Genomic DNA, 115,343 nt, shown 5'->3' on the forward strand with positions numbered 1-115,343 from the left:
CTTGTCGTCTAGTTGTTACTAATTCTTGATCATAATTAGCATCATACCATTGACCCGCTAACATTTTATCCTTTTCTGATGGCATGGTGGTTTCCTCCACTTCTTAATCTGTTTATGCCTATTATAAAGAAAAGACATTTACTTGTATAGACAAGTTTTTAGCACGAAAAAAGGTGCGACATAAGTCATTAAGAACAGACTACTCGCAGCAAAACTCGAAAGATAGCGCATCGCCATCAGAGTAGTTTGGGAAAAGGAGTCTGTTTTGACTTTCATCGCACCCTGTTTAGTCGGGTTCTGAAAAACAGCCCCATCAGTATTTTCTGCAAATGAATCAGTATTCTGCGAATACTTCCCATTTTCAGATAAATCCTTTGGGGCTAACCGCTTTTGCTCACATCTTTTTTATCATTAAAATGCAATAATAATATGGGTAATAGCAGCTAATATAAAGAAGGCGCCGACTAAGACTTCAAGGGTTAAGAGCGCACCCAATGGATTGAAGACTAGCACTACTGCCATGATTAAGCCTAAAATACCCACTAACATTTGTAACCAGAAACGTCCCTTACTCCATGACCGCCAAGCAAAGCTAGACATAATCAGTCCAACTGCCTCAACTACAAACCATAAGGCAAAGAGCATAGGAATCGCCACTAAGCCTACCCATTGATTAAACAAGAGTAATAAACCTAGAATAATATCAACGATCCCGAAGAAGACTAACCAACCAGAACCTCGGCCTGTCCATTCTTTCATCGTATCACGCATGGTAATATTCAATACTCCGGAAATGATCCAGCCAATACCAATGAGTACCGACAACCATAGTGTCGCTAGTAAAGGATTGTTAAAAACTACAATACCTGCTAAAAGATATAAAATCCCAATAATTAAGTGTTGCCAGGAAAAACCTTTGTTATTATCTACCATAAAGCACTCCTCCTATCCTTTATTAACTCTCAGTGTAACATGTAAAAAGATAGAGGTGAAATGATATGGCGACAAAAAGTGCAAAGTATATACGAGTAGAAAAGAATTTTAGCATCCCTTGATAAAACTGTTGAAGCTTTAAAAGTATTTATACTACCACCGTCACTTAGTAATCAAATGGTCTGTAACATAAGTTATAAGTGGTGTTAAACAATCTAAATCCACAAAGTTAACTCTACTCCCATTTGGCATTGATAATTTTAGGCAATCAATGACCAAAGATGTTGAATTGTGCTATTCTCTAACATTATATAAATGCCCAAGCCGATAAAGACGACTGGCACAATAATTTTTTCGTAGCGTTCAACCAACTCGTCTATTAAAGAAAATAAAGCTAAGCGTTGAGATAAATAACATAAAATGAAAATGCCTAAGATAAACATAATAATTACAATCATTACTTCTTGGAGAGACATTCCAGTAAAATAAGGAATATAAATTCCCAAATTATCTCCACCTAAGGCAATGGTCAGGGCCACCACACTTGCGATTTCAGACTGACTATGTGAGAACCTTTCTTCCAAGGCTTCTTCATCCACATCTTCATCAACAAAGATAGCCCGAATCCCCAGAGTAAAAGGAATTAAACCCAGCAATCCGATGATCCAATCCTGTGGAATAAAATTCAAAAAGTAGGCCGCAATGAGACTAAAGCCAACTAAAAGACCCGTTCCGATATATTGACCAATATAAATCGCTTTTTGTTTTCCTTTATTCATAGTTGAAAACAAAATCGTTAAAACAAGCAAATAATCAATCGACGTCGATATAAAGACCAAAATAGACGATATAATTATCTCCATAAGCATCTCCCTTCAAAAGCTACCTTCTCTATTTATAATATAACAAATTAGGATATTTGAAACGATGGTTCCTATATTCAGATAACAATACTATTATAAAGACTCAACCGACCTCCAAATACCTATTGCTTCTTTATTGCTCCAAAATAGCTGCTATCAAAAATTAGCCATCACTTATAAAAGAGGGTTCCAGACACTCACATAAGGCCTAGAAACCCCTTAAAAATTATTTTTTCATTTTACTTTTTCCATTATCTACTCTCACGTTACAAAGCTGACTCTGTTTTCCGCATACTCTATCCAGAAATCTTATACAACTAGGACATAGCATAACTTACTTCTTTCGAACGGACTCAAGCAATACCACTGTCTCCACATGCACCGTATGCGGGAATTGGTCAATGGGTTGGATTTTTTTGATTTCGTAACCGAAGTCTCGCAACCAACGCAAGTCTAGTGACAAACTTTTGGGACTACAAGAAATATAAAGAACCCGAGGGCTGCCAAATCGTCCAATGGCCCGCATTAATTTACCACCGGCACCAGACCGAGGAGGATTTAAAATCAATAAATCAGGCACTTGGTCGCTGTCTTTAAGGGCTTCTAACCCTTTACGGGCATCAGAAACAAAGAAGTTGGTATTATTTAGATCTGCTTTACGGGCATTTTCTCGAGCCGACAAGATCGAATTCTCCACAATTTCAATACCTGTCAAAGCCTTGGCTCGTTTAGCAAAAGGTAAGGAGAAGGTGCCCATCCCACAGAAGAGGTCAAGAACGGTCATTGTAGCGTCCACGGCTGCTACTTTTAAGGCCGTTTGCACCATCTTTTCTGCCTGGATGGGATTGACTTGGAAGAAGGTATCATATTTGATTTGGTAGTCAAAACCATTCAATTGGTCATTGATATAATCGTGCCCATACAGAACTTCTAGGGAATCCGTCTGTACTTGGTCCGAAATATCGGTATTTTCAATCCAAATGAGACTAGCTACTTGCGGATAGGTTGTAGTCAGTCGGTCAATCAGAGCTCGGCGACACTCTTGCTCTAGGGCTGACGCTTTGTCATTGGCAAAGATCACCACCATTAGCTCATTGTTAGCAAAGGACTTGCGCAGGCGCAACTTACGTAAGAGGCCAGTGTGACTAGCTTTATCATAACCTGACAACTGGTAGTCGGCTTGCCATTGGGAGACCAAATATTTTATTTCCACCATTTCCTTTGGAGCAATAATCGAATCTTTTAAATCAATAATTCGTTTATAATTGCTTTGCTGGTGCATCCCTAGTTCCCCATTAGGACCAAAAGTCAATTCCATTTTATTACGATAGCGGTCGGGAGTCGTCATACCAATAATCGGTTGGATTAAACTGGTATCAAAATTGCCTTCCGCTAAATTATCGGCGACCAAGTGAGTCTTATAAGCTAATTGTGCCCGGTAGGTCATAAATTGGAGAGGAACGCCCCCTGGTGGGGCTGCTTTGGGATCTAAGTCCAAATTGCGTTGGGGGCTAGCTTCTAATAATTCATCAAAATCAATAGTGGCACGACGACGTCCCTTCGCATTAGGCACCGTCACCCGTACAAGGTCCCCCGGCACCACATTAGGAATATAGAGATTGAGTCGCTTACCAAGATTCCCAGTAGTCGGTGGATGGGTATAACGAGCATAGCCATAGCCTTTGGGATCAATTTTTCGTATTCTGACATCTAATACTTCAGTTGGTGTGATTTTTTTCTTGCCCATTATCGTCATCCTTTATTATTGTCACTCATTTTCCTAAGCTTGTTTGGCTAGTAAGCTTTCAATGGCATTGAGGACGCCTTCTTCTTGGTTGGAGTCTGTTGTAAATTTAGCAGCTTGCTTGGCTTCAGCACTCGCATTTTCCATGGCAAAAGAATGGTCGGCTAATTTAAGCATCTCGACATCATTACCGCCATCGCCAAATGTCACTAATTCTGAGGGGTTCAAGTCATAACGGTCTAGTAAGTATTCTAGGGCTGTACCCTTATTAACATCATGGCGCATAATATCAATATTCCCATGACCACTGGTAACTGCGGCTACTTGATTCCCAAGAAGACTGTTAAGGTCGGCAAGAATATTTTGCGTTTTTTCTTCATCAGTATTAAAGGAAAATTTCAATAAGTCATCTTCTGGTAAATGGTCAAAATTTGCCACTTCTTTGATCCGATGGAAGTACTTAGCAAACATTGTCTTGCTTTCAGCAGTGGCTTCTTGCCATATATAAGCTGACTGGACCCCACCAATAAGTAATTGATCATAAAAGTGATGGTCCTTTAGATAGTCCAAGGTCACTCTTACGGTTTCTTGGGACAGAGGACCCGTCTGCAACACTTTACCTTGCTCCGCTATAAAGGCCCCATTTTCTCCGACAATAGTCAGCTCCTCCTTTTGATTAGGGAAGAAGCTTTGAATTTGGTAAAATTGGTTGCCTGAAATCGGGACAAAATAAATATTTTGAGCCTGCATTTGTGCATATAGGTCCGCAAAACGGTCACGGTTATAATCGTTGGTCTCTTTAAGGAAAGTACCATCCATATCTGTTGCAATCATTTTAATTGTCATAGGTTGCCTCCTATAAATATAGTAGTTTTATTCGTAAATGAAGCAAAAATGTTTTACACTTAAGTTAAGAAAATAAACATGGTTTGAGAAAGTAGGTTTTGAAAATGAAACAAGCTATGGTTGTTGTTAACCCCTCCTCTGGTAAGGAAAGTGGCCCTGACTATACTAGTAAACTCATCCAAGTGATTATGGACCAGTATGATACCGTCACCATTAAACAAACTCGCGGCGACGGTGACGCCCAAGCCTTTGCCCAAGAAAGTGCTGAGCAAGGCTATGACGCACTATACCTAGTAGGAGGAGACGGGACCATTAATGAGGGAATCAATGGGATTGCCAACCAAGACCATCGTCCTGTCGTTGGGCTAGTTCCCTTGGGGACAGTAAATAACGCCTCATCTATGCTTGGTTTCGCTAAAAATTATGACCAAGCCATCCAACAATTTGCTGATGTTAAAACGCGTAAAATGGACATTGGCCAAGTCAACGATAGTTACTTTGTTTCTAGTGTAGTCACCGGTGTATTAGCGGCTTCTGTTAAAGATGTCAGTGCAGAGAGCAAAACCCAGCTGGGGCCCTTTGCCTATATCCAAGAATCCTTATCCGCTTTTGGCGATGACTCAGCTACTGACTTTAGCATAAGTATTGATGGTGAGGAAAGTCAAGCCCAGTTAAGTTTGATTGTTGTTTCAGTGGGTAATGCCCTGTTACGTTTACAAAATCTCTTTCCTGAAGCTAGTATTGATGACGGCTGCCTGAACTTAGTCGCTCTTGAAGCCACTAATTTAGGTGAGAAAATGGGCCTCATCTCACAAGTTTTAACGACAGGTGTTCAAAACTCTGAAAAACTAGACTACATTCGTTGTCATTCCTGCCAAATCAAAGCACTCAAGGAAGACAAAGATCATGGTGCTATCGTTGATGGCGACTTTGGCCCTGAACTCCCACTCGACATCAAAGTCCTTCCCCAACATATTGAAGTCTTCGTTCCTAACGAAGCCTTTTAGTAACCCCCTTGGCTCATTGCAGCCAAGGGTTTTCTTATTCAGCTAAAATTTTATTGGCTAATGATTTCTGCCAGTAAATTTTTTAGTTCTTGGCGGCTAGCCAGATTAGTGCGACCGGTAACTACCTTAGGCGATCCACCGCCAGAGACATTATCCACTCGCGATTTAAGGGTATCGAAATAGTGACGAGCCTGACCTTGGGACGAGATGATTGCAAATTGGAAGCCTTCTTGGCTCGCTGTGACCAAGGCCAGGTCAAACTGAGCTTTTTGTCCCAAGATTTGAGCTAAGCCACCGATATCAGTTCCCGATTGGTTTTCTTGGTCTGAATTGACAGGGAAATCATTCACCACTTGACCTTGAGCTAAAATTTCTTGTGCTTGGTAGGCATGCAATTCTTTGGTCAAGGCTTTGATAGTTTTCTTCTGCGCTTTTTTATTAGCCACTAGCTCCGCCGTCTTGGCCACTAAGTCGTTGCTACCAATGTCTAATTGTTTCCCTAAGTCTGATAAAATTTGATAACTTTCTTCAAGCGCTTGGGCGACTACCCCTTCTACAGCAATCCGAATACGAGTCGTTCCTTTTTTTCCTTTCTCTAAGCCTAAGATGGCGAAGGAATGAATCTGGCCCGTATGATTAACATGGGGCGTGCCACAGGGTTGGCTATTATAATCGCCAATATGAACTAAACGCAAGCAATCAAATTGTTGGTAAAAGGGATTAGGATAATCAGCAGCTGATTGGTAGGTAAAGCTTACTGGTACCTCTTCACGAATGACTCTATTGACAAAGTCTTCCACCGCCCCTAAGTCATCAACAGAAACAGACTCTTGGTCGATTTCATACCACTGATGGTCAGGATTCGCATGAACAGCAGTAACCTTAATCCCTAAGTCTTCATAGTAACCATCCAAGAGGTGGAAAGTTGTTTGCACAGCCGTATTAATGGCCCGAGTCTTAGGATCCACTACCATTTTAATAGGATCAGTTAATTCAGCATCCACTCGGTGGCCTAGACGATCGCCGTCCCATTTCAAATCCAAAACTTCATGGCCATTAATCGTCCCTTGGTCACTTTCTTGTCCGCCCTTTTCACCATAAAAAACAGTATCAGCAAAATAATAGTAACCCTCTTGGTAATCGCTTATTTGCGTTTCCAGATTAAGATCCAAATAATTATCGTAATGTTTATTCATCTTGGTCATCCTTTCAAATAAATAACGACGTGAAAATTAATACAACAAAGTCATAAAATAAGCTAAAATCAGGGATACTAGGACATCAGAAGGATAATGGACACCCGAAACGACACGACATTTGGCCAATAGCACAGTCAAAACTAAATACACCATGCCCCAAATAGGATAAAGGCTAAAGATAGTTAAAGAAATTAAAGCAGAAGAAAAGACATGTTTACTAGGCATAGAGTCCCTTTTGCCCTTACGTGAAATCAACGCTTCAATCCCCTCAATTTCATAGGGACGCGGCCGGGCAATTAGCCATCGTAATAAACTTACTAATAGTAGGCCTCCAGCCGGTACCAAGACATACAAAAACCAAGTCCAATTTATGCCCTTCTGCCAAGCCGACAAAATTAGAAAAAAAGGATAAGATACATACATTAGGCGGGTAATTGTTTGATTTAAAGTGCGTAAAACAGCGCACGCCCTTTGCGAGTGTCGGAATGGACGGCTAATGCGGCGGTAAAATTCTTGGTAGTTTGACATAAACAGACTCCTTATGAGCTAAACATATCAGATAGGACCTTAGCAAGGGGATACAATAACGAGAAGTGAAGTCATGAATTGTTTTTTCTTATTATATCCCGTATAATGTTAGCGATTCAAGAACAGAAGGTGAATAAGATGAAATTTGCAGTTTATTGTGGGGCCGCTAGTGGTAACCAGTCAATCTATCAAGAGCAAGCCCAAGCACTAGGCCAATGGTTAGCCAAAAATAATCACGAGCTCGTATATGGCGGCGGTAATGTGGGCTTAATGGGCGCCTTAGCGGATGCTTGTTTGCATCATGGTGGCCGGGTAACTGGGGTTATGCCTGATTTTCTTATTGAGCGTGAAATCGCCCATGATGAAATCAGTGAATTTATTTGTGTCGATTCTATGTCCAGTCGCAAGCAAACCATGATTGATCGCGCTGATGTCTGTATCGCCTTGCCTGGAGGTCCAGGCACCTTAGAAGAAATTGTTGAAGCCATTTCTTGGGCTCGGCTAGGACAAACTTCCAACCCTTGTCTTTTTCTAAATATTAACGGTTACTATGATGGTCTACAAAACTTTTTCCAACATATGGTAGGAGAAGGTTTCCTTAGCCAAGATGATTTCTCGCGCATTGGTTTTGTTAACACCATTGAAGCTATCCCTAGCTTCCTCGACTAGGTTGAGTCGGATACAATCCGCCCCTATAAACATGATCAAACCCTTTACTCATAAACAATAATCTGCAAAGAGGGCTAGAAATTCAGCTTTTACATCGTTAAAAGGCTCGACTTGACAAGTATGGTCCCTTAATAATAATTGATAATCCTGGTCCTTTGCTTCCGGCATTAATTGTTGAAATTCCAAAGACAACATCTGATTATCAATGGCTTTAACTTGGTTGTATTCTTCGTTAGTTAACAAGCGGCCCAGAAAATGTTGGTAAATAGTAGATTGCAACTTCCCTTCCCATTGCAAGTATTGGGGCAAATGCTGCTTCAAGGGACAGCTAATATCGGCCATATAGGCTTCACTAGCATCATGCAAAAGGCAGGCTAATACCACAACCTGACTATGGTCACGACAAATGGCTTCTCGGGCACAAGCGATAGAATGTTGGGCCACAGAATAGAAGAGGCAGGTATGGCCATTTGCTCGACAGAGGAAGGTCAATCCATGAGCAATATCTTCAATGTCAATTAACTCAGGATTAACAGTCTCCAAGTCGAAGTGTTTCCCTGATTGGGTCGTCATTTTCGTCATAAATATCCTCGTCTCTCATTCATTAATAAACAACTCTCATTATTAATAAACCATACCGGAAAATCAATTGTGACTCAACAAACAGGGTGCGACAAAAGTCGTTAAGAACAGAAGCCTTAGACTAAAACGTGAAAGATGGCAAACGGCCATCAGAGAGTTTTAGGAAAGGCAGTCTGTTCTGACTTTGGGAACCCGACTAAAAGGATGTGAGCAAAAGCGGTAAGGGATGGACCATATCGGAAAGAGGCCAAAAATGGTGAAAGCTATTTTGAGGACTCATTCAGAAATGGACGCCGGCCCTGCGATTGCGAGCTCGACTAAAAGGGTGCGATGAAAAGCGTTAGGACGGAATCGTTGGACCAAAAGGCTGTAGATAGCGACTAGCTATCAAAGACTTTTGGGAAACGAACGTCAGCCCTGCTTTTCAGAACCCGACTAGAAGGATGTGAGCCAATCGCGGTAAGGGACGAGCTAAAGATAATTATTCATATAAAGCAAAAAGGCTGGGACAAAATTCCCAGCCTTTTCGTAATATACGCCCATTTATTCTTCTGTATCATCTAAGTTTTCTACGACTTCTTCTAATTCTTCCACGATACTATTATCATCTCCATAAGAATCAGCCGCCAATTTGTCTAAATGTTTAGCATCTTTAGCAGTGAAATCTTTGTTATCATCAGCCCGCTTTAAGAGTAGAGCGAAAAGTTTACCGCGTACCCCTTTTTCTTGAGCGATATGTTTACGGGCACCATAGAAGGCAATAGCAATCGTCAATAATAAGAGGATTCCGATATAACCCAGTAATGGATACATTACGGCGACTAACTCAGTGAAACCAAATAAACTCAATAGGAGGGCCACCACCACGATAATGGGCATTACTTTCTTAAATTTATTATCGTCTTCACCAGCAATCCGTTTTCCTAATGAATAACAAACTGAAAAACCAGTATTGAAAATCATTCCAAAAATGACAATAAACATCACCAAACCAAGGTATGGATTGATGTCGGTCATAAAGGTGAGCATTGGAATTGGATCATTACCAATCACATCAATCTTAGAAAAGATCAAAATCGTCGTAATTAAAGAGATTACGCCTACGAAGAAGCCCCCTAAAACACCACCACGTTCAGCATTGGAAATCCCAACAATTTGTCCACCTAAAACAAATAACATTGATGTACCAGTCATCAAGCACATGGCTAAATAATTAATCACTGATAAAGAAATATTAGGTAAAGTCGTTGGTAGGGCTTCTGCTTGAGCAAACATTGCCGTCCAATTCACATCAGGACCAGTCACTACTGTCACCAAACCAATCAATAGCATAATTAAAATAATTGGTGTAAAAATCCCTAAGGCAGCAGTTACCTTGTCAAAATCCATATAGGATACGGCTAAAATTAAAGCAGCACAAATCAATGAGCCTACCCAAGCAGGGGTTCCAAATTGTGCTTGCAGGTTAGATCCTGCTCCCGCAACCATTACAAAGGACATAACAAAACAACAGAAAACTAAAGACCAGTCTAAAATCTTAGCAATCCAAGTATGTGACACATCCTCAAATACTTCCATATGGCTCTCTGATTGATAGAGCGACCCTAAAGATAAAATCCATTTCCCGAAAAGCATAAACAAAACAGAAATAGCAATGGCGCCAAAAATTCCGGTATAGCCAAAGCTCACAAAGTACTGAACGATTTCCCGTCCAGTTGCCAAACCTGCACCAGTAACAATTCCAACATAGGCAAAGGCAATACTCAAAGTCTTGTTAAATGATAAGAGTTTCGTATTATTCACAATTTCTCCCTCTCTGTAATATTAAATTGTTTCTATCGATTGTTTCCACACAACCATAACACTTCCATTCTACTGATAAATAGAGTAAAAATCTAGTACATTTTTTGTGCATACCTGAACAAAAGCTTAAGGCTAGGCTCTGCCCAAATAAATTTCCAATCTTAAGAAGTATTATATAGAAAGAAAAAAAGAGTGGGACTTTTGTCACACCCTTTTATTAAATTAATCTTCGCGATGAATAAATTGGCGGATACTTTGCATGATGCGTTGGGGGTTAGCTACGGAAGCTGAAAGTAACTGACTCAGCTTATCTTTATCCCTTGATGAGAGGTCCCCCTTACCATTACGATAAGGTGCAATAATTGCATACAATTCATTACGTACCGTTTTTTCCTGGTTAATTTGTCTTTTATTGAGTAACCAGGCCACAGCAATGGTGACTAATAAAGCCATGCCCACATAACCCAAAACAGGATACATAAAGGCTACCAAATCAGTAAAGCCAACAAAACTAAGGATATAAGCCAGAGTAACGATGATTATAATTACTTGGTGGAAACGGCGTTGACTCCCATTAGCCGCGCGTCTGGCCATCGCATAACACACAGAGATCCCCGAATTAAAAATCATCCCGAAAATTACCACACACATCACTAGACCAAGTAAGGGATGAATGCCAGTCATAAAGGCAAGCATAGGGACATCCGCTCCAGCGATCTGGTCAATTTTGGCATACAGGATCACTGAAGCCAAGCTAGAAACGATTCCTGTTAAGAGTCCTCCTAATAGTCCCCCTTTTTGCGCATTATCCAACCCAATAATATTCCCCCCTAAGACAAAGAGCATAGACGCCGAACTCATTAAACATAAGGCAAAGTAATTGATTGTCGATAAGGTGATATTAGGCAGGGAGGTGGGTACTGCGCTCGCATAAGCAAATTGTGCTGACCAATTAATCGGGTCCCCTGCCAAAATATAAATCAAACCAATCAATAACATAATCAGTATTAAGGGGGTAAACATCCCTAGGGCAGCCGTCACTTTGTTGAAATCCATGTAGGACACCCCAATAATGGCCAAGGCACAGACCAAAGACCCCAACCAAGCCGGTATAAAGGCAAATTGTTGGTGAAGGTTGGCCCCCGCACCTGCAATTAAAACAAAACTCATTACCAAGCAGGCGAAAACTAAGGACCAATCTAATAATTTAGCGACAAAAGGATTGGACATCGCCCCCAAGGCCTCCATGTGATGGTCAGCCTGATAATAAGACCCAAAGGACAGAATCCATTTCGCAAACAGCATATGTAAAATAGTGATGGCAGCTAGACCCGCTAAACCAATGGCACCAAAACTCACAAAATATTGGAGCATTTCCCGTCCTGTGGCTAAACCAGCTCCCGTTAAGATACCCACATAAGCAAAGGCAATACTCATAATCTGATTAATCGACTGTATTCGTCTTCCTGACATTTTCTTATCTCCTAATAATTACTGTGACCAAAAGGCCAAGTAAAAAGCATAATTTTATCGCTTGCTCCAAAGCCTTGTAAACAAGCTAAGCTGTCCTAATCTAAACAGACAAGGCTCAACTGTTCTAGTTTAGCAAATTGCTAGGCGCAAAACAATTCTTTGCTGTAATTATATAGGTAAGAAAATCACCTTACCGAAGCCCTAAGATAACTGCTATTCAGTGGATTGTTTATTCACTGTTTTTTTCGTCAACTAAAATAGATATTCGGTTGACCACCCTGCCGTACGGCTCTATAATAAAACTATCATATAGGAGGATCACCATGTTAGAAGAAGAATTATTACACTATTTAATGCAGAATGACCAGGGGCTTAGCGGCCCGCAACTTGCTGATTATTTTAAGGTATCGCGCAATGCTATTTGGAAGGCTTGCGAAAACTTACGCCAACAAGGCTATACTATTTCATCGTCACGAGCCGGCTATCGCTTAACGGCTTGTCGTACTGATTTGGATCCCAAACAAATCCGTTACTACTTAGCTAACTGGCCCGATTTAAAAGTTATGGTCAATGATGTGGTAGATTCTACCAACAACCAGGCTAAAACTTATCTCAGCCAAAATCCAGATAGCCAAGCCCTGTTTATTGCCAAGAAACAAACGGCAGGGCGTGGCCGCTATGGACGTCAGTTTACTTCTGACTTGGCTCATGGCATTTATCTTTCCCTGGCGATTCCACCTCACAGCCAAAACCCAGATGACATCCCTCTCTATACCTTATTAACAGCCACCGCCCTTACCGAAGTCTTGGCTAAATATGTCGCCTCGCCTAATCAATTAAAAATTAAATGGATCAATGATCTCTTTTATCAAGGACGTAAAGTCGTCGGCATCTTATGTGAGGCCATCGCTGATATTGAAAGTCAGTCCATTGAGCAGCTCGTTATTGGCTGTGGACTTAACCTAGCGGGCGATTTCAACCAGGCCAGTCCCGATGTGCAAAAAGTGGCCGGTACCCTCTTTGGTAGTGACCTGCCAGAGGGGTTTAACCTCAATCAATTTATTGCTGAGCTGGTCAATAGAATTGCCTATTACCATGAAAATTTAGCAGATAAGCACTTTCTAACTAACTACCAAAAGCATCTAATGGGCATTGGTCAGGTGGTCGATTTTGAATACGACGGGAAATTGAACCGCGGAAAAATTTTGGGGATCAATGACTCTGGCCATTTACGTATCCAAGCGAGTGACGGGCAAGTATTAACCTTCAGCAAGGATAATCTTCACCTATCGAGTCAGCAGTTTGCCCATGATTAAGCTCATATTACCTGCAAAACTCTGCTTTTCTTATTTACTGTAAACAAAAACCAATCGTTAATCAAAGGAGTGTCAATGATGTCTACCCGCAAACTTACCCTTATGGCCTTATTACTAGCTACTCTAATTGTTTGTTCCCAACTCGCCATCCCTCTCGGTCCCGTGCCAATTACCATGCAAACCTTTGCTGTCTTAGTGATTGGACTAATCTTACCCGCTAAAGAGGCTGGCCTAGTTACTATAGTCTACTTATTGGCCGGATTAGTGGGCTTGCCAGTCTTCTCCCAAGGTTCAGGCGGACCTGCAAGTATCCTATCGCCATCATTTGGCTTTATAATCGGCTACATTCCTGCCGCTTATCTCTGCCAGCACGTCAAAAACTATGCTGTGCGTTCCAGCTGGCCTGGGCCGCAAGCTTGGGCTTGCTTAGTGGCTTCCTTAATTATCTACTTGTTTGGGGTGTCTTATTTTATCTTCGCTAGTCAATTTATAATGGACGCACCAGTCAGCATCGGCCGCGCCCTAAGCCTCACCATGTTACCCTTCATCCCTGGTGACATCATCAAAGCTGTCATGGCCATCACCGTCAGCCATGCCCTCAAACCTATTATTAGAAAATTTGTCTAAATTAAAATGAAGTTATTGCAAAGACACGCACTCATAAAGGGGGCGTGTCTTCACTTTTTTTAATCTTTCTTGGCCGTTGTAATTTGTCACACTCTTTTTTATTTTCACTCTTTCTCATCATTTCTTAATGTGGTATGATTAATCCCATATTTATAAGTCTTGAGGAAGTTGGAAAATTATGACTATTAAAAAACAAGATATTATCGTTTGTGGATTTGCTTTATTTGCTATATTTTTTGGGGCTGGGAACTTAATCTTTCCTCCTTATTTAGGTGTCATTGCTGGTGACTCATGGTTGACTGCCGCCTTGGCTTTCATCTTATCGGATCCCTTCTTCCCTATTTTGGGGGTCTTAGTCACCATCTCTCTAGGTGGTCGGGCGGATGACTTGGGATGGCGCATTCATCCTAATTTCGCCAAAACCTTATCTGCCATCGCTATCCTACTCATTGGACCGCTATTCTCGGTACCTCGGACGGGAGCTACGACCCATGAAATTTTGGTTGCATCCTTCTTTCCCGAGAGCCCGCAGTGGGTCACTTCGTTGATTTTCTTTGGCATCACGGCCTACATCGCGATTAATCCGAGTAAGGTAGTCGATGCCATTGGTAAATATTTAACACCGGCCCTCCTACTAATCCTTGCTGTCGTAAGTATTGCTGCTATTGTCAATCCTCCAACAGCACCCGTGGCCAGCCAAGTTGACCATATCTTTTCCTTAAGTTTCAAAGAGGGTTACCAAACTATGGATGCCTTGGGTGCACCTTTGATGGCCGGAATTGTAGTCACCGATTTGACTCGCCGCGGTTATACGAAACGTGAAGACCAAGTCAAAGCTGGTCGCTGGGTAGGACTATTGGCCTTTGTTCTTCTTGCCTTGGTTTACGGCGCATTAACCTTTGCGGGTGCTCATGTCTCAGCCTACTTCGGTCCTGACCACGACCGCACTCTTATTCTAATTGAGATGGTCGATATGCTCCTAGGATCATCAGGTCGTTTGGCGATGGGGATTTGTGTGGCCTTAGCTTGTTTAACCACAGCAGTTGGCCTGACGTCAGTCTTTGCTAGCTACTTCTACGGCCTAGTCAACAAACGGATTTCTTACGCTAGCCTAGTCATCATTGCTGCAGTGGTGGAATTTACTATTTCTCTATTTGGAGTCAACCAAATTATCAATATTGCCGTCCCGGTCCTATCCGCCATTTATCCGATTATTATGACACTGATTCTCTTTTCAATCTTTGATAAGAAAATTCGTTACCGGGAAACCTATATTGGAGCCGTTATCGGTGCTGGATTAATCGGTTTTATCCAAGCCATTAACCTCTTCGGTCAGATGACTAGTCTCAATCTCTTACCACACATTGCAGCCTTCACCTACCAACTGCCTTTCAACCAAGTGGCCTTTGAATGGTTGCTGCCATCACTATTGTTAGCCGCCGTCTTTACCCTATATGCTTATTGGAAGAAACCTGAGCAACACTTGATCTCAAATCATTAAAGTTTACGCCATTTTTTCAAAATAAAAAGCAGCTAAGTCCTGAACTTAGCTGCTTTTTCCTTTAATAATTTTTTACCAACTCGGTCCCTAATTCCAAGAGACGAATAGCCAATTGGTATTGGTCACCCATAAGATCATAAACAGCATCTTCGCTAAGGACACCACGAGGGAGATCAGCCGGTAAATCGCCTTGGGCATCAGCTGATAGATCCGCAAAATAGGCCTCGCTATTATAGTAGGTCTTCAGTTTTTGATAGTCCTCTTGTAAGGCTTCATAATGGTCTAAGACCTGGTTGACTTGAGCGAGCAAGTCAGTTTGTTGGTTCAAAATTTCTTCCATTTTTTTAATTTCGGCTGGGCTTGACATCGTCATTCCTTCTTTCCATATTTTTAGTGGCGAATCAACGAAATTTGTTTAACAGAGCATCCGGAATGGCACACAAATAATGGTCTTCTGGCCTCCGTAATTTGGTCAGCATCTTCACGAGCATCAATAAAAGCTTGGGCTTGGGCCAATACGGCTGGGTCTTCACTATAAATGCCAGTACGATATTTAGGCCCCACATCAGGCCCTTGCTGATTTATAGCATAAGGATCAATAATCGTAAAAAATTCCGTCAGTAAGTTTTCCATGGATAAGTGATCTTGGTCGTAAACGACATAAACACACTCAACATAGCCATCATAGGGTGCTTCCAAAGTTTGCGTCGTTCCATTCGCTCGACCCGCTTCAGTAGAGGTCACACCTGGTAGACTAGACAAGAAATGTTGAACTCCCCATAAACAGCCACCAGCTAAATAAAGCTCTGCCATAAATTATTCCTCCTTGTCGCCTTGCGGGGCATAATAATGGTCACAGGCGTAGATAAAATGATTAAGTAATCGTTTAGCCGCTTTTTGTGATTGCGGTGATGACGGCCATAAAATATCAAAGCCATGGAAACACCACGGATAAACATCATAATCTGCTGGCACTCCGGTTGCGATTAAACGCTCCATAAAGGAAATAATCCCATCATAGAAGGGTTCGATTGTCCCTAAATAGGTATAGGTTGGTGGCAGGTTATGGTAATCATCCAAACGAATGGGTGAGGCATAATAGGAAATGGTTTGACTGCCATACGCCTCACCTAAATACAAGGCCCAAACCAATTGACTCACTTTAATCATCCAAGTCGGTGTTCGCTGTCGCATGGGGGTTAAGGCACGCAGCATTTGATCGTCAATCATTGGATACAAGGGCATCTGGAAGGCAATTTTTACCTGTCCTAAATCGCGAGCTGCAATCACTAAGGCCAATGCCAAAGATCCGCCCGCACTATTACCTCCCACCATTATCTGGTCTGAGCGAGCATTTAAATAATCCGTCTGATGCTTGATCCATAACAAGGTCGCATAGGCATCCTCTATGGCAGCAGGATACCCTTCTTTAGTTGATAGAGTATAGGCAGGGGCCACAATGGTGCAGTCTCGGGCTGCAATAAATTGTTTCACAAAACGTAAGTCTTGCTCTGGTACCCCTAAACTATAGCCCCCACCATGGAGCCACAAGAGGACTGGCCCCTTATTCTTGCGTTGGGCGGGTTCATAAATAGCCAAACGGATCCAACGACCTTTAGTTAACGGTGAAGAAATCAAAACTTGTCGATAGTTAATGCCTTCTGTTGTTATGAATTTACTGACCTTAAATACTTGTGTTGTCAACCGGGAAAAATCTGCCGTAAAGCGTAGAGCAAGACGCTGGTAGAGTTTATTGGGTCCCTGACGACTTGTATGTGGACCGTGATCAAAAATACTGGCCATGGCTACCGTCTCTTTCTTTCTATTCTTGCTTAAAGAATACCGCGATTGGTCACAGAATGCCAATAAAATAATTAAATTTTCCTTAATGTGTGGATGTAAAATAATTAAATTTTATGCTAAAATATATGTAACCGAATACAAGCGAACCGTTAGCGCATTTTGCCCATTTTCAGTCTTGTATCAAGAAATTAATACACTTGTCTTATCTGTCCCTCATAAAAGCCGTTTTAAGCAAGGGCTTTTTCTTTATCGACAGCTTTAATTGCTATTTTACAACTTAAAATCATGGTCTAGCAGACTAAGGAGGTCATCGCTATGAACAGACAGTCACGTAATGCTTTTCGATTTATTATTTATTCTTTGTTTGGCATTTTTATGTTCTTCGTTCCTATTGAAATTGCTGCAGTTAATTCCATTCCCCTAGACCATTTGGTATCCCTTATTCGTGATGTGCCCATGTTTGAGTTAGTCTATGGGAGTTTACTTATTATCATCGGAACTTTGCTCCCCTTTATAAGGAAAACTTGGAACAAAGATAAAGTCACCATGGTCTTATCCTTGATCCAATTAACAGCGATTCCTTTCTTAATCTTCTATCTCTTTAAGATTGGTCCTCAAGCTTTATTAGCTGATGATATGATTCCCTTTATCTTCGAAAGTATCGTCGTCCCTGTTACCACGATCATCCCCATTGGTTCTGTCTTTCTTGCCTTTATTGTAGGCTATGGATTAATGGAATATATCGGGGTGTTAATGCGTCCTATCATGGTACCGCTCTTCAAAACACCTGGTCGATCAGCAGTCGATGCCGTTGCCTCGTTCGTTGGGTCTTATTCGATCGCCCTTCTACTCACTAATCGGGTTTATCGAGAAGGACGCTATACTGACAAGGAAGCTGCGATTATTGCGACTGGATTTTCTACTGTGTCTGCTACTTTCATGATTATCGTGGCTAAAACCGCTGGACTCATGGACCAATGGCTACTTTATTTCACGACCACAATTATAGTGACCTTCACTGTCACTATTTTAACCACACGTCTCTATCCACTCGCTTCCTTCCCAGAAAACTACTTTGAAGGCCAAGCCGGTAAGGTGGAACAGGATGTACAAGGCAATCGCTTCAAAGCCGCTTGGGAAGAAGCCATGGAAGTTGCAGACCGCGCTCCTAGCTTAGGCGAAAACGTGCTTTCTAATCTTAGAGATGGCTTCAATATGGCACTAAAAATTGCGCCATCCCTTATGTCGGTTGGAATTATTGCCCTAATCATTGCAAACTATACGCCGTTCTTCGATATATTGGGTTATATCTTCTATCCTTTTACCTGGTTGCTCCAATTACCAGAACCCATGCTAGCTGCCAAAGCAGCTTCCCTAAGCATCGCGGAAATGTTCTTACCTTCATTATTGGTTGTAGATGCCGATCCAGTAGTCCAATACGTCATTGCTATTGTTTGTATCTCAGAGATTCTTTTCTTCTCTGCATCAATTCCTTGTATCATGTCGACTGATATCCCCTTGAAACTAAAAGATTACCTGATTATTTGGTTTGAACGAGTGGTCTTATCATTAATTATTGCCACTCCAATTGTTTACTGGTTGTTTGTTTAATCAGACTAGTCAAAATTCCAATAAATTCAAAAAGCTGGGCTAAAATGCCCAGCTTTTTGCGTTGAATGAACATTTATCTCTTAGTTGGGCTCTGAAAAACAGGACTGACATACGTTTCCGTCCTAACGCTTTTCATCACACCCTGCTTAGTCGAGCTCGCAATCGCAGGGCCGGCGTCCATTTCTGAATAAGCCATCAAAATAGCTTTCACTATTTTTTGTCTCATTCCGATATGGTCCGTCCCTTAACGCGATTGACTCACATCCTTTTTAGTCGAGTTCTGAAATGCAACTCCTTCGACTGTTTCCTAAAGACGTTTGGATAGGCTTCACCTATCCGTCACACTTTAGTCCAACAGCTCGGAGCTCCCGCATTTCATCTCATCCTTTTTTACTCATGAATTTCAATCGGTAAGCCATCCGGATCATGGAAGAAGGTCATGGCTTTGTAATCTTGACTGTCATAACGAACCGGTTCACAGTTTATGCCTTTGCTAAGCAAGTCGGCGACGCATGCTGACACATCATCAACTTTAAAGGCCAAGTGACGCAAACCCAAAGCTTCTGGATAAGATAGTCGCTTGGGAGCGTCAGCCTTAACAAATAACTCCAAATGACAATCGCCTTGCACCAAGTCGCATTTAATATCAGCTTTTTCAGGTCGTTTATTTTCATTAATCACTGTAAAACCTAAGTGTTCACAATAAAAATTTTTACTCGCTTCCAGGTCAGATACAATTATTGCAATATGATGAATATGAGAAAATTTCATTAAACGACCTCCTTTAAAACTCAAAATAAGCTTAGCCAAGGCTAACTGCTTTGTCAATATAATTGACACAAAAATAAAGATTGCCAAAAATCTGGACCCTCTAGAAATTTAGCATAAATAGGGGTATAGTGAATATGATATATTTACTAGGAGGTCTTATGATGAAGAAAAAATTAATCAATGCCAAAATTTACAAACATCCCGATGCCTCAGAAGTCTTAATTGAGGATGGCAAGTTTCTAGCCATTGGCAACAATCTACCCAATGCCGACACGACTATCGACTTAGAAGGTCGCCTTATCTTGCCGCCCTATGTGGACTCCCACCTCCATCTTGACTATTATTTCACTGGCCAAGACGAACGGGTCAAAAACGAATCCGGCACTCTGTTCGAAGCCATCGATTTATGGAATGACTACAAAAAAGGCACCACTAAAGAAGAAATGAAACAACGGATCTACCAAGCAGTGCACGATGTGGCTAGCTATGGGACCCAGTACATCCGTGCCCAAACCGACTGTACCGATCCTAACTTGAGTGGTATCAAGGCAGCCTTAGAAGTAAGAGACGAACTCAAAGACAAAATTACGATCCAGGTGGTCGCTTTTCCACAAAATGGAATGTATTCCTACTATGAAGACGGCAAGTCTGGTCGTGATCTCGTTGAAGAAGCCTTACAACTCGGAGCAGATTGTGTTGGTGGCATCCCCCACAATGAATGGTCCCGTGATGACGGCATCCAATCTGTTAAGGAGATTGTTCGTTTAGCTATCGCCTATGACAAACTCATCGATGTCCACTGTGATGAGACCGATGATGACCAAGCCCGTTTCCTAGAAGCCCTCAATGCCGAAGCGATGAAACAAGGATACGGCAAGTCAACCACCGCTTCCCATACCTGCTCATTTGGCTCAGTCAACGACGCCTACGCCTTCCGTATGATGGGGCTCTTCAAACAATCAGGATTAAACTTTGTCGCCTGCCCAACAGAAAACCTCTTCCTTCAAGGCCGGCAAGACAGCTATCCTAAACGCCGTGGTCTCACCCGGGTCAAAGAATTTGTCGACAACCAGATCAATGTCGCCTTTGGACAAGATTCCATTGTTGACTTATGGTATCCTGCCGGCTCAGGTAATTTGATGAATGTCCTTGATAACGGCATCCACGCCAGCCAATTGATGCGTGAAGAAGACTTCCCACGTAACTTCGATTTGATCACCTATAACGGCGCCCAACTCATGCAAATTGACGACTACGGTATCGAAGTGGGTAATTCTGCCAACTATATCGTCCTCGATGCGAACTCTCCCTTCGACGCCCAAAGACGCCGCGTAGACTGCCTTGCCTCTGTTCGTCAAGGTGAATTGCTCTTCAAACGCCAAGCAGCCCGGATGGAACAAGAACTGAAATTAAACGAATAGAAAAACAAGCGACATAAAAACTCCCTCTAAAGTCTTTACTTAGAGGGAGTTTTCTAATATATGAATTAGTCATTTTCACCTTCAACACGGGCTTGCAAAACCTCTAAGGTCGGTGCAAAACTTTGGCGTTCTTCTTTAATCCGGGCTTTCCGTTGGGCATAACCAGCCAGCAACTGTTCTTCAATGGCGGTTTCTGCTTGGATCTGAGGCATTTGGAAATCATCAGGAGCAAGAACCACACAAGTCGCAAAGGCGGTAAAGGCCAGAATTCTTTGGTTTGTTTCACCGCGCTCAACATAAATCTGCACAAAGACTTCAGCTGACCGGTTCCCGGTCCCGGTAATAATGGCCTCCGTTGTAACAATGTCTCCTGTATCCACTGGGGACAGATAATTAACGGAATTAAAAGAAGCCGTCACCCCACCATATCCTGTGTGACGTTTGAAACACGCACCAGCCGTATCATCTGCCCAATAGGCCAAAACACCACCATGCGTATTGTTTCGCGAATTCGCATCTCGTGGATTTGCTAACACTGTACGGATCGTTCGTGACTCACTGATTTTCTTGGTTGCCATAGCTAATTTCCTTTCCAGATAAAAAAGATATACATCCTAGTTCTTTCCTTACTCGTCGTTTGACGACCTTACTAGAATAATACTTTTCGCTGGATTAACCAAGTGTTGCGCTCAGGAAAAAGAAAAACCCGAGAAAATTTCTCGGGTTTCCAAAAATATTATTATTCAAAACTACACAGCTCTAAAACAAGCGTTTGAGTCATAGGTAAACCGTTTAGGATTTAGTACCATTCAAAACTACACAGCTCTAAAACGAGAACTCGACCCCGATATTTCTTCCAGTCAGATTTAGTACCATTCAAAACTACACAGCTCTAAAACTACCGCTTAACTGACCATTGACATTTTTAAGATTTAGTACCATTCAAAACTACACAGCTCTAAAACAGAGGGCGGAAGCACCTTAGAGGGCTTTGCAGATTTAGTACCATTCAAAACTACACAGCTCTAAAACAGCTTGTGTGGCCATTCGGCGGTTTAATTCGATTTAGTACCATTCAAAACTACACAGCTCTAAAACTTTAGTTTATCTCTCCTTTTTCGTATAAGAGATTTAGTACCATTCAAAACTACACAGCTCTAAAACTTTACTTTAAGGATATGATCAAGTGACCGCTGATTTAGTACCATTCAAAACTACACAGCTCTAAAACAAGAAATGGGTGTGATTTATATGAGCTATGGGATTTAGTACCATTCAAAACTACACAGCTCTAAAACAGCCAAGGAAGCTATCAAATCAGTCGGTGAAGATTTAGTACCATTCAAAACTACACAGCTCTAAAACAGTAAGCATGTGCCGTTGATTGCTATTGTCAGATTTAGTACCATTCAAAACTACACAGCTCTAAAACTATCTTCGATTTCTGGAACCGTAAATGTTCGATTTAGTACCATTCAAAACTACACAGCTCTAAAACATGATTTTATGATTAAACATATCATCAACTGATTTAGTACCATTCAAAACTACACAGCTCTAAAACTCACCCGTCATATTAATTGAACGGTCAATAGATTTAGTACCATTCAAAACTACACAGCTCTAAAACTGTAAAATCATTATCAGTCAGCACTTGATAGATTTAGTACCATTCAAAACTACACAGCTCTAAAACCATATTTTTGTGGAAATGAGTAAAACTCAGGATTTAGTACCATTCAAAACTACACAGCTCTAAAACGCATGAAGCATTACGCCATCACCAGCATAAGATTTAGTACCATTCAAAACTACACAGCTCTAAAACGGTTTAATAAAACTCAAATCATCAAAACAAGATTTAGTACCATTCAAAACTACACAGCTCTAAAACAAGACGACTTTTGTTTTAACTTTACTTAAAGATTTAGTACCATTCAAAACTACACAGCTCTAAAACAGCTAAGCAGCGATTAGTCTATGAGCAAATGATTTAGTACCATTCAAAACTACACAGCTCTAAAACACACCTTAAAGCGCATATAAAACTTTTCTTGATTTAGTACCATTCAAAACTACACAGCTCTAAAACATAACAAAGTTAGTGAGACTGCTGAGGGGAGATTTAGTACCATTCAAAACTACACAGCTCTAAAACGCAGATGAACAACGGCAATTTTTTGAAGCGGATTTAGTACCATTCAAAACTACACAGCTCTAAAACAGACCGCATGGCCTCCACAATTCGCCATAAGATTTAGTACCATTCAAAACTACACAGCTCTAAAACTATTGGCCAATAGACTCCATCGTTGTCACTGATTTAGTACCATTCAAAACTACACAGCTCTAAAACTTACAAGATACACTATTTAAACTCGCTGAAGATTTAGTACCATTCAAAACTACACAGCTCTAAAACGAGTTGCTTGCAGTATTGGTGTTCGAATCAGATTTAGTACCATTCAAAACTACACAGCTCTAAAACAAACAGGTATAAATATACTCGAATTGATTTAAGATTTAGTACCATTCAAAACTACACAGCTCTAAAACCATATTTTTGTGGAAATGAGTAAAACTCAGGATTTAGTACCATTCAAAACTACACAGCTCTAAAACGCATGAAGCATTACGCCATCACCAGCATAAGATTTAGTACCATTCAAAACTACACAGCTCTAAAACGGTTTAATAAAACTCAAATCATCAAAACAAGATTTAGTACCATTCAAAACTACACAGCTCTAAAACAAGACGACTTTTGTTTTAACTTTACTTAAAGATTTAGTACCATTCAAAACTACACAGCTCTAAAACAGCTAAGCAGCGATTAGTCTATGAGCAAATGATTTAGTACCATTCAAAACTACACAGCTCTAAAACACACCTTAAAGCGCATATAAAACTTTTCTTGATTTAGTACCATTCAAAACTACACAGCTCTAAAACATAACAAAGTTAGTGAGACTGCTGAGGGGAGATTTAGTACCATTCAAAACTACACAGCTCTAAAACGCAGATGAACAACGGCAATTTTTTGAAGCGGATTTAGTACCATTCAAAACTACACAGCTCTAAAACAGACCGCATGGCCTCCACAATTCGCCATAAGATTTAGTACCATTCAAAACTACACAGCTCTAAAACTATTGGCCAATAGACTCCATCGTTGTCACTGATTTAGTACCATTCAAAACTACACAGCTCTAAAACTTACAAGATACACTATTTAAACTCGCTGAAGATTTAGTACCATTCAAAACTACACAGCTCTAAAACGAGTTGCTTGCAGTATTGGTGTTCGAATCAGATTTAGTACCATTCAAAACTACACAGCTCTAAAACAAACAGGTATAAATATACTCGAATTGATTTAAGATTTAGTACCATTCAAAACTACACAGCTCTAAAACAGCGTTTGTCAGGTGTGGGCGGAAGCCCACGGATTTAGTACCATTCAAAACTACACAGCTCTAAAACAAACTTTTGACCTTAGTCAACTGTTTGGCGGATTTAGTACCATTCAAAACTACACAGCTCTAAAACAAGAAGATTGGACGAGTTACTGGAAAAAAGGATTTAGTACCATTCAAAACTACACAGCTCTAAAACATAAGGGTGCGCTGATACTCGGCTCAAAAGGATTTAGTACCATTCAAAACTACACAGCTCTAAAACTAAACTGTGTAAAGTAACTAAAGGATTGATGATTTAGTACCATTCAAAACTACACAGCTCTAAAACTGACTGTGCTTGCTGTTACATTAAGTTTATTGATTTAGTACCATTCAAAACTACACAGCTCTAAAACCTCGCAGCTGGAAATTTCGTAATCGCGCCATTCACCCACAGCTGGGTTTCCGTCTTGAACAGTACTCATTATTAACTTTTCAAAGAACTTTTCTCATCTCTATTATACCATATCTTCAAATAGAAAATAATCTTCATCTAACAAATATTGCGTCATTCCAGCAACTTTACGTGGCTCGATAAACAAAACATCAATCTGTCGCAAGGAAATTTCTTCTTGCAATGATTCTTTTTCACCCACAGTCAGATAAGACAAAGCATTAATAAAGACTAGCAATTTTTTCTTAGGTAAATAATGATAAACGTCCAAAATCGACAACATAGTATCGAATATTGTTTTGACATCATCATTTAATCGCAAATCGAATCCTTTAAACACATGTTTTATATCAGGCTCATTAATACTAATATCTAGTTCATGAGTCACTGTTAGGTCTTTCAACACAATAGCAACATCACTAATCACTTTTTCGATAAAGGTTTTTGTCTCTAAATCTTCATTCAACTGTCTTTCCAAGTCTTGGTAAATTGCTTTCAAAACGGGAGTAGAATTTAAATTATAGGATAAGATATCAGTAATTAACATCACTTCATTTTCTGATAAGCGGTCTTGATTATCAAAGAATAGTTTTAACTGACCATTAGAATCATAATTATAAAATGCTTCCACTAATTGCGCGAATACTCTGGTATCCAATATCGTAAAAATCGTTTGCCCGCGGATACTTAGCGGTTGATCAAGAATCTCAATATTAAGTTTCATCACTATCATCACCTAAAATAACAATTCGACTATCACTATTGGCTATCCGAGTATCCCTTTCTCCAGACAAATAAATCATACGAGCGAATTGCTTCTCTGTCACACTCAATAAAGTCACCAGTCCATTACTAGGCACCCTTGCTTGCAAACGATCAACTAAAGATTTCTTATTTGTATCGTTGAGAAAAATCTTACTATATACCGAAAACTGATGCATAATAAAGCCTTCATCTAAAAGGAACTTGCGAAATTTACGATAATTTTTCCGATCATCTGCAGTTAGAGTAGGTAAATCAAACATTAACAATAGTCGCATATATCGATAACTCATATCCTAAATTCAGGAATCCTTTCCTCATCAGCATTTAAGTGTTTAATTACTCGTTTCGTATAGTCGCTGACGATATTAGTTAAATACATATTCTTATTTTTATAAGAGTATGTTTGAGAAAACAGCTCCAACAAATCTCGTTTAACAAGCGGAAATTCTTCTTCACGATGATAGTAAACAATCTCATCAACCAACACTCGAAATGGCTCCATCAAATCACTAGCAAAATTAAATTCGTTAAATTGGTTGGTATGCATAAGTCCCAATTGAGTGACACAACCATTAAGGACAATTTCACGAGCAAACATGCTCATTAATAAGGTATAACCATAATTCAAGCTAGCATTAAGATCAGAATCAGTCCGCCGGGAGAATTGATTACCAAATAAGCCATTAAAATAGAGACGAGCCGCATGGGCTTCGCGATTACTTGGATCTTTAGTGGTTAAATTCATACTAAATTCACATAATCGCTCTGCCCGCTCGTGATCATTTAAATCAGATAAAAATTGTGCTTGATTGCTTATTTTTTGCTTTACAATATCAGTCCATACCTTATCCTTTAAGTTATCAGCCCAGAGCATTTGCTTCTTCAGTTGACTAGAACTATTGTATCGTCCATAGAAAGGAGATAACAAAGCTTTGGGTAACCGTTTATCATCACAGAAAATCACTAATATCTGTTCATCTACCAACCGCTTAATCAACATAGTTGTCAGCGTGATATCCGTTGTTTCTAGAATCAATTGGTCAATTTCAGATAAATGAATGAGCTCTGTCCTATAAGCATCTTTGAAGACGAGATGGTTGTTCTTATAGGACAGTTTTGAATGGGTATTAACAACTACTGTCCGCCATCCCATGAATCCTCACCTAATTCCACTCGTGTTTCATAGAGACCGGTAATTGACTGATAGATAATTTCTGCCTCTTCTAAACGATTAACACTCGTATAACGTTTTCTTGGGATTTTTTGGCCTAAGAAATTGAAATCACTAGGTGCTCCTGCCGCTGTTAGGGTAAATAAGGAAATAAATGATTCGGCTAGTTCTTTCACTGATTTAACATCAGTGATTTGATACTTATCATAAGCTGCTTTTATTTTAGCAACATTTGCATCAGCATCGATGTACTGATCAGCGAAATCTAGGATAAGCGTTAGTAAGTCATCAAACATTGATAGATTAGCATTTACTATTTCAAAACTTTTTGGTGATTCAATCTCATCATAGTGATGAAGGTGATAGACAAAGTTTGTTAAGTGTTGTGGTAAGGCCATTTGATTTGCCTTTTGTAATTCCCCACCATTAGTTGTTGCTTTACTAGCACCAGTAATCAACCGTTGCTCACCATTAGAAAATTCAAGTAAGGAATAAAATTTAAGTTTTTGTATAACCTCAGGGGATTGGAAACCTACTGCCACCAAGTAACTTTTTGGATTTTCCTCAAAGGCTTGTCTATCTAAATGCGTCACACCAAAGCCAGTGTAATTTATTTGGCCTTTTTTACCCTTCTTATGTTTGACGATAACAAAATACGCTTTGCTTTCTTCAATAAATCCACCATAATATTTAGGATTCAAATGGTTCGCAATAGGAATTAATTTATCGGAATCCCCTTTTGGTTGAATGGTTTCTTTGTAGAGTTGCCCTGTATTTTCTTCAACCTTCTTAACGATATTAATTTGTTTTGAACTTAAGACTTGTTTGATGGTTTTAATATCTTGAGCTTTATTCCAGAATACTTCACCTGATTCTTCATCACTGATTCTATCTTCAGTAAAGCCTTTCATTAGGTTAGTCATTTGAATTTTTTTAGCAGTTGCTCGATTGGCTATTCGCTTGCTTTGATAACGGTAATTGCCATAGACAAATTCATCTGACAAATTAGGATACATGGCTAAGAGCTTAGTACCAATCACTGCATTTAGATAAGCATCGTGGGCATGATGGTAATCATTAACCTCCCGTACCTTAAAGAGAGAAAACTCTTTTCGGAATTGGCTGGCTAGACTTGATTTTAATAAGATAATCTTGGTTTCTTTCTCATTATTTTCTTCTTTGCCATTGAAGCGTTCGTCCAATATATTAGCCACATGTTTGGTAATTTGACGGGTTTCGACCAATTGGCGTTTCAAGAAGTGTGCCTTGTCTCCTTCAGTTAGTCCGCCACGTTCGATTTTGGTTAAATTATCATATTTTCGTTGACTAATTGCCCCTGCTCTTAATAGACGTTGCCAAACGCCCTTTTGTTTATTAACAACCGTCGAACTCGGCACATCGTCTGATTTACCACGGTTGTCACTAGACGCGGTTAAAACCTTATTATCAATGGAGTTGTCCGTTGTGAAGCTACGCGGAATAATATGGTCAATATCATAATTGGATAATTGATTATAATCAAGCTCTGCACCAGTGTACATATCGCGCCCATTTTGTAAATAATACAAATAAAGTCGGTCTTTTCTAAGATCTTCATTTTTCTCAACCGGATAATCTTTTAGAATAGTACTACCTAATTCTTTGACAACATCTTGTAATTTGTTGAGGCGTTGTCTCGATTGCCGTCTACCATAATCAGTCGTTTGGTTTTCCCGTGCCATTTCTACTACTATATTTTTAGGTGCATAACCCATAATAGCGACCACTTCTTCGACAATCTTAAGGCTTTGGAGAATACCTTTCTTAATAGCTGGACTACCAGGTAAGTCAGCAACAATGTCCGCAAAGGATTGATCTAAGTCCACTACTTGATGTTCTTTAATCGTATCTTTAAAAGATAAGTTTTCATCATTAATCAATTGCATAAGGTTTCGATTAGGATGACGTGGACTACCATCGTCTTCAATCAAGAAATCTAGGATGGTTTTCTGGCTGGCTTCATCGCGAATGCCATTGATTAATTTAGCTGATAAACGACCCCAACCCGTATAATGTTTACGAGATAAAGCTTTAATTGTTTTAGAATCCAAGATATCATTAAATTGTTCTAATTGACGTTGGCACATTTTACGATCTTCAAAGACAGTAATAATTTTGACAATTTCTTCTAGAATAGCATCATATTGTGGGTCATCTAACAGATTTCGCATACCTGGAATTTTGGCCAAATCGTAATAGGTAGAGTAGTTGGCATTAAATTTACTATCAATACCTTCAATAATTGGTGAATCCATATGGTAGTTATTTTCTAAGAATTTGATTAATTGTTTTTCACTAACATTGGCATGTTGTTTAAATAAACCATTAAAGATTTCTTGTTTTTCTTCACCAGAGAAATTATGTTTTTCGCCTCGTTCATCGGTATAACTAACCTTAGTCAATTCATTATATATAGTATATTTTTGATAGAGCAGGCTCCGTTTCGGAAGTACCTTTTCGTCAGGAAGGTAGGTATCATAATTCGTCAGATTCTCAATAAATTTAACGGCTGATTGATCTAAATCAACAAGTTCTGAGAAATTCCATGGCATTAACGCGTCATCAGATTTTCGTGACAACCATGAAAACTCACTTTGATCTTTATTTTTAGCTAGTGGTCCCACATAATAGGGAATTCTAAAGGTCACTAAAGATTCCATTTTATCTTGATATTCTTTTAAGAAAGGATAAAATTGGCTTTGCTGGTCAATAATGGCGCGCATTTCAGCTAAGTGAACTTGATGAGGGATGACTCCATTATAGAAGGAACGTTGTTTTCTCAAGAAAAGTTCTCTATCCATTAAGTCTTCAAAATATTCTGCCCCATCAATCCCTTTAATTTGTTTGCCAACAAATTTATAAAAATCTTCTTGGCTGGCTTTGCCATCAATATAGCCCGCATAACCATTCTTAGAAGAATCATTAAAGGTTTCCTTATATTTTTTAGGCAAATGATGACGCACAAAGGCTTTATACTTCGCTAAATCTTCTCCATGTTGGTCATAGAAAGCAATCATTTGAGCAGATAGTTTGGCATTAGTCTGGTGGTCTGACGCACTCAAAATTTGCGCTAATTCCATGGCATCATAAACTGCTTTGGCTCTTAGGAATAATTCTCGATAATCTTCGCCAATAATAGCTAATAAGGCTTCTAAGTCTTCTTCATAAGTTTCTTTGCTTAAATTTAACGGTGCCTTTTCTTCTAAATCAAATGCTTTTTTGAAGTCAGCATTATTTCCTACAATTAATTTAATGAATAAGGCAAAGGTATCGGATTTTTTTACTGCTTCGAACTGGTCAATAATGCGCTCAAATTTTTTGGTTCGAGATACTTTTTGCCGTAATAATTGATCAACTTCTGCAACTTGGCTTTCTGTCCAGTCGACATTTTGATCAAGTGGCGCAAAAATCTCATTGTATTTTTCAATAAAAGCTCGAAAAGTGTCAACAATTGAAACATTATTCAAATCTAGTTTTCCTTCAACAAGGAAGTTCCCACGATATTTGACTATATGCGCCAAGGCCAAATAAACAAGACGTAAATCAAATTGTTCTTCTGAATCAGCCAAAGCCTTACGTAAATGATAGATGGTTGGATAGTTGTCATGATAAGCAACTTCTTCCTCTAAAGATCCAAATACTGGATGAGCATCAGAAGATTTCTCCTCTGGAATCAGGAAGCTATCCGTTAACCGCTGAAAGAAATCGGAATCAATAGCGTCCATTTCTTGGGCAAAAAAACCTTGCAACAATTTTAATCGAAAACGACGACGCTCATAGCGACGACGAGCTTGCCTTTTTAAACGAGTACTTTCAGCAGTTTCACCTGCGTCAAAGAGACGACTTCCCCAGAAATTTTTCTTCTTATGGTGGATGTCAGTGTTCCCTTTAACCTTCATTCGTTTGCGAACCAAGGTCAAGTCATCCTTAATAACTGACCAACCCACCGAGTTAGTTCCAATATCTAGTCCAATAGTATAATCGTTCTTCATAAGTTTCCTCCTAAATAATATTTTCGACCTGTTGACAAAAGTAATAGTAAGCAGTTATAATACATTTGTTAGTATCATTCGAAACTACACAGCAAGTTAAAATAAGGCTATGTCCGTTTCCAACTAATGTGGCGCTGTCTCGGCGCTTTTTTTATTGCCTGTAACTATTATTTGGTAAGTGATACGTTCATTTTACCGAAATATCTATTGTTTGACTAGGCTTTTAAGCAATAAAATCAAACGATTTTTCATCCTTCCACTTTTGCAAAAACGTTATATGGAATGATGCCCTAATTTACCTCCCCTCAGCACATCATTTGCTTATTTAACCAATAAGGGCTATGCTATGGCTAAGGAGGTTGATACAATGAAACAAGTAACAGTTGAAGAATTCCATCAAATTGTACAAGACGGTCAAGCACCTAACATTTTGGATGTACGTCCTAAAGAACTCTATGACAAGGGCCATGTTCCTGGTGCTGTTCACTTCCCACTATCTGAAATCGAAGACAATCTCGACAAATTAGACAAAGACAAAGCTTATTATGTGATTTGTCATGATGGTAAAGGGTCCAAGCAAGGAACTAAAATCCTTGACCAACATGGCTTTGATGCTACAAATGTTGAAAAAGGTGTTCCCGACTACCCAGGTGAATTAGAAACTGCCTAATTAATAAGTACCTATGACTATTAAGGTTAGAACCATGCGTTCTAGCCTTTTTTATTGGCATTGGGTCAGTCACAGATGCGATATCCTGATTCTGATTATTTTTAGGCAATATAGGATTATACCTAAAAAAATTACTCATAGCCTATTGACTTGCCCACGTAAAAGCTATAGAATAAATATATTGTTTTGGGGGCGTAGCTCAGTTGGGAGAGCGCTACACTGGCAGTGTAGAGGTCGTCGGTTCGAGCCCGATCGTCTCCATAATTTAATTTTTATTGTTAACACCCATTTAAGCGAATGCTTAAATGGGTTTTTTTGTCTTTATTTTTATTTTTTCTTGACAAGAGGGAAGTATTCGTTATACTTAAGTTGTAAGTTGGTTAGTTACTTGACTAACTAACCAGTTAGGTGACTAAGCTGTGTTAATTATTACTAGTATTTAATTTAAAAAGGAGGTTGGCTATGGAAATCCCTATCTTCTTACAGATTTCGCAATTCATTGAAGATGAAATTATGTCGGGCGCCTTGTCGTCTCATGATAAGGTGCCGTCCATGAATGAGTTTGCGCGTAACATGGAAGTGAATCCCGCTACTGCTGGTAAAGGACTTAATGCCTTAGTGGTAAAGGGAGTCCTTTACAAGAAACGGGGAGTGGGGATGTTTGTGACTCCTGAAGCCAAAGACATCATCACTCAAGAACGACGCCAACATTTCATTGAGCAGAGTGTTCCGGCCTTTGTGAAAGAAGGACGCGCTCTAAGTTTAAATGATGAAGAACTCAGTCAATTGATTAAGGAGGCCTACCATGCTACAGACAGTTAATATCAACAAGACATATAAAAACCAGCCGGTGCTAAAGGATGTCAGCATTGATTTCACCAATGAAACTGGTATCTATGGTTTACTCGGACGTAACGGAGTTGGTAAAACCACACTTATGCAAATTATTGCTAATCAAATCACCCGTTACCAAGGTCAGGTTAACTTTGATAAGGAAAATGTCCGTACGAATAGCCAAGCCTTAGGTCAGATTACCCTTTTCGGTAATGGCTTCAACAAGGATAACCGGATATTATCGGAAAAATTAGGCGCTACGGTTCGTTATTACGACCAAGTCATCGCTGATTTCGATAAGGATACTGCCCTAGCACTGATGCAGCACTTTAAGCTGGACCCTAAAATGAAATACCGCAAACTTTCGACCGGAAACAAAACCATCTTTCAAAATATTCTGGGGATTTCTACCCGCACCCCCGTGGTGATTTTGGATGAACCAACTAATGGCCTGGATTCAGTGAATCGTAAAGAATTTTTCCAAACTTTGATGGAGGAATACACGAATCACCCACGTTTGTTTATTATTTCAACCCATCTCATTTCCGAGGTTGAAAATTACTTAACAGATATCATCATTCTAAAGGATGGCAAAGTTATCGTTCAGGATACGATTGAAAGTCTTCAAGGACAAAGCTTCCGGGTCAGTAATTACGATGGCGACCTACCTGGCGTTCTAGCTAGCCAAAAGATGGGGTCCGTTTTACGGCGAGATATCTACGCTAATATCACTCATGAAACCCTTGCGAACATCAGAAACCAAGGTGGCAAAGTTGAACCACTCAGCATTCAGACACTCTTTAATCATTTAGTTGGAGGCGATGATCATGAATAAAATGGGCAAACTATTACTGGTAGGTACCGAACGACTTGGACGTCAACTCGTCAACTACTTACTTATTATTATTCTAGGAACAGCAGCACTATCAGGTTTACTTTTCTTCTTCACCGCTTCATCTGGTGACTGGATAAGTGACTTCCTTTATCCTGCTTGGGATTTTCTAAAATATATCGTCCGTATCCTTCTGATAATACTCAGTATGACTGTAGGTGAAGAGTTATTTGACACGGCTTTGCGCTTAGGGGTTAACCGACAAAACTTTTTCGTCGGCCTCTTGGCTTGGTTAGCTGGCATTAGCCTATTGACCGCCTTACTAGGCATAAGTAATAACAACGACCCTTTCCTATTAACTTTTTTCAGTGACTTTATTTTGATCATCGTTGCTAATATCATTAGCCTACTGATTTATAAATTTTCTAGCCAGACCATGCTACTCTGGGGAATGTTTGGGCTTGCATTTTTCGGATTTATTTTTGGAATTGTCATTGGCTATATCTCTGATACCGTCCTCGTATCCACTATTATGCAATATGTCAATGACTATCCATACCTAGCCACAATCTTAGGCATCTTCATCACTAGTCTGATTCTCCATCAACAAACCCAACGTCTAAACGTACATTAGATAAATTTCCATCCCCTCCACTAGTTAATTAGTGGAGGGTTTCGTTTGGAGGGGTGGATTTGATTCCGTGTCAGGATGGCAAAGTCTTCCTGGCTATCCCATTCGACTTCACCATTGGGATGGATAAAGACCATGGCAGCTTCTACAACTAGCTTGGGGTCGACACTATGCGCTAATTTTTTTACAATGCGGAGGCGGTTGCGCATAGCTGCCATTTGGTCGGCACGCAGGTCTTCGCCTCGTAGTCGACAGCGCTGGTCTTGATAGGTCATTAAGCCGTTATAATTTTTCACTTCGACTAGTAACCAAAAGTTAGCAGTCAGTGCGATAAAGTCGCATTGGGTAAGCCCAGCAAATTCCAAGGTGACATCATGGAGTATGGTGACTACTTGGGGTAAGTCTTCTACCAGTAATTCTTCCATAGTCTTTTCTCCTTGCATTCCCTTTTCTTGCCAACTCCATTCTCGTTCCAAATCCGCTTTGTTTGATAATAGTTTTCGGGCTTGCATTTCTTTCAAAAGGGCCAATCGTTTAATCCCAGCCATCTTACTCTCTCCCTTTCCATGAAAAATCTCTCCTATCTATAAATACGTAGTGAAAGTAGATTTCCGCCTATTGAATAACTCCCTCGTCTCTAAAAAAGCTGACTCAAAAAAGTACCAGTCTCTCTAGTAAATCCTCTTAAAGGATGCCCTTCTAGCTAATCACCAAACAAGATAAAGCTGACCTAAAACAGCACAAAAAAACCAGAGTCCTAAAGACTCTGGTTGGTGTCGCTAAACTATTTCTCTGCAAGAATATGGTTAAGACTTTGCTTGACTGATCCCGCATAAATTTGGCCAAATTTTAATAAATGGATCATGAAGAGATAGAGTCGGTAAAATTCTAAACGTAATTGGTAACCATCTTCTAGGGGCAAAATTTCACTATAAGCTTGATAAAACTCTTCGGTGTAGCCACCAAAGACAGTGGTGATGCCCAAATCGAATTCGCGGTCCCCATAGAGCGGACTAGGGTCAAACAAGGCCGGTGCACCATCGCTAAGGAACATGTAGTTTCCTGCCCAGAGGTCGCCATGAACTAAGACCGCTTGGCTAGCATGATTGTCTAAGGCTTCCACCATGACTTGACGTGCTTCTTGATAACGTGCCATATCATCTTCACTCCATAACCCTTGGTCTAATAAGGCTTGGCTGAGTTGGTCCATGCGCTCATTGATAAAGAGTTCCCGCCAGGAATCAGTCCATTGGTTGGCAAAGGAAATGGCAGCTCCTGCATAAGGGTAGTCAAAACCAAATTGGCCATTTGGACTGGAAACTTGATGGAGTTTGGCTACTAATTGACCAAGTTCAGCTTGGCTTCCTTGGTGGCCTTCTTCTAAATAAGATAAGAGTAGGTAAGCATCACCAGCAGCTTGGCCATGAGCAATCACACGTGGTCCTCGAATACCATGCTCCTCAAAAAGTTCTAAGCCAACTATTTCTGCGGTATAGAAACTTTCCGAGGCATTAGCCTGAACCAATAAGAAGTAATCCTCTTTATCGGTGATGACATGGTAGGCTGCATTAACATCCCCACCACTCACTGGCTTTAATTCCTTAATTCCTTCAATAGGAAGTTCCTTAATAATCTCTTGCACACGAGGTCACCCTTTCTAAACTTGTGTTTCCTTATCATTATAACAAGTTTTCTGACTCAGGGTAAAATGACACCCTTGCAGGACTTCCGCTAAAATTTGCGTTGCAACAGTTTCAACTTGAATAAAAAGCAAGTGCGTTGCCAAAGAAAAGTATTCAAATAAAGGCGCTCGGTCGATTAGTGATGTAATTGATCGTCTAGAATTTGGTCACCATCCCAGCCTGCTGGGTAGAATGTTGGCCAGTTATCCATTTCCTTAGCTAATTCATCATGAGAATCATTAGAGAAGAAAATATGGAAATGGTGCACATCTTCAGTAGGGGCAATGTTGTGATCGGAGAATTGGACCGATTCGAAGGCTTCCTCGTCGCCACCAACCTTGGTAAATAGGGCCCGAACACCACGGTTCCCTTTTTCGTAGTCAAGAATCTTGCTACCGGCAGCTTCATATTCACCAGTCACTTCGCTACCATCTTCTTTGATAAAGGTAATTTTATTGTCTTTGATTTTAATTTCCTTGATATCCGTTTGGTAACCGGTAGTGTAATAATCCTTGTAGTCATCAGCTGTTTTTTCGCCGTCACTTTCCAAGGCTTTGATTTCCATGACAGGGTCAAGCGTGCCATCTTCTAAGTATGGGAAAACTGATTGCCAGTCGCCTTGCCAGTCTTCTAAGGTCCGGTCCGCAACTTGGTCGTCTTTAAAGTAACCGGCTTGAATTTTTTGTTTGGCTTCGCGTTCTGCTTTCAAATTGGGGTTGTCTTTCAAGTACTGGTCGATTTCTTTTTGCTCATCATCACTGACTTCAGAAACCGGCACTTCATGGTAGTGATCACCATGGGCAACGATATAATTATCGCCCTCACGATCGACAACAGTTTCAGTTGAAACGGTGACATCATGGTCATGGTTATGGTCGTGAGCTTCTTCATGGGCATGGTCGTGATCATGATTTCCTTCATCATGAGTATGATCGTGCCCTTCTTCAATCTTACTGCCTTGATCTTGGTTAGCAACTTCTTGACTAGTAGCATCTTCAGCAGCAGTGTCGGCATTGTCAGTTGCTTGCTGATTGGCACAAGCAGCGAGCACCAAGGCAGCGGATAGGGTTAATAGTAACTGTTTTTTCATCATCATTTCTCCTTTGCATACTTAATACTGTTAGTAATCGTAATCATTACGTTTTAAATCATAACCCAGCTCCTCCGTTAAAGTCAAGATAAATCGTAATTATTTTGATTTGTTTTTTTAATGACTCTTTTATTACAAAACCATAAAAAACACCTCATCCGTTTTTTAATAAGACAGACGAGGTGCATCGTACCTATTGAGTTAAGAAATGAAATCCTCTAGATCAGTAATGGCTTGCTTGGATAGTTCCAACTGTTTAATCGTATTGTCGTAATCCTTAGTCATATAGTAAAACAATAAGATATCCACTGCATAAAGTTGTGATAGCAACGAAATTGTTGCCCCGCTTCGCAATAAGGCTTCATTAGTTTCAGCCGTTTTTAAGGCCAAATCTGCTTTGCGACTCAGCGGATTGTCCGAGTCCTTAGTCAAGGAAATCGTCATTAATCCCCATTTCTTGGCTAAGCGCATCATGTGCAGCCCTTCTGTTTTTTCTCCGCTATAAGAAATACCAATATAAGTTGATCCCGCTGGCGCAATAGCCAAGGAAGCAGCGAGCTCGTGTTGGTCTTGGCTAACCACTATTTGCTTGCCAATCCGCGTAAACTTTTGTCGAAAATCTAAGGCCACTAAATAAGAGGCACCTAATCCATAGAGATAGATAGTTGGGCTAGCCTTCAAGGTTTCAACCACTTGATTGATGGTGTCATTTTTTAAACTAATGTTGGACTCCGAAAGTACTGCTTTGGTATTCATAGCTAGTTTATCCTTAATCCGGGTCAAACTTTCATTGGGTTCAATATCGGTATAATGACTATCCAAGGCAGGTTCTCCTTGAGCAGATAAAGCTAGTTTCAAGTCAGTGAAACCTTCAAGACCAATAGAATGACAAAAACGAATCACACTGGCAGGACTTGATTGTGCGGCTTGAGCAAGCTTAGCAGTAGACATTCTGATGACTTCCAGTGGATGATCTAAAACAAATCGGCCGACTTTTTGCTCTGAACGAGGCAGAGAAGCCAACTGATTTTTAATTGCTAGGGAGATATTACGAGACATGGTTTTCCTCCTCAGTCTTAGCCAAAATCGCTAGTAATAAGAGGCTAGCTCTATTAGCTTAGCCTCTACTCATCCTATTAATTATAACTCATCTAAAGCATCCATGGTATTAGAAGGAGCCCCAGTAATTTCGCTAGCTTCTTGGGCTTCTTTGGGCACCCCAAAGAAATAGGTCAAGATAAAGCCTCCCAGATAAGCTGCCAACAAACCAAGCACATAGGCTAACCATTGACCGTCTGCCACCAAAGGAATCAAGGCTAATCCGGAAGGTCCAATTGCGGTGGCGCCTACCCCACCAATAGCCCCTAAAATGGCCCCACCGACACCTCCACCTAAGCAGGCGGTAATAAATGGGCGACCAAGTGGTAAGGTTACAGCATAGATAAGGGGTTCGCCAATTCCCAAGATACCCACTGGCAAGGACCCTTTGATGATATTAGTGAGTTGTTTGTTTTTTCGACATTTCATCCATAAGGCTAGAGCAGCACCAACTTGACCGGCACCTGCCATGGCTAAGATCGGTAATAAGACGGTTTTACCTGAGGAAGCAATCATTTCAATATGAATAGGCGTCAAAATTTGGTGTAAGCCAAACATCACTAATGGTAAGAAACTTGCGCCTAAGATAAAACCAGCAAAGGCCCCACCCACAGCGAGAACCCAATTAATGGCGCCTACCAGTGAGCTAGAAATAAAGCCCGCCACTGGCATAATTAGAAAAATAGTGACAATACCCACAAACAATAAGGATAGGGTAGGAGTGACAATAATATCAATGGCATCGGGGACAACTTTTCGTAACGCCTTCTCAACTAAGGATAAGAGATAAACTGCAATAATGACCCCGATGACACCACCTTGCCCAGGCGCCAGTTCGCCACCAGTGAAAATATTAGGCAAGGGATTCTCTGGCGCCATGCCCGTCAGATAGGTGACACCCGCCACGACGCCCCCTAATCCATCTGTCGCCCCGAAAACGCGGGCTGCGTTAATCCCAATATAGATGTTCAAATAAGCAAAGAGGCCACTTTGTAATATCTTCAAAATAGTAAATAGATTGGTCCAAGCAGCAGGATCAATGGTCCCAGCCGTCATCAAGTTTTCAATAATAGAGGCAAGCCCCCCAATAATACCTGCCCCCACAAAGGCTGGAATTAACGGGACGAAAATTGAGGCAATGACCTTCAAAGCTCGTTTAAAAGGTGTGTCATTCCGTTTGTGCTGCTGAGCCTTATTCTGAGCGGCAAGCTGTTCAGCTTGGCTACGACCAGAAAGGAGGTCTTGGTCTAAATTTTCATCAATACTCTCCCCCTGACTCACTCCTGAGCTAGCGGCCATTTCATTGGCAATTTTAGCTGCCTTACCCGGCCCAACAACAACCTGTAAGGTATCATCTTCCACTACTCCTAGGACCCCTTGCAAACTGCGCAATTGCTCTAGGTCCACTGCTTGGTCATTCTTGACTTCAATCCGCACCCGAGTCATGCAGTTATAAACTTTGTTAGTATTTTCTGGGCCACCAATAGCCGCGTAAATCTCCGCAGCGAGACGTTTTTCATTGCTGTTAGTCATTAGATTCTCCTCCTTTATTTAAGGGATAGTCAATGTCATTGATAAAACCATTGGCTTGAGCAATTTTTTCTTCAGCAGATGCCTTATCCAAACCTGTCAAGATCATAACAATAGCTACCTTAACTTGGCGGTCAGCTGCCTGAAAAACTTGCTCCGCCTGTTCCAAGGAACAATCTGCTGCTTCCATAATAATGCGCTGGGCTCGGTCTTCTAATTTCTGATTAGTAGCTAGAACATCCACCATTAAATTCTGATAGACCTTACCAATACCCACCATGGCGCAGGTCGATAACATGTTTAAGACTAATTTCTGAGCGGTACCAGCTTTCAAACGGGTAGAACCTGTCAGTACTTCTGGTCCAGTTTCAACTTCAATTGACACATCTGCATATTGGCTAATCTCAGCATTTTTGTTACAGGACAGGGCCACTGTGCTCGCACCAATAGTCTCGGCATAGGCTAACCCACTAATGACATAGGGGGTTCGTCCGGAAGCGGCTAATCCTACCACGGTATCTTGGGCTTGTAGCGCGATTTGAGCCAAGTCTGTTTCCGCAAAATTACCGGTGTCTTCCGCTCCTTCTGCAGCTGAGAACATCGCCGCTTGACCACCAGCGATTAACCCAATGACCATATCTGGCGACACTCCAAAAGTCGGCACACATTCAGCGGCATCAAGGACACCTAAACGGCCACTGGTACCCGCACCAATGTAAATTAATCGCCCACCTTGATTAAAGGACCTAATGATTTTATCCACAGCTTCTTCAATGTCAGCTAAAACTTCTGAAATTGCCTTGGCTACTCCTTGGTCTTCCGCATTCATAGTCGCAAGCATTTCACCTACGGACATTTGATCAAGCGCCATGGTATTAGGATTTCGCTGTTCTGTGGTTAGTTTTTCTAATTTCAATTGAATGCCTCCATTCTAATTTCAAACTTCTGTCCCGGTCCAATTTGATTAATCAAGGGCAAATGAGAAAACTTGACTTGTCCCACCACGTTCACCTTGTCATCAGCAGCCAAGGCACGCTTAACAATTTGCACTTCTCCTTGGTAACGTTGGTAGCCCTCATTATCGATGGTAATGGCTCCAATCGGCCGCTCGATAGTATTCAAAGCTACTATCGGTTTAACCAGGGGACGCAGACGCGCTTCCTGACTACGGACCACATCTCTAGCGGGATCCAATCGATTACTATGAGGTTTTTGAATGTGGTCTAACCAGTCCGTATGACCAGCCACAAGGGACTGAGCAGATAAGCTAATACTATTTTCATCTATATAAGTAACGAATTGGTCACGGCTGGATGCGGATAAACCAGGGTCTCCAATATAAACATGGTCACAGCAATAATCTTGGATTAAAGCCAAGGCCCCTGCTAGCGGCAGTAAGTCGCGGTGCACTTCTAAAGTTGGCAAGCCTTTATAGAGAGGACCGCGTTTATCATTATCACCAGCCACAAAAGCCGTCACTGGGAGATGATTCGCCTTGAGCCATTGATTACGAGCCAATAAATAATCGCTATCCACCCCGGTTTCCGGGCGTGGATAGTAGTTGTGCCAGGCTTCAATGGAGGTAAAATCTGCTTGAAAGCTTTTTAAGGCATCAATGTCGCTTTGTTGGAGAGTGCTTGCATTTAGGGCGACCTTTAACTGGTGGCTAATTTCGGCAACATCTTGCCAATCAATTCCGTAATCGATACGCAAACCGGAAATTCCTAAATCCACTAAGGGGCCTACATGCTGACTAGAGGCACCCAGTTTTCCTAAGGCATCTCGGGAAATATCCACCATCAATTCCAGGTGATGGTTGCGAGCAAAAGTCCCCAATTGAGCCAAACGTTGCTTGTAATGGGATACATCCTCTTCCGGAATATGGATAGAAGTAAAAATCCCTGAAAAGCCTGCTGCTAGCATACTTTGTAAGTAGTCTTCATCAATTTCGTCATTTAAAAAGACCGAAAATCCAAACATTTGCAACTCCTTTCCATTCTTTAATGTAACCGCTTTATTTAATTATAGCTTTTCAGGAATTTGATTTCAATATAAACGGGAATGTTTAATATAATCCGGAATTTTATTCCAAAAAACTTAAAGCTCATCAAAACGAAAACTGGCTCCTAAATAAAGGAACCAGTATTAGTAATATTATTAAGCTAATGACTTTCTACTGTAAATCAACCATTTTAATTATTCTAGTGCTTAAAAAATTAATCATCTTGTAAGAATTCTGCCAGCATCGCTTGATAGGCTTCTGGTTCACTATAGGTGAATTCACAATGCCCATAACCTTGCATGGTCTCAAGATATTTTTGGTCATGGGGAATGGCTTGGTAAATGTCTTGAGCCATATGGGGCGGAGTGAGCTGATCTTGGTCAGCATTCGTAATAAACACCGGAATCGTTATTTGATTGGCCCACTCACTGGCATCCCTATCAGCAAAACGAACATTTAACTTAACACGGTTGAATAAGTCACCGCTCCATTTCAAATAAGATATGGGAATCCCTGTTTCATCTGTGACCAATTGAAAGACTTGATCAATCATTTCATTGCTATCTGCCAAGGGACAATCGAGAATCAAATAGTCAATCATTTGGTCCCTTTCTTGATCACGAGCCGCTGCCATTACTGCCGTCGCTCCCCCGTAAGATTCTCCCCACAAGACAACAGGGCCATCCGCGACTTCTTCTTGGGCAAAGGCTAAAACATCCAAAGTATCATAGGATTCCAAGACACCAAAAGTATTGTAGTTAGCTTGACTCTGACCAGAATTAGCTTGGTCGTAGCTAATCACACTGTAACCCATATCATAAAAAGTTCGCATTATGGGTGCCAAGGTTTTCTTGGTTCCACCTAGGCCGTGAACCATAACAACAATTCCCTTGGCCTGATCATTCTCAAGATAAAGGTAGGGAATATCGTAATTGCCTTGGCTTGACGATAGGCTTGCGCTCTCTGGCTCTAAGGGGACGATTAAGTTCTCATAGCCCTCCTGGTAATGTTTTTCATTTTCTAGGGTTTCTTCTTGGCTCGTTAAATGGGTGACCCCATTAAACACCTCTTGTCCAGTCAAATAAGTTACTCCTGCAAATGCAACCATTATTAGCCCCAACAAAATAACAATCGCTAACTTCCACTTCTTCATCACTTCCCCCTCCAATCTTGTAACCACTTTCATTATAACCTAATACAAGGTCAAATAGTGACGTTTTTCTCTAGCATTAAGGAATCATTCGCTATTTGTCTATGAAGATTGCTATAATAACATTTAAATAAAAAGGAAGTGATGTCATGAGCAAAAATAACCACAAAAAACGCTGGCCAAAAATAGTCGGTTGGCTTGCTAGTATTCTCGTTTTACTTAGCATTATCGCGACTATAGTCGTTGGAAATTATTTCGTCGACTATGCCTTAGTTCCTAACAGTGGCGGTGCTGATCGTGACCCTGTAGTTGAAACCCTACCGGAAGGCACCGAAAAGCAATCCAAACAAACCGCTCAAATTATCGCAAAAAACAAGGCCTTAGAAGAAGATAGGGTAGACACTTGGTTAGAAAACACTAAGTCTCTTCACCAAGACGTCAGCATTAAAAGCGATGACGGTCTGACCTTGCGAGGCGAAATTTTTAAACAAGACAAAGAACACCAAACTAATAAATGGGCTGTGATTGTACATGGTTATCAAGTCAACAAAGAACACATGTATCCCGTATCCAACCGTTACTATGAAGAAGGCTATAACATCTTAACCTATGACCAACGTGGTCTAGGCGAAAGCCAAGGGGACTACATTACCATGGCCATCAAAGAAAAATACGATCTGATTAATTGGTTAGAATTTCTCATTGCTGAACATCCAGATAGTGAAATTGTCACCCATGGCCAATCTCTAGGTGCTGCCACTGTGATGTCTGCTTCCGGTTTAGATGATTTTCCTGATCAAGTCATAGCGGTTATTGAAGATAGTGGTTACAGCAGTGTTTGGGGTGTTTTTGAGAGTGAGCTCCATCAACGTTTTGCCCTACCAGCCTTCCCTGCCTTACACATGGCTGGAATTATGGCCTATTTCAGAGCAGATATTAATATTTTCTCAGATGGCCAAGTCACCGACTTATTAGCTAAGTCTACCACTCCAACCCTCTATATCCATGGGACTGCCGATGACTTTGTTCCTTATCAAATGGTTCATGACGTTTATAACGCCTTGCCTATTGCTGAAAAAGAACGCTACATTGCGCCAGAGGCAGCCCACAGCGAATCAAAATATCTTGATCCTGATGACTATTACCAAACTGTCTTTGATTTTATTGACCAATACGATAAGCAATAAAGAAAAACTCCCTTAAAGTTTTATTAACCTTAAGGGAGTTTTTCTCATATTATAAAGATTAAACATATTCATGATAAGTGTTAGGATTTTGATCTTCTAGTCGTCCTTCTTCACCCTTATCTAGGGCAAATATTTTTTCCATATCGTCATCACTTAATTCAAAATCAAAAACATCTAGATTATCACGCTGGTGATTTGGGTTGCCGGATTTAATGACTGGCACTACTCCTCTTTGAATCAACCAACGCAAAACAATTTGGGCAATAGATTTATCATATTTTTCCCCAATTTCAGCTAGAACAGGATTAGATTTCACATCGTTATTAGTCCGACCAGTTGGCGACCATGCTTCGGTCACAATCCCCAATTTTTGATTATATTGGTGGACTGTTTCATTATTAAAATAGGGTTGGCTTTCAATTTGATTAACTGCTGGTGTGACACCCGTCGCCTCAATAATAGCATCTAGGTGGTCTGGTTCAAAATTTGATACACCAATGGAACGAATTAAGCCAAGTTTTTGGGCATCCACCAAAGCTCGCCAAGCTTCAACATACAAGCCCTCATCAGGATTCGGCCAATGGATCAAATACTCATCAAAATAATCTAGGCCCATCCGTGCCAACTGTTCTTGTAAAATTTCAAAAACACGGTCATAATTATGGTGAGACCCAGGAAGTTTGGACGTAATAAAGAATTCTGTCCGTGCTAAGCCAGATTCTTTTACCGCCAAACCAACAATCCCTTCATTATTATAGTTAGTAGAAGAATCAATGGCTCGGTAGCCATTACGGATTGCTTCCAAAATAGCCAGCTTACCCGCTTGACCACGCAAACCTACTGTTCCGAGACTAATCATCGGTGCTCGACGACCATCATTTAAAGTAATTTCAGGTGCGGTCATAATATCCATCCCCTCTTCAGTTTAATGAGTTCACTATAACGAAAATCTTGCTTAATACCAAATTATCCCACTTAATTTATAAACTGAAGATCAAAATTAGTATCCAAAGAGCCTATATAAGGCCATGTCAAAGACTTTTGACAAGATAAAAAGCACTTTGTCTAAGAACTTTGCTCGATAAATTTAAGAAGTCACACTATAGTTAAGGTGTAAAGGAGGTAAGATTATGTCAATCGGCCAGCAATTAAAAGTCGCCCGGCAAAATAAAAAACTCACCCAAGAAGAAGTCGCTCAAGCCGTTTTTGTATCGAGACAATCTATTTCAAATTGGGAAAACGATAAAACCTACCCCGATATCATTACCATTATCAAGCTATCTGACCTATACCAGATTTCTCTAGATGAACTCTTAAAAGGAAGTGACGCGTATATGAAACACTTAGATGAATCCACCAATCTCGTCAAAAGTAACAAAAAAATCTTAAGAATCAGTTTCATCATTGTGGCTTTAATCTTACTGATCATGGCACTCAGCGCCTATCTCCCACTCACTATACGCTTAAGTGCGATTTTTACACTAGCTATACTATTTGCAGCTGTCGTTTACTATCAAATTATCAAACGATTTTAGGGAGGAGCAAATATCATGACTACTCAAATTATTGTACTTATTGTTTCAGGTGCTTTTTGTTTGGTAGGTGGTTTCTTACTAGCTTACACAATTTATCAACTCACGCTTATCGATGCCCAAGCTCGGGGACTCGCTCATCCGAAATTGTGGGGAGTTCTCAATGCGGGAAGCAACAATGGTAATGGTTTTATCATTCCCTATCTCATCCATCGTAATAAATATCCTATCCAAAACCTAAGTAAGCAACAAAAACAAGAAATGATGAACTATAAGAAGAAAGCTTACACTGCTCTTGCCTTTCATTTAGTGGCTGGGATAATTTTCATTATTAGTTTTATTATTTGGCTAGGAGTTTAAATAACCTAATTTATTGGTTAATCTTTATCTTGTTAATAAGTACACTTTATAGAAGACAGATTGCGTACACTATCAATCGCTCATTGCGCGCAATCATCTCAAAATCAACAAAAAGGAAAAAGAGATTGGTCAAATCCAATCTCTTTTTACACTATATAATATTCTACATCGGTTTCAACATGCCTGGTAGGTCTTCTGGATTAGCTGGTGGATTGGCTAAAATTTCTCGGGCTTGATCCATATCGACTTTAACATTGTAGGTGAGGATTCCGGAAGGTTTGCCTTTAGAAAGGTAGTAGACAATATAGCCATCATCGACCACTTTTTCGATAATTTCATCATCACGGTTCCGACTGAGTTCACCGACCCCTTCAATAGAGATACCTAACACATCTGTATAGGATAAAGGGGCTCCGTGGCCATAAACTTCCTGTAAACCGGCCATATTACGACCAGCTGTATCACCAGACTGTTCGGCTTGGTCTTCATGACCAAAACGATTACGACCAATAATAACATCAGGGTATGACACCACATCACCCGCCGCATAGATATTAGGATCAGAGCTTTGGAGGTATTCGTTGGCTACAACACCATTATCGACCTCAAGACCAGCTGCTTCAGCTAATTCTACCCGTGGATCTAAGCCAATCCCTAAGACTAGCACATCCGCAGTCAGTTCTTGACCATTCTCCAAACTTAAGATCACTTGATCACCCTCTACCCGATAAGAATCCGCATAGGCATTATTCACAAGTGATACTCCAATCTCAAGAAAGGCTTCTTGGAATTTTTCAGCGATTTCGAGCGGAAGGCGTTTTTTATTCAAAACGTCATCAGGGAAGACTAGACTAACATCGATGTCATTGACCTTAAGCCCAGCGGCCAATTCTGCACCAACCCAGCCACCACCAACGACAATTACCTTGCTGTCTTTGCTAGTCAAACCTTCCAAGTTACGGTAATCATCCAAAGTTCGCATGGCTAATACCCGCTCGCTATCTGGACCAGGGATCCATTTAGGTTCTCCACCTGGTGCATAGAGCAATTTGTTGTAGCTATAATTTTCGCCTTGATCTGTTACAATTTTTTGTTGGTCAGGGATAATTTTTGCTACGGTTGTTTTCAATAAGAAATCGATAGACTCATCATTGTTAATGTCATAGAAAATCGATTCCTTAGAATAGTGAGGCTCCGTCCAAAATTCTTTACTTAGCGGGGGACGAAAATAAGGTTTGTCCACTTCCTGACTAATAACTAATAAAGACCCTTCTTGGTCATGTTGACGAATTTGATAAGCTGCATGGGCACCAGCCATACCGCCACCTAAAATGATGTACTTATAGGACTGTGTCATTGGCTTTCTCCTCTTTGCCGGATTTTGGCACGCTAAATTTCACAACAATTTTATCATTCAATTAACCTCCATTATAACTGAAAAACAGAAACTAGACCACAAAGGGGCCTTGATCAGGTAAATCATGGCTTATCACTTCAATTAATATTATCGCAATCTATTTATGGTTAAGTCATTGTACTTGCATCCAAGTCTTAAACTATAATATGGTGACAGTAAATCATTCTAAATCGAAATTTTATCGTAAACCTCGCACCTATATAGAAGGAGACCAAACTATGACTTCCCATTCCCACATCCTACCCACAATTGATACTAGCCAAGGCATTGAAATTGGCCTCTATACCCTAGGCGACCACCTAGCTAATCCCCATACCGGCGAACGCATTTCCACCCAACAACGGATTAGTGAAATCATTGAAATGGGAATTTTAGCAGAGGAGGCTGGTTTAGACCTCTTCCAAATTGGAGAATCTCACCAAGAGTACTTCGTTTCCCAAGCTCATTTGATTATCTTATCGGCGATTGCCCAAGCCACCAAACGTATTAAACTCACTTCGGGAGCAACTATCATTTCGACAGCAGATCCTGTTCGTGTTTTCGAAGATGCCGCCACTATTGACCATATTTCCAAGGGGCGGATGGAACTGGTTGCAGGGCGAGCATCACGTGTCGGCCTATATGACTTACTTGGCTACGACTTGAAGGATTATGAGGCCCTATTTGAAGAAAAATTTGACCTCCTACTACAAATCAATGAAAATAAACAAGTCAGCTGGCAAGGTGAATTCCGGGCACCACTGAATGATGCTCATGTTTTACCGCGTTCCGATCGTCAATCAGGGGGCTTACCCATCTGGCGAGCAGTAGGCGGCTCATTAGGATCCGCGCAAAAAGCTGGTCTAGCCGGCGTTCCTATGTATCAAGCCCATCTAGGCGGTCCTGTGTCTGTCTTTAAACGACCGATTGACCTTTACCGAGAAGCTGCGGCCCAAGCAGGTTGGGAAGTCGACCAGCTTCCGGTAGCCACGGCCGGTTTCCTCTATCTCCATGAAGACACCAAAGAAGCCTACCGTCAGTACTACCCACATATTAATGAAGGAATGAAGCGTACAAATGGTCAAGGTTTCCCCAAACGCGGTTTCGCCCAAGGAATGGATGTCAGAAGTATTATTAATGTCGGCGACCCCGAGCTCATTATTGATAAATTGCTTTACCAACATGAAGCATTTGGCATGCAACGTTATGTCGGTCAAATTGATTTCGGTGGCGTTCCAATGGATGCGATTAAACGAACCATTGATCTTTTAGGCGAAAAAGTTGTCCCAGTGGTAAAGAAATATACTGCCAAAAAATAAGGAGAAATGATAATGAATATTTTAGTTTTATCAGGGTCTAATGTCGGCAATAAGACACGGATTGCGACGCAGGCTTTGTATGAACAATTGTCTGACTTTACAGACTCCGAAGTTTCTATCAATTATTTAAACGTTCAGGATTTGGATTTAATGTTTAGCGATGGTCGCCATTTTCTCGACTACACTGGTGACACCGGGCGTTTAGTACAAGCCGTCATGGACAGCGACCTTATCTTCATTGGTACACCCATATTCCAAGCCTCGATTCCTGCCAGTCTGAAGAATGTTTTTGACCTACTTCCTCAAAAAGCGCTGGAAAGAAAAACTGTGGGAATCTTGGTCACTGCCGGCTCTAACAAACACTACTTAATTCCCGAAATCCAATTAAAACCAATACTATCCTATCTCAAAGCAAGTATCGTGCCTAACTATCTCTTCATTCATGACACTGCCTTCGATCATGAGAAATTGATCGATGACGACGTGTATTTCCGTCTACAAACCCTCATTCAAGACAGCCTAATTCTCGCCCGCGCCATGCAGAATGCTTGGCAAGAACAAGACGACGCATTCGATTTTTAATTTAATCATTCATTGAAATACTACTCTAAAATAAGGCTGGGACAAACGTTCCAGCCTTTTTTACTGTTCCTGGAATTACCTTTTCGACTGTTTCCTAAAGACGCTTGGCTATCGTTTGTCCCCTTCCGATATGGTCCGTCCCTTATCGCGATTGACTCACATCCTTATAGTCGAGCTCGCAAAAGCAAGCGCTTCGGATATTTGTCCAATAGGCTAAAAGATTTAAGTTCGTATCTTTTGCCTATTGGCTCAAATCTCTCGCTCTTACCGCTTGTGCTCACATCCTTATAGTCGGGTTCTAAAAGTCAGAACAGACTGCCTTTCCCAAAATCTCTTAGATGGCTGTATGCCATCTTTCGCGTTTTGGTCCAAGGATTCTGTTCTTAACGACTTTTGTCGCACCCTTTATAGTCAGTCTTGCAATCTCTTGTTAATAGTAATACAATAAAGAAAAGAAACCGACAAGTTGTCGATTTATAGAAAGGGAGCCTATGAAACACCAAAATCGCCGCCAAGAAATTCTCAGTGCTGCTGCACACTTAATAGAGGAAAAAGGTCTAGCTCATACCTCTACCAATGATATTGTCCAATACCTAGGCATAGCACGAGGTACACTCTATCACTATTTCAAGTCTAAAGATGACATCATTAATGCACTAGTTGATCAAATGAGTCAGTCCCTACTCAAACAAGCGAAAATCGCAGCTGACAATAAAGAAAAAACCATCTTAAATCGACTCTGGTTAACCATTGCTTCTCTCAATGCTCAAGATCAAATAGGCAGCGAGTTAATGACCCATATCCATCGCGACGAAAACATCTTGCTTCATTATAAAATTGAAAGACAGCTCCAAGAACAACTGCCGGCAATTCTACTACCTGTTATTGAGCAAGGCTGTAAAGAAGGTTTGTTTAATACCAGCTATCCCTATGAAGTTCTAGAGATGATGGTGGTTTACGTGACCCAGGTTATTGATAGCCATAACCTAGACCTCACTGAAGAAGAACGACAGGAAAAATTACTGGTTTTACTCCAGCATATGGAAATACTCCTAGGCACTGATAAAGATTTACTCGTTACATCCTTTGCCCAATTAAATCCAACTGAATCTAAGGATACCCTTAACTAAGCATCCCACCAATCTTTATAACTATCACAAGGGGGAGAGGACCATGTACAGACCGTTAATTATAAATGACCTAAAAGCCAGTAAATTATCTAGTGCGACCATCTTATTTTTTATCCTTATGGCTAGCTTTTTTGCTAGCTTGGTCACACTATCTGGCTGTCAGCTCCTAGGCGCCATTGATCATTTAATGGTAGATGCCCAGGCTCCCCATTTTATTCAAATGCATCTGGGAGATGTTGATTTCGATCGGCTAGATCACTTTGCAAACAACCATCACTCAGTAGCTTCTTACCAAGTTCAGAATTTCGTTAATGTGGATAGCCATGATTTACTCATTAACGGTCAAGATTGGACTAATCATTCTCAAGACAATGGTTTCTCCAGTCAAAACGCTAATTTTGACTTCTTGCTCGATTTAAATAATCAAAAGCCTCAAGTAGCACCTGGTCAAGTCTATCTTCCTCTAAGTTATTATCTAAATGAAGGATTAGAAAAGGGCGACCTTCTATCTGTCAATGGCCTGGAATTAGAAATCCAAGGCCCCATCCGAGATGTACAAATGAATTCATCGCTTTCCTCCTCTAAGCGTTTCCTAGTCCACCCCCAAGATTTGGCAATTATTCAAGAAAAAGGTCAAACAGAGTATTTAATCGAGTTCTTATTAAACGATTTGGACGATTTGTCTACCTTTCAAGGTGATTATAGTCAACACCAACTTGAAAACAACGGCCCAACTATCACTTATCCTTTGATTCGACTGATTAATGGCTTAACAGAAGGTATCATGTTGCTCCTTTTGGCAACAATTGGTTTTATTACCCTTTTAATTAGCTTTCTTTGTATTCGCTTTACCCTCCTAGCCAGACTTGAAGAAGACCAGCAACAGATTGCTATCTTACGTGCAATTGGTCTCCCCTTTACTCAAGTTAAAAACCTGTATATAAGTAAATATCTTGTTATTAGTCTAGTTGCCAACTTATTAGGCTTTGGCTTAGCACTTGGCCTCAGTCCATTAATTCTAGACCGTATCTCCCTATACTACGGAACCCCTAACCGCCCAATTATTGCTTACCTACTCTCTTGTTTAGCTAGTTTGCTGGTGACAGTTTTTGTCATTGGCTACAGCCATCATTTATTAAACCGTTATGGCAAAATGACACCCGCTCAATTATTTAATCTTAGAAAACAATTAGGTAACAAGAAAATAATCAAAATATCCTTAACTAGCCCGCTTGTTTCCACTAGTCAAGGATACTTAGCCTGGGTCAATCTAGCCAATCGTCTTAAGAGCTACTTCACCCTAACACTCATCCTTATTATGATAAGTTTCATTACGCTATTCCCTCAGCGGTTAGCCTCCAGTATAGAAAGTCGTGAGTTTATTCAATATATGGGTATAGGTGATGTCGATATTATGCTCTCTATTCCCTCAGATTTAACTGCTATTGATCAAGAAAACATGATAGCTACTTTAGATGATGATCCACGTATTGAAGCTTATAATTTCCAAGCTCAGGCCACTTATTCCTTTCAATTATCTGACGGACAATCCAGCAAATTATGGCTACGACATGGCAATCCGCAAACATTTCCTATCAACTACCAGGCTGGGCACCCGCCACAAGCAACCAGAGATATTGCCTTGTCTTATCTTTTGGCTAAAGAATTAGATAAAACCATTGGTGATACATTAACACTTCAGTTAACTGATGGTCAGGTTACTCTGACTATTGTCGGTATTTACTCAGATATTACTAATGGTGGTCGAACTGGTCAGACACTAGAGCAAGCTTGGCAAGCCCCGGCACTTAAAACTAATCTGTATATCACTAGTCAAGCTGACACTAATCTCAACAAATTACTAGAAGACTTATCTTCACAGTATCCCGATTTCCAAGTCATTAGTGTAAATGCTTACCGGCAAGAAGTATTGGGTGACACAGCAAATAATCTCAACAAGCTTGCTAAAAGCAGTCGCTTGGTGGCTATGATATTACTACTACTAGTAACGATTCTCTTTAACCACTTAATGGTCATTAAGGATCGGATCCCTAACGCCAACCTAAAAGCATTAGGGATACCGAACAATGAAGTCGTTTATAAATATTACTTTGGTATGGCCTTAGTCACCTCATTGAGTCTATTCATCAGCTTCCTGCTAAATCAGCAACTAGGAGAACGGTTGGTTTCCGTATTTATGCAAGCTTTGGGTATCGGTCGCTTCTATTTTGTTGATACCGAGTGGTGGGTCTGGTTCTTACAAATCAGTGTCCTAGTTGTTTGGGTTATGCTAGCAACTGCTCTCAGTGTGAGAAGTATTAAAACGATGCCCATTGCCAAATACATGAAGGAGTGATTAGGATGACAAGTTTACTTCAAGCAAAAACGATTAATAAATCCTTCGGTGAAGGCAAAGGACGTAAACAAGTGCTCAAGAATATCTCTGTCAGCATACAAGACCAAGACTTTATTGCTATTATGGGGCCCTCTGGATCTGGCAAATCAACCCTACTCTTTACCATTTCCGGTATGGATACCATTGATAGCGGTCAAGTGCTCTTTCAAAATCAAGATTTAGCACAATTATCTGAAAGAAATTTAGCCCAAATTAGACGGCAAGAAATGGGCTTCGTTTTCCAACAAGCAGGATTTATCCCCCAAATTCCCCTCATTGATAATATCGTGTTAGCTAGCTACAATGACTATCCGTCCAACAAAAAAGCTCTCTATCAAAAAGCCAAAGCCCTAATGGTTAAAGTGGGGATTGACGGTCTAGAAGAACGATTAGTGAGTCAAGTATCTGGTGGTCAATTACAAAGAGCCACCATCTGCCGAGCTATCCTCCACCAACCCAAGCTATTATTTGCCGATGAGCCGACTGGGGCCCTCAACAGTCAAAATTCTCAGGATATTTTGACTTTATTTACAAACTTAAACGCCGATGGAATGACCATTGTACTCGTCACCCATGATCCTATGGTAGCCGCTAAAGCGAAACGCATTTTATTTATGAAAGATGGACAAATTGAATCTGACCTCCAGTTTACACAAGACGACAGCAATCAAAAACATCAAGTTGTCCTAAGCAAAATGGCCGATTTAGGAATCTAAGGGAGGAGAAGAGCGATGCATCAAGCCAATAAAACCTTTCGTCCTTTTCTATTGCTTTGGATAGGGCAACTAATCGCAGTCTTCGGGCATGGGGTATCTTCCTTTGCCTTGGGTCTACATGTCTATACCCTAACGCACAAAGCCACTGCCATTTCTATGGTGAGTTTAGCCGCTTTTCTTCCCAGTATTTTACTGGCTCCCTTAGCTGGCGCCCTAGCAGATCGCTGGGACCGACGTCTTCTCATGATGATTGCTGATGGGGTGAGCTCCCTAGGACTGATTGCTATCCTAAGCCTTAATCTCATGGGACAATTAACAATTTGGTCTACCCTACTGGCTGTCAGCTTCTCATCCATTTTTCAAGCGCTCCTTGAGCCAGCCTATCGGGCTAGCATCTCGGATATGCTTAGCGAAGCGGACTACGCCAAAGCGTCTGGCTTAGTCCAACTAGCTTCATCGACCAAATTTTTAATTGCTCCGGTTATTGGTGGCTTTCTAATGACACAAGCAAATGGCATTAACCTTGCCTTACTAATCGATATTTCGACCATTCTAGTAACGCTTGCGACCACCCAAATAGTAAGAAAACGTTGGCCAGGAAACTTTGCAGCTAACAAGCAAGCTGATAGTATTTGGTTACAAGTTAAAGAGGGAACTAGCTACCTAAAGACTAATCCAGGCATCCTTTATCTCATGATTTTTTCCACCTGTATTACTTTTTATCTAGGTAGCATCCAGGTGCTTATCCAACCCCTAGTCTTAACAGTTGGTGACAGTCAAAATCTCGGCCAAGTGATTTCGCTCGGGGCAACAGGAATGTTAATGGCTAGCCTATTAATTGGATGGAAGGGAATCCCATCTGCCCAAGAATTAAAATGTCTAATCATTGCCAGTTGCTTATGTGGTTTATTTATTATTGGATTAGGACTGAGTAACAAGCTTCAGTACATGACGCTCGCCATATTATTAATTTTTTCAAGCTTGCCAATAATGACGACTGCTTTGGAAACCCTGATGCGCTTTATCATACCAGTAACGATTCAAGGTCGTACATGGGGCATGCTCTCTTTTCTCTCCCAACTAGGTTACCTAGTCGCCTATCTTCTAGCGGGCCCCTTGGCTGATTTTATTTTTGACCCCTTGGCCAGTTCATCTAGCCATTTAATTAATAGCCAGTTAGGACACTGGCTAGGAAATGGCCCAGGTCGGGGCATCTCCTTTCTCTTCATCATCGCTGGTCTCTTATTGATTGCTAGCAGTTTCATATTAGTGCAGTTAAAACCTATTAAACAAATGAGTCATCAGCTCCACCAATAATAGATGATAGTTTAATCTTTTATTAATTCGGAGAAAGGGTGGCAAGAGTCATTTAGTGATGTAACGTTGGACCAAAACTCAAAGGATGGCAAACGTCATCAAAGAACTTTAGAAAAGGTAGTCTGTTCAGACTTTTGGAATCTGACTAAAGGTGTTAGTCATTCAAGAATCGCGAAACATTTCACTGAAATGTGGCTTATTTGCAGAATAAGTTGTCATTCCCAGATTGGTAATTACATTTCTTTGAAGAATTTTTACTATTTGAATAAGTAAACGAAAAACCCATTAACTAAACAATTAGATAACTTATTAATGAAATAATCTATCTATAATAGTAAATGAAAGTATAAGCACTTACCCAGAAAGCTCAGATAAGTGTTTTTAATCTCTATAGTCGTCTTCACGAAATCGTTATTATGTGGCTAGAGAAGGTAGCATAGATAAATTTCATAAGTTTTCAAAAGACTGATATATGGAATTATTTCTATCCTAATTTTTATGTTTAGTAATTTTATTCAAACTTGTTACTAACAATAAGTCCTCGGTGAATATAGCTAGCTTTTGCTGTAGAATAGTCAAAACTAGGACTACTTATTCTCTTATCATAGGTGTCATAATCTTTTATTTCATCAGTATTTATGTCTTTGAACTTAATGGGAAGTCCAGCTGATAATACAAAACCTTGTCGATTTTGTATATGAAAATGTATGTGAGGTTCTGTCGTATTCCCAGAATTTCCACACTCAGCTATTTTTTGATATCTTTTTACTTTGTCACCCTTTTGTACTAAAAAACTATCTGGTTTTATATGTGCAATGAATGAATATTCATCTTCTGCATGTTTAATAACGATATAATTCCCTCTAATATCTTTTATTAATGGATCCGTAGAGTGATCTGGCATGATTTTACTATCTTGGCACTTATTGGAAACTTCAACGACTATGCCATCTGCAGGAGATGTTATTGGCTGGCCATAACACAAATAATTTTCTAAAATGTTTCTATCTCCACTATAACTTTTTAATTCGCGATTTACTTTTATAAAATCATAGGCATATCTTTGAGCGTTTATCGTCCAGGAATGAGATAATTCTGTATCAACTCCGCCATTTATAACTGCCCATTCCCCTGTAAATGGTAGTGAATAGTCTATTTTGCTATTATAATTATCAACATTGGGAACTGGTTTATTAATTATGGGTATGGCAAACATTCCTATTAATTGGCCCAATAATTGAATAAAAATTGGTAGCATCATTAATAACTCTATAATTGCAAATAACCAAAACAACCAAAAAAATTTCCAAATTTTTGCATCAGAAAAAAATATGGGTAAACCCAACAGTCCTATCCACTTCAAATATGATGTTATTTTAATGAAAACTCTCATAAAGCCTCCTATTCATCTATAACTTTAAAGATATCTTCAATCTTCACATCAAACACTTTCGCTATATCCCAAGCTAAAACTAACGAAGGATTATAACGCCCATTCTCCAAGTTTCCAATAGTTTCTCTTCTAACTCCAACAAGCTTAGCAAGTTCAAATTGCGTCATATTTCGCTTAGCTCTATACTCTTTTATTCTGTTCTTAATCATTTTTTATTCCTATTTTTTCTCTAATTTCATAGTTCAAGATTAGAATTGTATAAACTAATATCGATATCGACCAAGAAAGTGCTAAAGAAAAAATCAATGATTTGTATAATTCATGATTTAGAACGAATAGTGAAATAAACATGGCTAGTACAAAAGATATACTATTCGCATAAAAAGATATCATCGCTGATTTATTCATATAAGCTTCCATCATTTCATCTGTTTCTTTAAATAAATATTGAAAATGTATTATGAAGGCAAAAAAGCATAAAAATATTTTCTGATCTGTAAAAATTCCTACTAAACTAAGAAGTGACAATAAACCTAATGAGCCATACATTAATTTAGATTTATTCATTTAAGTCTCCTTTGTGATTTATTTTTATCTTTATGTTACAAATATACCACATTACTTCGCATTTTGCACCCCAAGGCCAATTTTTTAGAAAATTTTTATAGACCGTACACTGTTAGTTTGATAATCAATTAACACAATCTATAACTATTAGTACAAATCAAACAAAGCTAAGATTTTTGACCCACCTTCTTATTAAAATTTACCATTGGCAAAGTCTAACTGGTATGCTAGTATTTTAACTATAATAATCAATCACAACTTATCCAGAGTAAGTGGAGGGAATTGGCCCGACGAAACTTCAGCAACCTGCCCCTAGGTAAGGTGCTAAATCCAACTCATTGAGAGAGATAAGTCTATCCTTGTAAGGCATGACTTCTCTGGTTGTGCTTTTTTATTATAAGTATTATTCAAGGAGTGATTTGATGACAAAGTTAGACAACACACCAGGTAAGGCACATTTCAAACAGTTTGATTTTTCTCAGTGGACGCTAGAACAGCGCTTATACTTTCTAGAAATGGCCATAGAGAAACGGGTCAAATGCCTACGAGATAAAATAAACCCTGAAGTTCCTGCTAGTGCCGGGATAATTTATAATCGTTTACGGCTGCCCTATCAATGTCAAAAATGCATTGACGTCCTCAAAGCAAATCAGCAATTAACAGACCAAGAACGCGAAGCAGAGATTCGCCATATTGAAATCCGATTTTTTGGTGCCCTAGAAACAAAATAAAAATCCCTTTAAGCATTTAAAAAGAGCTTGGCTATAAAGCTAAGCTCTTTTTATGAGTAATTATACTGTTCTTTGATTTTTTATCACAAAACCCCCAAGTTGACCATAATCAATCAGCTTGGGGGTTTTAAAATAAACTCAATCTTTAATAAAAGCTTGGTCGCTATCTGGAACCTGGTCTTGATTAATTTGATAACGGTTGACCGTCATTGTTAGTTGATACTTCTCTCTCAAGGAAATGATTTCTTCCATCATCGCTGAAGCATGATGGTGGTCAATAGCAGCCTGATCCACCCAAACATCAACCAGTCTGACCACATCTTGCTTATCCCAAGGAAGATAGTAGTCATAAACTAAATTCCCCTCTTGGGCCCGGATACGATCCACAATACCTTGATCAACCATCTCTTGAGCAAATCGTGAGGCTTGTTCACCCTGATAATCAATCGTGATAAGTATAGCCATGATTACTTCCTTTCGTATTAGGACAATTATCATTAACTTATTCGTAGTAATTTAAAATGATTCCATCTCTTGCCCTTACCAAAATTTAACTGGGAGACCACCTTTTTTGCGACGGTTTTGGCGCTTACGTGGTTGGCGCTTAGCTTTATTGGTTGAGGATTGCTTTAGATTTGTCGCTTGATTAACGTCTGATTGCGCTTCATCAGTATTTGGCTCATTTCGTTTAACATTGCTATGCTTTTTGATTTGACCTGGTTTTTGGTTGAAGGCAGCTGGACTATTGGGCCGGCTGTTTAGCACTTGGTCAACATAGTCTGCATGAATGGTCATCTCATCCAAAATTCTTGGCAAATCAATTTGGTCAGCAACTCTTTCTAACATTGGCAACCCTTCTTTAGCAAGTTTTAAACGGGTTTCTTCATCTGGAATGGCTGTCGTTGGCATATGTTCCCCTAAATCAGCAAAATAATAACCAATTGCGCCACTCTCATAGGCTTGTTTTTTTAAATAGCCAAATTGGCCACTGTCATTAGGAAACTCATGGTCAAATTCAGTGGTTAGTGGCACTTCATCCAAACGATTCTGCAATAGATAGGCCGCCAAAATCATTCGGTCAAAATTGGCCAGCATATCAGGCCCTTCAAACAAGCCAGTTTGTTGCAGAGCCATAGCAATGTCGATATAGAGAATACCCACACCCGTCTCGTCAAAGAAATCACGAACGACTGGTTGCATAGGAATGTGGGCTGGCCCATGTAGGGAGAAATAAATTTGTCGGGTAAAACCAGACTGTAAGAGACTCTTAGCAACACCATAAAGTAACTGGCTAGATTCCTTAACCGTTAATTGAATAGTTCCTCTAGCACTAGCAGTCGCACCAGAATAAATATAAGGAATATTAGGCAATACCAAACAATTCACACGCTTGGCCAGAATTAGAGCTAGGCCCTGACTCACTACTGTTTCACAATCTAAGGGCATTCCCCCATGGACTTCAGTTGGACCAAACGGCACTAAAACAACATCCTCTTGATTGAGATAGGCTTCCACTTCTTGATTCGTTAATTGGTTGAGAAAATGACGACGTAATTCCATCTTAAACCTCCTTAAAAGACGAATGACATTTCTATGTTTATTTTATCACAATAACGCTTACATTAGTGATTGATAAACGAATTTTGTAGCAAATCATTTAAAATCTAAGTAATCATCGTCTGGAGTCGAAATGAACAACCAGTAAAAAAGTTAATCTCACATTAGCCCTATCTTTCAAACAAGGTTACTGCTTCCACATACAGCGTCATTAAATCATAGATTAAATTTATTATGGGAACTGAGTCATTTTATTTAAATATCAATTTTACTCTCAACTTTTCCTTCAGAAGCATCCAATCAAGTCTTTAATCCTATATGATCCCTGTTAGGAGTTATGCTTTCTAATTTGTTATATTTTAGCTTCTACTGCCACAGACTCTTATCAATAAAGACTGAAACTAATCCCCAAGATGCTGCCTCAAATCTTCGTAGAGAGCCTCTAAGTCCTGACGATTCACAGGTAAAATTGGAAATGAAATGCCTTGAGCAGTCAAGCTCGTCGAAAACGTACCATCTAAAGAAAAAACTTTTCTAAAGGAAGAAAAAATCGTTAAGACACCTACAATAATGAAGGGCCACTTAATTCCTGGTATGGCAACTAAATAGCCGATAATTATCGATGCAATTCCTACCAACGTATAAAGAAAACTATAATTTTCACCAAAATCCACTCTAGCAATTTTTCGGTATGGAATCATAATGTGCTCAACACCAATTTGAATCAAGCCCAAAATATCATTAGTGGAAATAATTTCTAAATAATTCTGATACAAATAAACTTCCACCGTTTGACTAGCTTGCCAACGAGAAATTTGAATATTATAGGACTTATAAGGAACTTCTTTGCCACTACTTTCTGGACCTTGTGTCTGAGACAAGTGATGTGTTTGAGAGCTAGTCACTGATTTTTCATGATTTTTTGGGTCCATTCAAGTTCTTCCTTTCTATATAAGTGGTGTATAAGACACTTTCAGTCTAATTTACAAATACTCACTTGGCAATTTCTAATGATTTCAAGATTAAATCCAGTAAAATGGCTGACCTAATCATTGTCTAATTACACCTTTCCGCCTTATAGCAAGTCAAACTTTGTTTTTTGTTAAGAGAACGCATGCTTCAACATGCGGCGTCTGTGGGAACAAATCCACCGGCTGGACACTTTTGGCATGATAGCCAGCCGACACAAAAAGATTGAGGTCTCTAGCTAGTGTGGCTGGATTACAAGACACGTAAACAATTTTATCAGGACTTAATTCAATGACAGTCTCCACAAAGTCTTGGGCTAAGCCTTTACGGGGCGGGTCAACAACTACTGTATGGGGGTGAATCCCCTCTGCTTGCCAGTCACGGATGACATCTTCTGCCTTACCTACTTGAAATTCGACGTTATCTATTTGATTCGCTCGGGCATTAGCCTCAGCCATGGCGATGGCATCTTCCACTACTTCCACACCATAGACCTTGTGAGCAGACTGGGCCAAGCATAAAGAAATACTCCCAATACCGCAATAAGCATCAATAACGGTTTCTTCAGAACTAATTTCCCCGACACGGACGGCTTCTTGATAGAGGCGTTCAGCTTGGGGAGTATTGACCTGGAAGAAACTTTTGGCTGAAATAGCAAAATCCAAACCTAACATTTGATCATGATAAACGTCTTGGCCATAAAGAACCGTTTGCTTGGCTCCCATAATTACGTTGGTTTTTTTAAGATTATGATTGATCACCACTGACACTAAATTGGGTAGGGCTTGAAGTAATTCTTCTTTAATCGCTGTTGCTTGTGGTAATTCATGGCCATTAATTACTATCACAAGCATCAGCTCATTAGTGTAATAGCCCTTGCGTACAACAAGATGGCGGATAAGGCCTTTACCGGTTTTTTCATCATAGGACGATACATGATAGTGATTAAGAATACTTATAACTGTCTGTAAAGCCTCGTCGATGCCTGGTAGCTGGATTTGATAATTCTTAATTGGTAGAATTTCATGGGAATTCTGCCGATAAAATCCCGTGTAGAGTTGACCTGGTTGACCAGCAACAGGGACCTGAGCCTTATTACGATAAGCCCAAGGATCAGTCATTCCTAGGCATGGCTTCACTTCAACACCAGATAGAGAAGTGAATTTTTTTAGGCTATCCTTGACCGTTTTTTGTTTAAGTTTTAACTGAGCAGGATAGGCCATATGTTGTAAGGACATTGTTCCGGTCCGCAAGCCATCTTCATCACGGAGCGCTACTCGGTCGGGACTGTCATTATAGCGCTCTATGACTTTAGCGAAGCCAAATTTCTTGCCGACTTTCAGTACATGAACTTGACACTTTTCTCCGATTAAGGAATTGGCAATAAACAAGGGGTAGCCATTAATCTTAGCCACACCCATACCTTGATAAGTTAAGTCACTAATTTCGACATCAATTTTTTGATTTTTTGCAACTGGTAAGTCTCGTTTGGCCATAGTGCCACCCCTCATTTCATAGTCCTTTTCATTGTAGCATAATCTAATAAGGTCAAACAGCTTCTAACTATTCCTGCTGAGTTTATTTATATTAATCATTGCCAAATATTTCCAGATGCCGTATGATAATAAGATGTAATTGTTGCAGTAAAGTACAAAGGATTGAGGGATGTCATGATGAAAAAAACTGCTTTTGATTCAGCGAAATATTTACAACTTCAAAAAGATCATATCCTCGAACGTATTGACCAATTCGAAGGAAAACTTTATATGGAATTTGGGGGCAAGATGCTAGAAGACTACCATGCTGCCCGTGTCTTACCTGGCTATGAACCCGACAACAAAATTAAATTATTAAAAGAGCTCAAGGACCAAGTGGAAATCGTCATCGCTATTAACGCTGACCAGATTGAACATTCCAAAGTACGTGGTGACTTGGGCATTTCTTATGATCAGGAAGTTTTACGTTTAATTGATACTTTCAATGAGTTGAATATTTTTGTGGGATCAGTTGTCATCACCCAGTATAACAACCAAGCAGCTGCGGATGCCTTTAGAAAGCAATTAACCAGTTACAATATTCCTTCTTACCTGCACTATCCAATTGATGGTTATCCTACTGCCATTGACCACATTGTTTCTGAAGCTGGTTTAGGGCGTAACGATTATATTCAAACTAGCCATGATCTTATCGTTGTAACTGCACCTGGTCCAGGAGCTGGGAAATTAGCCACATGTATTTCCCAACTCTATCATGACCAACTTCATGGCATTAAATCCGGCTACGCTAAATTCGAAACCTTCCCAGTATGGAACTTGCCCTTACACCATCCTGTTAACTTAGCTTATGAAGCCGCTACTGCTGACTTAGATGATGTTAACATGATTGACCCTTATCATTTAGATGCTTATGGCAAAAAGGCCGTAAACTATAATCGTGACATCGAAGTCTTCCCAGTCTTGAACCGAACCTTTGAACGAATTATGGACAAGTCCCCTTATGCTTCGCCAACCGATATGGGGGTCAACATGGTTGGCTATTCTATCATCGACGAAGACGCCGCCATTGCTGCTTCCAAGGAAGAAATCATCCGTCGTTACTACCAAACCGTGGTTGATTATAAACGCGAACGTGTAGCAAAATCTGCCATCCAAAAAATTGAGCTTTTGATGAATGATACGAATATTTCGCCTGAAGATCGCACCGTCACCCTAGCCGCACGGAAAAAGGCCGAAAGTACTGGTAATCCTGCGCTCGCAATGGAATTACCAAATGGCGAAATTGTGACAGGTAAGACCTCCGATTTATTTGGCCCCACTGCAGCAGTCATTATTAACGGTATAAAAAAACTTGCCGGTATTGCCAAAGACACTCATTTAATTGAGCCAGAATATGTCAAACCTATCCAAGGGTTAAAAATCAACCACCTAGGAAGTCACAATCCTCGCTTACATTCTAGCGAAATCTTAATCGCTCTAGCCATTACAGCCAAATCTAAAGAAGTTGCTGACTTAGCAATGAATCAACTCGGTAACCTACAAGGCAGCGAAGCCCACTCTACCGTTACCCTACCTGAAGAAGATCAAAACGTCCTAAGAAAACTCGGCATCAACGTGACCTTCGACCCCGTTTATCAGCACGACAAATTCTATCGGAAATAAAAAGGGGGCGACGAAAGTCATCAAGACCAAAAGCTTTGGACCAAAAGCTCACCCTCTCTACATAAATAAAAAGACCGATCCTTCATTAGGATCGGTCTTTTCATATCCACTGTAACTTATGCAACTATTCAGATGATTGCAGGGCCTCGAGCATATCAACACGGCGTAAACGTCGATTAACAATTACACCTAAAACAGCTACGATACCCACAATTGCAATAATCGGTATCAAGTAAACTTCTGGAGTGGCAGTCGGATTAAACATAATATTGTCTGTCCCGATTACCCGCAAGAGCACTTGGTGGAGGAGATTTCCTGCCAACAAGCCCACTATAATCCCAACAAATGATAAGATAATCGTCTCCCGGTAGATATACATGGTGACTTCTTTATTATGAAATCCTAATACTTTGATAGTAGATAACTCTCGCATCCGTTCAGCAACATTAATATTAGTTAAGTTATATAGAATAACGACACCCAATAAGACGGATAATATAATCAAGATAATCATAACCGATTCCAGTGATGAGGAAATTGAATCCAATAATTGGACCATACCCGTATTTTGAATCACTGCTGCTACTGCATCCATAGCCATAAAATCGGCCGCTACATTTTCAACCTGTGTCCGATCATGATTCTCTAAGTTTACCAAATGGGCATTGACAGTAAAATCATTACCAGTCAACTCTTGATAATAATTAGCCGTCATAAAGGCGAAGTGACCCGCATACATTTCCGTAATACCTCTTACCTTGGCTTGGTATTCTTGATCATCCAATGTAATTGGGATACTATCACCAACTTCAGCACCATAAAGATCAGCAATTTTTTCAGAAATTACAATACCGTCATCGGATAATTCAATCGGTTCTTGACTCTTACGATCACGCAAACGAACAAACTGATGTAATTGATCAGGCTGGTCAGTGATATAAGTCACTAATTGTTGATTTTCTGTTACTCCTGGAATTTCTTGCTCAGCTGGGAAATAAGCCACATCTAGGTGCGCTTTAACCTCATCTCTGTCTAAGGCCTGGCTGAGCGCTCCTTCCTCTTGACTCTCTATGTCATCTGCTTGGGCGACGACCATATCATATTGAATAATGTCTTCAAACTGGCTATCGGTGACCCCTGAAATTGAGGACCGAATGCCCAAGCCTCCAAATAAGAGGGCCACTGAACCAGCTACCCCAAACACGGTCATCAACATTCTTTGTTTATAACGGAAAATATTACGCGCGGTGACTTTTTGATTAAAGCGCAGCCGCTTCCAGATAAAGCTTATGCGTTCTAATAGGATTTTCTCACCAGCGACTGGTGGTTTGGCTTGAAGTAAGAAGGCCGGTTCTTCAGTTAATTCCTTGCGTGCCACATACCAAGCCGGTAGCACTGCTGATACTAAGGCAAGTGCAATGGCTAAAAGAATATAAGCAGGATAGAAATAGAGATTCGATTCGCCAATGACAGTAGTCGCAGAAATGATATCCCCAATGATCGGTGAAACGAAATAGTTACCCAGCAAAATACCAATGACTGTACCTATCATCGATGACACAAAGCCATAGATAATAAACTTGGCAATAATTTGTCGGTTGGTGTAGCCTAAAGCTTTCAATAAACCAGCGTTTTGTCGTTCTTCATCCACAAAACGGGTCATCGTTGTAAAGGTCACCATGGCTGCTACTAAATAAAGGACAATAGGAAAGATATTAGCGACTGCATCAATTGATGACACGGCATTGTCATAGGTCATATAACCGTCTGAACCCGGTAGAGTCGTCCGTGTATAGACAGTATATTCAGGAGCCGTTAAATCAGCTAATTCTGACTGAGCTTGGTCCAAATCAGCTTCAGCTTCTGCAATTTCCGCTTCCGCATCTACACGTTTTTCGGCAAAGTCATCACTGGCTTGAGCTAATTCAGCCAGTGCTTGGTCAATTTCTGCTTGATTTTGAGCAATTTGTGCCCAAGCCAAATCAAGTGCTGTCTGTCCAGCTTGTAATTGGGCCGCCTGTTGATCAAGTTCGGCTTGGCCAGCTGATAATTGCTCTTGTGCTGCTTGATAGCTGGCTAGCTGACTTTGGTATTCTTGGCGCCCTTCTTGATAAGCTAGTAACGCATTTTGATAGTCCGCTTCTTCTTGGTCTAAACGGTCTTGGACAACTTGCAATTGGGATTGGCCTTGACTAGCTTGATTTTCCAATTGACTTAGTCTATCTTTTAAGCCTGCAATTTCTGCTTCTAAGCGAGTAATCTGACTGGCTGATTGCTTATCTTCTGCCTGATCTTGATTGGGAGATTGATCAGTGTCAGAGGGCTGGCTTTGACTAGTGTCTTGCTTGTCGCCTTGTTCTTCTGGGGTGCTATTATCATTTTCAGATTTATCACTTAGACCTGCTTCGTCATCGCTTGCTTCTTGGGATTCTTCTTGGTCATGCTTAGCAGTGTCACTATCCTCACTAGTGACATCTTGACTTCCAGCTCGGTTATTATCAGTCTCTAATAGAGAAACCGACCATTGTCCATTTGCCGGACTAGTTACTGGACTCACTGCTTGAGAGGGTTGCGATTTTAAATCTTCAAGTTGCGATTCTTTGTTAGCAATCTCTTGCTCTAAATGAGTCTTAGCAGTTTCTAAATCAGTAAACTCATCTTTTCGATCTGATAAACTCGCTTGACCTTGGTCAATCCCTTGCCGCCAAAGTGCTAATTGAGTTTGACTATTAGCCAAACCTCTGGCTGCTTGATCTAATGCTTGGCCAAAAGAGCTTAATGCAGATTGCGAACTAAAAATTTCAGATTGAGCTCCTTGCAACTGAGCAAAGCCTTGGTCAAGTTGGGCTTGTTCTTGGGATAAACTAGCGCGAGCTTGATCGATTTGTGCTTGGCCATCATCTGCTTGAGCGTGCCCATCTGCAATTGCTTGGCTGGCATCTGCTAATTCTTGTTTTGACTCATCAATCTCAGCCTGAGCCCTATCAATTTCTTCTTGGCCGTCAGCTTGCATAGCCGCTAATCGTTTTTCTCCGTTATCAGCGATAAGATCTTCTAAGTCAGTTTTTATGTCTTCTTCTTTTTCCTTATAGGCATCAGAGGTATAAGTCAACCCCTCTAAATCAGCGAACTTCAAACGCGCAATGGTGTAGTATTCAGAGTCAAAGCTCTCTTCACTCACTACAGCATAACCGGTTAGTTCACCGAAACCTGCTCCGGCGTTTCCCATGGCTTGATGGTCCCAAATTTCTGAAGAATTAACAAAACCCGTTACCGTAAAACTCTCTTGGTTTAACAACTGTTCATCTTCTGATCCCTTTTGCGTGAAGTGAATGGTATCCCCAATCGCATAGTCTGAACGCATATTATTGTCCAAAGCGATTTCGTCACTCTTGGATGGCATCTCACCTGCGACTAATTCAAATTGAGAAATATCTTCAGTTTCGGAAAAAACTCGAACAGCATCGTTAGTATTTTCTATACTAACATCAGTAAAATAACCAAATTCCACTTGGCTATCAGCAATATTACTAAGTTCTTCTTCATCGTCTTCGCTTAAGCCTAAATCTGACATTACCGCGAAATCCAACATATTTTGCTGGTCGATAAATTCTTGGGCAGTTTTTTCTAAGTTAGGACCAGTGACTTTCAAGGCAATTAAAGCCACCGTACCTATCATCATCAGGGAGAAGATAGATAGGAAACGTCCCATTGAGGAGGTAAAGGATTGGCGAATATCTTTCCAATAGGTTTTCATACCGGCAAACACCTCCTAATATTCTAATGTAGCAATGTCTTGCGGATTGTCATTGAGTTCAATATCAGATACAGTGGCATCACGCATACGGATTACTCGGTCCGCAATCGGAGCTAGCGCCCCATTATGCGTTACAATGATCACTGTTGTCCCTTCTTGTCGGGCTTGGTCTTGGAGAATTTGTAGGACTTGTTTCCCAGTGTTATAGTCCAAAGCTCCTGTAGGTTCATCACACAGAAGTAATTTGGGTTTCTTGGCAACGGCTCTGGCAATCGAAACTCGCTGCTGCTCCCCACCTGAGAGTTGGGCAGGAAAGTTATTGACCCGGTCTCCTAAGCCAACTTCTTCTAAAATTTGTACTGGGTCCATAGCATCATCAACTAACTCTGAAGCCAATTCCACATTTTCCTTGGCAGTTAAATTACCTACTAAATTATAGAATTGGAAGACAAAACCAATATCATGGCGACGGTATTCCGTCCGTTCGTGAGAATTTAATGTGGCAATATCCTTACCGTCGATTAAAACTTCGCCCTCATCATTAGTGTCCATCCCACCTAAAATATTAAGCAAAGTAGACTTCCCAGCTCCTGAAGACCCGAGTATAATCACTAACTCGCCCTTTTCTACTGAAAAATTAACATCTTCATTGGCCGAAACCGTTGTTTCCCCCATTTGATAACGTTTGGAGGAGTGATTAACTTCAATATACGACATTCTTGTTGACCCCTTTTTTAAATAAACTTGAATCTTTCTATGGTTTTTGATTATAATGTAAACACCAACTAATCAACACGTTGTTGATTAAGGCATAGTAATAGTGTAAAAGCTGTTAGACTAAATGGCAATAATCAATAATCAACACTTTGTCTATTTAACGATTTTTAAGGGGGAACTCGTATGGTCACTAGCCGACAAACTCAGACCAAGCAAAAAATCAAAGAAGCCTTGACCCAATTACTAAAACAGGCGCCTTTTGAAGAAGTCTCTGTGACCGCTATCTGCCGGCAAGCTAAGATTAATCGCGGGACCTTCTATCTCCATTATCTGGACAAGTATGATCTTATGGATAAGTTAAAGGAAGATACCCTAGGACACATCTATGATATTCTCACTGAAGAAACTAACCAGCTAAGTAAAGCCGTCATCCATGATATTCTCTGGGATATTTATGACGACTTCGAATTCATTTCCGTCCTTTCACGAACACCTTATGTAAAATTTTCGGAGTCCATCCATCATTTCATTGCCTCTATCCTTCACTTGAATCCTAAAATTGAAAAACAAATCACGCTATTCTTTGGCATTCCCAAAGAGTACGCCCTAGCTGCCTACATTGCTTCACTAGAAGCAGTTATTAGCCGTTGGATTGCTAATGGCGGCAAGGAATCGCCTGACCAAATGACTGAAATTATCTACCAAGTATCAGCATTAGAATAAAAAAAGTCACCATGACTACTTGCTTTAAGCAAGCTAAACATGGTGACTTTTATTTTAAGAAAATTGCCGTTCAAAGGCATCTAAGCTGAACCCTTGCGCCAAAATCTCTTGCGCATAGGCTTGAGCTCCCCATAAGGAATGATCACGGTAGTTACCACATTGTTGCCGTTCTGTTCCTTGGACATCATCCCAAGTTGATTTCATAATATCCTCAAGGGTTTTTGTAATCGCATCAGCCGCTTCAGCAACTGTTCGTTCACCCCAACAAATCATATAGAAACCCGTCCGACAGCCCATAGGAGACACATCAATCACATTATCCATGTAGTCACGAATATAGGCAGCAATCAAATGCTCCATGGTATGTAAGGCTGAAGTGGGAATGGCAGCTTGGTTGGGTTGGACAAAGCGTAAATCGAATTTAGTGATACGATCGCCATTAGGTCCTTCTTCAGCACCAGCTATCCGAACATAAGGAGCTTTGACTGCATCATGGTCTAGGGAAAAACTTTCAACTTTTGCCATAAGGTCTTCCTTTCTTCTTACTTGGTCTTACTTATTAGTCGGGCTCCAAAAGTCAGAATAGACTGCCTTTCCCAAAATCTCTTAGATGGCTTTTTGCCATCTTTCATGTTTTGGTCCAAGGCTTCTATTCTTATCGACTTTCATCACACCCTGCTTAGTCGAGCTCGCAATCGCAGGGCCGGCGTCCATTTCTGAATAAGCCATCAAAATAGCTTTCACTATTTTTTGTCTCATTCCGATATGGTCCGTCCCTTAACGCGATTGACTCACATCCTTTTTAGTCGAGTTCTGAAAAACAGCCCCATCAGTATTTTCTGCAAATGAGTCAATATTCTACGAATACTTCCCATTTTCAGACAAATCCTTTGAGGCTAACTGTTTTTCATCTCATCCTGTTTAGTCGGGCTCTGAAAAGCAGGACTGACATGCGTTTCCCAAAAGTCTTTGCTAGCTAGTTGCTATCTGCAGTCTTTTGGTCCAACGAGTCAGTCCTAACGCTTTTCATCGCACCCTTTATCTTTTCTCTAGTTCTTGAGTCAATAATTGGTTAACGACTTGTGGGTTGGCTTGACCACGAGTAGCTTTCATAATTTGTCCGACTAGGAATCCAGTGGCTTTCTTCTTACCTGCCTTGTAGTCATCGATTGATTGTTGGTTGTTATCCAAGGTTTCAGTGATGATTGGTAGAAGTTGTTCTGGATCAGAAAGTTGCACTAGTCCTTCTGCTTCGACCACTTCTTTGGCGTCTCCACCTTTTTCAGCTAGTAGACGGAAAACTTTCTTGGCTTGTTTGCTAGAAATAGTGCCGTCGTCAATAAGGTTAATCATTTGCGCCAAGTTTTCTGGGGTCAATTCGATTGTTTCTAAGCTTTCCCCTTTATCATTTAGATAGGCAGACACTTCACCCATCAACCAGTTAGACGCTTGTTTAGGATCCGCTTCTTGGTTGACTGTTGCATCAAAGAAATCAGACATTTCTACAGATTGAGTCAATACCTTAGCATCGTATTCTGGCAAGCCGTAGTCGGAAACATAACGGTTACGCCGTTCAGCTGGCATTTCTGGTAGGGAATCCTTGATATCCTTCAACCAGTCATCATCCACATGAAATGGTGGCAAGTCAGGTTCTGGGAAGTAGCGATAGTCTGCCGCCCCTTCCTTAACCCGCATCAATTGGGTTTTACCGGTATTTTCATCATAACGTAGGGTTGCTTGTTCAATCACGCCACCTGAATTCAAGACTTGGGCTTGGCGTTTTTCTTCGTAGGCAAGACCCTTACGAACGAAGTTAAAGGAGTTAAGGTTTTTGATTTCAGCCTTAGTTCCAAACTCTTCTTGACCATATGGGCGGATGGAAATATTGGCATCACACCGCATAGAACCTTCTTCCATCTTCACATCAGATACACCAGTAAATTGAATAATTTCTTTGATTTTTTCCAGGTAAGCATAGGCTTCTTCTGGTGAACGCATGTCTGCTTCTGACACAATTTCAACTAGGGGTGTCCCTTGGCGGTTAAGGTCTACTAGGGAATAACCACCATCACCATGCATATTTTTTCCGGCGTCTTCTTCTAAGTGTAGACGTTCGATACCAATACGTTTAGTTTCACCATCAACTTCGATTTCTACCCATCCATTTTCTCCAATAGGCTGCCATAATTGTGTCGTTTGGTAAGCCTTAGGATTATCAGGATAGAAATAGTTTTTCCGGTCAAAATGTTGCACTGGATTAATGTCACAGTTCAAGGCTAGAGCAGCCTTGATTGCATATTCTACCCCACCACGGTTAATTGTTGGTAGAACCCCTGGATATCCCCAGTCAATCATATTAGTGTTGGCATTGGGTTCCGCTCCAAAGTGGGCAGGTGATGGAGAGAACATCTTAGAATCGGTTTTTAATTCAACGTGGACTTCTAGTCCAATAACTGTTTCGTAATTCATCTGTATCTCCTTCCTTACTCTGGATGTTTTTGACTAGCATCGTTAACTTGTTCTAGGCTATAAGCAGCCCGGTAGATGCTTTCCTCGTCAAAGTAGTTACCAATGATTTGAATACCAATTGGTAAGCCGTTTTGGTCAAAACCAGCTGGCATAGATAAACCTGGTAATCCAGCAAGGTTAACAGGAACAGTTAATAAGTCAGCTTGGTAGGTTGCTACTGGGTCTTTTTCGTTTTCACCGAATTTATAAGCCGCAGATGGCGCAACTGGACCAACAATTAAGTCATAGTTTGCAAATAATTCTTTGAAGCCTTCTTTGATAAGAGTCCGAACTTTACCTGCTTGCATAAAGTAATCATCAATATTTTCAGAAGCAATAGAGAAAGTACCAGTCATTAAGCGCCGTTTTACTTCCATACCAAAACCTTCAGAACGAGATTTAATATAAAGGTCTTCTAGAGATTCAGCATCTTCTGCTCGGTAACCATAACGGATACCATCATAACGTTGGAGGTTAGATGAGGCTTCGGCAGAGGCAATCACATAGTAAACAGGAATATTATAAGCCATATTAGGCAAGTCTACCGTGTCTACTTGAGCACCCTGTTCTTCTAATTGTTTAATAGCCGTTTCGACCACTGTCTTGGTTTCTTCATCAACGCCTGGGCCAAAGAATTCTCTTGGTACGGCAACCTTGAAGCCTTCAATGCCTTGTTTATATGTTTGGCTAAAAGCTGGGACATCAAGTTCAGCTGAGGTGGAGTCTTTATCATCATGACCAGCAATCGTTTCTAGCATAATTGCATTATCTTCTACACTACGCGTCATTGGTCCCACTTGATCAAGTGAAGATGCAAAAGAAATGACACCCCAACGTGACACGCGACCATAAGTTGGTTTCATCCCAACAATACCTGTAAAGGAAGCAGGTTGACGGATTGATCCACCAGTATCAGAACCTAATGAGGCAAATACTTGGCCGGCAGAAACTGTGGCTGCCGATCCCCCACTAGAGCCACCTGGAACATAGTCATGGTTCCAAGGGTTTTTGGTAGGACCAAAGTAAGAAGTCTCTGAAGACGCACCCATGGCAAACTCATCCATGTTGGTTTTACCCACAATAATTGCACCAGCTGCCTTTAGTTTTTCAATAACAGTGGCGTCAAAGAAAGGGACAAAGTCTTCTAACATCCGTGAAGCAGCAGTAGTTGCAATGCCATCAGTTAGAATATTATCCTTAATCCCGATTGGAATCCCTTGCAAGGGACGGTCAGTAGAATACCCCTTGTCATCACTTGCTTTAGCCGCTTCAAGCGCTTGGTCTTTGGCGAGTGAAATAAAGGCATGGATTTCTGGTTCAGTAGCTTCAATACGAGCGAAGGCTTCTTCTACTAATGCCACTGCACTTGTTTCTCCTGCCACTAGGGCTTGGTTTAGTTCGCGAATGCTTTTGTCAAAGTAAGTCATTAAGCCTTCCCTCCGTCCGTATCAATAATTGCTGGCACTTTGATGAAGCCGTCTTGTTCTGATTTTACATTTTTAAATAATAAGTCACGGTCAGTACCTGCTTGCGCTTTATCAGCTCGCATAACATCTGATTTATCAATTGCCCATGACATAACGGGGACATCTGTGGTGTCTACCTCTTGAAGGCGTTCAAACATCCCTAAAATTGAATCAAATTCTTGAGTAAATTGATGAACTTCATCTTCTGTAAATTCAAATTTTGCTAATTTCGCAATGCGTTTTACTTCTTCTTCGGAAATCGCCATGAATTAACCTCCTAATTTTTTCATTCTGTTTTATTTTATCATACTCTGGGAACAATGAGAATTTTTCCTGAATGCTCGTTTATGGCCTTCAAGTCATTAACTGATTATAAAATAGTATAGTTAAATGTATCTGATCCACTTGGCCGTGAAAGCACTGCTCGTGTACCTGATGGGGAATGAATTTCAATCTCTATACCTAGGTTCTTATTAAATAAGTTACTAGCGGCATCAATCGCTTTTTGAGTTAAAGCCAGTGTTTCCGTGTAACCATCAAATTGGCTGTTAATCGTAATATGGAGTGAATCTAAATTACCATCCACATAACGCCCCACGCCAGAAATACCAGAAAGTTGTGGGAATAAACCTTCTACTTCCGATTGAAATTGCGATACTGCTTCCCCATCCTCTTCATTAGGTGCAGAATCTACCCCATAAACCACATAGTCAACATTGTAATCCACCCAATCATTTAATTCGCTACCTTCTGATACCATGGCTTCTGTTGCAAAGGAGCCCCCTCCGATATCATCTACGGCCGCATTGGTAAAGATTGCCACTTGGATAGGAATGGATTGATAGTCCTCATTTTCACGAATTTTGCTGACAATAGTTTGAGCCATTTCTTTTCCCTTAGCGATTTGGGTTTCACGATCAATTTCCACCTTCTCTTCATTGTCATCATTAGTGAAGGTATCACTCTCATTCATCGCTAGGGCGATACTAATACCTTGCAAGGTAAGATTGCCATCATCGTTTTCCTGCATTAAATTATATTCCAAGATTGAATTTAAGTAGCGCGGTTCAAAATTATCACGTTTTTGGGAATTATAACCGGATGGGTTGAGCCCTTCTGGATTATCATCAGACTGGGCACCTAACCAAGCATTGGCTTGGTCCTCAGATATCACCTTACCCTCACGGAAGAGGAATTCGTCGGTTGGGAAAACGCCTTGAGCTAATTCATAGAGCCCTTTTTCCATGTTTTTCATATTGGCATCAGAACTCGGTCCTGCCTGTAGACCACGTGTATTATTGACATCGTAGGTATTATCTTCAATAACCGCTTGATAATAATCTTCTGATAATTGTTGGGTGGCTTCATTCTGATTCTCATTATTTTGACTATCTCCTTGGTTAGCAATATCTTCAAATTGCTGACAAGCTGTTAGAGTCATCGTAAGTACCGATAGGACTGCTAGTCCTCTTAGTTTTTTTAACATGCTTGATTTCCTTTCCATCCCTATTCATCATCGATGTCATAAAGTGTCTATTAATTAGAAAAGTGCAATACAAGTTCTTCTTCGTCGTATATCTCGATGCCTAATTTTTGGGCTTTTGCCAACTTGGATCCTGCGTCATCACCAGCAATCAAGAGATCCGTTTTACTAGAAACAGAACCAGTTACCTTACCCCCTAAGGATTCAATTTTGTCTTTGACCTCTTGACGGGTAAAACGGTCCAACCTACCTGTAATAACGACGGTCAAGCCTTGCCAGAAGGAATCTGAATCAGCTACTGTAGCCTGACTTGGTCCTAGGTAAGTCATATTGACTCCTGCTTCTTGCAAACGTTGGATGAGTTTCTGGGCTTCGTCTGTTTGAAAGAATTCCACCACAGAATCAGCTATAATGACTCCAATTCCATCGATAGCTAAGAGATCCTCTTGACTAGCCACCATTACTTGCTCCATACGCATAAACACGCTAGCAATCTGTTTGGCTGCTTTAGCTCCTACATGGCGCATACCTAAAGCAAACAATAGCTTCTCCAAGGAATTTTCCTTACTATTTTCAATAGCAGATAAAATGTTTTCTGATGCCTTATCTCCTATTTTATCAAGCTGGACAAGATCTGCTTTACTTAATTGATAGAGGTCTGCTGGGTCAGCAATCATGTCACAATCAAAAAGTTGATCGATAATTTTAGGACCCAATCCAGTAATATCCATGGCTTGCCGGGAAACAAAGTGATAGAGTTTTTCCCGTGCCTGAGCAGGACAAGCCAAATTCAGACATCTCAAGGCCACTTCTTCCTCTAAATGGGCTAAATCAGACCCACAAACTGGACACTGACTAGGCTCTGGATAAGCTTGACTATCATCGGGGCGGGCATCTAAATCAACACTGACCACTTCAGGAATAATATCTCCAGCCTTATGAATAATCACCTGGTCACCAATCCGGATATCCTTGGCACGGATTAAATCCATGTTATGTAGGGAAGCTCTCTGCACTGTTGATCCTGCCAAAAGGACCGGCTCCATCACTGCTGTTGGGGTGACTACCCCTGTACGACCCACTGTCCATTCAATGGTTTTTAATTGTGTTTTTGCTTCTTCAGCTGGAAACTTGTAGGCAATCGCCCATTTAGGCGCTTTTACCGTCCGACCTAATTGCTCTTGTTGATCAAAATCAGATACCTTAACCACAATCCCATCAATATCATAAGGCAAATCATGGCGATTGTCTCCCATCTCTATAATGTAATCCCAAATCTCATCAGCAGAATGACAAGTGCGGTGGAGAGGGTTGACTTGGAATTGATAGTCAGGAAACTTAGCAAAGAGATCTGCCTGACTGTGAATCCCTAAGTCCTCTGAAAAGACGCCACTATAGAGAAAAACATCCAATTGACGCCGTGCCGTTACCTTAGGATCCAATTGCCGAATAGTTCCAGCAGCGGAATTTCGTGGATTGGCAAAAGTAGCTAGACCAGCAGCTTCTCGATCTTGGTTAAGCTTCAAAAAGGAAGACTTGGGCATGAAGATCTCTCCTCGTACCTCGATGTCTAGGGGCTCAGATAGTTTCTTAGGAACGGATTCAATGGTTTTAACATTGGCGGTAATATTCTCCCCTATTTCACCATTTCCACGGGTCGCTGCTTGTACATAGCGTCCTTTTTCATAGTTAATGGCAACAGATAAACCATCAATTTTTAATTCACAAACAAACTCTACTTGCTTGCCTAGTTCCTTATAAACATTGGCCACAAAGCGGTCAATATCTTCACGATTAAAAGCATTGGCTAGAGAAAGCATTGGTTGAGAATGTCTAACCTTAGCAAAAGTTTCTGATACTTGGTCGCCCACACGTTGGCTAGGCGATTCACTAAGAATATAATCAGGATAGTCTTGCTCTAAACTTAAAAGTTCTTGATATAGACGGTCGTATTCGGCATCAGAGACACTAGGTTGGTCGAGTACATAATATTGGTGGGCCAAGTGATTTAATTGGTCAACTAAATCATGCATCCGTTGTATGTTTTCTTGATCTTTAGTCATGTGTACTCCTCATCCTTTTTATACTAGTCGTTAACCTTTTCAATTGGGGCAAAAGCTGCTAATAAACGTTTAACACCTTGGTCTTCGAAAGCGATATAGAGTTCTAAGTCATCCTGACTGCCTGTGAGTCTGACAACACGACCTGTTCCCCATTTTTTATGGTAGGCTTGGTCTCCCACAGCCCACTCTTGGTCAGCGTTACCCATACTTGGATCAGCCTTCTGACTACCTTTAGGGCTAAAAATAGATCCGCCAGCATGACTAGCATGCTTAGACCCTGATTTTGACCCTCGATAAGGGCGACTTTGGGCCCGTTCTTGCCGTTGCTGGCTGAAGTAGGTATTCAATGATTGGCCAGAGGCTGACTTGTCTTGTCCATAAGCTGAGAAAGCATGAGAATAATGCCGACCTTGGCTATCAATTAGCTCTGAATCAATTTCAGAAATAAAACGTGATGCCGGATTGGCCTGTTGCCTACCATACAGCATCCGGGAATAGGCATTGGTCAAGAAGAGTTTTTCTTCCGCTCGTGTAATCCCTACATAAGCCAAACGACGCTCTTCTTCCAATTCCTCTTCATCTTTAGCTGCTCGTTGCAAGGGGAAAATGCCTTCTTCCATACCGATTAAGAAAACTACAGGAAATTCTAATCCCTTAGCTGCATGCAAAGTCATCAGCGTTAACTCGCTCGCCTGGTCGTCTTCCTCGCGGTCAGCTACTAAGGAGAGATCAGTAATAAAATTCATTAGAGCATCATCAGAAGCCACATCAATAAACTGGGCATTTACAGCTGCCTGTAATTCTTGTTCAGCAAACAATTGCATTGACCCATCTGCAGCAAACTCGCCTATTGAACTAGTAGCTTCCTGATTTGATGTAGTAGTAGGTGAATCATCCTCATTTGGCGCCACTGCTGATTCTTCCTCTTGCCAATTCTTATCAAAATCTGCGGTAACTGATAAGAATTCCTCAATATTTTCAATACGAGCTTCTGCTTCCAAGGAGTTTTGACTTTTAAGATCTGTCAGATAACCTGATTGGTCTAAAATCTCTTGGGTCAATTCCGTGATGGATAGAAATTCGCGTTGTTTTTGGAGGTTTTCCATCATTTTGGCGAAGTTTTTCAGTGACTTGGCCGCCTTACCAGTTAAGGGAGAAAAATCAACCGCAGAAGCTGCCATCAATAGGTTTAACCCTTTATCATTAGCAAATTGACGTAATTTTTCTAGACTACCTGGTCCAATCCCACGTTTAGGCACATTAATGACGCGAGTGAAACTTAGATTATCATCAGGATTAGCCAGTAAACGTAAGTAAGCTAGGACATCTTTGATTTCTTTACGATCATAGAATTTATGGCCCCCCACCATTCGATAAGGGAGATTGGCCTTGACCAGATTTTCTTCAATAACCCGTGATTGGGCATTGGTTCGATAAAGTATGGCGAAGTCTCCATAATTATATTGGTCATCAGCCACCAAATCTTTGATTTTTTGAATCACAAAATAAGACTCGTCTTGCTCACTCTGGCCAGTATAGTACTGGATCTTATCGCCAGCTTCTTTTTCCGTCCACAGGGCTTTTTCCTTGCGCTGCTCATTGTTGGCAATAACTGCGTTGGCTGCTTGTAGGATAGTCTTAGTTGACCGATAATTTTGTTCCAAAAGGATGGTTGTGGCTTGTGGATAATCGGATTCAAAGTTAAGAATATTTTCCATGTTGGCCCCACGCCAACCGTAAATACTCTGGTCAGCATCACCTACAACGCAAACATTTTGGAAAAGTCCGCCTAAAAGTTGGACGATCTTATATTGTGCTTCATTGGTGTCTTGGTATTCATCGACATGAATATAGTGGAATTTTTCTTGGTAGTAGCGGAGGATATCCTTGTCTTGAGTGAAAAGACGAACAGTTTGCATAATTAAGTCGTCAAAGTCCATTGATTGAGCTTGGTCAAGAGCTGCTTGATACCGGTCATAACAGTCAGCAACCACATCTTCGATATAGCCGGAATGACTTTCCCGATATTGGCTAGGCGTTTGCAGATTATTTTTTGCATCAGAAATTTTCCCTAAAATCATGGTATGACGAAATTTCTTACTATCTAGGTTTAAATCCTTAATAATACGCTTCATTAAGGTTTGTTGCTCACTGGGATCAGCAATAGTAAAAGAACGTGAATACCCAATGGCTTCTGCTTCTCGACGTAAGATTCGAACGCACATGGAGTGGAAGGTAGACACCCACATTTGCTGGGCTTCTGGCCCTACCAAAGCTTGGACCCGATCTTGCATTTCGCGAGCAGCCTTGTTGGTAAAGGTAATGGCCAAAATATTCCAAGGATTAACTTCTTTTTCTGCTAATATGTAAGCCATCCGATGGGTCAAAACACGGGTTTTCCCAGATCCGGCTCCAGCCATAATTAAAAGCGGGCCCTCTGTATGTAAGACCGCTTCTTTTTGTTTATCATTTAGTCCTGTAATTAGTTGGTCTGCCGTCATTAGACACAATACCTCCATTCTCTCTACATTAGTCTATCACGTCTCCTAGCCATCAGCAAACAGCAAGTTGAGAGGATAGGAATAAGCTTTTATTACGATATAACAAAGAAAAAGTGCCAAGCTACCTATAGGCATTGGCACCAAGAAATAATTTATTTGTTGATTTGATAAAGGATTAATTGGTTGACCCAAATTCGGGTTTGCTTACGAGCGACCACATAGTCCCCCTCAATTAAGGCCTTAATAAGATTAGGATAAATTTCCCGCATATCATGCGCTTCACGTTCTAGGGTAGTCCGATTTTCTAACATCTCTTTATGATAAATTTCATGTAAGGGATGAATCGTATTTAAAGTCACCTGACGAAAGTAAGAATTGGCATAAAAAGTAGCGAGGTAGGCATAGAAGTCATATTCGACCTTAAAATATTCAGTATAATCTTCTTCGGTCAAAGCATTTAAAATACGATCTTGAAAATCATTTAGAATATCCCGGTCTAGTGTGATTGCCTTGTTTTCCATTTGCTGGAAGAGATTCATGACTAAGAGCTCAATAAATTGTAGTCGTTCAACAATAGCACGAGAATTCAAGGAAGACTTAGCAACCACAGCACCCTTATAAGGTTCAATACGAATATAGCCTTCAACTTCAAGCTGAGCCATTGCCTTACGTACTGGGGTTCGACTCATTCCCAATTGCTCAGCGATTTCAACTTCCTTTAAATGCGTATCCGCTAGTAACATATTACTATCAATTTGGTCTTTTAAGTAGTCATAGGCTAATTCTGCATAAGACTTGTCCTTAGACATCCCATCGTCCTCTCTAGAAATACAAAAATTGCTAAGATTGTTCTTTTTATATCTTACACTCCCTAGGTGGAAATTGCAATCACTCATTTCCTCCTTCTGCTGGGGAGTCGAAACGCGTTAATTGATAGTTTTCAATGATTTGATTCAACTTTTGGTCATAAGTGGGATCAGTGGCATAACCGGCTGCTTGCAAGGCCTGACTAGCCTTACGATAATCTTTTTCTCCTATCACATCATGGTAAAGACTAGGATTCCAATTCACCCCATTATGCATCAGTTCAGCATGGTCTTCAATTGCGGCTTGGTCATTGGGGTAAACCTTAAAGGGGGCTTGAACGGTAATCGTTTGGCCATCAACCACTTCTTGGGTAGGGAACAAAGCGCTGGGTTCATTACCATAAGCCTTACGTCCAAAGAGATTGTGGTAGTCCTGGGCCAAATCAGAGCGGCCAAAATCTGACTCTAAAATGGCTTGAGCAGTCACCAAACTTGGCAAGATTTGCGATTGAGCATAATTAGCTTGGGATAAACGACCAATCCGTTCAACAAAGGCCGCCTCTGATTCATTAGGAGTCGTCTCATTAGGAAGTGGTTGCTTTGGCCAATCCGCTGACCAACTTCTCGATATAAAAAGCAAAGCCACCACTAAAAGCAAAGCTAAAATCTGCCAATGTAGACTGGCTTTTTTCTTTTTGCTCATTCGTAAATAACGTTTACGAATACGGTTGGGACCTAAATAATAAGACCATTTTCTTTTGGCCATTCCTTCCATCCTTTCACCATAATATAAGTATTTCTTCCTAGGTGAATATTGTTGAACAGAGTTTACTGATCTTGCCAGGGTAGGGCTAATAAGTCATTAGTCTAACTGAGAACATGATAAGATTTAACTTTTAGATAATCACTTTCTGGGTTGGCTGGTGGTACTGGAAAATCAACTGGCAAATGGAATTCCTGTACTAACTCCAAACTCTGACCAGCTTTTTGTGCACCCTTTTGAATTAATTTCTCAAAGGCGTGACTAGATAAATTGGCTGCATTAGTTGAACAAATCAATTGGCCACCTTCATTTAGAATCATTAAGGCTTTGGCCACCAATTTGTCATAATCGCGGCTCGCCTTGAAAGTTTGTTTCTTATTCCGGGCAAAACTTGGGGGATCAATAACAATGACATCGTAGGTCAAGCCTTTTTTTATAGCGTAGTCATAAAAATCAAACACATCCATAATAAAGATCTTATGATTATCCATGGGAATGCCATTAGCGGCAAACTGTTCCTCCACCAATTCATCAGTCCGCTTGGCTAAGTCCACACTGGTCGTGGACAGGGCGCCCCCCATTGCTGCGGCCACTGAAAACGCGCCTGCATAGGAAAATAGGTTCAACAAATCACGGCCGGGCGCTAATTCCCATTGAATGTATTGGCGAACATCTCGTTGGTCCAGAAAAATACCCGTCATCCACCCATCATCTAGATGACAGTGGTAAGCAACCCCGTTCTCCATCACGGAAACTGTCTCAGGGATTTGCCCCCATAATACTTCACTCTTAGGTAAGTCCGATGCTTTGAAGCGATTTTTACCAACAATGCCTTGGCAGTCAGGATATGTCGTCAACAAGGCATGGACAATAGCTTCCTGATAGGTATAAATCCCCAAGGAATACCATTGAATGAGGGCATAATTATCATAATAATCAATAGTAAAACCACCCATACCATCGCCTTCACCATTATAAATTCGAAAGGCAGTGGTTAATTGATCAGCAAATAGGACCTGGCGTTTTTCCTTAGCTTTGGTAAAAATCTTAGTAAAGAAAGTATCTGGACGGACATGAGCAAAGGCTTCATCAACAATCCAACCAATTCCTTTGTTTTGCCGGGCTAAATAAGCTTGGTGGAGAAAGTGCCCTTTTTCATCAACTAATTCGACAATCTCTCCCTCCTCAAAAGTAATATCATGGGCAAAGTCAGCTTCTTTCACTAACTTCAATCCTTGGTCATAAGCCTTTTGGGCAGTTTGCTTTACTTTTAATTTTTGCACCTTATTCCTCCTCTGCATGCTTGGTCTTACTTTTTTTCTTGTTTCAAGGTTTTCTCGTGGGGGAATTCTAAGGTAAAGCTTGTTCCTTGTCCTGGCGCTGAAGTCACTGAAATATGACCTTCATGGGCATTCATCAACTGTTTTACAATAGATAAGCCTAGACCTGATTCACCAAAGACATTGTTTTTACGGGAAATATCTGCCTTATAGAAACGTTCCCAAATATTTTCAACCTCTTCCTTGGTCATTCCCACACCAGAATCTTTGATAATAATTTGCGTGCTATCTAAACGACTAGTACCCTTAATTGTAATGGTCCCTTCTGTAGTGAACTGTACTGCATTCTTAACAATATTAACCACAATTTGTCGAAAACGGTCGGCATCAGCATATACTCTCACATCAGGTTCACATTCAATTTGAATTTGGATAGCTTTCTTAGCGGCTTCTTCGTTCATCTGTAGAGCAATATCATTGAACACTGGAGCAATAGAAAAATTCACCTTATTTAAGCTAATCTCATTGGCACGAATTTTTTCGTAATCCAGATTTTCATTCACTAAACGTGCCAATCGTTGGGCTTCACTATTAACTAGAGAGATACTCCGTTCCCATTTTTCAGGCGGCAATACACCATCTTCCATACCCTTTAATAGGCCAATCATAGTGGTCAAGGGTGTTCGCATTTCATGGGCGACATCGAGCATTAATTGGCGACGCATGTTTTCTTGGCGGTTAACTTCCTGTTGACTGACTTGGAGAGCATGAGTCATTTGATTAAAGTCCTTGGCTAAATCATCAAATTCATCGCCATTATTCGCAGGAATATCTACCGTATAATCTCCTGAAGCAATTTGCCGAGTGGCTTGACTTAAACGGGAAATACGCCGGTTTTGGTAACGGGCTAACAAGGCAGAGATCACTACTGAAATCCCGCCTGAAATTAAAACCCCCCGTAAAAGGTTCACATAGAGGGCTCGAATGGTACGATCAGTGAGATAAGCTGGTGCACCAATCGCTAAATAACCCGCATACTGCTTAGAAGGGGTGGTCATTAAAGGAATAAAAATAGCCAAAGCATCCGAATCACGCTCAGAAAAACCCATATCAAAGGCCTTTAAGCCTAACTGTTGGCCACTAGTCAGCTGCTTTAATTCAGATTCACTCAACTGCAAGTTTTCCTGGATATCCGCCTGAGCATCAGGATACTGTCTTTGATTGCCAGCATCAAAATAGAAAACCCGAACACTAGCTGAATCTAAAACCGGTTGTATTTGTTGCAAGTAATCTTTGGTAATTTCTTGGCCCACAATGAAATCAGCAATCTGAGAGAGTTCTTCCTGTTGACGCAAGTAGACCTGATTTTTCGAGAAGTTAAAAAGAGTCAAACCCATAGTGGAAATTATTACCACAATAACCAAAACAAAGGCAATCATTTGTTGGTAGAAATACCGCATCTAATTCACTTCCGATTCATCAAACTTGTACCCCACACCCCAAACGGTTTGAATAAGTTGCGGACCATATTTTTCCATTTTTTGCCGTAATTTTTTTATATGAGCATCCACAGTCCGTTCATCACCAAAGAAAGGATCTTCCCAAAGCTTAGTCAATAAGTGGTCACGAGAAAATACTTGTTTAGGATGGCTAGCCAAGGTCAAGAGAATATCAAATTCCTTAGGAGTTAATCCCTCAATCAATTGATCATCATAATAGGCCTCACGTGTTTTTTCGGAAATTCTTAAATGCTTAGTTTCAATATCGAAATCATTTTCATCCGTATCTGTCTGATCAGATTTAGCCTCTTGAGACAAGTTGGACCGTCGTTGCAAGGCTCGCATTCTTGCCATTAAGGTCACAGGATCGAAAGGCTTAGTCACATAATCATCAGCGCCTAAGCCTAAACCTAAGACTTGGTCACTTTCACTATCACGTGCTGTCAACATAATAATTGGCACATAGGGATTGATTTGGCGAATTTCTCGGCAAATTGATATGCCATCACGACTAGGTAAATTTAGGTCTAGAATTACCATATCTATATCATCTTCATTTTCTTGGTAGTAGGTCCAGCCTTCTTCTCCATCTTGAATGAAGTTTGCCGTCCAATCTACTTGTTGTTCAAAAAACATTTCCATCATTTCACAAACGCTGTTATTGTCTTCAACCATCAATATCCGCATATAAATGGCCTCCTTTATTTACTTAGTCCTTTTATCAGGTATTTACTATCATCATTAGGCTTAGACCTATACTGTTTTACTATAAGCCGTGACTTGCAGACCATCATCTGACCCCTAAGCTTTCGCATCGGTCGTCTTCTGTATATATTGTACCTTATTTCTAAAATTTTGAAATTAAAATTGCCATTAAGATTATTTTTCACGTATTTATAAATAGAGAGAAAGGAGAGATATTATGAATCAAGTAAACTTATCGGACGCTTAGCACGTGACCACCAAGTAAAAAATGTTGGCGAAGGAATGACTGTCCTCCATAATGCAGTGGCTCTTAACCGAACCAAAAAGGATGGATCAAAACATGTTGACTTTATCCCAATCACTGCCTGGAACAAACGCGCCACATTGATGGAAAAATATTTAAAGAAGGGAGATGAGATTGGCATCGTTGGTCAATTAAATACCCAACAATATGAAAATAAAAATGGTCAGAAGGTACATATTGTCGAAGTAGTTATTACTGACCTTACCTTCCTTCGTAAAAAACAAGAAAATAATCTCACTTTAGAAGACCTCATGCCTGATGAATCATAAATAAAAGGATGTGATGAAATGCGGGAGCTCCGAAAATAGGTAGATACTTGTATAAAGCAAAGAGGCTGGGTCCTTCCCCAGCCTCTTACTTTTCTTGTGTTAGTTTTACTCATTTGCGACAGCTTGATTTTCATCTAAATGGCGTACTAGATCAGCCTGGTTTTCATCTTTAAGATAAAACCCATAGTCATCACCAACTTTAACCACATAGCCTTCGTCGTGGTCAGATACCTTATCTGCCTCATCGAATTCATAATCACTACGGGCTAGCAACAAAGTATCAGAAATCAAAGCATCGCTTGGAAGCTTGCCATTATAGAAATGGTAATGGTCGCCATGTGAAGTCACATAGCCCTGGTCAGTAATTTTTACAACAATTTCTTCTGCATCGATACCTTCTTGCGCATTAAGATCAGCCGTTTGCTCTTCTTGACTAGCTACCTCATTATTTGTTTGATCCTGGGACTCATTATCGCCACTACTAGCGTCTTCAATATAAGCAATACCACTGGAAGATTCTGTCTCAGTCGCTAATTTGGACTGATTTTGTTTATAAAGGCCATACCCACCTCCTCCGATAACTAAGATTGCTATCACAATTGCTAGGAAAAGCCCTAATTTTTTCGGTTTAAGCTTCATCATCCACCCCTACTTTCCATACTATTTACTAGCATCTTCAAAACGTAACTGTTACGATTTACTAAGCTAGTATAGGGGGTTTTCTACTCTTTGTCAACAAAAAAAGGATGAGACTTTTAGCTCATCCTCTTTTGTCGCACTCTCACTTTAGTTACATTCTACTAGCACGTAACTTGTCAGCATAAGTATTAATTTTACGGAAACGATGATTCATTCCTGATTTGGATACTGGTCCTGAGGGTACCAATTCGCCTAATTCCTTGAGTGAAACTTCAGGATTATCCAATCTTACTTGCGCCACTTCCTGTAATTTATCAGGTAACTCGCCTAATCCTACCACATTTTGAATAAGTTCAATATTAGCGATTTGTTTACTAGCAGCGGAGACTGTTTTACTAAGATTTGCACTTTCACAGTTTACAATCCGATTCACTGAATTGCGCATATCACGCATAATACGAATATCTTCAAAACGTAATCGGGCATTATAGGCACCAATGACTGCTAAGAAATCAGCGATTTTTTCTGCTTCTTTAATATAGGCAATATAACCATTGCGACGCGGGATTGCTTTGCCCTTGAGACCAAAGCTAGTCATCATAGTGACGATATCTTGGTTATGTTCTTGGTCAGCAGAATAAATTTCTAAGTGATAAGCACTTTTCTCAGGATTATTTACTGATCCGCCAGCCAAGAATGCCCCCCGCAAGTAGGACCGACTTCTTTGTTCAGAATTCATAATTTTGGGGGAAATATTAGCCGTGATAAAAACCTCATCCATGATTTCTAATTCTTTTAACAAAGATAAGGCATTATGACTAACGCGAACCACATAGACATTATTCTTCTTAAGTTTCATCTTGCGACGAACTACCAGCTCACTCACTGTATGAAAATGCTCCTTGAGTAAGGAGTATATGCGCCGAGCAATTGCGGCATTTTCAGTTTGAATATTTAAAATCACTGCCTTATTGACCATTGACACAGAACCATTCATACGAATAATAGCAGCTAATTCAGACTTGCCGTGTTCAAAGTCAACTGTGATTTGGGTGAGCTCTTTCTTTACATCCCCTGCAAATGAAGCCATCACCCTCACCTCTTCCTTTGATAATAATTAATAGTCCCCACGATAAATTTTCAGTATTTCGGCCACTAACTTGCGTTGGTCATGGTAAACGCCTGATTCTTTTAAATTCAAAAAATCAGCACCAATAATTTTAGTTTTTTCTTTAAGCAAGCCTTGCTTATCATGGACCACTTGAACCAAGTATTCTGGCGTTTCCTTACTTTCAATATATTCATAGGGCACTGTTGTTTTATTAATTAGGGCGTAGTCCACTGCTTTAGCTTGCAGATGCTCATTAATCACGCGTAAATGATCCGCATCAGTAAAATGTTCAGTTTCCCCTAATTGCGTCATAATATTACAAATATAGACAACTTTAGCGGGCGTGTCAAGTAAAGCCTGCCGAATTTCCTCGATAACTACATTAGGTAGAATAGAGGTATACAAGGATCCCGGCCCTAAAACCACGATGTCTGCTTCCATAATGGCCTTAACCACATTATTTCCAGCTGTTGGCTGGGCGTCTGGGCGTTTATCAGGATTGGCGACCCTTACTGATACACAATCAATAGGACGTTTCTCGGCTACAATGCGTGTCTCTCCTTCAATCATGCTCCCATCTGCATAATGAGCCTGTAAAACTAGCGGATAAGGACAAGCTGGTAAAACTTGACCATGAATAGCCATCATTACCTGCAGCAGCTTCAAAGCATGGTGGACATCGCCACGCATTTCCGCTAAAGCAGCAATGATCAAGTTTCCAATGGCATGACCAGAAAATTCATTATCCTCAGGGGCAAAACGGTATTGAAAAATATCCTTATAAATTTGCTTGGCGTCAGACAAGGCCACTAGACAGTTACGAATATCTCCAGGAGGGATGGTATTGAGTGAGGTCCTTAGTGAACCCGATGATCCTCCATCATCAGCAACAGTGACCACCGCTGACACATCACATTTGGCTTCCTTTAGTCCCGACAGCAAGATAGGCAAGCCTGTGCCACCCCCAATCACAGTCACTTTGGGTTGCCTGTAGTCAAACTTATTTTGGGTGCTTATCATGACCGATTCACCGCCTCTTTCTTTTTGAAACGGTCACGGTGGCTGATATTCGTTTTATAACCCATGCTAGAAATATGTTTACCAATACGCTCAGCTAGGGCAATTGACCGATGTTGGCCTCCAGTACAGCCAATACCAATCGTCACTGAACTCTTGCCTTCTTTTTGGTAGAGAGGCAAGGTAAAGTCGATTAAATTAGTGAATTTCGCATAAAACTTTTCGGTATCTTCTTGGGCCATGACATAATCATAGACTGGCTTATCGAGACCTGTTAAAGGACGCAAATCAGAAATATAATGTGGATTGGGTAAGAAACGAACATCCATCACCACATCACAATCAATAGGAATGCCATATTTGAAGCCAAAAGATAAGACCTCAACAAAGAAACCATGGTCATCATCTTGTTTAAATTCACGGGTTAGCTCTTCCCGTAATTCTCGTGGAGAGATAGTTGACGTATCGATAATTAAATGCGCTTTTTGGCGAATATCTTGAAGGTGAGCCCGTTCTTTTTGAATACCTGTTAAAACTGAACCGCCACTTTGTTGCAAGGGATGACTACGTCGCGTTTCCTTGTAACGAGACACTAATTCTGAGTCAGAAGCCTCTAAATAAACCACTGACATTTTAATCATATTAGTATTATCCATATTTTGAATCACAGTAACTAACTCATCAAAGAAGTCACGTGAGCGTAGGTCAATCACCAAGCAAATTTTAGTGATTTTACCACTGTCTTTAATTAATTCCCAAAATTTAGGGAGCAAAGAAGGTGGCATATTATCGACACAGAAATATCCCATATCTTCAAAGGATTGCATGGCAACCGTTTTACCTGCCCCACTCATCCCAGTAATGACCACTAAATTTAAATTATCACTATTCATGCTTATCCCCTAACTTTCCTTCATCCTTAATTATTATTGGCTTAGCTCTTCAATGGCAGCTTGAAAGGCGGCTAGCTTCTTATCAACAGCTTCCTGGCTAGAATCATTAGCACCAATATAGAACTTAATCTTAGGTTCTGTCCCGCTTGGGCGAATAGCAATCCAAGTCTTATCAGTCAAGTAATATTTCAAAACATTGGCCTGTGCAAAGGTCATGTCTTCTTGGTCGCCATTAGCGAAATGTCGTTGTAAAGTTTGGTAATCTTCACGTTTTTCCACTGGGACACCAGCAATCTCTGTCAGAGGTTGCTCCCGTAAATCAGCCATCAATTGTTGAATTTCCTGAGCACCGGCTTGCCCTGGTTTTTTTACTGCAATGGTGGCTTCTTTATAGTAGCCATACGTTTCAAAGAGCTCAATTAACCCATCATAAACAGTTTTTCCTTGGGCCTTATAGTAGGCAGCAAGCTCCGCTAATAATAGAGTGGCTTGTACAGCATCCTTGTCTCTAACAAAGGCTTCCACCAAATAACCATAGCTTTCTTCAAAACCAAAAAGAAATTCATGGCTATGGTCTGCTTCAAATCTCTTAATTTGTTCCGCAATAAATTTGAAGCCTGTCAAAACATCAATCGTCTCAATATCAAAAGATGCAGCAATCACTGCTGGTAATTCACTAGATACAATAGATTTAAGGATAACCCCATGCTCAGGAAGATTATCCTTGTCTGCCTTAGTCTTGAGTATATAGTAGGTCATCAAGGCAGCAATCTGGTTACCAGTAATTACTTGATAGCTGCCATCTGGTAAGCGGACACTTGCTCCCATCCGATCAGCATCTGGGTCTGTAGCAATTAAGATGTCTGCCTGATATTTTTCCCCATAAGTCTCTGCCACATTAAAAGCTTCGGCTTCTTCAGGGTTAGGCGATTTCACCGTGGAAAAATCAGCATCGGGTTCTTTTTGTTCAGCCACATAAATGGTTTCCGTAAATCCTGCTTGTTCTAAGGCAGATTCCACTAACATTTGACCTGTTCCGTGAAGAGGAGTATAAACAATTTTGACCTCATTACCAACAGACTGAATCAAATCAGGATCAATTGTGACTGATTCCATAGCTGCTAAATATTTTTTATCAATAGCTTCACCAATAAATTCCAATAATCCTTGTGCTAACGCCTGGTCTTGGTCAGCTACAGAAACTGTCAAAGGATTAGCTACTGCTTGAACATATTGGGTTAAAGCATCCGCATCCTTAGGCGGCATTTGGCCCCCATCTTGGCCGTAAACCTTATATCCGTTGTATTCAGGTGGGTTATGGCTGGCAGTTATCATAATACCAGCAAAGGTACCTAACTCACGTACTGCAAAAGACAGCTCTGGTGTTGGTCGTAAGCTCTCAAAGACATAAGCTTTGATACCATGGTTAGCTAGGGTCAAAGCCGCTTCCAAAGCAAATTCTGGTGAATAGTGGCGGGAGTCATAAGCAATCACCACACCACGATCTATGGCATCTTGACCATAAGACATAATTAATTCAGCCAAACCTTCACTGGCCTGACGAACTGTATAACGATTCATCCGATTAATACCCGCTCCAATCACGCCACGCATTCCGGCTGTTCCGAAGGCTAGGGGTTGGTAGAAGGCATCCGCCAAAGCTTCCTCATCTCCCTGTAATTCTTCCAATTCTTTTGCTAAATTAGTATCAAGATCAGAAAAATTCTTCCACATTTCATAATTACTTTGCCAAGTCATAAGCCCACTCCTATTCTCTAATGATTAGGTCTATTGTATCAAATTTAAGCAAGAAAAAAAGCTGGAAGTTTCTCCAGCTTATTCCTCTAATTGTTTATTCATTTATTAGTAAAATCTAATTATCCCCTAATTGCTTCCACATAATTATAGGCTTCTTGGCCACCAATTCCACCATCACCGACAGCTGTTGAAATTTGTCGTAATTTTTTGGCTCGAACATCACCAACGGCAAAAATACCTGGAATCTTAGTGTGCATATTCTCATCCGTTTCAATCCAGCCCTCAGCATCTGTGATTCCAAGGTTCTGGAAAGCTTCGGTGTTTGGTAGTAAGCCGACATAAATAAAAACACCATCAGTGTCAGTTTGGCTAGTTTCTCCTGTTTTTGTATTCTCTAATACGAGGCCAGTTACCTTTGTTCCGTCACCTTGGATTTCCTTAACCACGCAATCCCAAGTGAAGTCCACCTTATCATTTTCTTTGGCACGATTCTGTAAAATTTGTTGTGCTCGCAATTGATCACGACGGTGGATAATGTTCACTTGATCAGCAAACTGGGTGAGATAAGTGCCTTCTTCAACAGCAGAATCGCCACCACCAATCACCTTAAGTGACTTATCACGGAAGAAAGCGCCGTCACACACTGCACAGTAAGAGACACCCCGACCAGCATACTCCTCTTCACCTGGTACGTTGAGATGACGGTGAACAGAACCAGTGGCAATTACCACTGCATAAGCACTATAAGTTTCACTATCTGCTTTTACCATGTGCACATTCTCTTGACTTTCAATGCTTTGGACTAAACCATAAGCATATTCCACACCAAATTGAACAGCACTCTCATACATTTTATTCGCTAGGTCTGGTCCTTGTATACTGGTGAAACCCGGATAATTTTCAACATCTGCGGTATTAATTAATTCCCCACCTGGTACTCCTCGTTCTAATAGCAAAACGGAGAGATTAGCTCGTGACGCATATAGCGCAGCAGTCATTCCGGCGGGACCAGAACCGATGACAATGACATCGTAATCAGTAGTAGTCATATTAAAGTCCCCTTTCATTTTCTTAGCTATGATAACAGCTTTTATAGGAAAAGTAATCTTTCCTGCTTAGCCTAGGTCACTTTCTATAGAAAGAAGATACTCTTTAAGATCATTTTTGATATCAGGATGTGTCAAGCCATATTCGATAATAGTCTCCATGTAACCTAACTTATTCCCAACATCGTAACGTTTCCCATTAAAAATTTTAGCAAAAACACGTTGAGTTTTGTTTAAACGGTCAATAGCATCAGTTAATTGCACTTCGTTTCCTGCTCCCCGTTCTTGGGTTTCCAAGAGTTCAAAAATTTCTGGGGTTAATAGATAACGCCCAATAATAGCCAAATTACTTGGTGCATCTTCAGGTTGCGGTTTTTCCACAAACCGGCGAACATTATAAATTTCATCAGAATACTTGGCTTCCGGATCAATCACCCCATATTTATCGGTTTGATCCTTAGGTACTGGCATAACAGCAATATTAGAAGCGTGGGTTTCTTCATAGGCATTAATTAATTGTTTAGTTAGAGGCACTTCATCAACCATTAAATCGTCCCCTAACATAACCACAAAGGGCTCGTCACCTACAAAGGCTTTGGCTTGTAAAACTGCATCGCCTAAGCCTTTAGGATAAGATTGCCGTTTAAAAAAGAGGTTTAAACCAACCGTATCTTTGATTTCTTCTAAGAGGTCATGTTGGCCCTTGGCTTCAAGGTTGGCTTCCAACTCCAAATGAGAATCAAAGTGATCTTCAATAGGACGCTTGCTCTTTCCAGTGATAATTAAAATATCTTCAATACCTGATGCTAAGGCTTCTTCCACAATGAATTGAATGGTGGGTTTATCAACAATTGGCAACATTTCCTTGGCCATGGCTTTGGTAGCTGGCAGGAAACGCGTTCCTAATCCAGCAGCAGGAATAACCGCTTTTCTAACTTTTTTCATTTTAATACTCCTTATCGTGAATAAATCCTTGGTCAATTTGACTTTGGGCAAAGTAAATTTCACCCTTTTTATCTCTTTGCATTAAATCATTAATTACCTGGTCAACCGCCTGTCCCTGCGCAATCACCTGATAAATTGCTCTTGTGATTGGCATATCAACTTCTAATTCTTGGGCAATTTCATAGCAGGCAAGCGTCGTTGCCATCCCTTCAACAACCATATTCATGTCTGCTTCAACAGCTTGCGGAGACTTCCCCTGTCCAATTTGATAGCCAGCTTGCCAATTACGCGAATGGGGCGATGTCGCTGTGACAACCAGATCACCTACGCCACTCAAGCCTAAATAAGTCATAGGATCAGCTCCCATCCTTCGACCCAAACGGGTAATCTCTGCAAGGCCACGGGTGATTAAGGCAGCCTTAGCATTGTCACCATAGGAGAGGCCAGCTAATATACCAGCACCCAAGGCAATTATATTTTTCAAGGCACCACCTAATTCGACCCCTACAATGTCTTTATTGGTATAAACACGAAAATAATGATTGGTAAAAATATCTTGAATAGTTTGGGCTGCCTGCAAATTACTAGATGCAGCTGTTATAGCAGTAATGTCATGGTTAACCACTTCTTCAGCATGACTTGGACCAGACAAGGCCACTATAGGCAACTCTTTGTCAGGAAAAATATCACCTAACACATCTAACAAGACCTCACTGATGCGATAATGACTGCCTTGCTCTAAGCCCTTAGAAGCGTGCATGATAATAGGCAAGTGATTTCGACTAGTAAAGCCGTTTAACCCAGCAAGTTCTGTGGCAACTTGACGGATAGCCCGTGTCGGCAAAACGAAGGCGATAACATCAGCATCCCTTACCGCCTCACCTAAATCTGAAGTAATCTTAATGCTATCAGGAAAAACTAATTGTTTTAAATAATCTGGATTTTGGCGACTCGTTTGCATATTTTGAGCATGGCTAGTTTTATGCGTCCATAGCGTGACATTATGTTCGTTTTCTGCTGCCAACATCGCTAGGGCTGATCCCCAGGAACCCGCACCTAAAATACTTAATTTTGTCATAGTTACTCCTTTACTGGTAGTCTGGACCTTCAATTTCTGAGTAGTAAGGAAGGGGGGTATGGTCTTGCTTGCGTCTGTAAATGATAAGAGCGAGAGACAATAAAACTAATATCCCCGCTAAAACTTGGGACACACGCAGAGGCCCAATATAAAGACTGTCGGTTCGTAAACCTTCGATGAAGAAGCGACCAAAAGAATACCAAAGCAGGTAAAGCAAAGAAGTTTCGCCTAATTTAAGGGTCTTGTCCCGGCCACGTAAAACTAACAAGAACGCAACACCCAAGAAATTCCATAGCGATTCATAGAGGAAGGTCGGTTGGTAGAATACACCATCAATATGCATCCCCTCAACGATAAAGTTGGGCAGGTGAAGGGTATTGCGAAGAAAATCTTCACTCACAGGCCCTCCATGCGCCTCTTGGTTAATAAAATTACCCCAGCGTCCCATGGCTTGAGCTAAAAGCAAATAGGGCGCTGCCACATCAAGAATAAATATGGGGTTGATTTGCCGGCGTTTAGCATAAAAATAAGCCGTTAAACCACCAGCGATAACCCCACCATAAATGGCAATTCCTCCATTCCAAATAGCAAGGATTTCACCGAGGTTCTGCTGGTAATAGTCCCACTCAAAAATGACATAGTAAAGTCGGGCCCCTAAAAAACCAAGGGGAATAGCCCAAACCATCATATCTAGAATGATATCTTCATCAAAGCCTTTTTTCTTAAGCTCTCTCCCTGCTAAAGAAATGCCTAAGAAGATAGCCAAACCAATAATGATGCCATACCAATAAATTGGCCAGCCAAAGAAACGAAAGGCCACTGGATCAATAGCAGCTATATGACTAAATATTGATTGAAAATTAAGCATAAGCTAAACTCCTATCCCTTGTTCTCGTCAATCAAACGAGACAAATTAGCCTCAAACGTCTCTGTCGCATTGAAGCCCATGTTACGCGCTCTAAAGTTCATGGCTGCAACTTCGATAATATTGGAAATATTTTGTCCCATTTGCACGGGGACCGTAATCCGAGGAATATTAACTCCTAAAATATCTACCATTTCTTGGTCTGATCCTAAACGGTCAAAGTGATCACCCTTCTCTACCCGTTTCAAATGAACAATCAGATTTAATTCTTGGTCACTACGAACTGCCCCCGCTCCGTAAAGGGTCATCACATCAATAATCCCTAAACCACGGATTTCCATTAAATTTTTTAAAATTGCTGGGGCTTCCCCATGTAAGGTTCGTTCATCTTTTTGGTAGAAATCCACTCGATCATCCGCAACTAAACGGTGACCATTCTTGATTAATTCTAAGGCCGCCTCTGATTTACCAACGCCAGAGGCTCCCATAATTAGTAGCCCTAAGCCATAAACTTCAACAAAAACACCATGTTTAGATTCACGTTCAGCTAATTCACCATGGAGATAATCCGCCATAGATGAGGACAATCGCGTAGTGGTTGTTGGGGCGCCTAAAATGGGAATACCATTTTCACTAGCTGCTTGAATGGCTTCGTATTCCGGGTATTGGTCTCGGGAAAAAACAAATACCGGAGTATCCTCCTTAGCTAAGCGACGCATAATCAGTAATCGCTCGTCTGAGGTCATCTTGCTTAAATAGGTTGCCTCAGCGCGACCAAATAATTGAATCCGGTCAGAGGGATAATAATTAAAATAACCTGTTATCTCCAAACCTGGACGTGAAATATCTGCTGTTGCAACGTTACGATTGAGGTAATCTTCTCCAGAAATCACTCGTAAATGTAAGTTGTCAACAAGCTGTTTAACTGTTACATCCGTCATATCTTCTAATCCCCCTCCTTCATAAAGTCCTCTTCATTTTATCATAAAACCTGCCGTCATGCCTCTCCATTAACAAGACTTCTGAGCACAAAAAAGAACCCATCTTTAAGGATGGATCCCAAACTAGACATAAGGAAAAGACTATGACAAAAGACCTAAGAACAGAAAATTACGCGAGTGCCCATATAGTTGGAACAAGTAAATCCCCCATTGCAGGTAGTGCAGATTATATATGCTTTGTCTTTTTATAAAGCAAATAAAGTGACCCTAAACACCACCTGATAATGATGTATTAGGGTCAGTTTATAATTAATTATTTTTTTGGATAAATTTCTCAAATACCCAGTGGTAAATCGCAAATAAAACGGCAGTTAGGATAGCATACCAAAAACTTGTAAAGACAAAACTATTATCAAATAGAGATGCCACTAAGGCAAACATTAATCCGTTGACAATAAAGCGGAATAACCCGAATGTCAATATGTTTAATGGTAAGGCCAACAAACTAACTATTGGACGGATCAAAGAGTTAACAATACTTAAAAGCAAAGCTACTAGCATAGCTGACATAAAATCCGCCACATAAACATTAGGGGCTAAGATCCAAGCAATGGCCATCAAACCAAATGCATCAATAAATAAACCTAAAAAGAAACGTTTAAACATTAGAAGTCGCTCCATTTATCCTCATCATCTGATGTCTTTGCTTGGTGCATAGGACGTCCAGATGGTGATTTTTTATCTGTAGAGCCATAAGTGTTTCCATTACTTGCTTTTGCTTCTGGCATTAGAATTGCAGCTAAGATGTACAAGAAGACCCCTGTACCACCTGAAAGTACTAATAAGGCGGTTATCAGGCGAACAATTACCGAATCTACACCAGAGTATTCAGCTAACCCTCCACAGACACCTGCTATAATACGGTCATTATTGGATTTTGTCAATTTTTTCATACTAAATCAATCCTCTCTACTAAGGCATTACAATCGCTAAAATAATATAAATTAATACACCAGAACCCCCTGCTAGGGTCAGTAAGACATAAATCAAACGAACAATGGTAGGGTCAATACCGAAGTAATCAGCAATCCCTGCACACACGCCAGCTAACATGACATTATCTTGTGATTTTTGCAGTCGTTTCATTTTCAACACTCCTCTTTTCACTGTGTTATTAATAGGGTCTTACTTTCCTGCCTTGACTAAAATATTCCCCGTCATACTCTTTAAACTAATAGGTGCCGGATGATTTTCCAATTGGAATTGGAAAAGTTTTTGTTTATTGAGTTGGTCATCCTTTAAGCCGGTAATGGTTAAATGCTCATCACGGAAGAGAATTTGGCCATGATTAGTAGCTGCCATTCCATCAATAGGCGTTTCAGCGGGGAGGTTTAATTTAATATCCCCCGTCTTATTTTCCACTACGATGCGTTTAGGGGCCTCTGTTAGGGTCATCCGAATATTGCCGTTGAGTCCGTGAATTTCTGCATTAGCCACTTGACCAACAATTCTTTGGTCGCCATTATAATTTTTAGTAATCAAATCAGTCACTTGACTGTCTTTTAATGTGATTGGTGAATTCTTAGCAGCAAGCTCTAACATTTGAGCTTTAATGTCATTAATTTCAATCAAGCCATCACTGGATTTAATAAAAATATCATTACTAGTAAGCTTATCAATCTGAATTTTACCAGAAATGGTATGCACTTGTAAGTAGTCTAATTGTTTTTGTGGTAACTTTACCCGCACATGACTTGTTAATAGACGAGATAAGAGTTTTAGCCGCAAGCTCCCCGCATCATAACTGAAATCTGCCCGATTGAGAAAGGCTTCAAGCGGAGTTTCTTCATCATAATCACCCAACAATTTTCCTTGTACCTCAACCGCAATGGTGTCACTATCCCAGCCTTGCAAGCTAATATTTCCCTTGGCAATATCTAGATCAATGACCGACAAATCTGCTCCTGGATAGGTCCACTCATTGGCATATTCATGGGTAATGACACGCGGAACTGGGATTCCATTAGCCTTTTTGTCAAAAGCTACTGTACGATTAAATTGATCCCTAATGGTATCTAGACCTTCTTTAGCTCGATCAAAAATAGTTTCGGTTTGAGTTTTGGTTGATTGATTGGCCTGAGCATGTTCTGTATGGTCTTGGCTGCTTGCCGATTTCTGTTCAAGACTAGCATCTAGGTCACGAACTTCTTCCTTAACTTGATCAATCTGTTGGTTGAGTTGGTCAATTTCTTCTCGTAACCGTTGTCTTAAAATTTCAGTAGTAGAATCGTCTTCCTCATCATCTAAACGTAACTGACGATCTGCCTGTAATTTCTTGGCTAGTTTGGCTTCTAATTCTTTTTGTAATTGGTATTTTTGATCACGCAAGGATGATTTTTGATTGGCATCTCCAGCCAGTTCTTCATAAAAATCTGCTAGGACTGCTTCCCCGTTGTTGTCTATATTTTGGCCACGATTAGCTAACAATAACTTGGCTTCTTCGGCAGTAATAATGCCTTCTTCTACTAGATTTAAAATACGTTCTTTATCTGTTGTCATAATCTAGCCTCCTTTTATAAGCTTATTATGCCAATATTTACTTGGTCTGTCATAGGGCCTAAGTTGGATTGTTTGCTCCAATAAATTGGGCACTTGACCCATGAGGACCCGCTTTTACTTCTAGGTGAAGAGGAATCTCCTGTTTGAGCTCGTCTACATGGGAAATAATCCCCACTAACCGACCACTATTTTCTTGCAGGTCAACTAAAGTAGCAACAGCTGATTGTAAGGATTCCGTATCCAAACTGCCAAAGCCTTCATCAATAAAGAGCGTTTCTACTTGAATGCCGCCAGCATAATTTTGCATGACATCACTTAGACCTAAAGCTAATGACAAGGAAGCCTTAAATGTTTCCCCACCAGATAGGGTATTCACTGACCGTTCTTCCCCCGTTTGGTAGTCGAAAACCGCCAAATCAAGACCTTGACTAGCATTACCCCCTGAATACTCTTGAATACGTAAGAGTTCATAACGCTCATTAGTCATCGCTCGCAAACGCTCATTGGCAAAGGCTAAAATTTGGTCCAAATAACGGCCTAAAACATAAGACTCAAAAGGAATTTTCCCATAAGCTGTACTGCGACCATTAGCTACGGTATCCAAACTTTCTAAATCCCCATAAGATTTTTCCAAGTCCCCATAAGCTTGCCCACTATTTTGATAGTCTTGGAAATTCTGGTCAAGATGGGTAAAATCAGTGAAGACTTGGTCACTAGCCTCTTGTAGGTCAGCTTGTTTTTGTTCAAGAGTGCTGATTGCCTGTTTGACCTGACTAATGTCTTGGTCAGAATCATACTGACTTAGAGCACTCTGATTGGCTTCTAAGTTTTTTTGATTAGCATACCAAGCTTGGTCATAATGGTTAATTGTTTGCCGCCACTCTGATAGGTGATTACTGTCTTGGTGTAAAGTTAAAATTTCTTGGTCGGACCAGTCACTGCTTTCTTTGGCCAACTGGGCTTCTTTGTCTGCTAGTTCTGCTTGTAAACTGGTAATTAACTCCTCTTGGGATTGCCTTTTGGACTTGTTGCTAATCTTTTCTTGTTCCAGTTTTTGCCGTTCCTTATCTAAAGACTGGGCTTTCTCTTCACTTGATTGAATAGCAATTTTTATTTCTTCATACTCTGCTTGGACTTGATCTTGAGACTCCCCATAAAGATTTTTTTCTAAATCTTGGCATTGATCTGCTTTCTCTTTTTCACTATTTTGGGTGCTTTGTAGCTGACTCGATACCACTTCATACTGAGTCGCTAATTCTTGCGCTTGCTTTTCAACTTGGCTTAAGTCTTTTTTATCATTGTCTACCTGGTTAAGTAAGCTTTGGTACTCGGCTTGGTCTTGGTCAAGTTTTTTCTTCTCAGCTAACAAGTTTTCTGCACTTTTTTGTAAATCACTAGCCCACTCCGCGTCATCCGCAAAGTGATATTGTTCTAATAAACTAGTTATAGCCTCTCGATTACTTTCAATCTGATTGGCTAAACGATTGACCTGACTTTTAGCTTGGTCATTAGCTGCTTGCGCCGCTTCTAAGCGGTCTTTGCTGACGTCATCAGTAGACAAATGGGCCAATTGGGGATGGTCTGTGGCCCCACAAACTGGACAAGCTTGCCCAGGGACTAAGTCTTCGGCAAGAACTCCTGCTAAGTTTTGAAAATAGGCTTGATAGAGCTGTTGATAATTTTGCGCCTGTTGGTCTTGGTCTTGACAAGCTTTTTGAAGCTCTTCTTCCTGATTTAGTAAACTGGTTTTTCTATCAATCAATTGTTTGTAAGCCTCTTGCTGACGATCCAGGTCTCCTTCACGCTCATGATAAGCCAGCTGGCGATTAGTAAGATTCTGGTAAGACTGCAGAGCCTGTTCATTATCTAGAACAACTTGCTTTAATTCTTCTATTTGACTAGACGCTTGTTTTTGCTGATTGCCTTTATTTTCTTTGTCTTCTTCAAGACGCTGGGTTTGCTTTTGCAATTTTCTCCACTCTGTTTGCAGACTCTGGTAGCGATCCCATTTTTCCAGATGTCTCACTAAATCTTGTTGATGCTTACGTTTAGAATCTAAGGATTGAATGGCTTCTTCCCATTGAGCTGCTAAGCGCTTGAAAGCTGTCCATTTTTTAGCTAATTCGTCGCCTTCTGCGTGCAAGGTTTCTAATTTAGTTTGGGCAGTTTGCAAACGTTTTTGACTGGCATGTTGTTCAACTAACAATTGGTAACGCGTCTGAGTGGCTTCGATGGCTTGAACTTTTTTCCGTTTTTCTTCAATTGATTGATTTGCCTGATTTAATTTTTTAGCTTCTGCTTCTAATTCAGCTTGTTTACTTAATAGCTCTCCTACTTTATCCAAATGTTTTGCTTGCTTGGCTAATTGCGATATTTCTGTTTGAATGCTTTGTCTTTTCTCTTGAAGTTGGTTGAGACGATTGCCTACCTCTTCCTTGATAAGGCTAGTTTGGCCATTATCTATGGCTGCCATAAACTGATCAGCTGTCCACTCTGGCATCGCTTCAGCTAGTATTCTGGCTTTTTCCTTGACTTGATGACTTTGTTGACTTAATTTTTGCTTCAAATCGTGCAAACGTTGCTTTAGTTGATCTTGGAAGGCAAAGAGATGATCAGTGGCAAAAAGGTGACGCAAGACCAAAGTTTTTTCTTTGGAGCTCGCCAGTAAAAGTTTTTGAAATTCCCCTTGAGCTAGCATCACAATTTGGCGAAATTGATCCACCTGAAGTCCAATCAATTCCTCAATTACTTCTTTGACTTCAGTTTTTTTGGTCCAAATTTCATTTTCACCAGGACCAGTAAGCTCACATTTACCATCAGTAGCACTGACTTTGCCTCGCTTATTAATCCGATCCTGGGGTAACTCCCTATAAATATGATAGTTTTTATCTTGAACAATAAAATCTAAGGCCACATAAGCAAGGTCTTCAACTGAGGCATAATCAGATTTTAACTCTTTTATTTGTCGAGTAGAGCCCGATGTTTGTCCATAAAGAGCGAAAACAATAGCATCAAAAATTGTTGTTTTTCCCGCACCCGTAGGACCAGTAATCAAGAACAAGGACTCTTGGGTAACTTGGTCATTACCAGGAAATTGAATAGTCATTTGATCTTTGTAAGGTCCAAAGGCTTGCATGGTTAAGATGATTGGCCGCATCTAATTGCCCCCTTCAATATCACGCCAAATTTCTGAACTTATCTCTCTTTGCGCAGCATTCAATGGCTGCCCAGTGACTTCCTGATAGAACTCTTGGAAAAGCTCATCTGCTGACAACTGGTCTAATTTCTTAATATTTTTTTCAAGATTCGTTGAAGGCGACTGCGGATGGATATTAAAATAGTCTAACCCCATAATATTAGGATAGACCCGACGTAAACGATTCATCCCATCATGGACCACCTGTTGGTCAGTAAGCTCCACAAAGACATAATCTTCCGATGGATTAAGCATTAAATCGGCAAAACTACCTCTAAGTACCCGTAAATCATGAGGTGGATGGAAGTCATGACTGGTCACTAATATATTTTCTGCCTCTAAGTCGACTTCTAAATATTGCTTATGGTGGTTGGCTTCCGATTTAGAATACTTCAATGGAGACCCACTATAGCGTATTCGTTCTGATCCCGCTTTCTGGGCTGCATGAAGGTGACCTAAAGCCACATAATCAAAATCTGCAAACAGATGATGAGGCACGTATTCACTGGTTCCAATTTCAGTGGGTCGTTCTGAGTCAGAATAAATCAATTGCCCTTGATCATCACGGGCTTGATTTTCCGGTGTCACATAACCATGGTAAATGGCGATATTCATTTTTTTAGGGTTCCAGTCTTGTTTAATAACCGCCATGTGAGTGGCGATAGCCTCTTCAATAGAGTGGATGCTCTGGTCAGGATAGGCCTGAGCCCACTGCAAGTGGTTGGCAAAGGGGATAAAGTACACATCAGCTTGGTCTAAAGTCAGCTTACTTGGCTCACTATTTGGTAAACCAACCATATATAAATTTTGTTGACTAAGTAGGCTACTGGCATAATTAATGCGCTCTGCACCATCGTGGTTTCCAGCAATAATGCAAATAGGACAAGTTAAACGAGAAACCATAGCCGTCAATAAATCATTGACGGCAGCCACTGTCTCGCGGTTAGGCAAGGACCGGTCATATAGGTCCCCAGCCATTATCACTAAATCTGGTGCCAAAAGGGCTACTTCTTCTAGCCATTGATTAAGGGTTTGCATTTGATCTGCAAGCAAGGGAAAATTATTGACTACCTTTCCTAAGTGCCAATCTGCCGTATGGATAATTTTCATTACTCCACCCTTCCTAAACTGTGATTAAGCTAAAATTTTCTTTAGATACTGACCGGTATAAGAGCCTTTCACTTTAGCCACTTCTTCTGGTGTCCCACTGGCTACTAATTGGCCACCGCCATCGCCACCTTCTGGCCCCATATCAATAATGTAATCCGCGGTTTTAATGACGTCTAAGTTATGTTCGATGACAATCACCGTATTTCCTGCTTCAACTAGACGGTTAAGAACATCTAATAATCGCTTGATATCTTCAGAATGTAATCCTGTCGTTGGCTCATCTAAAATATAAATGGTGTTCCCTGTTGAAACCCTTTGTAATTCACTGGCTAGTTTCATCCGTTGGGCCTCACCACCAGACAGGCTAGGGGCAGGTTGGCCTAAGGTAATATATCCTAAGCCTACATCAACAATCGTTTGGAGTTTACGTCGAATCTTGGGTACAGAAGCAAAGAATTCCAAAGCTTCTTCTACCCGCATATTCAAGACCTCAGCAATATTCTTGCCTTTATAATGGACTTGTAAGGTTTCCGCATTATAACGCGCTCCATGACAAACTTCACAAGGAACAAAAACATCAGGAAGAAAATGCATTTCTACCTTAAGAATTCCATCACCCTTACATGCTTCACAACGACCCCCCTTGGTATTGAAACTAAAGCGACCCTTATCATAACCCCGTAAACGAGCTTCATTGGTTTTAGCAAAGAGTTCTCGAATATCGTCAAAAACCGAAGTATAGGTCGCAGGATTAGAACGTGGTGTCCGACCAATCGGACTTTGGTCAATATCAATCACCTTATCTAAACTCTCAAAACCAGAAACTGATTTAACCTTAGGATTAGCTAAATGAGCACGATTTAATTGCCGTAATAATTGTGTTTTTAAAACACTGTTAACTAAGGAAGATTTTCCTGACCCCGAAACTCCAGTAACGACATCCAAACGACCGATAGGGAAGTCCACATCCACTTCTTTCAAGTTATTGGCATAAGCACCTTCAACATGGATAGCCCCATGGTCTTCTGTTCGCCGTTGTTCAGGAACCGCAATTTGTCGTTTACCTGATAAATACTGGCCGGTAATTGAATCATCATTTTTAGCCACTTGGTCTGGAGTCCCCGCTGCAACCACTTGACCACCATCATTTCCTGCGCCTGGGCCCATATCAATCAAGTAATCGGCTTGCAACATGGTTTCCTCGTCATGTTCTACCACAATCAAGGTATTACCTAAGTCACGCATCCGCTTCAAGGAAGCAATTAAACGGTCATTATCTCGTTGATGAAGTCCAATAGAAGGTTCATCCAAGACATACATAACACCTGATAAGTTAGATCCAATTTGGGTAGCTAAACGAATACGTTGGGCTTCCCCACCAGATAAAGAGCCAGCATTCCGGTCTAGAGTCAAATAATCTAAGCCTACCTCATCTAAAAAGCTGAGTCGGGCATTTAATTCTCGTAGTATCGGTTTAGCAATAAAACTATCTTGCTCAGACAAATCCATATCTTGGAAGAAGGCCAAATTTTTACCAATAGGTTTATTGGTTACTTCAGCAATATCATAGCCGGCTACTTTAACGGACAAAGCTTGTCGGTTTAGTCGTTTGCCATGACACGTTTGACAAGGTAATTCGGTCATGTATTGGCGCATGACCTCCCCCATAGCTTGACTAGACGTATTATGATAACGCCGTTGAACATTAGGGAATAAACCCTCAAAAGTTGTCATCTTGTCTTGGACCTTGCCAAATTTATTTTCATAATGAAAATGAAATTCCCGGTCGCCAGAGCCATAAAGCATAAGATCTTGTTGGTCTTTGCTTAAATCTTTAAAAGGCACATCCAAGGGCACCCCAAACTGTTCGGCAGCCATAGTCATATATTGTGGGTAATAATTAGAAGTTTTTGACGCCCAAGGGACTAAAGCGCCTTCTGCTAGGGTCTTCGTTTGATCGGGAACAGCCAAGTCAATGTCTACCTCTAACTTAGAGCCAATTCCATCACAATCAGGGCAAGCCCCAAAAGGCGCATTAAAAGAGAAAAGCCGCGGTTCCAGTTCACCCACTGTAAAACCACAATGAGGACAAGAATAATGCTCAGAAAATAGAATTTCTTCCCCATCAATAACATCACACAAGGCGTAACCATCCGCTAAGCGCAAAGCCATTTCCAATGAATCGGCTAAGCGAGGACGAATACCATCCTTGATGACAATCCGGTCAATTACAATGGCAATATCATGCTTCTTATTCTTCTCCAGTTCTGGTAGGTCTTCGATATCATACATTTCTCCATCAATACGGACGCGGATGTAGCCTTGTTTTTGAATCCCTGCCAAAATCTTTTTGTGCTGTCCTTTTTTTCCATAAACCACTGGCGATAAAATTTGCACCTTGGTCCGCTCCGGCAAGGCTAATATTCGATCCAACATTTGGTCAATGGATTCACTAGAAATTGGTGTGCCGTCATTAGGGCATATCGGTTGGCCAATTCGAGCAAAAAGCAAGCGCAAATAATCATTGACTTCGGTAATGGTTCCCACTGTTGACCGTGGATTACGGTTAGTGGTTTTCTGATCAATTGAAATCGCTGGACTCAAACCATCAATAGAATCTACATCAGCCTTATCCGTGTTACCAAGAAATTGGCGTGCAAAAGCCGACAAACTTTCAACGTAACGGCGTTGTCCTTCAGAATATAAGGTGTCAAAGGCCAATGACGACTTACCAGAACCTGATAAGCCTGTCACTACAACCATTTGATCCTTAGGTATATTAATATCAACATCTTTTAAGTTATGTGATCGTGCTCCGCGAACAATGATTTCATCTCTCATTGAATTCACTCCTCTTATCTTCGCTATCTCTCTTATCATACTTCAAATCGAATTAATGAGCTAATATTTTAGTCGTTTTTACTTGGCTTTCAAAATTATTTGCCTATTCTAATTTGATGCGCCATTTTAAAAACTTAGATAGTGTACTCCAACAAAAAAAGGACTATGACTTTTTAATGAAGTCATCAGTCCTTTTTGTTGTCTATTTATTTGGCTAAAGCCTTAGATCATTAACCGAAACGACCAGCAACGTAGTCAGCGGTTTGTTCGTTGTTCGGGTTATTAAAGATTTGATCAGTTTCACCAAATTCAATAACTGTTGAATGGCCTCCACCCTTGGCTGGATCAGCGTAGAAGAAGGCAGTGTAGTCAGAGACACGGGCGGCTTGTTGCATGTTGTGGGTAACAATAACGATTGTATAGTCTTTGCGTAATTCTTGAACCAATTCTTCAACTTTCAAAGTAGAAATAGGGTCAAGGGCAGAAGTTGGCTCGTCCATCAATAAAACATCTGGTTTAACCGCCAAAGCACGGGCGATACAAATCCGTTGTTGTTGTCCACCAGAAACCGCTAGACCGTTTTTATTAAGATCGTCTTTCACTTCATCCCAAATGGCAGCACCCTTCAAGGATTGTTCAACCAATTCATCCAATTTTTTCTTGTCTTTAATACCGTGAGTCCGAGGACCGTAAGCCACATTATCATAGATAGACATTGGGAATGGGTTTGGTTGTTGGAAAACCATTCCGACATTTTTACGCAATTCATTGACATCAATATTCTTGCCATAAATATTTTTGCCTTCTAGGCTAATTTCACCAGTGATCTTACACCCTTCAACTAGGTCATTCATCCGGTTCAAACTCTTAAGAAAAGTTGACTTCCCAGAACCTGAAGGACCAATCAAGGCAGTGACTTGTTTTTCATAGATATCCATGTCGATATCTTCTAAGGCACGGAAGTTTCCGTAGTTTAAAGCCATATTTTTGGCTTGCATTTTAACATTTAAGTTTTTGGGATTCGTTTCCATTTACTTTTGTCCTCCTTTAGAAAAGCGACCAGATAACCAAGTAGAGAGACCATTAATTAATAAGACAACTAATAGTAAGACAACCGCAGTTGCATTGGCTTGGTCACGGTGTAACCCTTCACTAGATAGCACATACATATGCAAGGCTAGGGTACGACCAGATGAGAATAGGCTAGTTGGTAATGATGTCGCTGTGCCTAAAGTATACAGCAAGGCAGCTGTTTCTCCAACAATCCGTCCAATAGCTAAGATAACACCAGATAAGATACCTGGCATAGCGACTGGTAACACAATGACAAAAATTGTCCGTAACTTACCTGCACCTAAGCCAAAACTGGCTTGACGTAGGCTATCATTAACTGACATCAAAGCTTCTTCCGTGTTACGGATTACCAAGGGTAAAACCATAATAGCAGAAGTAAGGATACCAGAAATCAAGGAATATTGGAATCCAGCAGCTGTAACAAAGGCTAACATACCAAACAAACCAAATACGATTGATGGCACACCAGTCAAGGTATCAGTCGCAATCCGAATCATTTCTACCCAACGGTTATTTTTTCCAGCGTATTCAACCAAGTAGAAGCCGGCAAAAACACCTAAAGGCACAGCAATTAATAATGATCCAGCTACCAAGTAGAAGGTGGTAATGATTGCAGGCATCATGGATACGTTTTGGGTAGTGTATTTCCACTCAAATAATTCTGGACTTAGATTAGGGATACCAGTTACCAGGATATAAACTAAAAGGTAGGCCAATGATCCAAATGTGACAAGGGCGAAGAAATAGGTTAATCCACGTAATACTTTATCCATTATTTAACCCCCTGACGTTTCACAATGGCAAAGATAGAATTAATAATCAAGATAAAAACGAATAAGACCGCACCAGTTGCGATCAAGGCATTTTGGTGTTCTCCTGAAGCATAGGCCATCTCAAGCACAATGTTGGCTGTCATAGTACGTGCTCCGTAGAATAAACCACGCGGGAAGATTGCTTGGTTACCAGCAACCATGATTACCGCCATGGTTTCACCGATAGCCCGGCCAATACCTAAGATAATAGATGCTAGAATCCCTGACCGCGCAGCCGGTACCATAATCCGATAAGCGGTACGGTCATGCGTCGCTCCTAAACCAACAGACGCTTGGTAGTAAGTTTTCGGTACGGCTCGTAATGATGACTCAGACATTGAAATAATAGTTGGTAAAATCATAATGGCTAAGATAATTCCTGCAGTTAAAATTGACATCCCATTGGAAGCAATTCGCATTGAACGTGCAAAGTCACGAATAGCTGGTACCAATACCACTAAACCAAAGTAACCAAACACGATGGAAGGAATTCCGGCCATAAGGTTAACAGCTGGTTTTAAAATTTTATGTAATTTGGGTGGGCAATAGAACGCCATAAATACCGCAGTAAATACACCGGTTGGCACACCTAAAACAACGGCAATAAGCGTCATATAAAGTGACCCAACAATCATTGGGGCAATACCATAAGTGCCTGAAGTTGGCGCCCATTTTTCGCCAAATAAGAAATCGGTGAATCCATATCCGGCAATAAATGGAATCCCCCGAGCAAAGATGAAATAACAAATTGCTGCTAGAGCAAGAATTGAAGTCGCAGCTGAAATAAGAAATACCCATTTCATGGTAGTTTCCATAGCTTTATTACTATTCATAAGTCCTCTCCCTTTTTCTTTTTACCTCCTAAGGTTAGGAGATCCGGTCAAGACACGCTTAACATTAAAAATATGCTGCTACTAAGATTAGGTAGCAGCATATTTCATCGTCAGCTTAGTTTGAAATTATTGAACTTCTTCCCATTCAGTAATTTCACCAGTGAAGATTTGTTTGATTTGGTCCATAGTTAAGTCTTCAACACCATTTTCAGTGTTAACAACTACTGCGATACCATCTTTAGCGATTGCTTCACCAGTAACTTCTGAAGATTCTTCTTCTTTAAGTTCACGTGAAGCCATACCTAATTGAGCAGTTCCGTCGATAGCAGCTTGAACACCAGCAGAAGAACCATTAGCAGTGATTGAAATGTTAACTTCTGGATTTAATTCCATGTATTTTTCAGCCATAGCTTCCATTACAGGCGCTACTGAAGTTGAACCAACAATGTTGATTTCACCAGATTGAGAGCCATCACCTTCATAAGCTTCAGCTTCAGAGTCAACTGGAACATAACCTTGGTCTAAAGCGATGTCTTGGCCATCTTTAGAGAAGATGAAGTCGTGGAAGTCTTTAGTTACGCCTTCTAATTCACCTTGGTAAACGATGTTGAATGGACGAGCTAGAGAGTATTCGTCGTTAGCAACGTTTTCTTCAGTGGCTTCTGTACCGTCAACTTTAACAGCTTTTACACTGTCATTTAAAGAACCTAATGAAATATAGCCAATTGAATTTGGGTCACCAGATACGGAAGTGATTACTTGGTCAGTACCGTTTTGGATAGTTGCTGTGTCAACAGTGTTATCTGTGTCATCTTCAGCAACACCAGTGATTTCAGTAAAGGCATCACGTGTACCAGAACCTTCTTCACGAGAAATAACAGAGATAGGACCGCTTACTGCAGCAGTTTCAGCACTGTCTCCACCTTCAGAACCGTTATTAGCAGAGTCATCAGATCCTCCGTTACCACATGCAACTAATGCAGCTGAAGCACCTAAAGCTAAAACTAATTTAGATAATTTACCTAATTCCATTAAATTTTCCACCTTTTCTTCTTTTTTGCGTCTGCAATATTCTTGCTTACAGTTCCCATTATAAACATAGATTGTAAAAAGACATATAGCATTATTGTAAATTTTATGGAGTTTTGTAAATTTTATGTAAATTTTATGTAAATTTATGAGAATACAATGAGTATTCTTGCTAAAATTATTCATTCTTAGGCAAAAGAACGCGAAACTCTGTCCCTTGGCCAAATTGACTACTGACATCAATATGACCACCCATGGAACGTACAATATTACGCACTATAGATAATCCTAACCCAGTGCCTCCGCTTGAGCTTGATCGAGACTTGCTTACCCGATAGAAACGTTCAAAAATACGCGGCAAGTCTTCTTCAGGAATACCAATCCCATTATCAGCCACCGTAATTTGCACATTATTCACCAATTCCTCAATAGAAATACGCACTTGACCCCCAGGATCAGTATAGTTGATGGCATTGTTAACTAAATTAGTAATAATCTGATTAATCTGGCCTCTTTCACTGTTGAAGATAATTGGCTGATTATTACGGTTATCTTTAACAATCTGTATTGGTTTCTTATCGGCTTCCATTTGTACCTGTTGAACGACTTCATCGACTGCTTCTTCTAAGTCAACCGATTCGATATGGTGGGTAAGCTGATCTTGTTCAATTTTAGCTAGATCTAAAATATCGGAAATCAAGTGACCCAAACGATTGCTTTCCTTATTCATGATTTCAACAAAATATCGAGCGGTTTCTTGGTCTTCAATCGCCCCATCTAATAAGGTTTCTGAAAATCCTTGTAAGGCTGTGACGGGGGTCTTTAATTCATGAGAAGCATTGGCAATAAAATCGGTCCGTACCTTTTCTAAGCGCCGAATATCAGTAATATCATAAATCAGAACAATCACTTGGTCATCCATCTCATCATTATTATGGTCATCGACAAAAATCGCGTTGATATCTAAGACCATTTCATCGGGATGATAGAGATAAATTTCTTCATTATAATTCTGCTTATTTTTAAAGGCATTATCAACCATTTGAATCAAACGATAAGAGGTTAAAACGGTGGTAAAGGCTTTATCAATAATAGAATGATTAATCCCTAAAATTTTATAGGCCGCTGGATTAGCCAAACTAATCGTATGGTCAGATTCGATTAGTAGCATACCCAAAATCATAGAATCCACTAAGAGATTTAAACGTTCATCTTGCATAATGATTTGTAGGTTTTGATTTTGTAAGTTATCTGATAAGGTATTAATATTTTCCCCAATTTCATCAAACTCAGCAATTTTAACTGGTTCATAGTTCACTTTATAATCACCGACAGATAGTTTATCCAACTGATAGTTGATTGAGTGAATTGGTAAAGAAATGCGCCTAAAATATAAGATCAATACTATAAATAAAATTAATACGATTGTCAACGAAGCAATCACCGCAAAGGATGTCAGCTGTTGTTGAACGTGAGAAATATCAGTAATAAAACGGGCAATTTGAATAAAACCAATGATATCCCCACGCCCGTTGTAGAGTTTCTCAACATAAGAATAAGTAATCCGCCCTTCTTCATTCTTATTGACTTCAGTATGCGACCCCATTTGACTGGCTAAGGAAAAATCGTCTCGGTTAGGATAAACCGTTGTTAATTTATCATTCCCATAAGCAAAAACAAAGTTTTGGTTTTTATCATAAATGACTACCCGTTCATTGGGATTGATCGTGTTCGCCACTTCTTCAGAAGCATGATGCCACTTATCTGACCGATTCCGAATATCACTGGCTTCTAGTAAACGAAAGTTTGGCCTTAAGGTGGCTACCTTTCCCAACATATTCGCTTTGGTTTCTTCATTAACTGCATTAAAAACTAGATTATTAGTAGTAACAGAAAAAGCTAAACTATATAAAATAAACAACAGTGCAAAGACTGTTGTTATGGTAAGGGTTAATTTCTTCATCTAATTCGGCTCCTCAAACTTATAGCCAAAACCACGCACGGTGGTAATATATTTAGGTTTTTTAGTGTCTTCTTCAATTTTTTCCCGCAAATGTGAAATATGCACATCGACAATGCGCGTTTCTCCTGTATAGTCAAAACGCCAAATCTTTTGCAAGAGTTGATCACGTGACAAGGTGCGGTTAATTCGTTTCGCCATATAAGCCAAAAGTTCAAATTCTTTAGGGGTCATTTCAATGGATTTTCCCCGAACCAAAACTTCAAAGTCATTGAGATAAATTTCAATATCCCCCACTACAATCACGGAATCATCATCAGCAGCAGGTTTAGGACGACTTCTTTCTATGGTTTCTTCAGCTGGACTTTCAAGGCTTTCCTTAGAATCTTTTTCAGGTTCGCTTATTTGGTGTTTTTCATAACGTCTCAAAATAGCCTTCATCCGAGCCAAGACTTCCCGGTTGTTGAACGGCTTAGTCATATAGTCATCTGCCCCTAGTTCTAGACCAATAATTTTTTCTAATTCATCGTCTTTGGCAGTCAACATTAAAATAGGAGTTTCAATCTTTTCTTGACGGGCTTTCTTACAAACTTCCATCCCATCTAGCTTTGGTAACATCAGGTCTAAAATAATAAAATCAAAACTTTTTGAACGTATAAGGTCCAAGGCTGTTTCACCATCTTCAGCACTAGCTACCTCATAACCGGCTTTTTCTAAATTAAAGGTGAGTAAGGTCCGAATCGATTGCTCATCGTCGACAACTAAAACTCGTTTCATAGGAACCCCTCCGTCAGCATTTCAAACTACACTTCCATCATAGCACGAATTCAGACAATTTCTAGCCCTCAGCTAATTTAGTCTTTAAATAGGCATCGATAAACACATCAATGTCCCCATCCATCACCGCTTGAGTATTGGCCGTTTCTTGGCCTGTACGATGGTCTTTAACCATATTATAAGGATGAAAAACATAAGAACGGATTTGTGAGCCCCAAGCAATTTCTTCTTTTTCTCCACGAATTTCATCCAGTTCCTTGGCATTTTGTTCTTCCAAGACCCGGGCTAATTTAGCTTGCAACATTTTCATTGCTGTTTCACGGTTTTGTAATTGCGACCGTTGATTCTGGGAGGAGACAACAATACCAGTGGGTTCATGAGTAATACGAACGGCTGATGAGGTTTTATTAACGTGCTGACCACCAGCTCCACTCGCTCTAAAAACATCGACCCGTAAATCATCTTCATTAATTTCAATTTCTGTTTCTTGGTCTAATTCTGGCATCACCTCAACTGAGGCAAAGGAGGTATGGCGACGAGAATTCGAGTCAAAGGGTGAAATCCGCACTAAACGATGAATTCCATGCTCAGATCGTAAAAAGCCGTACGCATTGACCCCTTTAAATTCAAGGGTTACTGACTTGATACCAGCTTCATCTCCATCTTGATAATCCAGACTAGTTACTTGGTAGCCATGTTGGTCACCCCAACGTTGGTACATTCTCAGTAACATAGATGCCCAATCTTGGGATTCTGTCCCACCCGCACCTGGATGGATTTCCATTAGAGCATCATTGTGATCATAATCCCCATCGAGCAATAAGAAGCGCTGGTAAGCTTCGATGCGGTCTTGAAAACTACTTATACTACTTTCTAATTCCGCTCGCAGATCACTGTCGTCACTTTCTTTGACTAAATCATAGGCGACATCCAAATCTTCCCAATCTGATTCTAAAGAATGAAAAGTATTATAAACTTCTTTGAGAGAGTTATTCTTATTGATTAGGGCTTGCGCTTGGCTCGGGTCATCCCAAAAATTGGGTTCCAGCATTTTTTGCTGGTATTCCGCCAAATCAGCTTCCATGGCCTCTAAGTCAAAGAGACCCCCTAAAACTATTAATTTGTTTTTCGTTCTCATCAAGTAAATGTCTAATTTCAAACAATTCCATTATTTTGGCTCCTTTTTGTCTAAATGAGTCGAAAGCTTGCCACTACCCATAAGGCGGCAGACTAGCCCTAGCTGACCCTATTAAATAAGGGCCGGCAAGGGCTAGTTACACTGTCATTAAACTTGTTCACGCTGTAAGTTTTGACGAATTTCTGCCTTCATAAACATTCGACTCGCATCATGTTCAATGCCCGCAATCATTTCATTGAAGCGGTCAAAACCTTCTGTTTGATACTCTACTAAGGGATTATTTTGGGCATAGGCACGCAAACCTACTCCTTGTCGTAATTGGTCCATGGCATCAATATGGTCAGTCCAGCGGGTATCAACAGCTTTCAAAATAACCACTTTTTCAAATTCCAAAACTAGGTCAGGATTATGTAAGTTATTAATCTTGTCGTCAAAGCGGTCTTGGGCCATATCAGTTAATAAAGAAACGATTTCTGAAGCGGATTTGCCTTCAATATCAGCCATATCAATCGCATCAGGCTGCAATAATTCGGTTTGCGCAAAGTCTAAAATAGCCTCATAGTTATTTTCTTCATTCTTATTATCAGCATAATTATCAACAACACGTTCAATTGTCCGTTCAATCATGGCCCACATAATATCATTCAAAGGCTCTTTAGCATTAATAATTTCTTGCCGTTGTGAATAGATGATTTCTCGTTGTTCACGCATGACCTCATCATACTCTAGAACGTTTTTCCGGGTATCGTAGTTGTTTCCTTCTACACGTAATTGAGAGGATTCCACCTGCTTAGAGATTCCTTTATTCTCAATTGCTAAACTAGGATCATCAGCATCTAGATTAAAGAACTGCCAGAGTGCCTTAATCTTATCGGATCCAAAGCGACGCATTAAATCGTCCTCTAGGGAGAGGTAGAAACGAGAATAACCGGGGTCCCCTTGCCGACCAGACCGTCCCCGTAGCTGGTTATCAATCCGCCGTGATTCATGGCGTTCGGTACCAATAACGGCTAATCCACCTAACTCTTTGACACCTGGGCCTAATTTAATATCAGTCCCACGTCCTGCCATGTTGGTAGCAATGGTTACTGCCCCTTGTTGACCAGCATTCATAATAATATCCGCTTCACGAGCATGATTTTTTGCGTTCAAAACATTATGCGGAATATTGCGATTTTCTAATTCTCTAGACAAAAGCTCAGAGGTTTCCACAGCCACTGTCCCCACCAAAATTGGCTGTCCTTTTTCATGACGTTCTTCAATGTCATCAACTACCGCATGAAATTTAGCTCGCATATTAGGATAAATCACGTCATTGGCATCCTTACGTTGAATCTCGCGGTTGGTTGGAATTTGAATAACATTCATGTTATAAATTTCTCTAAATTCTTGTTCTTCAGTTTTTGCAGTACCTGTCATTCCCGCTAACTTTTCATACATACGGAAGTAGTTTTGGAAGGTGATGGTCGCCATAGTTTTAGATTCTTTTTGTACTGTGACATTTTCTTTAGCCTCAATCGCTTGGTGGAGTCCGTCAGAATAGCGACGGCCATCCATAATCCGGCCGGTAAAACCATCAACAATTTTAACTTCATCTTCTTGAACCACATAGTCAATGTCTCGTAACATAATATAATTAGCCCGTAAGGCAGTATCGATATGATGGATTAAGCGTCCGTTTTCAACATCATATAAATTCTTTAAATGGAAGACTTCTTCAGCTTTCTCAATCCCATTTTCAGTGAGAGAAATTGTTTTAGACGGCGCATCAATAATATAATCATCGTCTTCATTCAGGCTCTTAACAAAATAATCCGCCCGTTGATAAAGAGCAGTCGACTGTTCTGCTTGGCCAGAAATAATTAAAGGCGTCCGAGCTTCATCAATCAAGATAGAGTCCACCTCATCAACCACTGCAAAGTAAAGCGGACGTTGGACCATCTGTTCCTTGTAAACCACCATATTATCACGGAGATAGTCGAAACCTAACTCATTATTAGTTGAATAAGTGACGTCGCAGTTATAGGCTTGACGCTTGTCATTGGAATCTTTGTCATTAGTATTCAAACCAACTGTTAAGCCTAAAAATTCGTATAATTCACCCATTTCAACGGCATCACGCCGAGCTAAATAGTCATTAACCGTCACCACGTGAACTCCTTTACCAGTTAAGGCATTAAGGTAAACTGGCATAGTTTCAGTCAGGGTCTTCCCTTCACCAGTTTTCATTTCTGCAATATTACCGTAATGAATGGCTAAACCACCAAGAATTTGCACGTGGAAAGGAAATAGTCCCAGCACTCGACGGGCTCCTTCGCGGACCGTCGCAAAAGCCTCTACTAAAATATCTTCTAAGTCTTCTCCGTAGTTTAATCGTTCTTGAAAAGAAGCCGTCTTTTCTCGTAATTGATCGTCGGTATAAGCGGCATATTTATCTTCAAGCGCTTCAATTTTTTCAGCTGTTTTATTGAAACGTTTCAGTTCTTTTTTATCATTATCAAACATTTTTCGTAAAATGTTAGCCATGGTATTCTCCTTTTTCTATCCTCTTAACTAGCATCCATGACAAGGTCATAAACGCCCAATATATCTATTCAATAATAGCACTAATTATATAGAATTTAAACAGATTTACTAGAAAGGATGTCTTAAGACAAAAAAGACCGGAACCTTCGTCCCAGTCTCATCATACTATATAAACATTTGTCTCTTAGTCGAGTGCTTATTCAATAATTTCGTCTTCAATCTCAATTAAACCGTATGAGCCTTTTTTACGGCCATAAACCAAAGAAACACCTTCAGTTTCAGCATCTTCAAAGATGTAGAAACTGTGACCTAACATTTCCATTTGTAGAACAGCTTCTTCTGGACTCATTGGTTTCACAGCAATTGATTTCCGCCGCACAATATTGATATCTTGGTCAGTTTCTTCTGGACCTTCGTCTTCTGGTAAAGCTGCCACTAAATCTGCCTTGCCTGTTTCCCGTGATTTACGGTTGAGTTTTGTTTTGTGCTTACGTACTTGACGTTCAAGTTTATCTACTACAAGGTCAATAGAACCGTATAGATCTTGGGTTGTTTCTTCAGCCCGAAGTGTTAACCCTCCTGATAATGGGATAGTAACTTCAGCCTTAGCATCATGGTTATCATATACCTTGGTGTTGACGTAAACAGTTGCATCAGGACTATCTTTGAAATAACGCTCAATTTTAGCGATTTTCTTCTCAGCATAATCTCTGATTGCCGGAGTGACTTCGATATTTTCTCCGCGGATATTATATGTAAACATATTCGTCATCCTTTCTAACCAGGCATCTGGCCAAGCCTTCAGAATAGGCTTGTTCTTTATACATATATTATATAATAAAGCGTTTCCACTTTCAAGAAAAAGGCGTCTATTTCTTCCTATATATTAGCGGGCTAAAGTAATAGACCCTACCACCTGATAGTCAGCCTCTTCCAAGGTCTGCCAGGCTGAGTGCATGGTCGCTCCTGTGGTATAAACATCATCGAAAAGCAAGACCTGTCTTCCTGGTGGCAGTTGTGTTGTCGGAGCAAGTGTAAAGGGATTCTTTCGGTGGAGACGACCATAACGTCCTTGTAAAGCCTGCTTTTGACTTTCTTGTTTATAATCTAGTGCCATAACATAAGGGATGTGACTAGTCTTTAAAATGACTTCGGTTTGATGGAAGCCACGTCTCTCATAATTTTTAGGACTAGAAGGCACAGGTACCCAAACTGCTTGCGTGTATGTTTTCTGAAAAGTCTTTAAGTCTGATGAAAAAAGATTAGCCAAACGAAAGTCTCCCCGCCCCTTCAACATTAAAAGCCATTCCTTAAATGCCGCATCATAAGAAAAAAGAGCTTGATTATGAGGAAACCAATGATAATCTTCTTGCCACAGCAAGCAATCATGGCAAGGAGACGATTGGTCTTGACTTAAGGGACGCCCACAGTTTTGGCAAATCTTGTCTTCAATTCGTAAAAAATTAGCCCGACAGTCGTCGCAAATAGGTAGGTGCTTAATCGGTTGCCAAATCAGGATTTGTTTTAAAGTAAGCACTTCTTTTATGGGCCTTTGACAAAAAAGGCAATTAATCATCGATTAACCCCTCCTTTCGAGCCAAATGATTCATCGCCTTAATTTGCCTAACAGCAGTTCGACTTGCTCGACTTTGGCCATAATGCAAAAACAGGACTCGGCCATTTGGCGCCTGGGGTTTTCGTCCTACCCGACCAGCAATCTGTACCAAAGCCGCACTCGTAAAGGTCCGGTCCTCACTGCCCAAAACGATGACATCTATACCCACAAAAGTAACGCCCCGTTCTAAAATCTGTGTGGTCAGCAGTAAATCATAGTCTGAGTCCCGCATCTTATTTACCTTGGCTTGCCGATCATTATCCCTTGATGATACCGAGGTCAATTTCAAATGTGGAAATTTCTTTTGACAGATGACCTCCAGCGCTAACATAAGATCAATATTAGGAACAAAGACCAACAAGCGCCGTTTTAGACTGGCAAAATGTCGAATA

Annotated in this window: 102 protein-coding genes, 1 tRNA gene, 1 CRISPR repeat array and 1 riboswitch (2 of these 105 running past the window's edge); of the genes, 25 read left to right on the top strand and 78 right to left on the bottom strand. The window is 40.5% G+C overall.

The window, feature by feature from the left end; translation table 11 throughout:
* From OW157_RS03790 to OW157_RS03810, 5 genes are all read right to left on the bottom strand, one after another.
* Positions 1 to 85, bottom strand: partial view of a sugar O-acetyltransferase gene (locus tag OW157_RS03790; RefSeq protein ID WP_268752005.1) — the start only. The gene continues 479 nt to the left of window position 1, outside the view; 85 of the gene's 564 nt are visible here — the first part of the coding sequence; its start codon is at positions 83 to 85; its stop codon lies beyond the left edge, outside the window.
* 326 nt (positions 86 to 411) lie between these two features.
* Entirely contained in the window at positions 412 to 933 is a 522-nt protein-coding gene (locus tag OW157_RS03795; protein WP_268752006.1) for an HdeD family acid-resistance protein, read from the bottom strand.
* Between the two features lie 260 nt (positions 934 to 1,193).
* Positions 1,194 to 1,796 carry a CadD family cadmium resistance transporter gene (locus OW157_RS03800; RefSeq protein WP_268752007.1) on the bottom strand — a complete coding sequence of 201 codons (603 nt, stop codon included), beginning with the start codon at positions 1,794 to 1,796 and terminating at the stop codon, positions 1,194 to 1,196.
* Between the two features lie 334 nt (positions 1,797 to 2,130).
* The gene (gene rlmD / locus OW157_RS03805) at positions 2,131 to 3,543 is read right to left on the bottom strand and encodes a 23S rRNA (uracil(1939)-C(5))-methyltransferase RlmD (RefSeq protein ID WP_268752008.1); all 1,413 of its coding nucleotides are present in this window, start codon (positions 3,541 to 3,543) and stop codon (positions 2,131 to 2,133) included.
* Between the two features lie 33 nt (positions 3,544 to 3,576).
* Positions 3,577 to 4,386: a Cof-type HAD-IIB family hydrolase gene (locus OW157_RS03810; protein WP_268752009.1), complete on the bottom strand. Its 810-nt coding sequence runs from the start codon at positions 4,384 to 4,386 to the stop codon at positions 3,577 to 3,579.
* A 104-nt stretch (positions 4,387 to 4,490) separates the two neighbouring features.
* On the opposite strand from OW157_RS03810, the gene OW157_RS03815 reads away from it, so the two are divergent.
* Positions 4,491 to 5,393: a diacylglycerol/lipid kinase family protein gene (locus tag OW157_RS03815; protein WP_268752010.1), complete on the top strand. Its 903-nt coding sequence runs from the start codon at positions 4,491 to 4,493 to the stop codon at positions 5,391 to 5,393.
* A 50-nt stretch (positions 5,394 to 5,443) separates the two neighbouring features.
* Here OW157_RS03815 and OW157_RS03820 read toward each other — a convergent pair whose 3' ends face one another.
* The gene (locus OW157_RS03820; protein ID WP_268752011.1) at positions 5,444 to 6,589 is read right to left on the bottom strand and encodes an alanyl-tRNA editing protein; all 1,146 of its coding nucleotides are present in this window, start codon (positions 6,587 to 6,589) and stop codon (positions 5,444 to 5,446) included.
* A 36-nt stretch (positions 6,590 to 6,625) separates the two neighbouring features.
* On the bottom strand, positions 6,626 to 7,120 hold the full coding sequence (locus OW157_RS03825) for a phosphatase PAP2 family protein (protein ID WP_268752012.1): 495 nt from the start codon (positions 7,118 to 7,120) through the stop codon (positions 6,626 to 6,628).
* Positions 7,121 to 7,258: 138 nt separating this feature from the next.
* Between OW157_RS03825 and OW157_RS03830 the strand changes: the two genes are divergently transcribed.
* Positions 7,259 to 7,789 carry an LOG family protein gene (locus OW157_RS03830; protein WP_268752013.1) on the top strand — a complete coding sequence of 177 codons (531 nt, stop codon included), beginning with the start codon at positions 7,259 to 7,261 and terminating at the stop codon, positions 7,787 to 7,789.
* Between the two features lie 48 nt (positions 7,790 to 7,837).
* On the opposite strand, the gene OW157_RS03835 is transcribed toward OW157_RS03830, so the two are convergent.
* The 3 genes from OW157_RS03835 to OW157_RS03845 form a co-directional block, all read right to left on the bottom strand.
* Positions 7,838 to 8,371, bottom strand: a complete 534-nt coding sequence (locus tag OW157_RS03835; RefSeq protein ID WP_268752014.1) for a hypothetical protein — start codon at positions 8,369 to 8,371, stop codon at positions 7,838 to 7,840.
* Between the two features lie 543 nt (positions 8,372 to 8,914).
* A complete protein-coding gene (locus OW157_RS03840) occupies positions 8,915 to 10,174 on the bottom strand; it encodes a YkvI family membrane protein (RefSeq protein ID WP_268752015.1) in 1,260 nt (419 codons plus the stop codon).
* A 222-nt stretch (positions 10,175 to 10,396) separates the two neighbouring features.
* Positions 10,397 to 11,647, bottom strand: a complete 1,251-nt coding sequence (locus OW157_RS03845) for a YkvI family membrane protein (protein WP_268752016.1) — start codon at positions 11,645 to 11,647, stop codon at positions 10,397 to 10,399.
* 323 nt (positions 11,648 to 11,970) lie between these two features.
* Between OW157_RS03845 and OW157_RS03850 the strand changes: the two genes are divergently transcribed.
* The 3 genes from OW157_RS03850 to brnQ all read left to right on the top strand — a co-directional run bounded on the left by OW157_RS03850 (position 11,971) and on the right by brnQ (position 15,091).
* Positions 11,971 to 12,963 (top strand): biotin--[acetyl-CoA-carboxylase] ligase, encoded by a 993-nt coding sequence (locus OW157_RS03850; protein WP_268752017.1) that lies wholly within the window; start codon positions 11,971 to 11,973, stop codon positions 12,961 to 12,963.
* Positions 12,964 to 13,041: 78 nt separating this feature from the next.
* Positions 13,042 to 13,590: a biotin transporter BioY gene (locus OW157_RS03855; protein WP_268752018.1), complete on the top strand. Its 549-nt coding sequence runs from the start codon at positions 13,042 to 13,044 to the stop codon at positions 13,588 to 13,590.
* A gap of 178 nt (positions 13,591 to 13,768) precedes the next feature.
* Positions 13,769 to 15,091: a branched-chain amino acid transport system II carrier protein gene (gene brnQ / locus OW157_RS03860; RefSeq protein ID WP_268752019.1), complete on the top strand. Its 1,323-nt coding sequence runs from the start codon at positions 13,769 to 13,771 to the stop codon at positions 15,089 to 15,091.
* 61 nt (positions 15,092 to 15,152) lie between these two features.
* On the opposite strand, the gene OW157_RS03865 is transcribed toward brnQ, so the two are convergent.
* From OW157_RS03865 to OW157_RS03875, 3 genes are read right to left on the bottom strand one after another with little or no spacing between them, the layout of a single operon-like run.
* Positions 15,153 to 15,458, bottom strand: a complete 306-nt coding sequence (locus OW157_RS03865) for a DUF4298 domain-containing protein (protein ID WP_268752020.1) — start codon at positions 15,456 to 15,458, stop codon at positions 15,153 to 15,155.
* Positions 15,459 to 15,481: 23 nt separating this feature from the next.
* Entirely contained in the window at positions 15,482 to 15,904 is a 423-nt protein-coding gene (locus tag OW157_RS03870) for a peptide-methionine (S)-S-oxide reductase (protein WP_268752021.1), read from the bottom strand.
* Between the two features lie 3 nt (positions 15,905 to 15,907).
* A complete protein-coding gene (locus tag OW157_RS03875) occupies positions 15,908 to 16,894 on the bottom strand; it encodes an alpha/beta hydrolase (protein WP_268752022.1) in 987 nt (328 codons plus the stop codon).
* Positions 16,895 to 17,209: 315 nt separating this feature from the next.
* Between OW157_RS03875 and OW157_RS03880 the strand changes: the two genes are divergently transcribed.
* Positions 17,210 to 18,505: a YjiH family protein gene (locus tag OW157_RS03880; RefSeq protein ID WP_268752023.1), complete on the top strand. Its 1,296-nt coding sequence runs from the start codon at positions 17,210 to 17,212 to the stop codon at positions 18,503 to 18,505.
* Positions 18,506 to 18,895: 390 nt separating this feature from the next.
* Here OW157_RS03880 and gloA2 read toward each other — a convergent pair whose 3' ends face one another.
* Complete coding sequence (gene gloA2 / locus OW157_RS03885) at positions 18,896 to 19,276, bottom strand: SMU1112c/YaeR family gloxylase I-like metalloprotein (protein WP_268752024.1); 381 nt, start codon at positions 19,274 to 19,276, stop codon at positions 18,896 to 18,898.
* Positions 19,277 to 19,437: 161 nt separating this feature from the next.
* Here gloA2 and OW157_RS03890 point away from each other — a divergent pair, with 161 nt between their 5' ends.
* A complete protein-coding gene (locus tag OW157_RS03890; RefSeq protein WP_268752025.1) occupies positions 19,438 to 20,697 on the top strand; it encodes an amidohydrolase family protein in 1,260 nt (419 codons plus the stop codon).
* A gap of 65 nt (positions 20,698 to 20,762) precedes the next feature.
* Here OW157_RS03890 and OW157_RS03895 read toward each other — a convergent pair whose 3' ends face one another.
* From OW157_RS03895 to cas9, 5 genes are all read right to left on the bottom strand, one after another.
* Entirely contained in the window at positions 20,763 to 21,275 is a 513-nt protein-coding gene (locus tag OW157_RS03895) for an acyl-CoA thioesterase (RefSeq protein WP_268752026.1), read from the bottom strand.
* 152 nt (positions 21,276 to 21,427) lie between these two features.
* A CRISPR array of direct repeats spans positions 21,428 to 24,511; the repeat unit is 36 nt; unit sequence GATTTAGTACCATTCAAAACTACACAGCTCTAAAAC.
* 102 nt (positions 24,512 to 24,613) lie between these two features.
* A complete protein-coding gene (csn2, locus tag OW157_RS03900; protein WP_268752027.1) occupies positions 24,614 to 25,273 on the bottom strand; it encodes a type II-A CRISPR-associated protein Csn2 in 660 nt (219 codons plus the stop codon).
* Positions 25,263 to 25,604 (bottom strand): CRISPR-associated endonuclease Cas2, encoded by a 342-nt coding sequence (gene cas2 / locus OW157_RS03905; RefSeq protein ID WP_268752028.1) that lies wholly within the window; start codon positions 25,602 to 25,604, stop codon positions 25,263 to 25,265. Before cas2 ends, csn2 begins: the two co-directional genes overlap by 11 nt.
* Positions 25,601 to 26,467, bottom strand: coding sequence for a type II CRISPR-associated endonuclease Cas1 (gene cas1 / locus OW157_RS03910; RefSeq protein ID WP_268752029.1), 867 nt, complete (start codon positions 26,465 to 26,467; stop codon positions 25,601 to 25,603). Before cas1 ends, cas2 begins: the two co-directional genes overlap by 4 nt.
* Complete coding sequence (gene cas9, locus OW157_RS03915) at positions 26,449 to 30,516, bottom strand: type II CRISPR RNA-guided endonuclease Cas9 (RefSeq protein ID WP_268752030.1); 4,068 nt, start codon at positions 30,514 to 30,516, stop codon at positions 26,449 to 26,451. Before cas9 ends, cas1 begins: the two co-directional genes overlap by 19 nt.
* A gap of 367 nt (positions 30,517 to 30,883) precedes the next feature.
* Here cas9 and OW157_RS03920 point away from each other — a divergent pair, with 367 nt between their 5' ends.
* The 5 genes from OW157_RS03920 to OW157_RS03940 all read left to right on the top strand — a co-directional run bounded on the left by OW157_RS03920 (position 30,884) and on the right by OW157_RS03940 (position 33,486).
* The gene (locus OW157_RS03920) at positions 30,884 to 31,186 is read left to right on the top strand and encodes a rhodanese-like domain-containing protein (RefSeq protein WP_268752031.1); all 303 of its coding nucleotides are present in this window, start codon (positions 30,884 to 30,886) and stop codon (positions 31,184 to 31,186) included.
* Positions 31,187 to 31,374: 188 nt separating this feature from the next.
* Positions 31,375 to 31,447 (top strand) — tRNA-Ala (locus tag OW157_RS03925).
* A 201-nt stretch (positions 31,448 to 31,648) separates the two neighbouring features.
* Positions 31,649 to 32,008, top strand: a complete 360-nt coding sequence (locus OW157_RS03930) for a GntR family transcriptional regulator (RefSeq protein WP_268752032.1) — start codon at positions 31,649 to 31,651, stop codon at positions 32,006 to 32,008.
* Positions 31,992 to 32,855 carry an ATP-binding cassette domain-containing protein gene (locus OW157_RS03935; RefSeq protein WP_268752033.1) on the top strand — a complete coding sequence of 288 codons (864 nt, stop codon included), beginning with the start codon at positions 31,992 to 31,994 and terminating at the stop codon, positions 32,853 to 32,855. The genes OW157_RS03930 and OW157_RS03935 overlap by 17 nt, the downstream gene beginning before the upstream one ends.
* Entirely contained in the window at positions 32,848 to 33,486 is a 639-nt protein-coding gene (locus OW157_RS03940; protein ID WP_268752034.1) for a hypothetical protein, read from the top strand. The genes OW157_RS03935 and OW157_RS03940 overlap by 8 nt, the downstream gene beginning before the upstream one ends.
* A gap of 20 nt (positions 33,487 to 33,506) precedes the next feature.
* Here OW157_RS03940 and OW157_RS03945 read toward each other — a convergent pair whose 3' ends face one another.
* From OW157_RS03945 to OW157_RS03980, 8 genes are all read right to left on the bottom strand, one after another.
* Entirely contained in the window at positions 33,507 to 34,031 is a 525-nt protein-coding gene (locus OW157_RS03945; protein ID WP_268752035.1) for a nuclease-related domain-containing protein, read from the bottom strand.
* Positions 34,032 to 34,267: 236 nt separating this feature from the next.
* The gene (locus OW157_RS03950; protein WP_268752036.1) at positions 34,268 to 35,125 is read right to left on the bottom strand and encodes a fructosamine kinase family protein; all 858 of its coding nucleotides are present in this window, start codon (positions 35,123 to 35,125) and stop codon (positions 34,268 to 34,270) included.
* A 176-nt stretch (positions 35,126 to 35,301) separates the two neighbouring features.
* Positions 35,302 to 36,255 carry a ZinT/AdcA family metal-binding protein gene (locus OW157_RS03955; RefSeq protein WP_268752037.1) on the bottom strand — a complete coding sequence of 318 codons (954 nt, stop codon included), beginning with the start codon at positions 36,253 to 36,255 and terminating at the stop codon, positions 35,302 to 35,304.
* Between the two features lie 201 nt (positions 36,256 to 36,456).
* Positions 36,457 to 37,314 carry a MurR/RpiR family transcriptional regulator gene (locus OW157_RS03960; protein WP_268752038.1) on the bottom strand — a complete coding sequence of 286 codons (858 nt, stop codon included), beginning with the start codon at positions 37,312 to 37,314 and terminating at the stop codon, positions 36,457 to 36,459.
* 81 nt (positions 37,315 to 37,395) lie between these two features.
* Complete coding sequence (locus OW157_RS03965; RefSeq protein WP_268752039.1) at positions 37,396 to 38,886, bottom strand: PTS transporter subunit EIIC; 1,491 nt, start codon at positions 38,884 to 38,886, stop codon at positions 37,396 to 37,398.
* A complete protein-coding gene (gene murQ / locus OW157_RS03970) occupies positions 38,879 to 39,799 on the bottom strand; it encodes an N-acetylmuramic acid 6-phosphate etherase (protein WP_268752040.1) in 921 nt (306 codons plus the stop codon). Before murQ ends, OW157_RS03965 begins: the two co-directional genes overlap by 8 nt.
* Positions 39,796 to 40,863 (bottom strand): DUF871 domain-containing protein, encoded by a 1,068-nt coding sequence (locus OW157_RS03975; protein WP_268752041.1) that lies wholly within the window; start codon positions 40,861 to 40,863, stop codon positions 39,796 to 39,798. The genes murQ and OW157_RS03975 overlap by 4 nt, the downstream gene beginning before the upstream one ends.
* Positions 40,864 to 41,099: 236 nt before the next feature.
* Positions 41,100 to 42,038: an alpha/beta hydrolase gene (locus OW157_RS03980; RefSeq protein ID WP_268752042.1), complete on the bottom strand. Its 939-nt coding sequence runs from the start codon at positions 42,036 to 42,038 to the stop codon at positions 41,100 to 41,102.
* A gap of 146 nt (positions 42,039 to 42,184) precedes the next feature.
* Here OW157_RS03980 and OW157_RS03985 point away from each other — a divergent pair, with 146 nt between their 5' ends.
* Positions 42,185 to 43,222, top strand: coding sequence for an alpha/beta hydrolase (locus OW157_RS03985; protein ID WP_268752043.1), 1,038 nt, complete (start codon positions 42,185 to 42,187; stop codon positions 43,220 to 43,222).
* A 58-nt stretch (positions 43,223 to 43,280) separates the two neighbouring features.
* On the opposite strand, the gene OW157_RS03990 is transcribed toward OW157_RS03985, so the two are convergent.
* Positions 43,281 to 44,126: an aldo/keto reductase gene (locus OW157_RS03990; protein ID WP_268752044.1), complete on the bottom strand. Its 846-nt coding sequence runs from the start codon at positions 44,124 to 44,126 to the stop codon at positions 43,281 to 43,283.
* Positions 44,127 to 44,352: 226 nt separating this feature from the next.
* Between OW157_RS03990 and OW157_RS03995 the strand changes: the two genes are divergently transcribed.
* Positions 44,353 to 44,757 carry a helix-turn-helix domain-containing protein gene (locus OW157_RS03995; RefSeq protein ID WP_268752045.1) on the top strand — a complete coding sequence of 135 codons (405 nt, stop codon included), beginning with the start codon at positions 44,353 to 44,355 and terminating at the stop codon, positions 44,755 to 44,757.
* Positions 44,758 to 44,772: 15 nt separating this feature from the next.
* Positions 44,773 to 45,114 (top strand): hypothetical protein, encoded by a 342-nt coding sequence (locus OW157_RS04000; protein WP_268752046.1) that lies wholly within the window; start codon positions 44,773 to 44,775, stop codon positions 45,112 to 45,114.
* A 163-nt stretch (positions 45,115 to 45,277) separates the two neighbouring features.
* Here OW157_RS04000 and OW157_RS04005 read toward each other — a convergent pair whose 3' ends face one another.
* Entirely contained in the window at positions 45,278 to 46,471 is a 1,194-nt protein-coding gene (locus tag OW157_RS04005) for an NAD(P)/FAD-dependent oxidoreductase (RefSeq protein WP_268752047.1), read from the bottom strand.
* A 278-nt stretch (positions 46,472 to 46,749) separates the two neighbouring features.
* On the opposite strand from OW157_RS04005, the gene OW157_RS04010 reads away from it, so the two are divergent.
* From OW157_RS04010 to OW157_RS04035, 6 genes are all read left to right on the top strand, one after another.
* Entirely contained in the window at positions 46,750 to 47,829 is a 1,080-nt protein-coding gene (locus OW157_RS04010) for an LLM class flavin-dependent oxidoreductase (RefSeq protein WP_268752048.1), read from the top strand.
* Positions 47,830 to 47,841: 12 nt separating this feature from the next.
* Positions 47,842 to 48,411: an NADPH-dependent FMN reductase gene (locus OW157_RS04015; protein ID WP_268752049.1), complete on the top strand. Its 570-nt coding sequence runs from the start codon at positions 47,842 to 47,844 to the stop codon at positions 48,409 to 48,411.
* A 491-nt stretch (positions 48,412 to 48,902) separates the two neighbouring features.
* Positions 48,903 to 49,541 carry a TetR/AcrR family transcriptional regulator gene (locus tag OW157_RS04020; protein ID WP_268752050.1) on the top strand — a complete coding sequence of 213 codons (639 nt, stop codon included), beginning with the start codon at positions 48,903 to 48,905 and terminating at the stop codon, positions 49,539 to 49,541.
* 43 nt (positions 49,542 to 49,584) lie between these two features.
* Entirely contained in the window at positions 49,585 to 51,897 is a 2,313-nt protein-coding gene (locus OW157_RS04025) for an ABC transporter permease (RefSeq protein ID WP_268752051.1), read from the top strand.
* 5 nt (positions 51,898 to 51,902) lie between these two features.
* Positions 51,903 to 52,652, top strand: a complete 750-nt coding sequence (locus OW157_RS04030; RefSeq protein WP_268752052.1) for an ABC transporter ATP-binding protein — start codon at positions 51,903 to 51,905, stop codon at positions 52,650 to 52,652.
* Positions 52,653 to 52,667: 15 nt separating this feature from the next.
* Positions 52,668 to 53,969, top strand: a complete 1,302-nt coding sequence (locus tag OW157_RS04035) for an MFS transporter (RefSeq protein WP_268752053.1) — start codon at positions 52,668 to 52,670, stop codon at positions 53,967 to 53,969.
* A 511-nt stretch (positions 53,970 to 54,480) separates the two neighbouring features.
* On the opposite strand, the gene OW157_RS04040 is transcribed toward OW157_RS04035, so the two are convergent.
* From OW157_RS04040 to OW157_RS04050, 3 genes are read right to left on the bottom strand one after another with little or no spacing between them, the layout of a single operon-like run.
* On the bottom strand, positions 54,481 to 55,362 hold the full coding sequence (locus OW157_RS04040) for a M23 family metallopeptidase (protein ID WP_268752054.1): 882 nt from the start codon (positions 55,360 to 55,362) through the stop codon (positions 54,481 to 54,483).
* Positions 55,363 to 55,370: 8 nt separating this feature from the next.
* Complete coding sequence (locus OW157_RS04045; RefSeq protein ID WP_268752055.1) at positions 55,371 to 55,571, bottom strand: helix-turn-helix transcriptional regulator; 201 nt, start codon at positions 55,569 to 55,571, stop codon at positions 55,371 to 55,373.
* A complete protein-coding gene (locus tag OW157_RS04050) occupies positions 55,564 to 55,929 on the bottom strand; it encodes a DUF3796 domain-containing protein (protein ID WP_268752056.1) in 366 nt (121 codons plus the stop codon). Before OW157_RS04050 ends, OW157_RS04045 begins: the two co-directional genes overlap by 8 nt.
* A 256-nt stretch (positions 55,930 to 56,185) precedes the next feature.
* Positions 56,186 to 56,283: riboswitch (SAM riboswitch) on the top strand.
* 68 nt (positions 56,284 to 56,351) lie between these two features.
* On the opposite strand from OW157_RS04050, the gene OW157_RS04055 reads away from it, so the two are divergent.
* The gene (locus tag OW157_RS04055) at positions 56,352 to 56,660 is read left to right on the top strand and encodes a hypothetical protein (protein WP_268752057.1); all 309 of its coding nucleotides are present in this window, start codon (positions 56,352 to 56,354) and stop codon (positions 56,658 to 56,660) included.
* Positions 56,661 to 56,798: 138 nt separating this feature from the next.
* Here OW157_RS04055 and OW157_RS04060 read toward each other — a convergent pair whose 3' ends face one another.
* The 4 genes from OW157_RS04060 to rlmD (OW157_RS04075) form a co-directional block, all read right to left on the bottom strand.
* Positions 56,799 to 57,125 (bottom strand): putative quinol monooxygenase, encoded by a 327-nt coding sequence (locus OW157_RS04060; protein ID WP_268752058.1) that lies wholly within the window; start codon positions 57,123 to 57,125, stop codon positions 56,799 to 56,801.
* Positions 57,126 to 57,200: 75 nt separating this feature from the next.
* A complete protein-coding gene (locus OW157_RS04065) occupies positions 57,201 to 58,220 on the bottom strand; it encodes a creatininase family protein (RefSeq protein WP_268752059.1) in 1,020 nt (339 codons plus the stop codon).
* Positions 58,221 to 58,618: 398 nt separating this feature from the next.
* A complete protein-coding gene (locus OW157_RS04070) occupies positions 58,619 to 59,149 on the bottom strand; it encodes a hypothetical protein (RefSeq protein WP_268752060.1) in 531 nt (176 codons plus the stop codon).
* Positions 59,150 to 59,302: 153 nt separating this feature from the next.
* A complete protein-coding gene (gene rlmD / locus OW157_RS04075) occupies positions 59,303 to 60,682 on the bottom strand; it encodes a 23S rRNA (uracil(1939)-C(5))-methyltransferase RlmD (protein ID WP_268752061.1) in 1,380 nt (459 codons plus the stop codon).
* A gap of 177 nt (positions 60,683 to 60,859) precedes the next feature.
* Here rlmD (OW157_RS04075) and OW157_RS04080 point away from each other — a divergent pair, with 177 nt between their 5' ends.
* The gene (locus tag OW157_RS04080; RefSeq protein ID WP_268752248.1) at positions 60,860 to 62,344 is read left to right on the top strand and encodes a DUF1846 domain-containing protein; all 1,485 of its coding nucleotides are present in this window, start codon (positions 60,860 to 60,862) and stop codon (positions 62,342 to 62,344) included.
* A gap of 124 nt (positions 62,345 to 62,468) precedes the next feature.
* Here OW157_RS04080 and OW157_RS04085 read toward each other — a convergent pair whose 3' ends face one another.
* Both OW157_RS04085 and OW157_RS04090 read right to left on the bottom strand, forming a co-directional pair.
* On the bottom strand, positions 62,469 to 66,101 hold the full coding sequence (locus OW157_RS04085; protein ID WP_268752062.1) for an FtsX-like permease family protein: 3,633 nt from the start codon (positions 66,099 to 66,101) through the stop codon (positions 62,469 to 62,471).
* Between the two features lie 15 nt (positions 66,102 to 66,116).
* Positions 66,117 to 66,818, bottom strand: coding sequence for an ABC transporter ATP-binding protein (locus OW157_RS04090; RefSeq protein WP_268752063.1), 702 nt, complete (start codon positions 66,816 to 66,818; stop codon positions 66,117 to 66,119).
* A 183-nt stretch (positions 66,819 to 67,001) separates the two neighbouring features.
* On the opposite strand from OW157_RS04090, the gene OW157_RS04095 reads away from it, so the two are divergent.
* Positions 67,002 to 67,541 carry a TetR/AcrR family transcriptional regulator gene (locus tag OW157_RS04095; RefSeq protein WP_268752064.1) on the top strand — a complete coding sequence of 180 codons (540 nt, stop codon included), beginning with the start codon at positions 67,002 to 67,004 and terminating at the stop codon, positions 67,539 to 67,541.
* Between the two features lie 54 nt (positions 67,542 to 67,595).
* Here OW157_RS04095 and OW157_RS04100 read toward each other — a convergent pair whose 3' ends face one another.
* From OW157_RS04100 to OW157_RS04155, 12 genes are all read right to left on the bottom strand, one after another.
* Positions 67,596 to 68,066, bottom strand: a complete 471-nt coding sequence (locus tag OW157_RS04100; RefSeq protein WP_268752065.1) for an S-ribosylhomocysteine lyase — start codon at positions 68,064 to 68,066, stop codon at positions 67,596 to 67,598.
* Positions 68,067 to 68,579: 513 nt separating this feature from the next.
* Positions 68,580 to 70,010 carry an Asp-tRNA(Asn)/Glu-tRNA(Gln) amidotransferase subunit GatB gene (gene gatB, locus OW157_RS04105; protein ID WP_268752066.1) on the bottom strand — a complete coding sequence of 477 codons (1,431 nt, stop codon included), beginning with the start codon at positions 70,008 to 70,010 and terminating at the stop codon, positions 68,580 to 68,582.
* Positions 70,011 to 70,024: 14 nt separating this feature from the next.
* A complete protein-coding gene (gene gatA / locus OW157_RS04110) occupies positions 70,025 to 71,476 on the bottom strand; it encodes an Asp-tRNA(Asn)/Glu-tRNA(Gln) amidotransferase subunit GatA (protein WP_268752067.1) in 1,452 nt (483 codons plus the stop codon).
* Positions 71,476 to 71,781, bottom strand: a complete 306-nt coding sequence (gatC, locus tag OW157_RS04115) for an Asp-tRNA(Asn)/Glu-tRNA(Gln) amidotransferase subunit GatC (protein WP_268752068.1) — start codon at positions 71,779 to 71,781, stop codon at positions 71,476 to 71,478. The genes gatA and gatC overlap by 1 nt, the downstream gene beginning before the upstream one ends.
* Before the next feature lie 104 nt (positions 71,782 to 71,885).
* A complete protein-coding gene (locus OW157_RS04120) occupies positions 71,886 to 73,001 on the bottom strand; it encodes a CamS family sex pheromone protein (protein ID WP_268752069.1) in 1,116 nt (371 codons plus the stop codon).
* 50 nt (positions 73,002 to 73,051) lie between these two features.
* Positions 73,052 to 75,061, bottom strand: a complete 2,010-nt coding sequence (gene ligA, locus OW157_RS04125; protein ID WP_268752070.1) for an NAD-dependent DNA ligase LigA — start codon at positions 75,059 to 75,061, stop codon at positions 73,052 to 73,054.
* Between the two features lie 23 nt (positions 75,062 to 75,084).
* Positions 75,085 to 77,562, bottom strand: coding sequence for a UvrD-helicase domain-containing protein (locus tag OW157_RS04130; RefSeq protein ID WP_268752071.1), 2,478 nt, complete (start codon positions 77,560 to 77,562; stop codon positions 75,085 to 75,087).
* Between the two features lie 152 nt (positions 77,563 to 77,714).
* Positions 77,715 to 78,371: a GntR family transcriptional regulator gene (locus OW157_RS04135; protein WP_268752072.1), complete on the bottom strand. Its 657-nt coding sequence runs from the start codon at positions 78,369 to 78,371 to the stop codon at positions 77,715 to 77,717.
* A gap of 79 nt (positions 78,372 to 78,450) precedes the next feature.
* The gene (locus OW157_RS04140; protein ID WP_268752073.1) at positions 78,451 to 79,134 is read right to left on the bottom strand and encodes a glycoside hydrolase family 73 protein; all 684 of its coding nucleotides are present in this window, start codon (positions 79,132 to 79,134) and stop codon (positions 78,451 to 78,453) included.
* Between the two features lie 101 nt (positions 79,135 to 79,235).
* A complete protein-coding gene (locus tag OW157_RS04145) occupies positions 79,236 to 80,414 on the bottom strand; it encodes a class I SAM-dependent rRNA methyltransferase (RefSeq protein ID WP_268752074.1) in 1,179 nt (392 codons plus the stop codon).
* Positions 80,415 to 80,440: 26 nt separating this feature from the next.
* The gene (locus tag OW157_RS04150) at positions 80,441 to 81,871 is read right to left on the bottom strand and encodes a sensor histidine kinase (protein ID WP_268752075.1); all 1,431 of its coding nucleotides are present in this window, start codon (positions 81,869 to 81,871) and stop codon (positions 80,441 to 80,443) included.
* Entirely contained in the window at positions 81,872 to 82,597 is a 726-nt protein-coding gene (locus tag OW157_RS04155; protein WP_268752076.1) for a response regulator transcription factor, read from the bottom strand.
* A gap of 300 nt (positions 82,598 to 82,897) precedes the next feature.
* On the opposite strand from OW157_RS04155, the gene OW157_RS04160 reads away from it, so the two are divergent.
* Positions 82,898 to 83,188, top strand: a complete 291-nt coding sequence (locus OW157_RS04160; protein ID WP_417882740.1) for a single-stranded DNA-binding protein — start codon at positions 82,898 to 82,900, stop codon at positions 83,186 to 83,188.
* Positions 83,189 to 83,293: 105 nt separating this feature from the next.
* Here OW157_RS04160 and OW157_RS04165 read toward each other — a convergent pair whose 3' ends face one another.
* The 28 genes from OW157_RS04165 to OW157_RS04300 all read right to left on the bottom strand — a co-directional run.
* Entirely contained in the window at positions 83,294 to 83,830 is a 537-nt protein-coding gene (locus tag OW157_RS04165) for a pneumococcal-type histidine triad protein (RefSeq protein WP_268752077.1), read from the bottom strand.
* A gap of 148 nt (positions 83,831 to 83,978) precedes the next feature.
* Positions 83,979 to 84,917 (bottom strand): DNA-binding protein WhiA, encoded by a 939-nt coding sequence (whiA, locus tag OW157_RS04170; RefSeq protein ID WP_268752078.1) that lies wholly within the window; start codon positions 84,915 to 84,917, stop codon positions 83,979 to 83,981.
* Between the two features lie 27 nt (positions 84,918 to 84,944).
* Positions 84,945 to 85,958 carry a gluconeogenesis factor YvcK family protein gene (locus OW157_RS04175; RefSeq protein WP_268752079.1) on the bottom strand — a complete coding sequence of 338 codons (1,014 nt, stop codon included), beginning with the start codon at positions 85,956 to 85,958 and terminating at the stop codon, positions 84,945 to 84,947.
* Positions 85,955 to 86,848 carry an RNase adapter RapZ gene (rapZ, locus tag OW157_RS04180; protein ID WP_268752080.1) on the bottom strand — a complete coding sequence of 298 codons (894 nt, stop codon included), beginning with the start codon at positions 86,846 to 86,848 and terminating at the stop codon, positions 85,955 to 85,957. The genes OW157_RS04175 and rapZ overlap by 4 nt, the downstream gene beginning before the upstream one ends.
* Before the next feature lie 33 nt (positions 86,849 to 86,881).
* Entirely contained in the window at positions 86,882 to 88,606 is a 1,725-nt protein-coding gene (locus OW157_RS04185; RefSeq protein ID WP_268752081.1) for a phospho-sugar mutase, read from the bottom strand.
* Positions 88,607 to 88,725: 119 nt separating this feature from the next.
* Complete coding sequence (gene trxB / locus OW157_RS04190; protein ID WP_268752082.1) at positions 88,726 to 89,655, bottom strand: thioredoxin-disulfide reductase; 930 nt, start codon at positions 89,653 to 89,655, stop codon at positions 88,726 to 88,728.
* Positions 89,656 to 89,721: 66 nt separating this feature from the next.
* Entirely contained in the window at positions 89,722 to 90,597 is an 876-nt protein-coding gene (galU, locus tag OW157_RS04195; protein WP_268752083.1) for a UTP--glucose-1-phosphate uridylyltransferase GalU, read from the bottom strand.
* 1 nt (position 90,598) lies between these two features.
* On the bottom strand, positions 90,599 to 91,675 hold the full coding sequence (locus tag OW157_RS04200; protein ID WP_268752084.1) for an NAD(P)H-dependent glycerol-3-phosphate dehydrogenase: 1,077 nt from the start codon (positions 91,673 to 91,675) through the stop codon (positions 90,599 to 90,601).
* A gap of 10 nt (positions 91,676 to 91,685) precedes the next feature.
* Entirely contained in the window at positions 91,686 to 92,543 is an 858-nt protein-coding gene (gene lgt, locus OW157_RS04205) for a prolipoprotein diacylglyceryl transferase (RefSeq protein WP_268752085.1), read from the bottom strand.
* 11 nt (positions 92,544 to 92,554) lie between these two features.
* A complete protein-coding gene (gene hprK / locus OW157_RS04210; RefSeq protein WP_268752086.1) occupies positions 92,555 to 93,481 on the bottom strand; it encodes an HPr(Ser) kinase/phosphatase in 927 nt (308 codons plus the stop codon).
* A 309-nt stretch (positions 93,482 to 93,790) separates the two neighbouring features.
* Entirely contained in the window at positions 93,791 to 94,147 is a 357-nt protein-coding gene (locus OW157_RS04215; RefSeq protein ID WP_268752087.1) for a phage holin family protein, read from the bottom strand.
* On the bottom strand, positions 94,147 to 94,425 hold the full coding sequence (locus OW157_RS04220) for a PspC domain-containing protein (protein WP_268752088.1): 279 nt from the start codon (positions 94,423 to 94,425) through the stop codon (positions 94,147 to 94,149). The genes OW157_RS04215 and OW157_RS04220 overlap by 1 nt, the downstream gene beginning before the upstream one ends.
* Positions 94,426 to 94,453: 28 nt before the next feature.
* Entirely contained in the window at positions 94,454 to 94,627 is a 174-nt protein-coding gene (locus tag OW157_RS04225; protein ID WP_417882741.1) for a PspC domain-containing protein, read from the bottom strand.
* Between the two features lie 39 nt (positions 94,628 to 94,666).
* Positions 94,667 to 96,040, bottom strand: a complete 1,374-nt coding sequence (locus tag OW157_RS04230; protein ID WP_268752089.1) for a DUF4097 family beta strand repeat-containing protein — start codon at positions 96,038 to 96,040, stop codon at positions 94,667 to 94,669.
* A gap of 58 nt (positions 96,041 to 96,098) precedes the next feature.
* Positions 96,099 to 99,197 carry an AAA family ATPase gene (locus tag OW157_RS04235; RefSeq protein ID WP_268752090.1) on the bottom strand — a complete coding sequence of 1,033 codons (3,099 nt, stop codon included), beginning with the start codon at positions 99,195 to 99,197 and terminating at the stop codon, positions 96,099 to 96,101.
* Positions 99,198 to 100,346 (bottom strand): exonuclease SbcCD subunit D, encoded by a 1,149-nt coding sequence (locus OW157_RS04240; protein ID WP_268752091.1) that lies wholly within the window; start codon positions 100,344 to 100,346, stop codon positions 99,198 to 99,200.
* A gap of 24 nt (positions 100,347 to 100,370) precedes the next feature.
* Positions 100,371 to 103,187 (bottom strand): excinuclease ABC subunit UvrA, encoded by a 2,817-nt coding sequence (gene uvrA / locus OW157_RS04245; RefSeq protein WP_268752092.1) that lies wholly within the window; start codon positions 103,185 to 103,187, stop codon positions 100,371 to 100,373.
* A gap of 230 nt (positions 103,188 to 103,417) precedes the next feature.
* Positions 103,418 to 104,185, bottom strand: coding sequence for a phosphate ABC transporter ATP-binding protein PstB (gene pstB / locus OW157_RS04250; protein ID WP_268752250.1), 768 nt, complete (start codon positions 104,183 to 104,185; stop codon positions 103,418 to 103,420).
* Between the two features lie 33 nt (positions 104,186 to 104,218).
* A complete protein-coding gene (pstA, locus tag OW157_RS04255; RefSeq protein ID WP_268752093.1) occupies positions 104,219 to 105,034 on the bottom strand; it encodes a phosphate ABC transporter permease PstA in 816 nt (271 codons plus the stop codon).
* Positions 105,034 to 105,906: a phosphate ABC transporter permease subunit PstC gene (pstC, locus tag OW157_RS04260; RefSeq protein ID WP_268752094.1), complete on the bottom strand. Its 873-nt coding sequence runs from the start codon at positions 105,904 to 105,906 to the stop codon at positions 105,034 to 105,036. The genes pstA and pstC overlap by 1 nt, the downstream gene beginning before the upstream one ends.
* Positions 105,907 to 106,032: 126 nt before the next feature.
* Positions 106,033 to 106,938, bottom strand: a complete 906-nt coding sequence (locus OW157_RS04265; protein WP_268752095.1) for a substrate-binding domain-containing protein — start codon at positions 106,936 to 106,938, stop codon at positions 106,033 to 106,035.
* 175 nt (positions 106,939 to 107,113) lie between these two features.
* Entirely contained in the window at positions 107,114 to 108,898 is a 1,785-nt protein-coding gene (gene pnpS, locus OW157_RS04270; RefSeq protein WP_268752096.1) for a two-component system histidine kinase PnpS, read from the bottom strand.
* Positions 108,899 to 109,672 carry a response regulator transcription factor gene (locus OW157_RS04275; protein WP_268752097.1) on the bottom strand — a complete coding sequence of 258 codons (774 nt, stop codon included), beginning with the start codon at positions 109,670 to 109,672 and terminating at the stop codon, positions 108,899 to 108,901.
* A gap of 61 nt (positions 109,673 to 109,733) precedes the next feature.
* A protein-coding gene (gene prfB, locus OW157_RS04280; protein WP_268752098.1) for a peptide chain release factor 2 occupies positions 109,734 to 110,841 on the bottom strand; the annotation gives its coding sequence in 2 pieces (ribosomal slippage) (positions 109,734 to 110,768 and positions 110,770 to 110,841; 1,107 coding nt in all).
* Positions 110,842 to 110,957: 116 nt separating this feature from the next.
* Positions 110,958 to 113,336, bottom strand: coding sequence for a preprotein translocase subunit SecA (gene secA, locus OW157_RS04285; RefSeq protein ID WP_326938035.1), 2,379 nt, complete (start codon positions 113,334 to 113,336; stop codon positions 110,958 to 110,960).
* Between the two features lie 196 nt (positions 113,337 to 113,532).
* Complete coding sequence (gene hpf, locus OW157_RS04290) at positions 113,533 to 114,099, bottom strand: ribosome hibernation-promoting factor, HPF/YfiA family (protein ID WP_268752099.1); 567 nt, start codon at positions 114,097 to 114,099, stop codon at positions 113,533 to 113,535.
* Positions 114,100 to 114,222: 123 nt separating this feature from the next.
* Complete coding sequence (locus tag OW157_RS04295; protein WP_268752100.1) at positions 114,223 to 114,912, bottom strand: ComF family protein; 690 nt, start codon at positions 114,910 to 114,912, stop codon at positions 114,223 to 114,225.
* Positions 114,905 to 115,343 carry the end of an ATP-dependent helicase ComFA gene (locus OW157_RS04300; protein ID WP_268752101.1) on the bottom strand. Its footprint extends 911 nt past the window's final position, so only the last 439 of its 1,350 coding nucleotides appear in the window; its start codon lies off the right edge, out of view; its stop codon occupies positions 114,905 to 114,907. The genes OW157_RS04295 and OW157_RS04300 overlap by 8 nt, the downstream gene beginning before the upstream one ends.

It is taken from the genome of Aerococcus kribbianus (assembly GCF_026805545.1).
Classification (GTDB): domain Bacteria; phylum Bacillota; class Bacilli; order Lactobacillales; family Aerococcaceae; genus Aerococcus; species Aerococcus kribbianus.

What these genes read in the sequence shown, in the direction of transcription:
- gatB (WP_268752066.1), bottom strand. Translation starts at nt 70,010, where the DNA reads ATGAATTACGAAACAGTTATTGGACTAGAAGTCCACGTTGAATTAAAA.
- OW157_RS04135 (WP_268752072.1), bottom strand. Translation starts at nt 78,371, where the DNA reads ATGTCTAAGGACAAGTCTTATGCAGAATTAGCCTATGACTACTTAAAA.
- OW157_RS04235 (WP_268752090.1), bottom strand. Translation starts at nt 99,197, where the DNA reads ATGCGGCCAATCATCTTAACCATGCAAGCCTTTGGACCTTACAAAGAT.
- OW157_RS04120 (WP_268752069.1), bottom strand. Translation starts at nt 73,001, where the DNA reads ATGTTAAAAAAACTAAGAGGACTAGCAGTCCTATCGGTACTTACGATG.
- OW157_RS04240 (WP_268752091.1), bottom strand. Translation starts at nt 100,346, where the DNA reads ATGAAAATTATCCATACGGCAGATTGGCACTTAGGAAAGGTAGTCAAT.
- OW157_RS03810 (WP_268752009.1), bottom strand. Translation starts at nt 4,386, where the DNA reads ATGACAATTAAAATGATTGCAACAGATATGGATGGTACTTTCCTTAAA.
- OW157_RS04100 (WP_268752065.1), bottom strand. Translation starts at nt 68,066, where the DNA reads ATGGCAAAAGTTGAAAGTTTTTCCCTAGACCATGATGCAGTCAAAGCT.
- OW157_RS04050 (WP_268752056.1), bottom strand. Translation starts at nt 55,929, where the DNA reads ATGAATAAATCTAAATTAATGTATGGCTCATTAGGTTTATTGTCACTT.
- pstA (WP_268752093.1), bottom strand. Translation starts at nt 105,034, where the DNA reads ATGGATAAAGTATTACGTGGATTAACCTATTTCTTCGCCCTTGTCACA.
- OW157_RS03850 (WP_268752017.1), top strand. Translation starts at nt 11,971, where the DNA reads ATGTTAGAAGAAGAATTATTACACTATTTAATGCAGAATGACCAGGGG.
- OW157_RS04275 (WP_268752097.1), bottom strand. Translation starts at nt 109,672, where the DNA reads ATGAAACGAGTTTTAGTTGTCGACGATGAGCAATCGATTCGGACCTTA.
- OW157_RS04095 (WP_268752064.1), top strand. Translation starts at nt 67,002, where the DNA reads ATGGTCACTAGCCGACAAACTCAGACCAAGCAAAAAATCAAAGAAGCC.
- OW157_RS04015 (WP_268752049.1), top strand. Translation starts at nt 47,842, where the DNA reads ATGAATATTTTAGTTTTATCAGGGTCTAATGTCGGCAATAAGACACGG.
- OW157_RS04040 (WP_268752054.1), bottom strand. Translation starts at nt 55,362, where the DNA reads ATGAGAGTTTTCATTAAAATAACATCATATTTGAAGTGGATAGGACTG.
- OW157_RS03995 (WP_268752045.1), top strand. Translation starts at nt 44,353, where the DNA reads ATGTCAATCGGCCAGCAATTAAAAGTCGCCCGGCAAAATAAAAAACTC.
- OW157_RS04000 (WP_268752046.1), top strand. Translation starts at nt 44,773, where the DNA reads ATGACTACTCAAATTATTGTACTTATTGTTTCAGGTGCTTTTTGTTTG.
- OW157_RS04035 (WP_268752053.1), top strand. Translation starts at nt 52,668, where the DNA reads ATGCATCAAGCCAATAAAACCTTTCGTCCTTTTCTATTGCTTTGGATA.
- OW157_RS04085 (WP_268752062.1), bottom strand. Translation starts at nt 66,101, where the DNA reads ATGAAAACCTATTGGAAAGATATTCGCCAATCCTTTACCTCCTCAATG.
- brnQ (WP_268752019.1), top strand. Translation starts at nt 13,769, where the DNA reads ATGACTATTAAAAAACAAGATATTATCGTTTGTGGATTTGCTTTATTT.
- pstC (WP_268752094.1), bottom strand. Translation starts at nt 105,906, where the DNA reads ATGAATAGTAATAAAGCTATGGAAACTACCATGAAATGGGTATTTCTT.
- whiA (WP_268752078.1), bottom strand. Translation starts at nt 84,917, where the DNA reads ATGGCTTCATTTGCAGGGGATGTAAAGAAAGAGCTCACCCAAATCACA.
- gloA2 (WP_268752024.1), bottom strand. Translation starts at nt 19,276, where the DNA reads ATGAAATTTTCTCATATTCATCATATTGCAATAATTGTATCTGACCTG.
- OW157_RS04230 (WP_268752089.1), bottom strand. Translation starts at nt 96,040, where the DNA reads ATGACAACAGATAAAGAACGTATTTTAAATCTAGTAGAAGAAGGCATT.
- OW157_RS04030 (WP_268752052.1), top strand. Translation starts at nt 51,903, where the DNA reads ATGACAAGTTTACTTCAAGCAAAAACGATTAATAAATCCTTCGGTGAA.
- cas2 (WP_268752028.1), bottom strand. Translation starts at nt 25,604, where the DNA reads ATGAGTTATCGATATATGCGACTATTGTTAATGTTTGATTTACCTACT.
- OW157_RS03960 (WP_268752038.1), bottom strand. Translation starts at nt 37,314, where the DNA reads ATGTCTCGTAATATCTCCCTAGCAATTAAAAATCAGTTGGCTTCTCTG.
- rlmD (WP_268752061.1), bottom strand. Translation starts at nt 60,682, where the DNA reads ATGGCCAAACGAGACTTACCAGTTGCAAAAAATCAAAAAATTGATGTC.
- lgt (WP_268752085.1), bottom strand. Translation starts at nt 92,543, where the DNA reads ATGCTTAATTTTCAATCAATATTTAGTCATATAGCTGCTATTGATCCA.
- OW157_RS03835 (WP_268752014.1), bottom strand. Translation starts at nt 8,371, where the DNA reads ATGACGAAAATGACGACCCAATCAGGGAAACACTTCGACTTGGAGACT.
- OW157_RS04265 (WP_268752095.1), bottom strand. Translation starts at nt 106,938, where the DNA reads ATGGAATTAGGTAAATTATCTAAATTAGTTTTAGCTTTAGGTGCTTCA.
- OW157_RS04130 (WP_268752071.1), bottom strand. Translation starts at nt 77,562, where the DNA reads ATGACGGCAGACCAACTAATTACAGGACTAAATGATAAACAAAAAGAA.
- OW157_RS03875 (WP_268752022.1), bottom strand. Translation starts at nt 16,894, where the DNA reads ATGGCCAGTATTTTTGATCACGGTCCACATACAAGTCGTCAGGGACCC.
- OW157_RS03845 (WP_268752016.1), bottom strand. Translation starts at nt 11,647, where the DNA reads ATGTCAGGAAGACGAATACAGTCGATTAATCAGATTATGAGTATTGCC.
- galU (WP_268752083.1), bottom strand. Translation starts at nt 90,597, where the DNA reads ATGAAAAAAGTTAGAAAAGCGGTTATTCCTGCTGCTGGATTAGGAACG.
- OW157_RS03990 (WP_268752044.1), bottom strand. Translation starts at nt 44,126, where the DNA reads ATGACCGCACCTGAAATTACTTTAAATGATGGTCGTCGAGCACCGATG.
- OW157_RS04200 (WP_268752084.1), bottom strand. Translation starts at nt 91,675, where the DNA reads ATGACAAAATTAAGTATTTTAGGTGCGGGTTCCTGGGGATCAGCCCTA.
- OW157_RS03800 (WP_268752007.1), bottom strand. Translation starts at nt 1,796, where the DNA reads ATGGAGATAATTATATCGTCTATTTTGGTCTTTATATCGACGTCGATT.
- OW157_RS04045 (WP_268752055.1), bottom strand. Translation starts at nt 55,571, where the DNA reads ATGATTAAGAACAGAATAAAAGAGTATAGAGCTAAGCGAAATATGACG.
- OW157_RS03820 (WP_268752011.1), bottom strand. Translation starts at nt 6,589, where the DNA reads ATGAATAAACATTACGATAATTATTTGGATCTTAATCTGGAAACGCAA.
- uvrA (WP_268752092.1), bottom strand. Translation starts at nt 103,187, where the DNA reads ATGAGAGATGAAATCATTGTTCGCGGAGCACGATCACATAACTTAAAA.
- OW157_RS03880 (WP_268752023.1), top strand. Translation starts at nt 17,210, where the DNA reads ATGAACAGACAGTCACGTAATGCTTTTCGATTTATTATTTATTCTTTG.
- OW157_RS03890 (WP_268752025.1), top strand. Translation starts at nt 19,438, where the DNA reads ATGAAGAAAAAATTAATCAATGCCAAAATTTACAAACATCCCGATGCC.
- hpf (WP_268752099.1), bottom strand. Translation starts at nt 114,099, where the DNA reads ATGTTTACATATAATATCCGCGGAGAAAATATCGAAGTCACTCCGGCA.
- pnpS (WP_268752096.1), bottom strand. Translation starts at nt 108,898, where the DNA reads ATGAAGAAATTAACCCTTACCATAACAACAGTCTTTGCACTGTTGTTT.
- OW157_RS04225 (WP_417882741.1), bottom strand. Translation starts at nt 94,627, where the DNA reads ATGAAACGACTGCAAAAATCACAAGATAATGTCATGTTAGCTGGCGTG.
- OW157_RS03825 (WP_268752012.1), bottom strand. Translation starts at nt 7,120, where the DNA reads ATGTCAAACTACCAAGAATTTTACCGCCGCATTAGCCGTCCATTCCGA.
- OW157_RS04215 (WP_268752087.1), bottom strand. Translation starts at nt 94,147, where the DNA reads ATGTTTAAACGTTTCTTTTTAGGTTTATTTATTGATGCATTTGGTTTG.
- trxB (WP_268752082.1), bottom strand. Translation starts at nt 89,655, where the DNA reads ATGACTACTACTGATTACGATGTCATTGTCATCGGTTCTGGTCCCGCC.
- OW157_RS04060 (WP_268752058.1), bottom strand. Translation starts at nt 57,125, where the DNA reads ATGGCTATACTTATCACGATTGATTATCAGGGTGAACAAGCCTCACGA.
- OW157_RS04155 (WP_268752076.1), bottom strand. Translation starts at nt 82,597, where the DNA reads ATGCGGATATTGATGGTTGAAGACAATAACAGCGTTTGTGAAATGATG.
- cas1 (WP_268752029.1), bottom strand. Translation starts at nt 26,467, where the DNA reads ATGGGATGGCGGACAGTAGTTGTTAATACCCATTCAAAACTGTCCTAT.
- OW157_RS04295 (WP_268752100.1), bottom strand. Translation starts at nt 114,912, where the DNA reads ATGATTAATTGCCTTTTTTGTCAAAGGCCCATAAAAGAAGTGCTTACT.
- OW157_RS03895 (WP_268752026.1), bottom strand. Translation starts at nt 21,275, where the DNA reads ATGGCAACCAAGAAAATCAGTGAGTCACGAACGATCCGTACAGTGTTA.
- ligA (WP_268752070.1), bottom strand. Translation starts at nt 75,061, where the DNA reads ATGACTAAAGATCAAGAAAACATACAACGGATGCATGATTTAGTTGAC.
- secA (WP_326938035.1), bottom strand. Translation starts at nt 113,336, where the DNA reads ATGGCTAACATTTTACGAAAAATGTTTGATAATGATAAAAAAGAACTG.
- OW157_RS03985 (WP_268752043.1), top strand. Translation starts at nt 42,185, where the DNA reads ATGAGCAAAAATAACCACAAAAAACGCTGGCCAAAAATAGTCGGTTGG.
- OW157_RS03920 (WP_268752031.1), top strand. Translation starts at nt 30,884, where the DNA reads ATGAAACAAGTAACAGTTGAAGAATTCCATCAAATTGTACAAGACGGT.
- OW157_RS04055 (WP_268752057.1), top strand. Translation starts at nt 56,352, where the DNA reads ATGACAAAGTTAGACAACACACCAGGTAAGGCACATTTCAAACAGTTT.
- OW157_RS03940 (WP_268752034.1), top strand. Translation starts at nt 32,848, where the DNA reads ATGAATAAAATGGGCAAACTATTACTGGTAGGTACCGAACGACTTGGA.
- OW157_RS04090 (WP_268752063.1), bottom strand. Translation starts at nt 66,818, where the DNA reads ATGTCGTATATTGAAGTTAATCACTCCTCCAAACGTTATCAAATGGGG.
- hprK (WP_268752086.1), bottom strand. Translation starts at nt 93,481, where the DNA reads ATGACGGATGTAACAGTTAAACAGCTTGTTGACAACTTACATTTACGA.
- OW157_RS04165 (WP_268752077.1), bottom strand. Translation starts at nt 83,830, where the DNA reads ATGATGAAGCTTAAACCGAAAAAATTAGGGCTTTTCCTAGCAATTGTG.
- OW157_RS03935 (WP_268752033.1), top strand. Translation starts at nt 31,992, where the DNA reads ATGCTACAGACAGTTAATATCAACAAGACATATAAAAACCAGCCGGTG.
- OW157_RS03955 (WP_268752037.1), bottom strand. Translation starts at nt 36,255, where the DNA reads ATGAAAAAACAGTTACTATTAACCCTATCCGCTGCCTTGGTGCTCGCT.
- OW157_RS04025 (WP_268752051.1), top strand. Translation starts at nt 49,585, where the DNA reads ATGTACAGACCGTTAATTATAAATGACCTAAAAGCCAGTAAATTATCT.
- OW157_RS03930 (WP_268752032.1), top strand. Translation starts at nt 31,649, where the DNA reads ATGGAAATCCCTATCTTCTTACAGATTTCGCAATTCATTGAAGATGAA.
- OW157_RS04175 (WP_268752079.1), bottom strand. Translation starts at nt 85,958, where the DNA reads ATGATAAGCACCCAAAATAAGTTTGACTACAGGCAACCCAAAGTGACT.
- OW157_RS04020 (WP_268752050.1), top strand. Translation starts at nt 48,903, where the DNA reads ATGAAACACCAAAATCGCCGCCAAGAAATTCTCAGTGCTGCTGCACAC.
- OW157_RS04065 (WP_268752059.1), bottom strand. Translation starts at nt 58,220, where the DNA reads ATGGAATTACGTCGTCATTTTCTCAACCAATTAACGAATCAAGAAGTG.
- OW157_RS04010 (WP_268752048.1), top strand. Translation starts at nt 46,750, where the DNA reads ATGACTTCCCATTCCCACATCCTACCCACAATTGATACTAGCCAAGGC.
- rapZ (WP_268752080.1), bottom strand. Translation starts at nt 86,848, where the DNA reads ATGAATAGTGATAATTTAAATTTAGTGGTCATTACTGGGATGAGTGGG.
- OW157_RS03795 (WP_268752006.1), bottom strand. Translation starts at nt 933, where the DNA reads ATGGTAGATAATAACAAAGGTTTTTCCTGGCAACACTTAATTATTGGG.
- OW157_RS03815 (WP_268752010.1), top strand. Translation starts at nt 4,491, where the DNA reads ATGAAACAAGCTATGGTTGTTGTTAACCCCTCCTCTGGTAAGGAAAGT.
- OW157_RS03965 (WP_268752039.1), bottom strand. Translation starts at nt 38,886, where the DNA reads ATGACTAACAGCAATGAAAAACGTCTCGCTGCGGAGATTTACGCGGCT.
- OW157_RS04150 (WP_268752075.1), bottom strand. Translation starts at nt 81,871, where the DNA reads ATGCGGTATTTCTACCAACAAATGATTGCCTTTGTTTTGGTTATTGTG.
- gatA (WP_268752067.1), bottom strand. Translation starts at nt 71,476, where the DNA reads ATGACTTACTTTGACAAAAGCATTCGCGAACTAAACCAAGCCCTAGTG.
- cas9 (WP_268752030.1), bottom strand. Translation starts at nt 30,516, where the DNA reads ATGAAGAACGATTATACTATTGGACTAGATATTGGAACTAACTCGGTG.
- OW157_RS03865 (WP_268752020.1), bottom strand. Translation starts at nt 15,458, where the DNA reads ATGTCAAGCCCAGCCGAAATTAAAAAAATGGAAGAAATTTTGAACCAA.
- OW157_RS03975 (WP_268752041.1), bottom strand. Translation starts at nt 40,863, where the DNA reads ATGTTTGGATTTTCGGTCTTTTTAAATGACGAAATTGATGAAGACTAC.
- OW157_RS04140 (WP_268752073.1), bottom strand. Translation starts at nt 79,134, where the DNA reads ATGGCCAAAAGAAAATGGTCTTATTATTTAGGTCCCAACCGTATTCGT.
- OW157_RS04080 (WP_268752248.1), top strand. Translation starts at nt 60,860, where the DNA reads ATGAAAAAAACTGCTTTTGATTCAGCGAAATATTTACAACTTCAAAAA.
- OW157_RS03830 (WP_268752013.1), top strand. Translation starts at nt 7,259, where the DNA reads ATGAAATTTGCAGTTTATTGTGGGGCCGCTAGTGGTAACCAGTCAATC.
- OW157_RS04005 (WP_268752047.1), bottom strand. Translation starts at nt 46,471, where the DNA reads ATGACACAGTCCTATAAGTACATCATTTTAGGTGGCGGTATGGCTGGT.
- rlmD (WP_268752008.1), bottom strand. Translation starts at nt 3,543, where the DNA reads ATGGGCAAGAAAAAAATCACACCAACTGAAGTATTAGATGTCAGAATA.
- OW157_RS03945 (WP_268752035.1), bottom strand. Translation starts at nt 34,031, where the DNA reads ATGGCTGGGATTAAACGATTGGCCCTTTTGAAAGAAATGCAAGCCCGA.
- OW157_RS04070 (WP_268752060.1), bottom strand. Translation starts at nt 59,149, where the DNA reads ATGGACCCAAAAAATCATGAAAAATCAGTGACTAGCTCTCAAACACAT.
- pstB (WP_268752250.1), bottom strand. Translation starts at nt 104,185, where the DNA reads ATGCAAGCCAAAAATATGGCTTTAAACTACGGAAACTTCCGTGCCTTA.
- csn2 (WP_268752027.1), bottom strand. Translation starts at nt 25,273, where the DNA reads ATGAAACTTAATATTGAGATTCTTGATCAACCGCTAAGTATCCGCGGG.
- OW157_RS04160 (WP_417882740.1), top strand. Translation starts at nt 82,898, where the DNA reads ATGACTGTCCTCCATAATGCAGTGGCTCTTAACCGAACCAAAAAGGAT.
- OW157_RS03870 (WP_268752021.1), bottom strand. Translation starts at nt 15,904, where the DNA reads ATGGCAGAGCTTTATTTAGCTGGTGGCTGTTTATGGGGAGTTCAACAT.
- OW157_RS04185 (WP_268752081.1), bottom strand. Translation starts at nt 88,606, where the DNA reads ATGACTTGGCAAAGTAATTATGAAATGTGGAAGAATTTTTCTGATCTT.
- gatC (WP_268752068.1), bottom strand. Translation starts at nt 71,781, where the DNA reads ATGGCGATTTCCGAAGAAGAAGTAAAACGCATTGCGAAATTAGCAAAA.
- OW157_RS03855 (WP_268752018.1), top strand. Translation starts at nt 13,042, where the DNA reads ATGTCTACCCGCAAACTTACCCTTATGGCCTTATTACTAGCTACTCTA.
- OW157_RS03980 (WP_268752042.1), bottom strand. Translation starts at nt 42,038, where the DNA reads ATGAAGAAGTGGAAGTTAGCGATTGTTATTTTGTTGGGGCTAATAATG.